Source organism: Novipirellula caenicola (assembly GCF_039545035.1).
Taxonomy (GTDB): Bacteria; Planctomycetota; Planctomycetia; order Pirellulales; family Pirellulaceae; genus Novipirellula; species Novipirellula caenicola.
Genome location: NZ_BAABRO010000002.1, coordinates 922,745 through 1,021,648, shown reverse-complemented (window position 1 = coordinate 1,021,648; position 98,904 = coordinate 922,745). Strand labels below are relative to the sequence as shown.

The following is a 98,904-nucleotide window of genomic DNA, read 5'->3' as shown; positions in this document are numbered from 1 at the left end:
CGGATCGGATCTGTGAGTCAGCGACCTCTCCGCAGAGCGACTGCGAAAAGGTCATCACAGCGAATCGACGTGAAAACCAGTCGAAACACCACAACGATCATATACTAGGGTCGGCCGCAGGATGCGGCCGGGGAGGGTGGTGAAACCATGCTGGAACCATCCATTTCTAACACAACGAGCCCCACCCAGAGCCGAGGTAGCGATACAAAATTCTGGCTCCCCTTTCCCCCAAAGACTGGCGAGCCCGAGCGAGTCAGTCTTTGGGGGAGAGGGGCTGGGGGTGAGGGGGGCTCACGAGCTCCGAATTTCGGTAATTGTCATCGCGATTCGGTCACGCACCGCCTTAGGATCTCGAAGTACTTCGTAACCCGGAAACCTTAAGACTTTGTACCCAAGTTGCATGAGATACTGATCTCTCGCTCGATCTGAAGCCAGACCAGCATCAGTAAAGTGATGCTCACCATCGACTTCCACGACCAACTTTAAAGCGATGCAGCAGAAATCTACGGTATACGGTTCAATCACAACTTCGCGGCGAAACTTTTCGCCACAGCAACGACGATTTCGAACCATCTGCCAAACATCACTCGCGAACTCATTTGCGGTTGAGCTTTGATCGCGTGCGAACTTGTGGCTTCAGCATTTCGGGTTCGCCTTCGTCGTTTTGCCACTGCTAATCCCCCTCACCCCCAGCCCCTCTCCCCCAATAAAGCCGACTAGAGTTACGCACTTTGTCGCATCGCTGCGTCCAGCGTCACATCGACTAAGTTGCTTTGGCAACCACGGCTTTATTGGGGGAGAGGGGAGCCAAGGACTTGTGCGGGCATCTCCCCAAAGGGGAGGTGAATTCGGACTTACCCTCCCTCCGGGAGGGTCGGCCGCAGGACGCGGCCGGGGAGGGTGGAGAAACCATGCTGGAAACATCCATTTCTAACACTGCAAGCCCCACCCAGAGCCGGCTGCCGCCGACTCTGACCTCCCCAAGGGGGAGGTGAATTCAGATTTGCCTTAGATCCAGCACTTGGCGTCTAAGAAAGCTCACTGGCCTTCGGTGGCCAGTTTGCGGAAGTAGGCTTCGATCGCTTCGCGATAATGCGTGGGCAAGTCGCGGCTGATTTGCTGTAACGCCTCGTTGCGCTCCGCTGGCGGCAGGTTCCCCCATCCGTCGCGGTCTTTGATCTTCTTTCGATCAACATCGCCGTTGCCGCTGGCGCCGCCCGCTTGGCTGTCGGCCATCGGGGCGCCCTGACCACCCTGGCCTCCCTGACCGCCACTGGATTGTTGTTGCTGTTGCTGCTGTTGTTGCTGCTCTTCGATCTTGTCGATCAGCTTTGTCAACTTGTCGATGATCTCTTGCTCTCGTTTCTCCACCTGTTCATCGCTGCGTCCTAGATCCAAACGGCGAGTGACATCGGTCATGATCCGCGAGATCTCGTCGAGCGAATCTTCCTTGAGCGGCTTGATGTCCGACACCATCATCGTCGCAGTTCGCGAGAAACGGATCGGACAATCTTCTTCGTTTTCAAGCAGGCGACGCAAATCAGCCAAGGCTTCCTTTTTCATCAGCAGCGCATGGTAGCAAGCACCACGATAGAACAGTACGGCAGCAGGATCGATCGATTCCGTCGGATCGACTTCGGCGATCACTGGCAACGCCTCGTCGTAAAGCCGATTGCGAACCAGCTCGCGTCCCAACCAAGTGCGGACACTCATCCGCATCGTTTTGGGTAACGATTCGATTTCGCCGTAGGTGGGAGTATTCGGATCGACGCTGGCGCTGGCTGCAGCAAGACTGCGCTGGGTCGAACTGACTAAGTTTTCCACGGTGGGTGCGAGACCACGGATCACCGCGACGAACGCGTCAAGCGAATCGGCATCATTCTTTTCGATCGCCGAAACAAACTCGTCCGACGCTTGATCCATCCGATCGGGAATGATTCCGAGTTCATCCAACGACGATCGCAGCATCTGCGACATCTCGTCAACATTGTAAGCTCGCCAACTTGCTTCGCGTTCCAACGCATCCGCCCCGATCACCATCGACGCGAAAATCGCCATCGAGCCCCAGACAAAAAATGCGATCAACCAGCGGGAAACCGCATGGTGGTTTGACTCGGACACTTCCACCGCCGAGCGTCCCTGGTGGGCAGACGCGGTTTGGTGAAGGGCTCTTTGAGAAGCGTTGGTGTAACCCACAGACAACCTCGCAGTTTTATTGATTGCGTTTGAGCACCAAGTCACGAGTGATTTGATACAACCGATTTTGACGTTCGGACAAGTCTTGAAGCAAGGGCAATGTCTCTTCTGCCGTTGATTCCTTTGATTCTAACAACCCGGCATAGCGGGATGTCGTTGTTTTGATCCGTGTTTCCATCGTACGGATCAATTTTAATTCGGCCAGTGCTTCGACGAGGGGTTGCTCTTGCTTTCCCCCCTGCTGAGGTTGGCCCTGTTGTTGCTGCTTCTTCTTTTCTAAATCCCGCTGCGCCTTTTGAGTGGCGGCAATCATCTCCTCAAGGGCCGCTAAGATATCTTGTTGAATCCCTTGAGTGACTGCATCTATCTTAGTCTCACCGAGCCGTTCAGCCACGTGAGTCGTGTCGAGACGAATTTGAGAAACCACTTCCGGAAACGCGACACTCGAACCTTCTTCACGTAGTAATAGCATCGCACGGTCCGCTTCGAGCGTAATTTTCTTCTCTTCATACGCCAAATCGCCCGCTTTTAGATCGGTTTGACGGTTGCGCTGGGATTTCGGCGTCGCAGCCAGTGCAATCGTGTCATCAAGCACCTTGGACTGCATCGCAGCCATCCGCCGCAACCGACTTTCCAGCTTTGCCAGCTCGCGTTGCATCTCTTCCTCGCGTAACTGACGCAAAATTCGCTCTAGCCGATCGATCGCTTCACGCAGGTTATCCTCCGCTTCCCGCTGCTTCTGCGTCGCGTCGGCTCGCTTGTTCTGCTCGAGTTCCTTCTCGGCCTCCTTCATCTTTTCGATCGCCTTTTGCAGTTGCTGCTCAGCTTGCTGCTGAGGACTCTGCGGCGACTGCGGTTGATCTTGCGACGAATCCGATGATTCGGGTGGCGATTCGCCACTGGGCGGAGACTGCGGTGACTCGCCACTGGGGTTGGATTCGGACGGTTTTGCATCCGAGGGCTTGGCATCCGAGGGTTTGGCATCGGACGGTTTTGCCGATTCCGATTCGCTCGGACTGTCCTGGGATGGATCACCGGATTCGCCCGGCTTTTGATCACTGGGCTTTTGATCGCTGGGGTCCATGCCGTCCCCTTTCTCGGACTTGGCGTCACCCGATTCTGGGTCTCCCGATTTCGGATCCTTTGCATCCTCGGATGATTCCGAATCCTCGTCAGGTTTGTCCGATTGGTCGTCCCCTTTTTCTTGCTTGTCGTCCGCGCCGTCGTCTTGTTTTTCCTCGTCCGATCCAGCTTCGGAATCGTCTTCGGACAGTTCGGCCTGCAGTGCTTCGCTGCGTTTGGTGATCGCTTCCTGCTCGGCTTGGATCTCATCCAAATCGGCGCCGTTTTCGTTTCGCGCACGGGTGCTACGCTCAGCCCGCTCGACGCGTTTCAAATCTTTGATCAGATTGGCGACCCGCTCCTTTTCATCACGGATACGCTTGGATCGATCCTCGCTCATCAGCAGCTGCAACAAACCTTGCAGCCCTTCGGCAGCCCCTTTTTGCTTGTCGACCGCTTCTTGGAATCGTTGGTTTTGCAGTGCTTCGGTGGCATCCCGCAATTGGCTGAGCACGAATTGGTCGCGTGATTGACGCGCCGCCCGCCGTAACAACGCCGCACGTTCCGGATTTTCAGCCGCTTCCATCTCGGCCAGCCGCAGCAGCAGTTCTTCCAAACGTTCATAACGCGAGGCCACGCCCGTTTGTCGCTCGGGAAGATTCGCTTCCTGAGCCTTGGCAAATGGGGGTGCCCCAAAGCCGCTAAGCAGAAACCCGAGCCCGAAAATGAAGACGAGGTTTTTCAGTACGTTGGGTTGAATCATGATTCGATCACTCAGATTAATCGTGTTGCGGCAATACCGTCAGCCAATTTTAGCGATGCGGTCGCCTCTTATTTGAACAGGTCCAACACACGTTTTTTCTGTTCTGCTTTGGTTTCGTCGAGCAGTTCGTTTTGGTCGTCGATCAACTCTCGCACCATGTCCAGGATTTCATTATAGCTTTCCAGATCAAGCATTTTTTCGAGCACTGCCGTCAATTGCAGCAAAACGTCCTCGGCGGTTTGCACCGCTTCTTTCGTTTTCGCGGACGCTTCCTCGGGGTTTTCGACACTTCGCTCGATCGCCTGGATCTGCTCTTTTAAACGCTGTAGCGGTCCAGAAACGATGCTTTTCAAGGGATCACGCACCCCGACACCAATGCGTTCGCGGCGATCTGCCGAATCGACACGGTTATTGATCATCTCTTGCAACAAATCGTCCAAAGAGGCCGCAATCCCGGTCAATTCTTCGGTCGTTTTACTGGTTTGCAGTCCAGTCTGCTGGACTCTCAACAGCCGAACTTGGGCTGTGCGGGTCGCATCCTCTTCTTCGCTCGGCTCATCCGTGGCGGAATCAAATCCTTTGCGGCGAAGCAAATCGAGGGTGTCCCGCAGATTCCGCGTCTCATCAATGGTTTGTTCCAACCGCGTCCGCAGCCCCAATTCACGACGCTCGAGCAATGCCAAGAGCTTCTCAGGCGTGACGATCTCGAGTCGATACAATTCACTTCGAGTGAGGTGCGATTGGCCGAGATCGTACGCGTCACGCGCTTCGGCTAACACATGGATCACCCCACCGGGAACCAATGCAGCCAGTCGCTGTTCGGCCACCAGATCACGCAGGTCGATCTCGGTATTGGCGTTTCCGTCGCGATCCCATTTCAGCGGCAAATCGACGCCGTTGGCATCGTCGGCGGCAGAATCAGATGGTGCTTTTTCTTGATTCGCCCCGTTTGCATCGGGGGTGCCCGCTTGCTCTTGGTCGTCGGACTGCGTGACCGACACGGTCAGCGATTCGATGCCATAGTCATCCTTTGCCACGACTTCCAATGGAATCTTGGCGATCGCGGTCACGGCGGTGCCGATGCCTTTGAGCCGCATTTGCACTTCGGGCGCTTCGTCGGTGACGACGCCAAAGAAGTAACGATAGGGCGATTGCGCCGAGATGCCTTGTTGATCGCGAGGAACAATCCGCACGGCGGTCGAGGCAGTAAAGTTATCGAGCACGATTTGTCCTTGGCGACGATCTTCGCTTGGGATCAACTCGACTCGCTCGAATTCGCCGGCATCGTTTCGGAGCACCACGTCGGTATCGCCAAGCGGAACGCTGCTGGTCGCCGTCAACACCACATCGCTGCCTTCACGCAATCGCAATCCAGCTTGGTAGTTTGTCTGCAAATCGAATTCCGAAGCGCCGTCGGGACGCAGGTATTCGGGATAACGCACCGACACATTCATCTTGGTAATCGCTGGCGGCGTGACGGCTTCGATACGAAAATCATCCAAGCGTGCGTCAAGCCCTCGCACACTGAGCGAGATGGAGTCGCTCAGTCCCTCAAGCGGAGGACCATCCAAAACAAAGGACTGGTAACCATCGACCACCCGTCCAATCCGGCGCATGTTGGATTGGCCGCGAGTTCCATCGTCGCTGCGATAATAGACCGTACAGACAACGGGAACTTCGGCGTCATCGGCTTTGGCGCGAATCCGCAGCGTCCCGCTGCTGCCGCGAGGCAACCGGATCACATGGTCCTCAAATTCGACAAGCTCCGGCGCCAACGCTTCTTCGTCCGTGGCGGTGATCACGGGCAACTCAACCCCGACCATCTCGAGTTTGGCTCGCCGCGGCCAAGGATCATTTGACAGCAGCGTTAAACGTCCGGCGGCGCGACCAAACGCAGCGGGACTGAAAATCAACAAGATCAACGACGCCAGCAACAGGGGGGCGACGATCATCGATTTTCGCACAATCGGTTGCCAGGAAAACACCCGCGACGTGTCAACGTTATCGACCGCCTGCGTTGCCTGGAGGTGGACTTGTTTCAATAGCTCTTCGGCGTGCGAATCGTATACACGGCCGGATTGGTTCAATTGAATGGTGGTCACCAAGCGGCCACCAAGATGCGGGTGTTGGCGTTCCAACAAAAGCGCCAAACTGTCGTCCGGCAGCGGTCGTCGCAACCGACCAATCAGCAACCGACCCACAATCAGCACCACGATGACGGCGACCACGATCAACAGGATCAATCGCGCCAGCGGCGGCATTTCGGTGCCGCCCATCAAAACCGGACCGTAGTCCAACGCCAATCCGATCCAAAACGCGGCCAACACCACGGAAACAATTGCCAACAGTGAATCGATAACGACATACCGACGAATTCGCTGGCGGAGCGAATCGATCAGCTGACGTAGTTTCGGATCGAGTGAAAGTTGTGTGCCCATCTAAGCCAATCGGTGCAAACGCCGGGTAACCCACTCCATCGTCAACATCGTCGCGATCAACCACATCAACACGATGTTGCGACGACGGTTAAAATCGATGTCCGGTGTCCCCGGCAGAACGGTGGTTTGAGGTTGCGGTTTTAAAAGCGAAGCGAGCGAACCGGCAAGCGATTGCAAGTCCGTTTGTTCGCCCATCGGTGAATAAGTGCCGCCTGTCATATCGGCAAGTTGCTTCAATTCATCATCGTTACGCCGAGGGCGTTCCAGTTCCACGGTCGGCAAGCGGACTTGCACGCTTTGACGCAGCACTTGTTCTTCGAGTGCATCGCCCAGCGTCAATCGCAATTCGTAGCTGCCGGCTTCACGCACGACGAAGCGTCCGCCGTAGGTTCCCGGTCGCGGTTCTCCCTTTAGCGGCAACAGCTTGATGTCGTCGATGCGACCGCTCGGAGCGAGCAATTTTGCATTGACCTCAGGAACACTCAGGGGTTCGAATTGGTCATCGGTCAAAATCGCACGAACCGTAATCGTCTCGCCCACCATCACTCGCGATGAATCGACCAGCAACACGCCGCGGGTGCTGTCACGCATCAATCGTCCCTCGCTGACCCAGCGGACCAGCTTGGTGTAGTAGCTGTCGAAATAGGCGTCACTTTCGCCGCGAAGTCGCCATATTTCACCGCTGCCTTGGAAATAAACCCGACCAGCGCCATAAAAGTGAGACGCTAAGTAAACCGGTTTGGTGCCGCCGATCTCGGTCGTCGGGTCCGAGAAATGTGCGTAGACCTTGGCACCGGGTTTTGCACTTTTGACACCCACGAAATCGTAGACGCCTCCGAATTGTTCCCACACGTCAAAGCTTTCGGCGGGATCTTCGGCGATCCACAAGAACTCGGCCCGCCGGGCTTCGGGGGTAAACTCCAACGGCCATGGATTGTCGCCACCTTGGCGACCGCCGCTCAGCAGTGCACCACGAGTCGAAAGATTGACGGGAAAGAACCCCGAAATCCGGCTGACTCGCGGATCGGTCCGCAAACGAGTCCACTGCGGATGGTAAACCGGTCCCGCAACAATGATCAAACCACCCGCTTGTTGGCTAATCCAACGGTCCATCAAATCGAGTGATTCGGCCGAGATCGCCGTCCAATCGGGATCGAACACCATGATGGTGTCGTATTGAAACAAGTCCTCGGGTCGCGAGGGAAACTCTTGCAACACCTGGTCCGCATCCTGGCTCATCCCAGGTCGGCCGGTTTGCAACCAAACATCAAGCTCGATCGATTTATCACGAAACAACAAGTTGCGAACAAAGCGATATTCCCGCGTGGGACCACCGGCAATCGCGAGCACTCGCAATTTTTTGGCGACCACTTCGTAGCGTGCGTCACGAACGTCGTCGCGTTTGTTTTGATCTTCTTTCGGAGCGACAACACGGACAGCTAAACGGCGACGACCGACCGATTCCGGTTCCATTTCAAAACGGATCGCCGACAACGTCCCATCGCTGGCCACTTTGATCTTTTTGCTGTCGATGACCTCGCCCAAATTCGCAGTCGGATCCGCTTCGTTGGTTCCGGCATCGTCATCATCAAGCTTGTCGAGCAATTGGACATCGACCTCGAGTTCCTGTGGGCCGCTCGCTTGCAACATTGCGGTAATGGCAAATTTGTCACCGGGATAAACGCGGCGGGGTGCATCGAGATCCACGACGCGAACGTTGGTCGGCGCACTGCTGCTGCCCAGCCCGATCGGAAATACCGCAACCTCGCTACGAGTGGCGGTGGCGATCGCAGCGGTCAAGCCGACGCCGCCGTTATTTTGGCCATCGGTCAAAACGACCACGCCGGCCAATGTCGACGGATCATGGTCGGCTAGAACACTGCGAAGTGCATCCCCGATCCGGCTTTGGGCTCCCGTGGCCGCAAGCTCTTTGGCCCAATCCGAAACGCGAAGCGGTTTCGTCGCCTCATCCACCGTGGGTTCATCATCCAAAACCGGTTCGATCGCGGTCGGCTCGACGCCCAAAATCTGCGAGAGACTTCGCTGGGTGTTGATCGCATACACGCTGCCCAGACTGGTGATACCTAGTGCAAACGATAACGCTGCGCCGCCCACACACCATCCAACCAGCTCGACACGGCCGGCTACGCCGAATAGCAGCGACAGCACCGACAACACGATCCCCAGCCCCACCAACAACGCTCCGGCGGTCGCCCATTTGGAAACCGGCGGCCGCGTCTGTGCTAACTCCGATTCACCAGGATTGGTCACCGCGGGCCCGCCGCGTGATTCCAACAACTTGGGGTCGCTGGTTTGGTCGAACGAATAAATGCTAACGCGATGTTCCGTTTCGAGTTTTTCGATCAGGTTCGATTCGCTCAGCAAACGGGCGGTCCGCTCTGCCCGGCTCTCGGTACTGGCCATCGAGCCGACAGGCAGCGACATACTTTGGCTCGTATCGACCAAAATGGTCACTTCGCTTGGCCGAGTCACCATGCGTTCGGTTCGTCGGTGCAAATCGAAGAAAAAGAAAATCAGTGCGGCGATGGTCACCAACCGCAATCCGATCAAGGTTCGCCGCGTGACCACCGACAACTCGGCCGTGTCACGCCGGTACAGACGGATGCAAACAAACAAAATCGCGACAATCGCGGCAACCAAAATTGCCCACGACCACCATCCTTCGAGTGTCGTCGCTCGCGCGAATTCGTAAACAATGTGCTGCGTATCGTGCTCGGCGGCGCCTGAGGTCGCTGCGGAAATCGCTTGGTTCACGCTCGTGTTTGTGGTTTCGTTCATCGAGCACCTCGCAGTGAAAAGGCTCCGAGATGACTCGCCGGCCGTTTGCCGCCACCGATCCCAGTGGACGATGTGTGGTAACTAGCCCAATAAGCCAACGCTTGTTCGGCTGCCAACAACAATCCCAACAAACCCAGTAGAAACAGGGTTAATTTCGAGCTTCCGGCCGTCTGGTTTTCCGCATTCCATGCTTCACTACTCAAAAATCGCACGTCCACTGGCAATAGGTTTTGTTGAATAACGGCAGCGTCGGCACGTTTCAGATTGCCTTCGCCGCTGCGGATCACCGACGCCACCGGAATGATGCTGCGACGTCCATCGGTTTGTGTAAACGCCCACTCCGAAATACCCGGCTGCAATAGATCGCTGACGTTCGATTCGCCCGCGATCACCATCTCCATCGGGTCCAACACCACTTGAGCAACCGTTTCAGCGGTGGCATCACTTTGGATGGGCTCGGCCACCATTTCGATAGGAACTCGCGGCGGTTGTTCAGTCGCCGGCAAGTACATCACCTGCGGCGCGTATTGATCCAACGCGATCGTTCGCTCGACTGGTTCGTCGATGAAGCGGCGAGTCGGCGGGGCCGCTCCGCTCCATAGATCCGCATTGGCTTGTAACAGAAAGACCACAAACGTGGGATCACCGGGCCAATTGGTCCATTGGCCATCAATCCCGCTGAGCACTGTGATCACTCGGCCACGTTCGACATCATGTTGGGTCACAAACGCATTGCCATCGCGACGTTTCAAGACCGTTTTCACACGAGGCCGGTTGGGATCATCGGTGGCCTCGAGCCCCGGGGTTTCAAGCGTCCAGGAACGTGACAAACCGATCAGTGACAGTGCGGCGTCGCCCGCCGTTTTCAGCGGAGCAAGCAACTCGGGCGAATCGCCGAATACCACATCTGCCGTCGTCCCTTCGTCCGATGGTGCCACCGGTTTGGTTTCCCCCAGCGGCATCGGCAACAATTGCCGACCGGCGGACAACAGGTTGCGATTGTATGCGTCACGCTGGATGTCGTCCCCAAGGAACCACATCACCCCGCCACCACGGCGGACGTAGCGGTCCAACGCGTCGGCGACATTTTCGTTGATTTCCGGGATATTGATCAGATAGACCGCTCGGTAGGCCGCAAACGTTTCCAACGTCGCCGATCGCAGAAACGCCGGCGGTTGGACATCAGGAATCGCACCGATGCGAACCTGGGATCCAGGATCCAACACCGATGCAACATGGTAGGCACCGCGAGCCTCGGGGTCGGCATCGATCACCAACACCTTTTCAGAATCCGAAAGCGGTAACGTGCAGGTCCGTTTGTTGTCGATCGCCAACGCGTCCTCGGGCAGCGACACTTCGATCGCATGAACTCCCTGCTCGGCAATAAAGACTTGAAACGCCACGGTCACTTCCTCGCCCGCCGGCAACGATTCAATCACCAACGCCGGAAGCGATTCGACGCGTCCGCTGGTCACCAAAGTCGGATCGGGCTGAGTGACTTCGTTGGGATAGTGATAAACCCGACTGTCCAGCGAAACGTTGTTGACGTCGCTTGGCCCGTTGTTACGAACCTTGGCGTTGATCACCACGGGGACTCCGGCGACCCAAACATCTTGAGCGGGCGAAACATCGACGACGGATAGATTGGCGGCATTGCCGACCGCACAATCGATCATCCGAATGGAAACGTCATCCCCGGAAATCCCCCGCATCGCCTCGGCCAACCGCTGGGGCGCCGCCCAATCACGATCACGAAAATCGCTGGCGATGTACAGCACCTTTCGGTCGGCGGGAGTCGATTGAATCAGCTCGGTCGCCAAATCCAACGCGGGTACCAAATCCGTCAACAGCGACGATGCGGATGTCGACATCACCCGGCTGATCAACCGCGAATCAGAGGTCACCGTTTGCGCAGACAAATCGGCTGCCGAGTCGCCCGATTCACTGCCCCCCCGCAGCGTCAACGCCGCGCGGCTTGATCGCATCACCGTCAATTGATGGTTGCCATCGTCGGTAGCCAATCGCCGCGTTAATTCCTGAAGTGCTTCCAGCGCTCTGGCGTAAGCGGTCGCCCCGCCGGACGCATCCCCCATCGAATAGCTGTCGTCCAAGATGACGACGTGGTGCGTGGTGGTTCCGCCCAACATGCCGAGCATTTGCCCGCCCCCGTTCCATCCGCACAGCATCGCGATCAATACGGCGGCCACAGCCAAACGCGACAACAACAGCAGCAGTTGTCGCAGTCGAATCCACTTTTTCTGCTTGCGGTAACTCGCGAGCAAAAAATCCATGGCAGCCCATTTTTGTCGTCGATGCCGAAGCATGTTGATCAAGTGGACCAACAGTGGCACCGCGACAAACAAAAAGCCAATCGTTAATGCGGGATAAAGAAACAAGGGAAATTCGACGTCAGAAGAGTGAAGGGTAAAAGTACAGGTTTCAGCAACAACATCTCGTTTTTGCTGGAGCAATCATTTTCGTAGAGTTTATCGTTTCAGTTTAGGTAGCGATTGCCGAGCGGCCAGGAATTTGGCCAGCACCGCATCGAGCGGTTCGCTGGTGCGGACCTGCAGGTAGTCGATCGATAAACGTCCACACGCTTTCTTGGTGCTTGACAAAAATTCGTCCAATGCGGCCAAGTAACCTTCACGCAGTGCACGTGGATTACAGTTCAAGAAGTCTTCACTTTCGAGGCCTTCAAACCGGGTGGCTCCATTGAATTCAAAGTCGATTTCATGGTCGTGCAGCACATGGAACATCGCCACATCATGCCCGCGTTGGCGAAGCAAACGCAAACCTTCCAGCAGCGAATCGACACCAAGCAGATCCGAGATAATCACCACCAAACCGCGACGCGGCAGCCCCTGAGAAATCTCTTTGGCCACCGCCACCAAATCGGTGCGGCCATCGGCGCCGACCGAATCGAGCGTCGCTAAAATCCGATTCAATTGCTGTTGGTTGCTCTTTGCCGGCACGGTCGCTCGCACTTTTGTATCGAACGTGACGAGCCCCGTAGCATCCTTTTGCCGCAGGGCAAGATACGCAAGCGAAGCGGCGATGGATGCCGAATAATCAAACTTATTCGATTCGCCATCACCGTACGCCATACTGGCCGAGCGATCGACAAGCAGGGTTAACCGAAGATTGGTTTCCTCTTCGTACTGTTTGATGTGCAACCGATCTTGACGCGCATACACTTTCCAATCGATGTGACGAATTTCGTCGCCTCGAGTGTATTGGCGGTGCTGCAGGAATTCGATCGATTGTCCAAAGTACGGACTCCGATGCATTCCCGATAAAAATCCTTCGACCACTCGGCGGGCCGTCAACTCGAGTCGACGAATCCGAGCGGTAACCTCAGGACGCAAATATTTTTTGGAATCGGGCATCGCGGGAAAGTTCGTCCTCGGTCGTTGGCGTCGCGGCAATAATGCGTTGGATCACGTCGTCGCTGGTCACTCCGTCGCTTTCGGCGGCAAAGTTGACCACCATGCGGTGACGGAGCACCGGTTTGGCCAAGTATTGGATGTCTTCGATCTGCACATGAAAACGGCCTTCCAAAAGCGCTCGTGCTTTGCCGCCGAGGATCAAGAACTGAACCGCCCGCGGACCAGCCCCCCAGCCAACCAATTCGTCGACAAAGTCGGGGACCCCTTCGCCACCCACCCGCGTTTGACGCACCAACGAGAGTGCATAGCGGACAACATGGTCGCTGACGGGAACCTGGCGAACCAATTCTTGCAGCCGGAGGATCTCTTCGGCTCCCAACACCGCTTCGACTTTTTCAGCCGCTTTGCCGGTCGTGCGACGCGCGACTTCGAATTCTTCGTCAAAACTCGGGTACTCTACAAAGACCTTGAACATAAATCGGTCTTGTTGGGCCTCGGGAAGCGGATACGTTCCCTCTTGTTCGATCGGGTTCTGCGTCGCCAAGACAAAAAACGGATCCGACAACATGTGCCGATTGCGGCCCACGGTGACTTGACGCTCCTGCATCGCTTCGAGCAGCGCGGCTTGCGTTTTGGGCGGCGTCCGGTTGATTTCGTCAGCGAGGACGACGTTGGCAAACAGCGGACCTTCCATAAAACGAAAATCACGTTTGCCGGACGAGCGGTCCTCTTCAATGATCTCGGTTCCCGTCACGTCGGCGGGCATCAAGTCGGGGGTGAATTGGATTCGGCTAAAGGACAAATCCAAGGATTGAGCCAGCGTGCTGATCATCAGCGTTTTGGCTAGCCCCGGGACCCCCTCGAGCATGCAGTGCCCTCGGCTAAACAGGCAGATCATGATTTCGTCGATGACCGTTTCCTGGCCGACGATGATTTTGCCCAATTGTTCAATGATTCGCTTGCGAGCTTCATGCAATCGTTTCGAGTCAGCTTCGCTGATCCCGTTCTGATTTGCCGCGGCGTCTGCGGACATGCAACATCCTTACTTCTGGAAGGGGTAGTCAATCATGGCGTACTTCTGGCGACGAGGGCCGTCCGCCTCAATTTATGTTAACAGAATACCAAGAATCTGATTGCCAAGCGCCCTGGGAATGACAAAAGGGCCGCGACAATTAGCCCTGAAGTTCTCTAAACTAGAAAAAAGGCGTTGGGAGTCGCACATTTCTCCTCTGCTAGACCGGCGGTCAGCCGAGTAAATTTCGACAAACCGAACGCACCGCCCATCCTTTGATGACGGCTGATCGTGTTAGCCGTTTTGGTGCTAGCCACGGTTTCGTTACCTTCCCCCCAGGGATAGCGTCCGATGGGCTAACCTAACCGCGATGGAGCCACACGTAACCAGTAGTCTCCCTTGATGGGGGGAAAGGTGTTATTAAGGATACAGGCACGCCGTTTGCCAAGTCGTTTGCAACGTTTGCTGGATAACGTTTGCTGGATTATGAACAGAGGGAGCGATCAGAATGCCGCGATTACTTGCCATCGGTGATATCCATGGTTGTTACAAAGCACTCGTTACACTTGAGACGTTTGTCGAAATCACACCTGACGACACCCTTGTCACTCTGGGGGACTACGTCGACCGCGGTCCCGATTCACGCCGCGTGCTGGATTGGTTGGTCAGCAAAGACAAAACCCACAAACTCAATCCATTGCGAGGCAACCACGATCTGATGATGGCGCAAGCGCGTCTGAAAAAAGACCACTTCCAACGTTGGTTAAATTTCGGCGGCTACGAGGCACTTTGCTCGTACACGATCGACAACAAAGTGAACGCCGACACGATGAATCTGGTGCCACGATCCCACTGGCATTTTATTAGCGATCGCGTGCTGCCTTACTATGAAACCGAGCAATACATCTTTGTGCACGCCAGCTATGACGCCGATGTGCCGATGAGCGCGGCGGACGATTACGTGCTGTATTGGGAAAAGTTTAGTTTCCACCCGCGGCACGTTTCGGGAAAAATCGTGGTCTGCGGTCATACCTCACAGAAATCGGGACTGCCCATTCGAACCGAAAATGCGATTTGCATCGATACTCGGGTGTACGACAACGGGTGGCTCAGCTGTCTGGACGTCGATTCGAAAATGCTGTGGCAAGCCAATCAAGCAGGCGAGACTCGCAAGTTTTATCTCGACGACGTTTGTTAAACGGTCCCAACGGTATTGCCGGTTGTGAGGATCCGTTTCTCGCCGAGTCCTCCGTTTCAATTTGGATCGTTTGCGAGCGACTGCAAACCGACCTACGTTTTTTTTGAACGCCAACGTCGGTGGTTGGCGAGCCTCAAGATTCGTAATGGTCCGTCCTCATGTCGACTCGCCCCCCTAAAACATTCTTTTTCGTCAGCCTTGTTGTTTTTTGCTTGGCAATGGCATCGGGATGCGACCAATTTGGTCCCAAGACGGACATGCGAGAATCGCTGGCGCAGACCAATCTTGAATGCCCGAAGTTGCTCGACGAGTACACGATGCTACAGAAAGTCGTGGTCGACCCGGCCGTCGACTCGGTGGACTTCTGGTACGTCGTCAGCCGTGACGGAGTGAACAAGTTTCGGCAGGTCAATCGTGAACGCATGCGAGAAGCGGGCATTGCGTTGGCCAAGAAAAACACATTCGCCAAAGAGGCGTCCGAAAACGGATGGACGGTGCGACATATCTACGAAGACGCGTTCCAAACGCCGCTGTTCGCCTTTACCGTCAATAACGACACACTCGAAAACCGAGTGCCGACCGGACAACAGCGAACCAATCCGTTCATGGCAACGCCGGTTTCCAACTCTGGCAACTGAGATTACGAACTGTTCTCAGTCAAACCGACTCGGCACCCTAGGACTCCTCGGCCCCCCGCTGCGATGTCAACTGCCCGCTCACTTGGCAAAGCACTTTAAACAGCGAATCGGGCTGGATCGGTTTGGATACGTAATCGTCCATCCCGGCATCGAGACAGCGTTGGCGGTCTCCTTTCATCGCATTGGCGGTCATCGCCACGATCGGGATATGACCGCCGCTGGCTCGCTCTTTTTGCCGAATCCACTCAGTCGCTTCGATGCCATCCATCTCGGGCATTTGAACATCCATTAGGATCACGTCGAACGAGCCGTTTTCCCACGCTTGGATCGCCTTCTTGCCATCCTCGGCAATGACGACTTTGTGCCCATTTCGCTTCAAAAGTCCCGTCGCGACTCGCTGATTGACCAAGCCATCCTCGGCAAGCAAGATGTTCAGCCGCATGGCATCCCGGTCTGCATCCTGAGTCTCGGGTGTGTCGCTATCCTGATCTTCGGATTGGCTTGGCTCTTGAACCACGCTGAGCATCGTGTTGAGCAATTCCGACTGCACCACCGGTTTGGTCATGTAACGGACGATCCCCAACTCTTGACATTTTTTGGCGTCGCCGCTCTGCGCAGCTGACGAGAGCATGATGATTCTTGTGCCTCTCAAACGCTCGTCCGCTTGCACCTGTTCAGCAAAACCGAAGCCATCCATTTCGGGCATCATGTAGTCAAGCAACACAAGATCAAATGGGTGCTCGGACGACGCCGCTTGTTCCAATTCCTTCAACCCCTGCGTCGCCGCTTCGGTCGAAACCGTTTCCATGTTCCAACTTTTAAGCACTTCCTCGAAAATTCGCCGGTTGGTGCGATTGTCATCGACGATCAGGACGTGCATCGGATGCGTCGCCAATTCCTGCATCCGATGTTGTTTTTCCAAATCATCTTGGACTGTCAATTCAAGGGTGAAATGGAATGTGGTCCCTTTGTCGATTTCACTTTCCACCCAAATTTCGCCGTTCATCATCGCGACGAGTTGCGAGGAAATGGTCAACCCCAGACCAGTGCCACCAAATTCGCGAGTGGTTGACGCATCGGCTTGCCCAAACGCCTCAAAAATCTTTTCCTGCTTCTCGGCGGGAATGCCAACGCCGGTGTCGATCACGCGGAAATGCAATCGAATCTTGTTTTCGCAGCGTGATTGGCAAGTGACATCGATCACCACTTCGCCTTGCTGAGTGAACTTGATGGCATTGCCAGCCAGATTGACAAGGATTTGCCGAATCCGCCCGGGATCACCGAGGAACGTGTCGGGCAGATCGGGGGCGATCCGGCAAGCCATCTCCAAGTTCTTCTCCGCAGCCCGTATCGACAACGCTTGGCCTGTTTTTTCGATACAGTCTCGCAGACTGAATCCGATCTCTTCGAGCTCCAAGCGTCCTGCTTCGATCTTCGAAAAGTCAAGAATATCGTTCAACAGCCGCAGCAGCGAATCGGCAGACTGCTGCATCATATTCAAATAATCACGCTGCTCGGCACTCAATTGCGAGGTCGCCAACAATTCCCCCATCCCGATGATGCCGTTCATTGGCGTGCGTATTTCATGACTCATGTTCGCCAGAAACGTACTTTTGGCCTTGTTCGCATCACGTGCCGCGTCGCGTGCAAGCGTCAACTCGTGATGCGTTTGCTGCAGCTCGCTGCCCATTCGATTGAAATTCCGAGCCAATTCGGTCACTTCATCGTTGCCTCGGGTTGCCACGGTCGTATCCAATTCCCCACGCCCGATCGACACCGTTGCATCGGTGAGTTGGTCGAGACGTTTGGACAACGACAACGCAGTCGCGCCGCCAATCAAAAGCGTTGCCAATGTGGCCAATGACGACAACCAGATAATTCGATTTCGCAAACGATTCACCGGAGCAAAGACGACGGATTCACGGCGTTCGTCCATCGTGATCCACCCCAGGCCTTTGAAGTCACCGTAACCTCGCGAAAGTGCGAATGCCGACAGGTACTTTTCACCGGTCTCTTCATCACGGCGATAATACACATCGTTGGCATGATCGGCGTCGAGCTGAACGTCTTTGAAGTATATCGAACCGTCCGACAACGGCTTCGTGTCGTCGTTGCTGGCGCGAATCACCCGCCCCTCGGCGGTAAACAAGACCAACCGTTCGTCGTCTCGGTAACGGCCCACCCGAGTATCGATCACGCTGAACACCTCTTGAATGTTCATCACGGCCTTCAATACCCCAAGCGGTTTTCCGCTCTCGTCATCCACACGCAAACAGATGTCGACCGAGTAAACACCGGCACTGTCATCGAGCATCACGTCGCCGATGTAGACTTCGTTTTGATAGGCATATTTCCACCATGCCTCGTCATCCTGACGGTAATCCGAGGTTCGACTGGTTTGAGCCGCGTTGACGCCAAAGCGGTTGGTAAAGAACACTTCACCAAAAATGGTGTAGCCGCTGCCTTCGTTGAGCTTATTGAGCCGTTGACGAAGATCGCGTGAGAGCGGGTTCCGCAGAAGCGATCTCATGAATTTGGTTGCTTCATCCGCAGGGGTGTCTCGCCAACTCTGGTCTCGCTCTTCGATCGTCGCTGCGGGATCCTCTAGTGCTTCGATCGCTTGATTCGACGCGACCAAGACTTGCTGCGCTAGATCGCTTCGCGAATACGCTTTCCAATCGGCCGTGCGGGCCTGAACGATCCGATCAATTTCGTCCATCACCGCGGTGGCACGGGTCATCGAGGTCGCTTCGATCGCGTGCCGCAAACTGCGTTCGCTGACCTGCGTCGCATACATGCCAACGAACCAAATCAGCAATGCAGGCAGGAGCGTTGCCAGCAGCAACTTATGAACGATTCGCATGTGAATCACTCCTGCAACAAGGAAACAGAACGTCTCGCCACGCCCCTCTTCGCTAGAGAGGGTGGTTGCTATTGTAGCGAATCCAAACCGGCCAAGGCGCATTACGGTCCCATTAAGCAGCCACAAAGTCTTCTTCGGTGGCCATCGCGATCGTTTTTACCCCGAATCCCTACGCGACTGCCGCCCACGACGGAACTGGCCAGCGGGCATGCGGCGAATCGGAAAACCGGATGCCATCGCGAAAGGCGGATTCTCTGATATGCTACGCAAAACATTGCGTCCCGTTTTCCGCTGCCCCCTTTCCTCCTTCAGACCATCGCACCACCGCATGAACAATTCCAACGCTGATTTCCACAAACACATTGACGAATTGTTCGATCACATGATCAACGAACTCGACTATCAGACCGACGAACCGCTGGAGTGGGTATTTGGGATTGAATCATCCGATATCGCGCTACTGGAAAAAGTCGGTCAGCGTGCTCCGGATTCCTACCAGTGGGATGTTCAAGAAGAAGTCGAACATGTCGACGAAGAGGGCAATACCCGGATGGCGGGCCCGATGTTGGCGCTGCGAAGATGTGAAGCGTTGACGGCCGAGCAAGTCAAAGCGTGCGTGGACGAAATTGATGCGTTGGCAAAAGAATTCGGTTTGGAACTCGGCGACGTCACCTCGTACGATCCAATCGACGAAGATGATTTTTTCGATTGGATGTCACTTGATGAAGCTCACTGGCGATTGCGGCATTATACCAGCTCGGGACTGGAAATCGACGGCGATCTCCCCTGGCTGTTCTTGCTTTTCGCGTCTTCGCTGGAAGAGTTAAACGCGTTGACGGTCGCGTTGGACACGCAATCGATCGGCACCATTGAAAGCTACGATGAGCCGGACGAGGAAGGTCAATTTGCGTTGTGTTTGTTCATCGAGGGCAAGAATAACGAAGCGGAGCTGACCGAGATGTATGATCGTATCAACGCAATCGCCGAAGTGAATCACGCCCAAATTGCCGGCATCCAATTTCTCGACCAAGAAGATTTTAATGACGTCTTCGGCGACGACGAGGATGACGAAGAGGCGTAAGCTAGCCCCAAAGTGGCTCTCAACCAACAAAAAGGCGACCGTGTTTCAGCGAAGAACACGCCCGCCTTGTCGATTAAAAAAATCCTTGCCAACCGCAGCGGAGCCGCCTCTAAACTTCGCTCAGCTCGGGAATTTTGAAGCCCGGGTTGCTCGGGTTCTTCAACAACCGATTGGCCTCGGTGGCATAGTCGCCGGTGTGCGTTTCCGTCTTGGGATCAAACGTCAACATAGGACCAACACGGTACTTCGCGTCTTTCTCCGACACGCCGACTCCATCGGCCATGATCGAGTGCAATTTGTTGAAGTGCAGCGTCGCATCCTGGTTGTCACCAAATTGGCCTGCGCTGGCGCTAAACGGCACCTCGTGACCTAGCCGGTACGAATTGTTCATCAGGTGGCCCAGCACGCATCCATAATGAGCGTCCAGCACATTGCCGTTGGCCATGCTTGGATCGTTTGCTCGCACCGCAGCGATGAAGGAATTCCAATTGCCGCCGGGTGTCACTTTGCCTTTGGAAAGTTTCAAGCCTTCGGGTTTTGCGGCCCCAGGACGCAAGATCTGATAGTGACTCTCTCCTGTGATCACGCTGCCGTCTTCGAGATAGTACTCGTTATAGACCTGGCGTTTGTAGTCTTTGTAATTCACGTTGCGAACGTTAAAGAACACCATTTGACCGTTGGGATATTCCGCCATCGAGAACATCGTGTTAGGCGTCTCCCCTTGGTCGTCCCACTGAAACCGTCCGCCAATCGCCATCGCGCGAACCGGATGCGTTTGATCGTCATCGATCGCCCAACGAGCCACATCCAATTGATGAGTCCCTTGGTTGTTCAAATCGCCGTTGCCGGTTTCCCAGAACCAGTGCCAGTTATAGGGGTGATAGTTGGCGTGATATTGGTCGATCACGGCAGGCCCCTTCCAAAGATCCCAGTTCAAATTCGACGGCGGAGTGCCGGGGGATTTGGATCCAATTCCACCTCGAGGCTTGCAGCAGTAACCATAGGCAATCTTCAATCGCGGAAGCTCTCCTGATTTGAGTGCTTCGTGCAGCCCCGCCACCCCCGCATCGCTGCGGCGCTGCGTTCCGTGCTGAATTACAACGCCATATTTCTTCTGAGCTTCGACCGCCACGCGGCCTTCGGCGACATCATGGCTCATTGGCTTTTCGACGTAGACGTGTTTACCTGCTTGAGCCGCACGAATTGTGATCAGCGAGTGCCAATGGTTGGGGGTGGCAACCGAGATCGCGTCGAGCGACTTGTCGTCAAGTGCGTCGCGAAAATCGGCCACTCCCTTGGTCGTAAACTTGCCGTCGGCCTTTTTCTCGATCGAGCCCAATCGCTTCTGTAGCACGTTCTCTGCAGGATCGATGGCATACGCAATCTCGACGTTGTCCGCTTTCATCCATCCGTCGATATGGCTTTGACCACGACCGTTCAGCCCCGCGACCGCGATTCGCACACGGTCGTTAGCGCCTTTAATACCCGCTGTGGCTTTGGTTCCCATGATGATCAACGATCCGCCAATTGCGGAGGTTGTGGACAAGAATTCGCGGCGTGTCGGCTTTAATGGGGGCTTACGGTTCATCAAACCATCCTTCAATCAAGTGGTGGGATCGGGGGGTGAGAATGAACAGTATAGACTTATCCAGCGCCCATGTGGGAAATGACCGCTTTCACGTACTGAGGAACCCGATTGAGATTGAGCAACAATTCATTGCACGCACCTCACTTCACGCACACCATAAGCATCCCCCTCGCGGCAGAGGGGACTGCGGAATCCCGCCAATTCGCGAGTCTTAACAAAGAATGTGTACCCCACAACCGCTTGCCTCGGTTGGTGCAAATGAATGCAGCGTATTTGCTCGCGAAGCAAAAAATTTCTGCGGTTGACCGCAACGGAAATCCGATCCCACAAGGGTGACAACCTTCTGAGGGGCGAAACATAGCTTACTGGAACGGAAGCAATGTTCGCTAAAGCGTAGCGGCTTGTCATCATCGAGTTATTCGCATCGGTTTGCATAGGGGCAATTTATGCATACGGCAGTGAGGACGCTGGTCCTGTTAGGGCTCAGCATAGGCATCGGGACACAGGCACAGGCACAGACTTCGGCGTCGATCGACTTTTGCGTGAACGTCCAAAATGCGCTCGCCATCTTGGCACCCAACGGTCCCATCAGCCTGAATCATGATGGGACGGCGGGGATCAAGTCGTTTGCGCCGCAAACCTTTTCTGCCGTTTGCAATGATGGCGACGGTGCCACCGTCACCTTTGCCACGATCACCGGATTCGTACACGACACGCTGCCGCTGATTGCACGCGATGTGAAGCTTGATCTCGCGATTGCATCCTCTGACACCGAAGCAGGATGGGCTGTCGACGTGGTCTCGGACCAATCCGATATCACAAACCTTGTTCCTGACTTGAGTTCGCAAGTGCAAGCGAGTTCGTCGGGACCAGGAAACGTCGAGTTACAGTTGACCGTGTCGATGGACAGCGGTTCGGTCGCCACGCTGGTGCCCGGAACCTACTGCACGACCGTTTACGCCACAATCACCGCAAACTAATCACTTCGTTTGCAGACGATTGCCGCGATTCGCATCTCAACCTCACTATCAAGCTGTCGAAACCAATGACGTGCGTATCATGAACATCGCACCATCGATTGCGTTCATCACACTGGTCGCAGCCATCGCGACTAGCGGATGCCAGACAAAGCAAACGCGAAACGAGATCCAACTGCACAGCCAATCCGTGCTTGCCGATCCGTTTTTCAACTTGCCTGCGACAGCCCTGCGCAAACCGAACACGGTGGCCTATCATGCGAAGCAACGCGAGTCGTTGATCGAGTCGACACCCGTCGGATATGCGTTGCCGGAAAATAAATCGCGTATCACGTCGCTGGGGCCAACGATCTCAAAAGGAAATCGTGCTGCGTCCACTCACCAGAGTGCTGGGCATGTGACCGCATCTGATGACACCTCAAAAGAACCGCAGGTGGTCATGGCAAGCTATGGAGATATGGCGGACGAAGTGTACGAGCCTCAGCCGATCGACGGCAATCACCAATCGCCTCTGCTGAGTCAACCGACGCCACTGTTAAACGATGCCTTTGTCGAAACCGATGTTCGCCAAGCGATTCAATCGCTGGCCGAGCAGGCGGGAATGTCGGTGATCATTGACGATCAAGTACGAGGATCGGTAACCGCGGTGATCGAAGACGAGGATTTTGAACGCGCCCTACGCAAGATCCTGCTGCCGCTGGGATACCGATGGCGTCAAGACGGCGACGAGTACTATGTCGGCCTTCCCGAACCTGGGTCGGCATTGTTTCCATTTTTGGCAGAAAGATACATCTACGAAGCTCGGCATCGCACACCCGAATCATTGAAATCACAACTTCCCGAACGACACTTACAATTTGTTCGTGTGATGGGACAGGGAGGAAAGCTAGCGATCGAAGCGCCTCCGATCACCGCACACCAGATCCTGCGTGAGCTGGAAGAGACCGACAAAGTCGTGCCTCAAGTCATCTTGGAAGCATTGGTTTGCGTTTACAGTCCCGAGACGAATTACCGTTTCGGGTTCGACGTCCATCAGGGGATGAAGCTTGACGGTATCAATGCAGGTTCGTTCACGCTCGATGGACTTGGGGTGGCGGGCCAGTACGGACCGGCGGGATTTAATTCTCAATTAAACGACTTTCGTTTCACGAGCGCGCTGCTTCGTGCTCTCGAACAAAAAGGTCATGTCAAAATCCGTGCCGCACCTCGGGTCACGACCGAAGACGGTAAGAAGGCCGAAATTCATATCGGCCGCGAAAGTTTTTTCAGTGTCCAGCCGAGTGGCAACGGAGTCTTTTATCGACAAGACATCCAAAAAGTGGATTCGGGCATCATGCTGGAGTTGACCCCAGAGATTCGCGCTCCGCATGTCACCATCCACATCGACCGCGCCGAGGTCAGCGAGGACATTCGCAGCGACGAAACCCAAGCGAACGCCTACGACCAATTCCCCGTGATCAATCGCCGCCGTGTCTCGACATCCGTCCACGTGATGGATGGACAAACGATTGTGATCGGAGGCTTGACTCAGCGTCAAAAGGTCGACCAAGTCAACAAGTTGCCATTCTTGGGCGACGTCCCCTACATGGGACGGCTATTCCAACGTATCGAACGGCGCGAACAGGAAGCCGAAGTGGCCATCTTTATTTCACCACGAATCGTTTATCAGGATGAACCCTATGGGGATGAAACGCTTTGTCCGACGAATTTTGATCCTAATGCTATTCGCTATGGTGACGACAGCGGCCAATGGTGAGTCGCCGTCGCAGCGGATTGCCAGGATCAACGCCGAGGCGCGGTTTCGCCCGACGTTCCGAATTGATCCGCTCGCTTTCCAGTGCCAAGCGATACCAGGACAAACCGTTCGCTTTAAATTCGAGCTTCACGGGGGCGAAACGCCGATCGACTTTTCGGTTCAACCGGTCTCGTTGGTGCAGCATCGTGATGGCAAAGTCACCGCCGCCGAAGACCTGCAAGACACCGACTCGGTACGTCTGTTGACGTCCACCGAACTGCGACTACACCAGGGCGAGGTCCAAGAGATCGAAGGAACCTGGACGCTACCACGGGACAGCGGTCAATTTGTCAGCGTCGGGCTGTTGGTGACCGATCGCAGCGAAGAACCGCTTTCCCAAAAAACGACCTCGCGACAACTCGGCGTGCGATTCGTCACGCGTTATCTATTGCGTCTGGAGGCCGACATTCGCCGCGCCAATGCAGGCCAAGGCGAAATTCGTCTGACCACCGGTGGGCTGGTCGATCGCGATGGTTTTGCTCACGTCAATGCGTTGCTGTGGAATCCGCACGACGCGGGGCGACGGCTTCACGCGAACGCTCGCCTGCTCGATTCGTCCAACAACGTCGTCATCAACGACGTGCCGCTCGGATTGGAGTCGCGACTGCATCAGCCCGTACCGAAACGATTTGAACTCACCGTGTTGCCTCGCAGCGAGGTAACTTTGGCGGCAGCGCTGCCCGAACCGGTGTTCCCCGGCGATTATCAACTACAAATCGATGTCTCGGACGACCGTGGCGATGTTACTCAGCAAGTGTTTCCTGTTCACGTTGGCCGATACGACTTTCAAGCCCAACGCAGCGTGGTAGGACGCGTGTTGAAGTCGATCCAGGTTCACACATCGGCCATCGAATTGTCGACGCTTCGCGGTGGAAATCGGCTGGTACCGCTATCGCTGAAAAACCAGGGGGACAAACCAGTGTCGATTCGGCTGGTCACGCAAGATCGTGATGGTGACGAGGTCTCCTGGCTGCGGGTGCGGCCCGATCGAGTTCAATTGGCTCCCCGCACGCAGCGCAAAGTGATGGTCACCATGAACGGACACGCCGGTGACAAACTGGACAAGTATGCCGAGCTGATTCTATACGCCGAATCAGAAGCCGCGGCAAACCCAGCCGCCCTGAAAGTTCCCGTGGCGATGTTAAATGACGATCGTTCGCACGATCCGAGTGTCGCGATCGGGAAGATCCAAGTCAGCGAGCACGATCCGCGAATCGTGATACTGCCAATCACCAATCATGGCACGCGTCATCTAACCCCGCATCTGATCGTGACGCTCACTCGCGGCAACGAGGCACCGTTGATTTGCGAGGCTGGCTATCACGCGTGGTTGCTGCCGAAGGAGTCACGTGAGTTGCGTTTCCAACTGCCCGAATCCACCTCAGGCATTTTTAAAGCGTCGATCCACGCTGCCCTAGATCGATCAGCCGATCCGATCCTGAGCGAACAAACGATCGTGCTGCCATAGCCAGCCGATTTCTCGATCCCCATCTTCATCCCCTCTGTGATCGCGTTGGACGTTAGCGAATCAAGAGAAGGACAGAAGGACGCAGAAGGTGCCAGCTACCTTTCCAGCTGCACCTTCCCAATTCCCTAGACGGGTGGCTGCCATCGTGTCGATTCGCTTGCAGTCACCACTGCTGGGGTGTAGCCTTGAAAGGACTCCCGCCTCTCGATCGGTCCAGCCTCTGCTGACGAGTCCCCTTTCTTCGCGCCCCACCCTATGAAAAATTTCATCGCGTTTGCCCTTCTGCTGTGCTCCGCTGCGGCAGTGTTTGGTTCGGTGTCCGTGTCCGCCGAAGACGTCCGCCATCAGCCGCTCAAGGATCTGAATGGCTACTTCCCCTTCGATCCACCGGCATCGCTCGAGCAGTGGGAGACACGCAAACAATACGTACGGCGGCAAATTCTCGTGGCGACCGGGCTCTGGCCGATGCCGACCAAGACACCTCTCAATCCAGTCGTTCACGGCAAGATCCAGCGTGATGGGTACACAGTCGAGAAGGTCTATTTCGAGAGCGCCCCTGGTTTCTTTGTAACAGGTAATCTGTACCGTCCGACCAACATCGAGGGCAAGGTGCCAGGAGTCATGCTGGCGCATGGCCACCACAAGGATGCGCGTTTGGACATGACGCCCGAAAACAGGTTACGCAGTCTAATCGCCGATGGTGCCGAGCGGTTTGAGCGGGCCGGACGCAGCACCTACCAATCGCAATGTCGCCAATTGGCCCTGATGGGATGCGTGGTTTGGCAGTGGGACATGCTCGGCGATTCCGATTCGATTCAGCTCTCGCGTGAGCTTGTCCACGGTTTTGCGAAACAGCGTCCGGAGATGAACAAGACAAAACACTGGGGCCTGTTCAGCCCGCAAGCCGAGGCTCATTGCCAGAACGTGATGGGGCTGCAAACACTGAACGCCGTACGTGGACTCGACTTTCTGCTCAGTTTGCCCGAGGTCGATCCGCAGCGTGTCGCCGTTACCGGTGCGAGCGGCGGCGGTACACAGACGATGATTTTGGCGGCGATCGATGACCGCATCAAACTGTCATTTCCGGTCGTCATGGTCAGCACTGCGATGCAGGGGGGCTGCACGTGCGAAAACGCAAGTCTGTTGCGTGTGAATACCGGCAATATCGAATTTGCCGCCTTGGCAGCGCCTCGGCCGCAAGGCATGAACACTGCGGACGACTGGACCAAGGAATTGGCCACCAAGGGATTTCCCGAGTTACAACAGCTCTACGCGGCGTACGGCAAGCAGGGCGACGTCTTTTTGAAACGGGGCGAACACTTCCCGCACAATTACAACGCGGTCACTCGCTCGGCCTTCTACACCTTCCTGAATAAACATTTCAAACTTGGTTTTCAAGCTCCGGTGATCGAGCACGATTTCGACCCGCTGCCGCCCGTGCAGCTCACCGTCTGGAACGACCAGCATCCCGCCCCCAAGGCCGCTGATCCCGATTTCGAACGCAACTTGCTGGCGTGGTTCACCGAGGACGCCGAGCAGCAACTCAGTGCCGCCGCTTCGACACCGGAAGGCTTGAAAACCGTTATCCTTCCGGCCGCGGAAGTGATCATCGGTCGCACCTACGCCAACGCAGGCGACGTGCAGTGGGCACCACAACACGAGCAGGATCGCGGCGACTACGTGCAACACACCGGCACGCTACTGAACCAGACACACGGCGAAGAAGTGAACGTCGTCTGGCTATGCCCGAAACACCCCAGTGGCCGCGTTGTGATCTGGATCGATGATTCCGGCAAGTCCGCCGTTTACAGTGACGACGGCAGCGTGAACCCCGCCGTGCGAAAACTGGTTCAAGCGGGCACAACCGTGGTGGGCGCTGATCTGTTCCTGCAAAATGGTGAAGCGGTAAAGCAGACTCGCGTCGTTGGAAATCCCCGCGAATTCGCCGGTTACACCTTCGGCTACAATCACGCGTTGTTTGCCCAACGCACCCACGATGTCTTGAGCCTCGTCCGTTTTCTTCGTCACGCGAACTCCGGCCCCTGTCCGAATCGAGATCTAAAGACCGTTGCGATTGCCGGGTGGCGCGACAGCGGTCCCATCGCTGCGGTGGCGGGCGGGATTGCCGGAGATGCCGTCGACCGCATCGCGATCGATACACAAGGGTTTCGTTTTGGCCAAGTCTTGGATTATCGCGACCCGATGTTCTTGCCGGGTGGAGCAAAGTATCTCGATCTACCCGGTCTGATCGCACTGCACGCTCCACGCCCGCTGTGGCTCGCTGGCGAAGGCTCACAGCCTGAGTTGATCAGCACAGCGTATCACGCGGCCTCTGAGACCAATGCCCTGGTGACTTTCACCGGCGAGGCAGCACAACAGCAAGCCGCGGCAAGCGAGTGGCTGCTAAAGTAAGGATCGTCCGATACAATAGTCGCTGATCGCTCCGCGGTCAGCACGATGAATCGCGGGAGACGTCGACTGTAATGCAGAGGTCGTTTCGGTCATCCCGCAAAACGAAAGTCGTTGACGGCTTGTTAATTTAGTGAAGTTTCCTGCGGCAAAGGGCGTATGATGGACTTCCTAGTCCGTCAATGGTGTATTCGACGGACTAGGAAGTCCATCGTACGACTAGATCAACAAGCCGTTGACGATTTCTGTTACAACTAAATGCGTCACCATGCATGCGACTTGCTCTGGCGATCCTAAACATGGATCGCCTGACGCATTCCCACCCACAATCCCCCCCCTTCCGAGAGAAACAACGATGAGAAAACTTTTTGCAGCTGCGATGATGATCGCGTTTTTGACACCCTGCGGTTTGACGGCGTCGGCGGCGGACGTCGAGGATGGATTTACCTCGCTGTTTAACGGCAACGACTTGGCCGGCTGGGTCAAACGTGGCGGCTCCGCGGAATACGAAGTCGAAGATGGCACGATCGTTGGGAAATGCATCCCGAATACCCCTGGCAATACTTTCTTGTGTTCGGAAAAGGAATTTGGCAACTTCATTCTGAAGCTGCAGTACAAATTCATCGAATCGGGGAACTCCGGCGTCCAGTTCCGCTCCGCCGCCCGTCAGCAAGGCGACGGCGAGCGAGTGTACGGTTATCAGTACGAAATCCGTCCCGGCGGCGACGCGACCGGCCGCATCTATGACGAAGGACGTCGCGGCCACAAGTTTGGCATCATTTGGCTCGATGCCCACACCCCGCAGGATCGACTTGATGCAGCCCGAGCAAGCTGCAAAGAAGGTGAGTGGAACGAGCTAGAAATTCAGTGCGTCGGACCGTCCATCAAGACTTGGCTGAACGGCAATTTGGTTGTCGATATGTTCGACAGCTTCACGATGAAGGGCTTTATCGGACTGCAGATCCACTCTGGAAAATCGGGCTCCGTCGCTTGGAAGAACATTCGCGTCAAGGATCTTGGCGAGAGCAAGTGGGAGTCATTCTTTGTCAAGGACGACGACGGCAACTACAAACTTGCCGATGCCAAGTTCGTTCTGCCCGAAGAATGGTCGTTCACCGACGAGGGCGTTCTGCACGGCGTCCACTCCAAGAGCCAAGGCAAGGACGGGTTAGTGATTTCGAACAAGAACTACGACGACTTCATCGCTCGCGTCACCTATCGGATGCACGGTGGCAACAGCGCGTTGTATTTCCGCGCCGAGGAAACCAGCGCCCCCTGGGTGCTACGCGGATTCCAAAACGAAATCGCCAACAATGGCAAGGACTCGGCGCTTTGGCACACCGCCGGCATTGTCGATGGCAAAAAGATCCCCGGCCGCGGCTGGGTCGTTACCAACGACGAACTCGTCGAAAAGGTCCGCAACAAGGACGACCAGTGGAACACGACCTGTACCGCCGCGTATGGCGACCGACTGGTCCAAACGCTCAACGGATTCTGCACGTCGGATATCATCGACGAAGCGAGTGAGAAGACCGGCAAGCTGGGTCTGCAAATGCACGGGGGCACCGACTGCGAAATGTTCTTCAAAGATTTCGAAGTCATGCCCATCACCGACGACATGAAGAAGCTGATCGAGCGAAAGTGAGTCGCTGTAGCCACGAGCTGCGGCAACTTGTCAGTTTTTTTGCGATGCCGAACAAGTCGATCCTAGTTGGAATGCACCCATGAGCCGAAGTCGATTGATTGCCACGACGATAATCCTGTTGTTGACGGCAGTGGCACAAGGTGCGGAATCCACTTGGAAGGCGGGTGCGGCAAAGGTCGCGATCACGCCGGAGGAACCGATGTGGATGGCCGGTTATGCCTCGCGCACTCAACCGGCCGACGGCAAGCTGACCGAGCTATGGGCGAAAGCACTCGTGATGGAGGACCATGCCGGAATTCGAGGCGTGGTGCTAACGCTGGATCTCGTCGGTATCGATCGAACACTATCGCGGACCATCTGTGACGCGTTGAAAGAGCATTACGGCTTGCAACGCGAGCAGATTGTGATTTGCACATCGCACACCCACAGTGGTCCCGTTGTCGGGCAAAATCTTGCGCCGCTGCACTACCTGTTGTTCACGGAATCCCAGCAACAAGCCGTCGATCGTTGGGGCGCAACGTTTCGGCAGCAGGTCGTTGCCGTGGTGGGCGATGCGATCGGCAAACTTGCACCGAGTCATTTGACGTGGGGCAGCGGCACGGCAACGTTTGCGGTCAACCGCCGCGAAAACCCGTCGGCGACAGTTCCCCAATTGCGAAGCGAAGGCAAACTGCGAGGTCCCAGCGACCACGACGTTCCCGTGCTCGCCGTTCACGACGCTGACGAAAACCTGACCGCCGTCCTGTTCGGATACGCATGCCACGCAACGACCCTGAGCGGCTATCAATGGTCGGGTGACTATCCTGGATACGCTCAAATTGAACTGGAGAACAAACATCCCGGCTGCGTCGCACTTTTCTTTGCGGGTTGCGGCGCAGACCAAAATCCACTGCCGCGGCGGACCGTAACGTTGGCACAGCATTACGGCCAGCGATTAGCAACCGCCGTGGATTCAGTCTTGATGACATCGCGAATGCACCCCGTCGAGGGACCATTGCAGACGAAGTACGCAGAGATCGATCTGGCGTTGGATACGCTGCCAACGCGAGTGGAAATCGAGTTGAATTCAAAGTCCGACAATCGCTACGAGGTAGCGCGGGCACAAATGCTACTCGAGCAAATCGATAGCGGTGTCCCGCTCAGTCCAACGTATCCGTATCCCGTCAGTGCTTGGTCGATTGGCGATGATCTTCAATTCGTCACCCTCGGCGGTGAAGTGGTGGTCGATTATGCCATTCGGCTTAAAAGCGAGTTGGCTGGAACTCGAACATGGGTGGCCGGTTACGCCAACGACGTGATGGCATACATTCCATCACGACGAGTCCTTGCCGAAGGCGGCTACGAAGGAGGCGGATCGATGGTGTACTACGGGTTGCCCACCGTGTGGTCGCCAGAAATCGAAACCGACATCATCAATGAAGTCCATCGACTGATCGAAGCCGACGAGGAATCGGCCACCAATCAAGGTCCGATCAACGCATCGGCGACTCCCGATCGTCGCTGATCGCTCCGCGATCATTGCGTTGGATCGGCCGAGTGATCCACGCCCCTGTTTTCCGTTTGGTCCTACACGAATCACACGATGCAAAAACGACAAATGCTTCAAACGCTCGTTGCCGTCCTGCTGGTGGCCATGCTTTCGTTTGTGTCGGGCAAAACGTCCGAGGCTGCGCCGCCGAATGTTTTGTTGATCGTTTCGGACGATCAGCGACCTGACACGATCGCGGCACTTGGCAACGATGTGATTCAGACACCGAATTTGGATGCGTTGGTTCGACGCGGCAGCGTGTTCACTCGGGCGATTTGTGCGAACCCGATCTGTACTCCCAGCCGAGGTGAAATTCTAAGCGGATGCTGTGGATTCCGCACCGGCGTTTTGGATTTTGGCAGCAAACCACCGGCGGGCTTTGTTTCCTTCGCCGAAACGATGCAGCGTGGCGGCTATGAAACATCGTACGTTGGCAAGTGGCACAACAAGGGCAGACCGAGCGACTATGGCTACCTGAACACGGCCGGACTCTTCGGCAGCGGCGGCGGAAAATGGATGAAGCCGAATCAAGTCGATGCTCACGGAACTCCTGTCACGGGCTACACCGGCTGGATCTTTCAATCGAGCGATGGCAGAGAAAAGTATCCGGAACTCGGCGTCGGTTTGACGGGCGACATCAGCGAGAAGTTTGCCGACGCGACCATCAAACTGATCGCGCAACCGCACGGCAAGCCATTTTTCATGCACGTGAACTTCACCGCGCCGCATGATCCGCTGTTGATGCCGCCGGGTTTCGAAGATGCCTACGATCCCGCGACGATGCCACTGCCCAAAAACTTTCGAGCGGCCCATCCCTTCGATCACGGCAACCAAAACTCTCGCGACGAATCGCTGCTGCCGTTGCCTCGGACCGCGAAAGATGTCCGCGAGGACTTGGCCGTTTACTACGCCGTGATTTCGCATCTCGATCAACAAGTCGGCCGAATATTGAAAGCACTTGATGACAGCGGCCAGCGAGACAACACCATTGTGATCTTCACGAGTGATCACGGATTGGCGATGGGCAGCCACGGATTGCGTGGCAAGCAGAACATGTACGAGCACACCATGAACGTGCCGCTGCTGATCAGCGTTCCTGGTGTTCCCAAGAACCAACGCTTTGATGCCCAGATGGTCTTGCGTGATCTGTATCCCACGGTCTGCGACTTGGTGGGAATCCCGGTCCCGAACGTCCCCGACGTTGATGGAACACTTAAACCGATTGACGGCCGTAGCGTGGTGCCGATTCTGCGTGGCGAGCAGGAGCATGTTCACGAGTACGTCTTCGGCTACTTCCGCAATTTCCAACGCATGATTCGTGGTGAACGTTGGAAATTGATTCACTATCCGCAGATCGACAAGTGGCAACTGTTCGATTTGCATAACGATCCCGATGAACGGAACGATCTCGCAGAAGCCCCGCAGCACAACCAGACCAAGATGCAACTGCAAGCAAGATTGCGCCAGTGGCAGACCGAGGTCGGTGATCCGGTGGTCGTTGATCACTCGGAACGCAACTGACGCAACGGAACGGTTGAAGCGTTTCGACCTGTTCGGCGATTGACCCAAGTCACGCACGACATCGGCTACGAGTCATCGCGCCACGTAATTTTCCGACTTTCCTTAGCGGCAATCGCCCTTCTTTTCGTTGCAGAAAGCGGACGGTGGCATCCGATAACCAGTTAGACAGGAATCACTTATCAGTGACTCCAGTGCAGCGGGTGGGCTTTTATCTGGCGGAGGACGAAGTCGATCGAGGGTGACGAATGCGAATGACTGGCAAGCTAGTGACGTGGAAGGATGATCGAGGTTTTGGCTTCATTGTGCCTGAGAACGGCGGAGACGATTTGTTCGTGCACATCAAGTCGTTCGCCAATCGGTCTCGCCGGCCAGCCGAACTGGATGTCGTTACTTTCGAGCAATCGGTTGGCCCGGATGGTCGTGGGCAAGCTATCAAAGTGGTGTTCGAAGGAGAACCGCTTGTTGAGCCTGCGTTCATTCCGATTCGGATTGTCATCGCGATTTCGTTTCTGTTTAGCTTGGCAGCATTAACAACAACTGGCAAATTGCCTTTCTCCATATTAGGTTTGTACGCGACGATGAGCATCATCGCGTTCATCGCCTATTGGCTGGACAAAGTCGCAGCGATCAACCATCGCCGACGTACGCCAGAAAACACGCTGCTGTCTCTCGGAATCATTGGCGGTTGGCCTGGAGCGCTCATCGCTCAGCAGATGTTTCGGCACAAGACCATCAAGCCGTCATTTCAAGTGGCATTTTTGCTTTCCGTGTTTGTTAATTGCGGCGTGCTTGTCTTTCTAGCGTCTCCATCACTGCGAGCGTTCCTTCGTTCGCTGGCGTAGCGAGAGTTTTCGTGAGGCTTTCGCCCTAGGCTACCTGCTGTCGCTACTCGTTTGCAGCGGAGACTGCTGATTTTGTAGCAAGCGAGCAAGTAGCGAGCGAATAGGCCGGAGGCCGAAACATGACCTGCCGTTGGCGTGAGCCAACTGCTTAGGGGCGAACTGTCGCCGTAAGGCCGGAGGCCGACACACTGACGGCAGAGTGTGTCGCCCGCTGGGCTATGTTTTCCTAACTCCGCTAGCCGGTGGCTCACGCCACCGGCTGAGAGCGTGTCGGCCTCCGCCTGTCATCAATACCACTAAATCAGCAGTCAGCTTCGTCGGTGGAGAGGTGACAGCAGAATCGCGTGGAAGAAGAACTGCCCCCCAATATCCGACGTCAATGCCAAAGTTTCAGCGACTCAACGCACACCCCGCTGGACCGGACCGCACCGGAGACGCTTAATAAAAAAAGGGCAGCTAAACCGATTTGCAATCGATTAAAACTCGAAGCGCACCTTGCCATCGATCAGTTTCAACTTCGCGTCGAACGACTTTCCAGCCTTCGATTTAAATCCTTTCAACACTGCCGTCTCGCCGCTGCGAAGCAACTTCCGGGCATTGCTCACCGAGATCTTCTTACCGGAAATCGTTTTCCAAATGGTCAACCCGCACCCCTCACGCCATCGGCTACACGCATACGATTTCGTCTGTTCCACCACGGGACTGCCGCACAACGGACAAACTCCAATCTCAGTCGCAGCGGAGTTCGTCTCCTTTTTTGCCTTGCTTTGCTTCTTTCCACTCGACTTGGTTGCAGGCGACTTGGTTGCAGTCGGCTTCTTTGCTCCACCTTTGCGTTTGCTTCGTTTACGGCCTGTCGCAGTTCCCCCACCATCTTGTTCGCTACCCTGGGGAACGGGGATTTCAATTAACTTTCCTGATTCCGACATGGCCAACAGGAAAGGGTGGCCGTCATGAAGCGTCAACGGTTCGTTCGTCACTCGCAACTGCAATAGTTCGCGAATCTGATCCATCGACAGATCGGCGTCACGGTAGGAAGGCTGCAATACAAATTTGCAGCCCTTCCGCCACCCCGAACATCCAAACGCCCGTTTCCCCGCAATGACGTTTTCACCACAGCGTGGACAGGGGCCGTAGATTTGTTGATCCACGCTCACCGCGGCACTACTTTGAATGATGGCTCGCGTGTAATCCGCAATCTCGTGCATGAAAACATCGGGTGACAACTGGCCCGCCTCGATCTTTTTCAGCTTCGCTTCCCACTCGCCTGTCAGTTCGGGCGACGTCAAGTTGCGGTCCCTAACGATCGCGACGAGATAGCGTCCCAGGTCAGTGGCCAAGACATTCTTTTTATCACGGATGATGTATTTTCGGTTTAACAGCGTTTCGATCGTTGCCGCACGGGTTGCCGGCGTCCCCAGTCCCTTCTCTTTTAACGCCTCTTTCAGCTCTGCTTCATCGACAAGCTTTCCCGCCGTGTCCATCGCACCGAGCAAGGTATTCTCGGTGAAATGCTTCGGTGGCGACGTCTGGCCTGATTTGATGAACGGTTCGTGCTTCCCAGATTCTCCATTTTTGAAATCAGGTAACGACTGCTGCTCATCATTTGCTTCACCGCTTTTTGCTTTTCGCGGATACAGCTTCGTCCATCCTGGGGCGACGACTCGCACGCCGCGAGCGCGGAAAGCGACTTCACCCGCGGTTGCATCGACCGTCGTAATCTTTTTTTCACACGGCGGATAGAATGCAGCGATAAACCGAACGACGATCGCATCGTAGATCTGTTGCTCTCGCCCTCGCAGCACTCCTGCGGACGCGCCGGTGGGGATGATCGCATGGTGATCGGTCACCTTTGCGTCGTTGATGATACGACTTGTGAACGGCAAAGCGGTTAAGTTGAGTTGGTCGATTGCGTTCGCCTTGATTGAACGCAGTTGTCGCATGACACCAGGGATATCCTTTCGCATGTCTTTGCTCAAATACGCCGAGTCGGTTCGCGGGTACGTGATCAATTTCGATTCATAAAGTGACTGGGCCGTAGTCAAGGTTTCCGCGGCTGAGATACCGAAACGACGGTTCATGTCCCGCTGTAATTCCGTCAAATCGTAGAGCTGTGGTGGCTGTGACTTCTCGGCACGGCTTTGAATCTTTCGAATCGTCAGGACGTGTTTGCTGGCTATCTTCAATACGCTTTGTGCATTCTCTTGCTTGTCGAACCGCTTACCGGTATATCGAAACTGGACGTCACGATATCGGGTCATCAGTTCCCAAAACGGCTCGGATTGAAACGTTCGGATTTCATCATCACGGCGAGTGATCATCGCGAGCACCGGGGTTTGCACGCGGCCGAGACTCCACAGCAGTCCCGAAGCACCACGGTCGGACGTCGATCGATAACGCACCGTGTAGTTGCGAGTCGCATTGATTCCCACGACCCAATCCGCTTGACTTCGGCACTTGGCCGCGGCGTAAAGATTGTCGTAGTCCGACAGGGGACGGATCGTACGAAATGCGGCGCCGATGGCCGTCGGAGTAAGTGAACTGAGCCACAACCGCTGAGCGGGCTTATTCGTACACCCCGTAAGCGACTGGATGTAGCGAAAGATCAGTTCGCCTTCACGCCCGGCATCCGTCGCACAGATCAACGAGGTGGCCTCGCGAAACAACCGTTTGATCACTGCGAACTGTTTTTTCGCCCCGTCATCACCTCGCAGTCGCAACTGAAATTCTTTGGGAACAAACGGCAACGATTCGAGCGTCCAGCGTTTCAGCGCAGGGTCATAGTCACCCGGTTCCTTCAGCTCGACTAAGTGACCAAAGGCCCAGGTCACCTGATAGCCGCCGCCTTCGAAGAACCCGTCACGACGAGCCGTAGCGCCGAGGAACGACGCCAAATCGCGAGCCACCGAAGGCTTTTCGGCAAGGACTACCTTCATCAAAATACCTTCGCATCAGGCCCATGATCTCACCGAGTCGAAGAAGAGCCGGTTGCCGACCGGCCCTTCCCTATGTCAGACCGACTAACTCAATCATCCACCGCTCGCGTTTCATTTGCAACTAGCGGCAGCGGACATTCGATGCCCTCGGCCGGCGGGAACCAGCCCTATTTGGCGGTTGACGTCCTTGGTTGGCCAAAGACGATACACGACTCATCAACGAATTCGGAGAGTCCAGCTGCAGTGAGGAATGCGTTCGCATCATTCAGCGAGACAGCGTGAAGGTCTGGACTATCCCAAAAACCAAACGATAGATAGAACCAAGCTTGCTGTTCGTTTAGGTCGAAGGACAGGTTTGCTTTAATCTTTGATTCGCCCCTAAACGAAACGTTTCCGAATGGAACGAATCCGATTGGCGGTGGAACATCTGCACCGCTGAAGAAATCAATCACTTCGCTTCGCAGTTTTCCATCGAACCGATACCTGTAATAGCCGTCCGGATGTACGAACAACTTCCTCCAACTGTCATGTCTGTTCATTTCGTGGATGGACTCGACACGGACCATGGCGGAGATTGCCGTTTGCTCGATCAAACTGCAGACGCCAGTAACGATCAACGGCAGTTCTTCCGCTGAGAAATCCACGTATAAACTTTTGGTTTCATGCGGGTTCTTGGAAAAGCCCAATCCGCCATCGCATTTAAGACGCTGGCCATCGACCTCTTCAAACAGCATGTTGTTCCCATCAGCAACGAATCGATTCGATGTGTCGCCAAATGGAGCACCCATTGCATTTGCAATGATGTTTGCAATACGCAATCGCTCTGTTAGATCCGGCGAATCCTCACTGAGACGGTTGTAGAGATGCCACTTCCATCGCCATTGGTCCGGAGCCTTATGGTTCGTTATGAACAGATTTAAAGCCCAAACAGACATTTCCACGAAAGACATCTTGCACACCATATCAGGCAACTCTTTATTCCAAGTGATGATGTCTTTGAGTGATTCGACATATTCTTTCGCCAACGCCTCCGAGGACAGCGGCGAGGAAATTCTGGTGATACTTAAAACTTCCTCATCAAAATCGGGGTCAAAGTTATTAAGAGAGACGGGACGGGGAACCGCACCTGTAACCGTTACATTGCCCTCAAGCGAACCCTCTCCGTTCAGATGACACGACCACAAACTTAAGGCTGAATTATTCCTAACGGATGCCATTACCTTCTCGACGATTCGAGGTAATGCATCGAGCGAAAACGGCTTACTCTGAAATAGAAGATTAGGCATAAAACACAATTGATTTTGCAAAAGGCCGGAAAGAAAAACGGGGGAGGAACGGTATTCGTTGACTGGGCATCAAACAAATTTTCCTGAAGCTGTCGCCTGAGGCTACACGCCGTCGCCACGACTGTGTCTAGTTTGCCGAGGAAACAAAAAAAGTAGGGCCAGCTCCTAATCTTAATCATACTCTTTATCTTAATCCTGTCCGCGCACGCCCCGCTGTCACGCGTTGCCGCGGGCGGCTGATCCAGCAAACGATCGGCCGGTCAGCCGGTGTGGTCGACAATCGCATGTTGGTTCGTCGATGGTTGGCGAATCGCTCACAGCCATTTCAGTGCACACGGTCCCCCCAAAGGTCCGCCGCGTTTTCAAGGTGGGGCGTCTCGCGTTAGACTAGCCCGCTTTGGCAAAGTGCAGTGCCCGGTTGCACTGGCCCACTATCCGTTCACGAACTCAGGGGATGTGATCAGCTGCTTGCTATCACCTGCGATTTTATTTTGCAAACAACGAAGAGCCGTCCAAGGAAGACAAATGACAGAACCAAGCAAGTTGCCCATCGCCGTTATCGGTGCAGGCCCGATCGGACTTGCTGCTGCAGCGAATTTGGTCGAACGAGGATTAACTCCTATTATTTTGGAGGCGGGTTCCCGAATCGCCGCCAACATCTGGCAATGGCGGCATGTCCGATTGTTTACACCATGGTCGATGTTGCTCGACCCGGCCGGCAAGCGGCTACTTGAGGCCAACGTAGCCTGGACCGAACCTTGCGGAGACGCGGTTCCCTATGCAAAAGAACTCGTTGAAAAATTTCTCGATCCGTTGGCGGCTCACCCTGCGATCGCGAGCCAAATCAAACTTCATCACAAAGTGGTTTCCGTTTCGCGTGACGGCCATGATCGCATGAAAGACGGCAACCGCAACGACGCGCCGTTTCTGATTGTCACCGAGACAGCCGATGGTCCACGACGTTTCAAAGCTCGCGCGGTCATCGATGCTTCGGGAACCTGGACAAACCCCAATCCGCTTGGTGCTGGAGGTGTCATGGCAGATGGAGAACAACAACTCCGTTCGCACATTCGTTACGGCATTCCCGATATTTTGGGACAACAGCGGCAGCAGTACAGCGGAAAACGAGTCCTCGTAGTTGGCTCGGGGCATTCTGCATTCGGAAGTGTAATGAGTTTGGCGGAGCTCAGGAACGAGGACCAAACGACCGCCGTCACGTGGGGCATCCGGCGAACAGACACCTCAACACTATGGGGAAAAGGTTGTGCGGACGAAATCGCGGAACGTGGTGCACTGGGAACCCGTGTCCAATCCGCGGTAACATCGGGTGCCGTGACGCTGATGCCGGGGTTGTCGATCAGTGCACTGAAGCCGCACTGCGACGGTGGGATCGAGGTCATCGACGTCGAGGGTGCATCACGCGTGGTGGTCGACGAAATCATCGTTTCCGCCGGGTCACGTCCCAATTTAGAAATGCTGCGAGAGCTGCGACTTGAATTTGATCTTGCGACCGAAGCGGCAAAACGGCTGGGGAACTTGATCAACCCAAACCACCATAGTTGCGGGTCGGTGCCGCCACACGGAGCGGAGGAATTGAAACACCCCGAACCTAATTTCTATGTTGTCGGAATGAAAAGCTACGGTCGTGCCCCCACCTTCCTACTGCGAACCGGTTTCGAGCAGGTTCGTTCGGTGGTCGCCGAGCTGGCAGGCGACCATTGCTCCGCACGGCGAGTCGAATTGGTGCTGCCTCAGACCGATGCCTGCTCAACCGCATCCGCTTGTGACGCGGAAGAAACTCCCTGTGAATCAGCGTGCCGCGAACGCTAGCTCGCTTGGGAAACGCTGGCTGAAAAGAATTTCATTGGCAACGTCGGCTGATGTTTGCCAACCAGTTCGGTGTTCCAGTTTAATCGCGGATCCAACCAGTGGTTTCCTGTTCGTGGACGACGATCGCGTTGCGATTGAGTTTTGACCACGCAAACAGCGGGACCACCTCGTCGGCACTCCGCGGAGTCGCCGTATCGGTTAAGCCGGCGGTAAATGCGGCCCAGCCGACGATGGTTTCCGGGGCGACGCCTTGTTCACGATACAAACTCAGCCGCGTATCACCGTGGCGTTTGGCCAAGCGGCGACCGTCGGGGCCTTTGATCAAGGGAACGTGGGCGTAGTGTGACCGAGGAAGTTCGAGTGCGTCAGCAAGTTCAATGTGCCGGAATGCACTGGGCAGCAAGTCGTCGCCGCGCACCACTTCGCTCACTCCCATCGCAGCGTCGTCGACGACACAGGCCAAATGATAGGAGTAGCTGCCATTTTTTTGCGTGATCGGGAACGCACCGAGATGTGCCGCAGGATTGCAGTTCTGGTTTCCGAGTACCAGATCGTCGATTTCAATTGGATGATCTTTGACGCGGAATCGCCAGGAAAACGTGCCCGCCTCGGGCAGCGGGTCACCGTTCTGCCAACTCGCACAGGTGCCAGGATAAATGTTTCCTTCGTGCTCGAAATGAGGTGCCGAGCCTGCATCGGCAATGTCTTGCCGCGAACAATTGCATGGAAAGACGCGATTCGCGGCGATCAGTCGCTCGAGTGCCTCGGCGTACAGCGATTGCCGCTCGGTTTGGATGTACGGCGAATGTGGACCGCCGACATCGGGCCCTTCGTCCCAATCGATCCCAAGCCACCGCAGGTCGTCGATCGCTTGCTGAATCGCCCAAGACTTAACACGCGGTGAATCGATGTCCTCGATTCGCAAGATTAACTTTTTGCCGGTGCTGCGAGCGGACCAGTAGGCGAGCAAATAGGTACGAGCATTTCCTAAGTGCTGAGCTCCGGTCGGGGACGGTGCCAATCGGCCGGTGCTCATTAAAAGTCGGCGTTGCCGGGGGTGCGGGGGAACGGAATCACGTCACGAATATTGGACATCCCGGTGACGTACTGGACCGCTCGTTCAAGCCCCAATCCAAAGCCCGCGTGCGGCACGGTGCCAAAGCGGCGCAAATCGATGTACCACCAGTAATCTTCTTCGTTCAGCCCCGCTTCGGTCATTCGCGACGTCAGCACGTCGAGCCGTTCTTCGCGTTGGCTGCCGCCGATGATTTCGCCCACGCCCGGAACAAGCACATCCATCGCGGCGACCGTTTTTCCATCATCACTGACCCGCATGTAAAACGGTTTGATGGATGATGGGTAATCGGTCAGGATGACGGGACCTTTGACATGCACTTCGGTCAGATAGCGTTCGTGCTCGGCTTGCAGATCAGTGCCCCACGAAATCGGATAATCGAACTTTGCGTCACACGTTTCGAGGATCTTGATCGCTTCGGTATAGGTCATATGGGCAAACGGCCGTTCGACGACCGAACGAATTTGGTCGATCACGCCTGGCTGAATTCGCTGGTCGAAGAACTGCATGTCTTCGTCGCAATGATTCAAGCAGTCGGCAAAGATTCGCTTCAAGAAATCTTCGGCCAACCGCATGTCGTCGGCCAAGTCAAAAAAGGCCGCTTCGGGTTCAACCATCCAAAACTCGGCAAGATGCCGGCTGGTGTTACTATTTTCGGCGCGGAACGTCGGCCCGAACGTGTAGATCCGTCCGAGAGCGGTGGCGTAGGTTTCGCCATTGAGTTGCCCGCTAACCGTCAAATAGGCTGGTTTTTCAAAAAAGTCGTACTCAAATTTCACCGGACCGCCCGATTTAGCGAGCATGTCCAAATCGAGTGTTGTGACACGAAACATCTCGCCGGCGCCTTCGCAATCACTCGCCGTGATGATCGGCGTGTGAGTATAGAAGAATCCGTTTTCGTGAAAGAAGTTATGAATCGATTGGCTGATCTGATCTCGCGTTCGCATCACCGCGCTGAGCGTGTTGGTGCGAGTTCGCAAGTGCGCCCACTCACGCAGCTTCTCGAACGAATGCCGCTTCTTTTGCAGCGGGTAGGTCTCGGGGTCGGCCCAGCCCAGCACACGTACCGAAGTCGCCTGCAGCTCGGTCGCTTGCCCCTTGGCTGGCGATTCGACCAATTTCCCGGCGACCACGACGCTGCAGCCGGCTGTCAATTTTTGAACTTCGTCGGCGTAGTTATCCAGTTCTCCGGGTGCCACGACTTGGATATTGCCAAGGCAGCTGCCGTCGTTGACTTCGATAAAACTGAATCCCCCTTTGCTGTCGCGACGCGTGCGAACCCAGCCGCGAACTTCGCAGTCACGGCCCGCCGACTCGGCTTTGCGAGCCTCAGCGACACGAATCCAATTGTCTGGCATCGTCAATCCTTTTGATTTGAAGCGTATACAAAGGGGGAGCGATAAGCGGCGTCCGATTCAAGCATTTCAGGTAGTGGACGAGGCAACGAGTCCCCGTTTTTTTCCATGGACTCGTTACCTCGTCCACGCCCCCGACCCTCATTGTTAGCTGTAACGCCACGTTCGCAAGTTACTTTATTGTTCCGCGGCGGTTTTCGACGGTTTTCGGAAGGCAAATCCGATCACCACCGCTGCCGAGTAGACGATCAGGATCCCAATCACGACATAGAACGAGATCGGATTCTGTTTATCCATCGCCTTGTCGTACATCGCCGTCCCAGCGGCGGCCACGGCACCGGCGACCGCCAAAATCATCATCACGTTCCAGGCCACCATCCGGCCACCGGTCGGTTTGTCATCACCCAGGATTCGCCGGCTGTTCATCATCAAAAAGAACGTGATGTAGGCGATCGGCAACAACATCACCGCAAACGTGCTAGCGAAAATCGCGAGCCAAAATCGTGTCTGATCGTCGGTCCACAACCACACCCAACTGGCGCCCGAGATCCCGGCAACCAACACCCCCGTGACGAACACGCCGCTGCTGCCGGGACGACCGCACAACTCTTGGAACGCATAACCATTGATCAACATCAAAATGATGATCGTCGAGAATCCCATTCCAAACACGCCGAGTCCGAAAACAAGCTTTGCCTTGCCATCGCCCAATAGTGGCGCCAAAGTTCGGGACAACTGGAACGCGTCTCGTTTGATCAACGCGGATGCGATTCGTTTTTCTTCTTCAGGCAGCTTCGCCACCATTTCCAACTTGGTTGCCTCGTCGGTTGTCGCTGCGGCGTCACCAAGTTCCGCATCGACGCGAGCAAGCAAGCTCGACTTGACCGCGTCAAAGGTGGGTGATTGCTCCATTTCGGCAAGGTTGCTCGATGCCAACTGCGGATCAATTTTGTTATGGAAGGATGCCGCTGCGGCGATCACGACACAGCTGGTCACCAGCACAAAGGGGATCGCCATGCCGGTCGACAAGTCAAAGCGTGCGAGTCCGCGAAAGGGTTTGTCCCAACCGCGAGCCAACATCGAATAGGGCAACAGGAACGTCATGTTGATGCCCACCGCGGTGGCAATCGCCGAGATCATCACGCTCCGCTGCGTGCCCATCAATTTATGAGTCCAAAACGCTTCACCCTCAGGCGACAATCCTTCGACCAGCCCTTGCAGGTCACCCGCCGGGTGCATGAATTGGCCAAGATCAGGAATAAAACCGGCCAAAATCGTGCCGAAATCGAGTTCGCCGCTACCGAACAGCAACACGGCAACGCCGACAAAGCAGATCACGACCATGCCGATCAACGCTTTGAGGAACAAATCAAACACCTTCGCCGCCTTGCCTCGCCGTGTGTTCAACAAGACAACAAATCCGGCTGCCAAGAACAATGCGAGCGTGACTCCCCATTTGGTCACCGAACCGCTGCCCAATCCATCGCCACCGCCCAACGTCGCTAGGTTCTTGTCCAGCGCGTCGTAACAAAGACTGAACTGAGGCATACAAAAAATCATGTTGGCCATGATCGTTGCCACGATCCATCCCCAGCCAAGTGCCGGATTGATTTCGCTGTTGATCGCTTCAAAGGGACGACGACCGGTGCTTAGGGTGACGTAGCTGATCGCCGACAACATCACGACACCCAAGACAATCGCGACCAATTGCAACCACAACATGCTGTAGCCGCCCAACACACCGAGAAACAGCGATCCAGCCAACGAACCGCCGCCCAACGTGATCGCGCTTTGCAACCAACCGGGACCCGACAAGCGAATGTAGGCCCCCAAGACCTTGCCGTCGGCTTGTGCCTGCCGAAGCAACTCGCGGTCGGCCTGAACTTTTTCGTTCCCAAGCGTTGTTTGATCGGTTTCGGCTGCTGACATGGCAAGACTTTCTAGGGGAGAGGTGGGTGTGGGGATGAAAGAGAAGATTAGGTCGGTAGGGGACGCGGACGTCCGGCAAACGGAGATATCGAAGTAGCTACGCTCGCCAGAGCGCGGAGTGTTTCGACGTATTTCCGTCGAAACCCATTTCTACCGCCTGGCGACGGTAGCCACAGTTATTCACGCCGCGGCAGCACCCGAAGATCCTGCCAGTCGCGGCGATGTGATGTTCGCTTACGCATCAAGTTCCGCGAGGTAGCGTTCGGCATCCAACGCGGCCATACAGCCGGTTCCTGCCGACGTGATCGCTTGTCGATAATAATCGTCCGCGACGTCGCCTGCAGCAAAAACTCCCTTCACGGTGGTGTTCGTGCGGAAAGATTTTGTCCAACGAATATAACCGCTGCTGTTGGTCTCGACCGCACCACCGAGAAACTTGGTGTTCGGCGTGTGTCCGATCGCGACGAACATACCGCCGACCGGCAAATCGCTAATCGAGCCATCGATGGTGCTTTTCAGCTTGATTCCGGTGACGATTTTCTCGTCGCCGTAAACTTCATCGACCACACTATTCCACTTCATTTCGATCTTCGGATGGTTCAGCGCGCGGTTCTGCATCACTTTCGATGCTCGCATCTCGTCACGACGAACGATCATGTAGATCGTCGCAGCGTCCTTCAGATTCGCAAGATAAGTCGCTTCTTCGACCGCCGAGTCACCTCCGCCGACGACCGCCAGCGGTTTGGAGCGATAGATCGGCAACGCACCGTCACAGACCGCACATGCGCTGACCCCTTTGTTCTTGTACGCTTCTTCGGTATCCAAGCCGAGATAATTGGCTCGAGCGCCGGTGGCGATGATCACCGTTTTTGTCTTGACCGGTTCACCACTGGCTGGTTTCAGCACGTGAACGTCGCCGGAAAAGTCAACGCTTTCGATGTCGTCGCTGACCACGCGGGTGCCGAAGTTGAGGGCTTGCTGCTTCATCAGCTCCATCAATTCGACGCCTTGGACGGCGTAATGCGGCTGGCCATCTTTTTCGTGCCCGGCGGGCGGCATGGGCAAATTCCAGTGACGGTCCTTGTCGACCGCGGATTCGACGAACGCGCGGATGTTTCCGGCGGGGAAACCAGCGTAATTTTCGACTTCGGTGGTAAACGCCAACTGCCCCAACGGAATCATTTCCGGACGCACGGTGCCTTCATAGACGACCGGATTCAAGTTCGCGCGAGCTGCATAAATTGCTGCGGACCATCCCGCAGGCCCACTTCCAATGATGATTGTCTTCTCTATTTTGTCGCTCACGCTTGTGCGGCTCCCGGATTTGGTTGCATTAAAGGAAAGATTTTGAGAGTTGACCACGGTATTATAGGGTGAAAATCGTCCTATACTACGGGCGGTATACACGAATGATGGTGAACACGAAACACCGTCATTCGTGCGATTGTGTTTTACAGATCCCACCGAGCGTCGTCAGTCCCCTCGCTTGCAAACCATGCCATCGACGACGCTTCATTTTCAAGCGTTTTCGCTCCCCCCAACCTTTGTTTTGATCGTTATTTTCCATGAGCACTTTGATTGTGGCCTTGGCGTCGATGATCGGTTTCGTCGTCGCTTACAACACCTACGGCCGCTGGTTAGCGCGGCGTTTGTTTCAATTAAGCCCCGAAGCGGTCGTACCGAGTCACGAGCTTCGCGACGATGTCGACTTTGTCCCGACGCGTCGTTCGGTGATTTTCGGACACCATTTCACCAGTATTGCCGGCACCGGCCCAATCGTCGGCCCGGCCTTGGCCGTGTTTTGGGGATGGTTGCCGGCGTTGTTGTGGGTCGTGTTAGGATCGATCTTGATCGGTGGCGTTCACGACATGGCAGCGCTCGTGATTTCGCTTCGCAACAAAGGTCAAACCATCGGTGAAGTCGCAGGTCGATTGATCACACCGCGAGCGAAGGTGCTGTTTTTGGCCGTGTTGGCACTCGCATTGTCGGTCGTCTTGGCGGTCTTTGGCTTGGTGATCGCCATTATCTTTGCGATCTATCCCGAATCGGTTTTGAGCGTTTGGATCGCGATGCCGGTCGCTGTCGGAATCGGAATTTGGGTTTACAAAAAAGGAGGCGGGCTGCTTGGCCCCAGCGTGTTTGGATTGGTGGTCTTGTACGGTGCCGTTTACTTCGGTGCGTACTACATGCCGATATCGCTGCCCGAGAACAGCACCGGATTCTTTACTCCTGTGGTCGTTTGGACCTTGATTTTGCTGGTCTACGCGTTTGCCGCGTCAGTGTTGCCGGTTTGGTTGCTGCTGCAACCTCGCGATTACATCAATAGCCACCAACTGTATGTGGCATTGGCACTTTTGGTCATCGGATTAGGAGTCGCCTCGGTATCGGGCAGCGCCGACCTGATGGCGTCGGCCCCGGCGATTGCCAAGGCCGAGAATGTTCCCGCCGACGCGCCGCCGATCCTTCCCTTCTTGTTCATCACGATCGCGTGTGGTGCATGCAGCGGGTTTCATTGCTTGGTCAGCAGCGGAACGACCAGCAAACAAATCAATTGCGAAACCGATGCGCAGGCGGTCGGTTATGGCGCGATGTTGCTCGAAGGAGCCTTGGCGGTGCTGGTGATTTTGGCGTGTTGTGCCGGAGTCGGGATGGGACGTGTTGAACGAACCGAGGTCAACGGAATCGGCGAATACGCCAACGTGTTGGCTGCCGACGGCACCGTCGTGACCGGCAACGCGGCTTGGAAAATGTATTACCGAGCGACCAAAGCCGATGGCACCCCGGGCGGTTGGGCTGACCATAAGCTGCCTCAGAAATTGGCAGCGTTTATCGATGGCGGCGCGAATTTTTTGGCGACGATCGGACTGCCATTGAAAATGGCCGTTGCGATCATGGCAGTGCTGGTGGCCAGCTTTGCGGCGACCACGCTCGATACCGCGACCCGATTGCAGCGTTATGTCTTACAAGAACTTGGTGAAAGCGTGCATGTCAAACCGATGACCAACAAATTCATCGCGACAGGAATCGCGGTTGCGGTCGCCGCCGTCATCGCGCTCGGGGTGGGCGACAAACCAGGAACCGGCGGGATGGTGCTGTGGCCGCTGTTCGGAGCGACCAATCAACTGTTGGCCGGATTGGCGCTGATGGTCGCCGTTTTCTACCTTGCGCGACGCTCCAAGCCGTTTGCGTTTGTTGCGATTCCGATGGTCATTATGTTGGTCATGCCTGCATGGGGAATGACGTATGACCTGGTCTACAACTGGATCCCGCAGGAAAAATGGACGCTCACGCTGTTTGGATTTGGGATTCTCGGGCTGCAAGCCTGGATGGTATTAGAGGGCGTGTTGATGTGGCAACGCTGTCGCGGCGTCCTCGAAGCTCCGATTGCCGGCCCTGCGTCGTCGACATCCGAATCGGCTGCGGCAAGCTGACGCACTTCAAACGGCTCATTTTTTTGCAATCTTGGATCACCTCGCGACGGATCATCGCGTCCGTCGTATAAAGACGGCCCACTGAGCTTGCATCCAGTGGGTCGCTTCGTCTCTCGTTTCGTTTTCTTGAAGGTTTTTTGCATGCGTGTTCTCTCTGGTATCCAACCCACCGGACGACCTCACTGGGGCAACTTTTTTGGTGCGATTCGTCAATACATCGACCTGCAAGACGACAACGACGGCTTCTATTTCATCGCCGACATGCACGCCTTGACGACCGTCCGTGACGCGGCAGCGCTGAAACAATACACGCTCGATGCGGCACTGGATCTGATGGCGCTTGGCTTGGACCCGAAAAAGGCAACGCTGTTCGTGCAGTCGCAGGTGCCTGAGGTCAGCGAGTTGACTTGGCTATTGATGACCGGCACGCCGATGGGACTGCTCGAGCGGTGCCATGCCTACAAAGACAAAAAAGAAAAGGGGCTCAATGCCGACGCAGGGCTGTTCACGTACCCCGTGTTGATGGCGGCGGATATTTTGATCTACGACTCCGAAGTGGTGCCGGTGGGTCAGGACCAAATCCAACACATCGAAGTCGCCCGCGATTTGGCGGGCAGTTTCAATCACACCTTCGGTGAAACGTTCAAGTTGCCCAAGGCGAAAACGCTTGACCATAGCGCCAAGGTTCCCGGAACCGATGGCGAAAAAATGAGTAAGAGCTACAACAACACGCTGCCGCTGTTTGGTAACGTCAAACAAATTCGCAAACAGATCATGCGAATCACCACCGACAGCCGAGCGATGGAAGACCCGAAAGAGCCCGAGGGAGACCATCTGTTCCAGCTGTATCGTCTGTTCGCGTCGCCCGAGGATGTCGAAACCATGGCGGCGATGTATCGCCGAGGCGGGTTCGGTTACGGTGACGTCAAAAAGGCGGTTGCCGAAGCAAGCGAAACCTATTTCGCCGAAGCGCGGGCGCGTCGCGAAGAGCTCGAAGCGAATCTGGATTACGTCCACGAAACGCTTCGCGACGGTGCCGCACGAGCGCGTGAAGTCGCGGCCGACGTCCTGCTGCGTGCTCAAAAAGCTTGCGGATTGCGTTGATTTTGATATTTGCCGCTTGCGTGACATGCGGCAGTCATCGTTATCCAATTTCACCGCGGTCGCCCGTCGTGGCGGCCGCGATGTCTGCGGAATAACATTCGATCAGCGTGCTTTGATTTGCACTGCGATCGACTTCACGCAGCGCACGGATCGAACGGTCGAGCCGGTTGAGTGAATGCAGCGTCGCCAACCGATTATCAAACGCTTGTCGAAGTTGTTGCCGATAGTGCTGGACCGCGAACGAAAACACGTCCCGCATCGCCGCCCGTCGTTTCGATGCCTCTTTGCCGGATTGCTCGACGTGGGCATTGATGATCCGGCACAGTGCGACCGGATCGGGGGTCTTCGAACCAAATTGAGATCGCAGCGCATCACGTAGTTTGTCGGCTTCACCACTTAACAAACGCACCGCGACGTGCATGTCACCGCCGGCGATTTCGACCGCGTCGGCAATCTGTTCATCGGACGCTTCAATGGCGTGAACGTCACGCATCAATCGCGCGGCGTTTTCACCGCTGGGGGATTGAAATCGGATCACGCGGCAGCGTGACCGAATGGTCGGCAGTTGCCGTTGTTCGCTGGTTCCAATCAACAAAATAATCGCGTTGGACGAAGGCTCCTCGAGCGTCTTCAGCAAACAATTCGCTCCCTCTTCGTTCAAAAAGTCGGCGTCTTCGATGATCGCCACCCGCCGGCGGCCTCGCATCGGACGCAGTCGCACATCACGACAAAACCCTTCTTGCATTCGCGCATCAGGCGGACCGATCAGCAATTCCAGCGGGATGAACGACTTGTCACTCGGTTTGCCAACACGGGTGACATCGGGATGCGTTTTGGCGGCGACTTGCACACAGCCTTCGCAAACCCCGCACGGGTTCATCGCCTCGGGATCGTTCCGTTCACACAGCAACGTTTGCGCTAGCAGATTGGCGGTCGTTCGTTTACCGACGCCCGGTTGCCCGACAAACAGGAAACTGCCCGTCAATCGGCCTTTGCGGATCGCGTTGGCAAACCAAGCTTCGATTTGGTTGTGACCAATCAGGTTGGACCAATTCATCAACGCTGAGGCCCTTTGGGACCGGAAGCGGATTCGGTCGATTCCGCCGCAGCCGAATCGCAGCGAAGATTGGCTTTTTCGATCGTGGCAATCTTCTGGACCCGTTTGTTGTGACGGCCACCGTCAAATTCGGTTTTCAGCCACAGCAGCACCAAGTCATCGATCGGACGTTCGCCAATCAAATCACCTGGCAAACACAGCACGTTGACATCGTTGTGCCGTCGGCTCATTTCGATCAGCACTTCGTCGTAACACGAAGCGGCACGAACGCCGAGGAATTTGTTTGCCGTGATCGCCATTCCGATCCCGGTACCACAGATCAAAATTCCACGATCCGCTTCCCCGTTGCTGACTTTTTGGGCCACCAAGCTGGCAAGGTCCGGGTAATCACAGGCAGTATCGCTATTGGTCCCTTCATCGCTGACCGAGAATCCGGCCGCGGCAAGGGATTGCATCAACTTTGCTTTGATATGAACGCCACGGTGATCGCTTGCTAAGCAAATCTTCAGCATTTTGTCACCTATTTATTCTTGGCTTGTGATTTCGGTAGGGAAAAAATCCTCGCCCAGCGAATCGAGCCATTTTCCTAATTCTTCGTTTATTTGGTCGGCACAGGCCTCGTAGACCTCAACCGCCATGCCCACGGGGTCGCTAATATCGCCCCCGTCTCGTCGCAATGTAAAGACACGTTCGTGCATGTCGGGCCACGCCGCCAAAATCGCTGCACGATGGCCGCGGGTCATGGTCAGGATCAAATCGGCAACGTTGACCACCGATTCATCGAGCGGACGACTGCTGTGGCCGGTCAAATCCAACCCCCGCGATCCCATCACCGCGACGGCTTGTGGACTCGCCCCGGCTCCGCTGGATGCCGCCACGCCCGCCGAGATGACCCGCACGGCATCATCACATCCGGTTCGCTTGTTCAATTGTTCACGTAACAAGGTCTCTGCCATCGGACTACGACAAGTATTTCCGGTGCAGACCACCGCGATCACAGGTTTCACAAATTGGTTCATAGCAGCACGTTCAATCACGCCTTCGCGAAGCAACTCCCAGCGGTTGCCACTGACTCGGACAACCGTCGTGACACCACCATAGCGTGTCGGGCCATCGTCGAGCAGCAGTGGCAATTCGTCGCCATATTTATCCACCATTCTAGCGGCAATCGTGGCGATCTCGGTCCCCTCGTCTGGCTCAAAACTGGCCAACACCAATGGACCCGACAAATAACGGTGAATTTGATCCAAGACCGAGTGGTCGACCACCCGAAAATTGACAAAACCATCCTCTTCGACGACTTGATCGTGAACCCCCACGGGCAATTGAGATAAAGCCGAAAAAGGTTCAGGACATTGCACCGCGGCTGTCAACGGCCCCGGCCAACAGCGGCGAGTCAGCCGCCGCAGCGTGCTCGACGCCGTGCCCACGAAATCACATGCCGCGTCGCGGCTGCGAACCGACAATTCGATCCAATGCGACTTCCGCTCTGCGGAACCATTGGCCCCAGCAGCCTCGTGTTCGCGGTTTGCAAGCATTCTAAGCTGCTCGACCCCCTTCGAGCTCAGCGCCATCGCGGCGAGCGTGTAGGTCGTTTCGGTCGGCACCCCCACCACTTGCCCCTCGACCAACGCTTGGACAGTTCGATGCACGATATCTCGCGAATCTTCTGCGGTTTGAAGGTCCAGGATTTTTGGCATGGATCAGAGATCAAAGAGAATGCGGGCTGTTTTTCGACGTGGATGACGTTCACAATTGTACGGGCTATGAAAACGTCTTCACAAGTCCGCCAGCGTCCCCGAAGTTGCCTCCGTCGTGGCCTTTGTTGATACACTAGCAACATTGACACAAAACAAAATCATAAAGCTGAAAACCGCCTTGTCTGTTGCAAACTCGCCCCCTGCAAACTTGTTCGCTGCAAAACAATCTCGTCGCACGATGTTATGCGCTTCGCTGGCGATCGGTTCGAGCCTGATTTCGGGATGCGTTTCGGGTGCGTCCGGTTCGAGCACCCAAATCGTGTGGGGGCGACGGGGGTTCAGCGAGGGGCGGTTTCTAAAACCTCGAGCGATCGCGATCTCGCCTGCCGATGAATTGTTCATTGTCGATACGACCGGCCGGATTCAAGTTTTTGACGTCGACGGGAATTTTCAGCGAGGTTGGAAAACCCCGGATACCGAAAACGGACGCCCCACCGGTTTGGCTGTAGAAACGCCACCAGGCGACCATCCCGTTCCGCACTTGCTTGTCGCGGACACGCATTATTACCGCACCCTAACCTATACACTTGACGGTCAACTGTGCAGCGACAAGCAAATTGGGGGTGTCGCGGGCCATTCGCCGGGCGAATTTGCCTTTGTTACCGACGCGGTTTGCGACAAGAAAGGTTGTTTCTATATCGGCGAGTACGGCGATTCGGACCGAATTCAAAAATTTGATCCCCAAGGAAACTTTTTGACTCAGTGGGGTGGCACCGGAAACGCGCCGGGCCAATTCGTTCGTCCGCAAAGTCTGGTCGTGCGAGATCATGTGTTATGGGTCGCCGATGCCTGTAACCATCGCATCCAATGTTTTGATATCCGCGAAGAAACGCCAAAACTGATCAACGTTTTCGGTCACGAAGGCAATGCTGCGGGCGAATTCTATTATCCCTACGATTTGGCCTTCGCCAGTGATGGCACGCTGATCGTTTGCGAGTACGGCAACCAGCGATTGCAGCGGTTCACGCCGGAGGGCAAATGGATCGCCACCTGGGGAGCTCCGGGGTTCCAGCCCGGCCAACTGTATCAGCCTTGGGGCGTGGTGGTCGATTCGCAAGACCGAGTGCACATCTTGGACAGCAACAATCACCGCGTCCAGCGTCTCGCCCTGTTCAGCTAAATGTGGAATTGGCTTCCAGCCTGTCGTTGCATCTATAGGCGTCCCGTAGCGAAACTCGCCAAGAGTTTCGGATGCACTGAGATGGACGAAACTCTCCGCGAGTTTCGCTACCTGATCTCTTTCAGGTCGGCGCGGCTCTCCTCATAAGTGGTGTCAAACGCGAGCGCCGCGGGGTCGGGAGCGACGCCCCAATTGCCGCACGCGGTTTGATAGACCTCGGGCCACCAATTTCGATGCTCCGTCAAACCTTGCTCTTTGTACGCTCGCCAATGGCTGAGCACTTTGGACCAACAACGATCCCCGTAATCGAGAGCTTCGTTGAGCGAAGCGAACTTTGGCACGTACCAACGACGACCGATCTGTGCATGCAAGACCTCGTCAGCCCAATCAAAATCTTGAAACAGTCCCGACAACGGATCGCCGCTTTCCATTGCGACTTCCCATTCATATCGCTTTCCCGTTTTGGGCATCAACCCTTGCTCGATAAAAAACAACACGCCATGACGCTCGCGTGCGTTTAGCTGCGTATTCAAGTTGCGTGACCAAGTGAAATTGATCGGGATTTTTGTCCAGTCGATTCCTTGGGCGACAAATCCGACTTCGCCCATCATCGCGTGCCGTGCTTCGTCCCACAGTTGCCGCGACATCTCGGCGTGAAAATCCCACGGTTCCTCGTCCCCGATCTCCACCAAGATGCTCGCCATCATCTCGGGAACATCCAATTCTCGGATTCGCTTGTAGTACATCATCAACGTCTTGTCGCGAGCGGAAAAACGCGAGTCGTACAAGAACGCTTCGGGATTGACGCCGGCATTAAATGAATCCTGGAACCGCTCATCACGCCGAGGTTCCGCTTGATAAACGAACGGCGTCCGGCTGTGCATCGGATCGGGGACCGATGTGTCGCTTGTCGCGGTACCATCCAATTCACCGGCCGCGCGAAGACATTGTTGCAAACAATCGATCCAGGTTTGCATTGCCGTGCGTTGGACACGGTCAACCAAACATGCAATCGATTGTTCGCCCAGTCGATGGACTTCATCGATTTCAAATTCGATCAGCTTTGCGATGCGGATCGAGGGAGCGTCGGCAAGCGGATGCGCGTCGGTTTTGAATTGTTGGCACGCCACGAGAATTGCCGGAAACACCACCTCGTAGATCCCGACCAGAAACTCGTTCGTCGTCGGCGCCGCGGCGATTTCGTCCATCAATCGCTCGAGTCCAGGATGAGGAACCTTGTCTAGGCCCAGCGGAGGTTCACGCATCTCGCCGACACGGCGGCGAATCGAGCTGACTTGTTCGCTGCACAGGTAAGCGTGATGGCTAAACAGTGTTTTGAGTTCATAAATCGGTTCGGCGGTGATCTTTGCCGTCAGCGTTTCATACAGCCGCTTGAAGACAAAGTGCAGTCGTTTCCAGCGTTTGGCACTCTCCTGGACACTCCAGTCGCACTGGATGGCCCGCTCGAGCGAACCGAGTCCCGCCAACGAAGGAAGACCGCGGTAGGATTGATAGTCTTGCATATTCATTTTTTCTCGCGGGGCGTCGGTCGACGCATCGTCTTGCGGAATAATGGCAATTGGGAACAGCATGCCAAGCGGTGAAACCGACTGAAATTATGAGCGATGGCGACTTTGACCGCAATCTTTTGCCTCGCAGCCGACGGCAGCCGAGAAATATTGATTTTATTTCTTGTCCGGCGTCAGATCAGAGCCACGCAAAGGGTCATACTGTTAGTCGCTGCGTGCTCTCTATTCCTTTCTTGTCGCGAATCTGTTTCAGCATGACGCCTTGGCCGACCCCCAATCCGCTACTGATTTCGGAGATCGGCGATCTCGCCAACCACGCTGCGTGGCAGCGGTTTGATGCGTTGTATCGCCCGGTGATCTATCGATTTGCGCGGCGACGTGGACTCGACCATCATGCCGCCGACGAAGTGGTCGCCGATGTGATTCGGCGAGTCGCGCGAGCGGCCAGCCGATGGCATCGACCGGGCGACCAGGAATGCGAACAGAAACCGCCAGACCGTTTTGCGGCGTGGCTAAACCGCGTCTCACGAAACTCGCTCGTCAATGTTGTTTGTCGCGATTTGAATCATCGAGGCATCGGCGGGACGACGCATCAGATCACGCTCGAGTCGCGACCAGCGGCGACCGAGGATTCTCGCCACGATTGGGAGAACGATCGCCAGCGGGTCCTGATTCGCTTGGCTGCCGACGCAATACGCGATGATTATGACCACGCCAGCTGGGATGCATTCTGGTCCACGCATGTCGAAGGCGAGTCGATCGACAGTGTTACAAAGCGATTGGGCAAATCACGCGGCGCGATCTATGCCATCCGCAGCCGAATCGTGCGGCGATTACGCGAACAAGTCCAGCAAATCGAGGCCGAGGAGGATCGATCATGAATCCTGATGCCGAAATTTGTTTAGCCGAAGTTGACTTTCAGGCAATTTTGTCGGGCACGCAAGATCGGCGGATGGAACAACATCTGGACCATTGCCAACAATGTGCATCACGGCTCGAACAACTGGCCGCAAACGAAACGTTTTGGCAAGCCTCGTCCCATAGTTTGAGCGAGGATTTTCTGGACGCGCCCACCGGTGATGAAACCGATGTATCGGTACAGCTATCGCCGGTCCTGCGTGCGATTTTGTCGCCCAGCGATGATCCTCATTCACTAGGACGGATCGGACGATTCGAGATCTGCGGGATTGTCGGCAGCGGCGGTATGGGCACCGTGCTGAAGGCTCGCGATGTGGATATCGATCGTATCGTCGCGTTGAAACTGCCTGCCGCTCATCTGTTGGAACTCCCCTCCGCACTGGAGCGGATCGAACGCGAAGCCCGCTCGGCCGCCACGATTCGCCATCCCAACATCATCGAAATTTATCAGGTCGATCGCTGGCAAGGGATCCCGTACTTGGTGATGCCTTATTTGCCTGGGCCATCGCTGATGTCGCGTTTAGAGAAGCATGGCAAGCTGGATGTTTTGGATGCGATCCGGATTGCCCGGCAAACCGCCTCGGCACTTGCGGCCGCTCATCAACACGGCGTCGTCCATCGCGATGTAAAACCCGGCAACATTTTATTGGGCAAGGGAACCGAGCAAGCGGTGTTGACTGATTTCGGAATCGCCAAAATCCAAGACGATGTTTCAATGACCAACACAGGGGTGATTGTCGGAACGCCCGGTTTCTTGTCGCCAGAACAAGCACGCGGGAACGAGGCCGGCCCACAGAGCGATTTGTATTCGCTCGGCACGGTGCTGTGGTCGATGTTGACGGGCGAGCCGCCGATGCAGGGATTGCCGACGCATACGATTGTTGCCGCGATCGCGAGTGGCGAGATGCCAAAATTAGCCCAAGCCGATTGCGATCTTCCCACGTGGGTCTATCGGTTGGTGGATTGGTTTCACGCATTTGATCCTGACGATCGGCCGGAAACCGCGGCCGAATGTGAAACGATCCTGCGAGCGTGTGAGCAACATTTACTCGATCCCGTGAGGTGTAAATTGCCATCTCGTTTACAACATCGCCGCCGACTGCTGCCCGCACTCCTCGGCGTGCTATCGCTGCTAATCGTGATCACGATCAGTCTTACGGGATTGCCCGAATGGCCATCCGCTGAGGGCTTGTCGCCGCAACCGATCGCTTCGCAACGAGCAAACCGAAACTCACGCGTCGACGCTTCGGGTTCGACGCGCCAAGCCGTCACTGCTGCCATTCCGCAAAATTCGATGTCGACGCGATCACCGCAGCCGAACATGGACGACCCGTCGTTCGCCCCTGCCCACACATCCGTCGCTGGCACTGGTTTTTCAACCGTTGCGATAACGTCGTTACGTGGCAATGAGGATTCGGAAATCGATCAGCTGGAATCCACCCTGCAAGAACTTGATCTGGAAATGACCGCTCTGACCGAAGAACTCGATCGTTTACGCGATAACAAAACACTCACTCCAACGGATGAGAACAACGATGGAAACTAAGCTCTCGAAGACAAGCGGCATCTTGACATTTCTGGCGGTGATCTCGCTTTGGGGGTCGCCTCTGTATTCGCAAGAACCGAATTCGCAAGCACCGACAAACCGGATTCATGTTGTCGCTCCCGATGGCAAATACGCTGCCGACACAATTGTTCATCGATTTGAACGTGGCCAGATTGTATTCATGCCCGATGGCAAGGTCGTCGCGTTGAACAACGACGAAAGAAGCTCCAGCGGAACGATCGGGCACATTCGCCTGATCGATGAAGGGGAAGGCATCCAGGTCGAATACACGCAAGGGATGGCGGATATGGCTATGGATATGGATATGGATATGGGAATGATGATGGGGATGGGTTCCGACATGGGAATGGGAATGGGAATGGGAATGGGAGTGGGAGTGGGAACGGAGGAAATGGGAGCCGAAGAATCGCACAAAACCCCGTCAAACGTTCTGTATTCGCTGCCTGGAGAGCAGGATATCTTCTTCGCGACCAACCCGAAGAACGAGTTTGCCTTTGTTCCCCCCAGCACCCACCTCGTCAAGAAGATCCAGTTACGTGAATCAGCGAGGCTGACGTTTTCAGTGCCGCGCCACTATCCAGCCGACCGCTACATGGTGTTGGCGTATTGGACCAACGGATTTGTCGTTCCGCAATTTCCGTTTGAAAATCCGCAGCTTGGTGGTGTGAAGCCGGTCATGTCGAGCGGTGGGGGAGGTGGTTTTTCGAGTGGCGGTCCAGTCGCGGGCGAAACCGGCCCCGGCACTTCCGATTGGCGGTTCCATTCGTACGTCGCTTATTGGCAAGTCGCTCCGCTGACGCAGCCAGAAGCGAAGGACGCCGATGGCTTTCACACGGCATCGGTGACGATGCCGCCTGGCGAAGTTCGCGTGACACTGGTTCCCAAAGATCGCTTTGAGGAAGTGCAGCACAATCCACACCTACTGGAACAGTTGTCGCTAACCGGCGGCCCAAGCCGCATTGTAGTAGCGAGGACGCGTAAGACGGCCAGCACCGAAAACACTCCTATCCCACTGGTGGACGATGGAGCGGTGGATCTAGCGATTTACGGGGGGCTGACCGAAGCGGCGATGCCCGATTGGTCAAGTGACGAACAATTGATTGTGTTGACGCGGATCAGTGATACTACCCAAAAAACAAAACTGACGCACTCCGATGACTACATTCGTTTGGCCGACTCGACACGCGAGGAGCGGTCTAAATATCGGCCGTTGGGAATCGTCGCTCATCCGACAGCGGGCGAAACGTATCTGGCGGTCGGTCTATTACCCGGTGAATATCAGGCGTGGAAAGTGCCAAAGTCGAAATTGGAGCAAGGAACTGATTTTCGCCGAGCCCTACCGATTGAACGCACTCAAATTGGGATCATCAGGTCGAAAACGACTGGAATCTTGATGCGAAAAGCATCGGCAAAGATTGGTTCGAGTTCATCATCGAATTCCTTTGTTTTGTCGGTCCCGGTACCGGGAAGTGCTCGACAATCGGCTGGTGACGATCCGTTTGCAGCACCCGTTGAAAAGCCCAGCGAGAGTGACGTCGCCAAAGAACGAAAACGTCGCATTCAGATGCTCGCCAAACAGATCCTGGAAATGGATCGACGGGTCCAAGTGGCCAAACACATGCTGACCGAACTGATGCGAGAAGAGAATATGATCCCGGCTCGTGACCCTTTTGATGACCCGTTCGGCGGCAACGCGGACCCTGTAGATCCCTTTGGTACGGATCCGTTCAGCGCCAAGCCGATGAAGGATCCCTTCGCAGCCCCGCGGTCGCCGCAATCCCCTGCGGATGATCCCTTTGCTCCGTAACTCGTAGCGAAAGTTGCGAAGACTTTCGGCAGGAATCGCTACGCGAAACGGTGGGCGGCTTGTTCATTTAGGGCGAATAGGGGCGTTATGCAAAGAGAATGCCTTGCACCTGATGACAGGCTGGAAGCCTGTCCCACATTGGGCCTTGCACCTGATGACAGGCTGGCAGCCTGTCCTACTTTAGGCGATGATGGCGTGTTGGACGTTGCCGTGGACGTCGGTTAGACGGAAATCACGGCCGGCGTAACGGTACGTCAATCGCGTGTGATCAAAGCCGAGTAAATGCAAGATCGTGGCGTGCAAATCATGCACGTGGACGCGATTTTCAACCGCCTTCAATCCGACTTCGTCGGTCGTTCCGTACGTCATGCCACCTTTGACACCGCCGCCTGCCATCCAAACCGTGAACCCATCGTCGTGATGGTCGCGACCCGGGTTCGCCGTCACTGGCATCTGCACCGTCGGCGTGCGTCCCATTTCACCGCCCCAAATCACCAACGTCTCATCGAGTAGTCCCTGCTGCTCTAAATCCGCCAACAATGCCGCGATCGGTTGATCACACTCGCGAGCCAACCGCGGATGATTCTTTTCGATCGCCGCGTGCGAATCCCAAGGCTGCCCCGCACCATGATACACCTGGACATACCGCACTCCACGCTGGCTCAACCGACGTGCGATCAACATTTGCCGACCTTGCAGCGAATCGCCATACATTTTTTGAATGTGCTCGGGTTCGTCTGAAATATCAAACGCCTCGCGTGCTTCGCCTTGCATACGAAACGCCAACTCGAGCGACTCGATGCGACCGGTCAACTGTTGATCATCTTCTCTTTGACTTAAATGCAATCGATTCAAATCTTGAATCAAATCAAATTGGCGACGCTGTTGATCATGCACCAAGAATTTGTTCTCGATATTGGCCACCAACTCTTCAGGATCGGTGAACTGAGTGTCCACGTGCGTGCCCTGATAGATTCCCGGCAAAAATGCGTTACGCCAGTTTGCCGTCGCGGCAGTCGGCAACCCGCGAGGACACATCACCACGTATCCAGGCAAACTTTGATTCTCGGTCCCCAATCCGTACAGTGCCCACGAACCGACACTCGGCCGTGGACGCACGATGTCGCCACAGTTCATCATCATCAATCCCGGTTCATGGTTCGGGACGTCGGTGACCATGGACCGAATCACGCACATCTTGTCGACGTGCTTGGCAATGTTCGGAAACAGCTCACTCACCTCGGTTCCAGATTCACCATGCTTGCTGAACTTGAACGACGACGGATGGCCGACGCCACCGAGTCGGCGGTCACGTCCGAGTTTATCGCTCAGCGTTTTGCCGGCGAATTTAGCCAAGTCCGGCTTCGGATCGAACGTATCGATCTGGCTCGGGCCTCCGTTGGCAAACAAGTGAATCACGCGTTTGGCACGCGCCGGAAAATGAGGCGGACGCGGGCTCAGCGAATTACCGGCGATCGGTTCGCTGGCCGACACGAGCGCACTTTGCGATTCGTCGTTCAGAATTCCGGCCAGGGCAAGCATGCCTAGCCCCATGCCGCTACGCGACAGCATCCGTCGGCGATCAATGGATTGGAAAGTCATGGCGTTATCAATCGATATAAAGAAATTCGTTGGTCAGCATTAACGCTTGCGCCAATTGCGCGAGCGGTGTTAGCGGAGGTGGAGGGGGTGCTTGGAAATCGGCACTCGAATTCCATGTCACATCTGAAATCGTCCCTTCGATCCCCTCGATCTCGATCGTCCAAATGTGAGCATCGGCCGTGGTCGTGGATCGCGGCGAGACGACAAAATCAATGACTTGGCCCTTGACCACCGCTAAACGATCCACGGTGGTTTTGGTTTCGCTGTTGGCGACGGTAAAGGATTCAGCGAATGATTTTGAGCGAATCGTGGCGGTCACTCCGTCGCCATTGTCGCGGGCGTGTTTCAGTTTGCCACTGATTTTGACGACTCCGTCATCCGGCGCAGTCCAGCGGCGGATCACACAGAAATCCTGGTTCTTGCCCGGATGAGCCCCGTTGGCAGTGATACGCAAATGCTTCATCACAGGGTCTGGGAATTCGCTGCTGACTTGGTAGGAAGATCCCGTCCAAAATTCCAGCGGCGTGAACTCAGGCAGCGAATCATCCGCGTTTTCAGCAGCGACAAGCGGTCCGTACCCGTACTGCCAAACCTGATTCAATGGCACCGCCGTCTCGGACGACGAACGCAAAAACGCTGTCGCCATCGATTGTTCCTGTGCCGATGGATCGCGGCTATAGACTTGGCGGTAAACCGTTTTGACTTGCGTCTCGATCGCCGCATCACCCGTCGCGATTCCCGCCACTTCCCGCGCCAATTCGGCGACGAACGGGTGGTTCATATTAAACAAGGCTTGTTGCGGAATCGTCGTTTCAGCACGCGAAGCAGCCGAAGCGGTCGGCGAGGCAAAATCGAACGTCCGCAGCATCGGATCCAATTCAATGCGGTCGATGTAGGCATAGATCGAGCGGCGATGAGTGTAAGGAATCTCGCTCAGTTTGACCGAACGGCCGCCGATGGTTCGGTCCAGCGAATTGGCGACCGTCAACATCGAATCTCGCATCGCTTCGAAATCAAGACGGCGACGATTCTGACGCCAAACCAATCGGTTTTCAGGATCCAGCTGCAAACCACGATCGTTCGCGTCGCTCGATTGAGCATACGCGTTGCTTGATGTGATCGTGCGGTGCAGCCATTTCATTGACCATCCGTTACGCATGAATTCGCTTGCCAACCAATCCAACAGTTCAGGATGGCTCGGCGGCGACGTCCGCAAACCAAAGTCGTCGAGCGATTCCACTAATCCGCTACCGAAGTAGCGTGCCCAGACTCGATTGACGTACACGCGAGCGGTCAGCGGATTGTTTTCATCTGCGATCGCTTCGGCCAATTCTTGCCGTCCGCTGCCGTTGCGAAACGGCTTGGGTTTTCCGTCGGACAACACGCTCAAGAATTGACGTGGGACTCGATCACCTCGTCGGTTTGGTTCACCTCGCAGCATCACAAATGGCGTGATCGGCTTTTCTAGATCCACGACCGTCATCGCTCGCGGGGGTGCCGCCGGATGACTCGCTTCGACCTCGGTGATCGCCTTCTCGAGATCTCCTAATTTCTTGCGGCCTTTGCCCGACAATCGTGATGCCAACGCCACTTTTTCGACGTCAAGGTCAAACCATCCTCCGGGGCCGAGCAGACGGACTCGGACTGCTTCACTCGATTCGTCGTCAAAACCTTCCGCATCAGGATGCGACTTTTTGAAAGCGTTCCATTGCTTCAGAGTTTCGTCGAAAACATCGGCATAGGCCAGCGCCAAATCGGAACGCGACTTAGGCGGCGAGGATGTCAATTTCTGTTTGATCCGCGGATTGAGCGATTCGTCGCCCGACCATTTTTTTAGCAGCGTCGGCTGCTGTTTCTTGAATTCAGCCTCGCTGATCGACAATCCGTCGTGCCATGGGCCCAACACAGGATCATCCTGCCAACGATTGCTCTTCAGTTCATTTGTCAGTGAATCATTCAGCGGTGTCATCGCGATGTCGACAACTTTCAATTTGCTGATCGCGCCGCGGATATCGAGTTTGCGTTCGAGCCCCATCATCGTGAAGCCTTTGATGTACAAAGGCAGCTTGCTGCGAAGCTCTCGGACGGCGTCCGTGCGAAGCTGCTTCTTGTATTGCAAAAGTTCGCGATGTTTCGCGGCAAGCTTCTTCTCGAAATCTGCCTGCAGCGGCCCGGGTGGCTGATCGGTGGGAATCACGGGAAAATCGTCTGCCGTTTTGGAACTCGCAAACACACCGTACAGCGAATAAAAATCTTCGGTGGGGACCGGATCATACTTGTGATCGTGACATCGGGCACAGGCGACGGTGATCCCCATTAGTCCTCGACACACAACGTCGATCTTGTCAGCCGCTTGCTCGACACGGTTGTTGCGGAATTGAGGCCCCACCGTCAACAATCCCATCGCTGCCAACTCAGGTGCCGCTGGATCGTCGGTGTAAAAGTCCGCGGCGATCTGTTCACGCAAAAATTGATCATAGGGTTTGTCGTCATTCAAACTGTCGATCACATAATCGCGATAGGTATAGGCGTAGGGATATCGAAGCTCGGCTTGGGCCTGCCAATCCCGCGTGTCGGCATAGCGGGCCAAGTCCAACCAATACCGTGCCCAACGTTCACCATGGTGATCGCTGTCTAAGAGTTGCTCGATTGTATCGGCCACCACTTCACTGGTCGGTCTAGGATCGTCGACAAATGCATCGACTTGGTCCGCCGTCGGTGGCAGCCCGATCAAATCGAAATAGAGTCGCCGAATCAAAACGCTTCGCTCAGCGGCAGGCGACGGGTGCAAATCGTTGTCAATCAGTTCACGGGCGATAAAGGCATCGATCGGATTAGCGACCCACGTTTTCCATTTGCCTTCGATGTTTGGCACCGCTGGATTGGCAATCGGCTGAAATGCCCAATGAGTCTCGGCCGTCTTGTTGATCGCCACCTGATCGCCAAGCGAAGGCGTCACCGGTTCGTCGCTAGCGGGCCATGGCAATCCCATACGAACCCACTTTTGCAGCACTGCGATCTCGGCGCGGCTGAGCGGGTCATCCGGCGGCATGCGTTCAAAGCCATCCTGGCCCAGCACCGCTTTGATGATAAAACTCTCTTCGACGTTTCGAGCGACCGCCGCAGGACCACTGATTCCGCCTTGCAAAACAAACGCCAAATTATCAAGCCGTAAATCCGATTCCTGCAGTTCCGCTCCATGACATTCTTGACACTTTTCGATCAAGAGCGGCCGAACCTGGTTCTCGAAAAACTCTTCACGTGGCGTCAGCCCATCCCCGTGTAAAACGGACGTGGTCAACAACAAGCACAACAATCCAGAGAAAATACGTTTCATTTGAAAATGACGGCTCAATGATTCAGCGGAATCGGTGGGGAATGATCAAACGAAATTCGGAGATCCGAGTTCGCAAGCGGAGGGGGGCGATCGGGCGGGGCCTCACCATAGTGTAAGTATAAAATCCCCCGGCGTCCTCAGCAAAGCGAATTGCCAGGGCGAAAATTTTGCCAACCGTTTGCTGCTAAAATGTGAATCGCCCTCACCCTGATCGATAGAAAACCAATGCATCGCTATTTTCCTGCAGTTTTTGGCCGCACCTTTTTTACTGCAATCTATGTAGTATGCATTTCGCTCGAAGCAATCCCCGAGGAACCCGCGTCCGCTGAGCGACTCGGCCAACGCGTGCGAAAGCTCGCCCAAACCTATATCCAATCGCAGCGGATGGTGGGTCTATCGATTGCCGTGATCGATGGGGACGAATCCGCGACGATTCATCTTGGACGCACCAGCGAAATTGGGCCGCCACCGAATGACCAGACGCTGTACGAGATCGGTTCGATTTCAAAAGTGTTTACCGGCATCCTGTTGGCCGACGCTGTCAATCGAGGTGAAATCCGCTTGGATCAAGATGCCAGCGAACTGTTGCCCGCTGGCGTCACGATGCCGCGTTGGCAAGATCGTCCGATTACCGTACTGGAGATTGCCACGCATCGATCAGGGCTGCCGCGATTAGCCGACAACATGCCCAGTCTTCACACCGCAAACCCGTACAGCGATTACACGTCAGCGTTGGCCCACGAATTTCTTAGCTCGCATTCGCTTCGACGGGCCCCCGGCGACAAATACGAATACTCGAATCTCGCTTTTGGGTTGCTCGGACACTGGATCGGACGCAAAGCCGGAAAAGATTACGACGAATTATTGCAGCAGCGTCTGACCAATCCGTTGGGGATGCCCGACACCCGCGTCGTGTTGAATCCAGCTCAAACCGCGAAATTGGCCACGCCCTACGACGCCCAGAAACAGCCGACATCGAACTGGGACTTCGCCGACATGCCAGGTGCCGGAGGCATTCGCAGCTCGATTGTGGACATGTTGCAGTTCGCACAAGTGCATCTGCAGACGCCACAAAACAAGATCGGAGCAGCGATCGAACTCGCGTGGCAGAAACATCACGTCGGAAAAAACGGCGAGTCCTCGATGGGACTCGGTTGGCACGTGATAGGTGACGGCACGACACGCGTTCACAGCGGCCAAACGGGGGGCTATCACAGCATCATCCTGATCAATCGCGAAACGCAATCGGCGGTGGTCGTTCTGACCAATACCGCGACCGACGCGGTCGATGCGTTGGCGGTCGAATTGCACGAACGGTTCTCGCAAAACTAGCTTGCCGTTTGCGAGACCGATTGCGAGGCACCGGATCAGCCCTTATCACTTTGCATTCCTGATGCAAATCGTTTGAGAGTGTCCGGCAATAAATAGACGACTTCGAAGCACGAGTGATTGATGGGAATCTTGATTCCGCTGGTTCTGATTTTCTTTACCTGCCTGCTGATTTGGCGGGCATGTGACAGTTTTGAAATTGCGTCCGAATACATCGGCCGCAATCTTTCCGAAGGGGTTCGTGGTGGCACCATCAATGCAATCTCGAGCAGCGTTCCAGAGTTGTTCACCACGCTGATCGCATTGTTCGTGCTGTCGGATCGAGACGGATTCTCGGTCGGCATCGGCACCACCGCCGGAAGTGCGTTGTTTAACGGAATGATCATCCCCGCATCTTGCATCTTGACTGTGGTCGGAGCGGTCGTGCTAGGAGTTCGCGTCACCTCGGTGAACGTTTCCACCAAAGTATTGCTGCGAGATGGATTGTCGCTAATCGCATGCGAAATCATCCTGATTCTGTTGATCAACGGGGCTCGCTTGCACTGGTGGCAAGGGCTGATCTTGATGACGCTGTATGCAACCTATTTGGCGTTCATGCTACTGTCGATGAAGCGCACCGCAGGTCTCGATGCCGAAGGGATGGACGAACAAGAGCAAGAGCTCGAAGACGAAGCGGCGGTCGAGCGAAGCGTTTTAGGACACACGTTTTATTGGTTATCGCTCGGCCCACTGATGGACATGGAACGTGTTTTTGTGCGAGAGAAACATCGTCAACAAATTGACGAAGAGACGTGGAACGGTTGGCCGCTATTGTTGGCATCGACCGCCGTCATCGGTGCAGCGTGTTGGTTGTTGGTCAAAGCGTGCGAGTGGTTAGGGACCGGAAGCGTCGAGCATCCTAGTTACACGTTGTGGGGCTACGAATTCCAAGGAATTGGCATGCCTGCGATGTTTGTCGCGGTGATCTTTGCATCGATGGCGACGAGCGTGCCTGATTTGGTGATGTCGATTCGTGACGCCCGCGACGGCGACTATGACGACGCGGTCGCCAACGCACTGGGCAGCAATGTGTTTGACATCTGTTTTGCTCTAGGCTTTCCCTTGTTCCTGTTCACGTTGTTAAATGGGCCGATTGAGATGTCACCGGACATTGTGGCCCAAAGTGGTGAACTGCGATTGCTGCTGTTGGTGCTGACAATCGTCGGCTTCTTTGTCTATTACGTCGGCACGCGAGGCGTCACCGAGGCGGGAATCGAGTACGTCGAAATGCGACGTGGCAAGGCCTTCATTCTGCTCGGAATCTACGCCTTGTTTGTCGGCTACATCGTTGCTCGCAGCCAAGAAATGACACTGGCGATCGAATTGTCGACGTGGCTGCAATCACTGCTGCATTGGTTGCCAACAATCGGTTAACGGCTTGTTGATTTGGTCAGCCGCGACGCGTCAGCGGCCGCTTCCCACGCACGATCCGGTGTGCCTCAAGGCCGATGTCATCCGCTTTGGGTAGCGCTCGCGGCTTATTGGTTCTGAAGTTGCGCTATTGTCGTTTCTCCCGGCAAATCACAACCCGACGCGCAACTTCAAAACTTTTGGGACCCTTTTCGGCGAACGCATTGAAAAAACGCTCGCTCCCGGGCTCCAGCCTAACGCCGTGAACGATTTTGAGGCTGGAAAATCCTGCATCTGCGTTTCGTAGCTACGCTCGCCAGAGCGTGGATGGTTGCCGTGCGAATGCGAATCACCACCTTCTGGCGAAGGTCGCTACCCAGAAACGGACGAAGCTAGCTACCCTGCAAATCGTTCACGGCGTTGGCCTGTAGCGTTGGAAATTCACTGTTTTTGACGCTGCCGCCTCGTCTTTTCTCTATTCGAAAAAATTTTTTTTCGGCTGTGACCTGACGTGTCACAGGCATCACGAATATTGGAAGTAGTCAAGTAAACGACTTTTCTTTCCTGTTGATTCGAGGTAACGATGAACACGATTTTACGCCGCGCCATGCACGACAGTGACAACTACGTCATCGAGATGGACTATGTCGATGCCGAGGGCAATCAAACCCACCGCATCGTCAGCCCGATTCGGTTTATGGGCAGCTATCGCTTCTTGGGCTTGTGCCTTTGCCGCGAAGCGCCTCGGCAATTCCAACTCTCACGCTGCAAGAACGTGCGTTTGACTCCCGCCGCAGATGTTTTGATGCCGGTGGCAATGTGATTTTGTCGACGGGTCTGAAGCCCCCGACGAACGTCACTGCCATTGAATATGTTGTTGGAGTGATCCGCATCGCGGAATCGCCAACCACCTGTTTTTCATCTCTGCCGTACTGTTTGCATGACGAGGATCGTCATGCAAATTGTGCGGCAGAGAATTTGCCGCGGGAAAACGTTGGCCGCCAGCTTGCGATTTATTCTTCGATCGTCAATGCCTCGGTCACCCACTCATGCACGGTCGCAATCTGATCCTCTTCAGTGCCATACAGCAACCGCATCCCATCCGCACCACCGATGATATGGAACGCTTTTTCGACATCCTCATCGCTGATCAATTGCTGAGATTGATACAGCCGAATTTCGGCCAGCGCTTTCAAACGATCCGCTTTTGACCCCGAAAAAAGCGAAGCGATCCGTCGTTTGGCAATCTCGGGCGACAACTTTGGCATCGCGGACAAGACCATTTGTCGATCGATGATCGCAAACAGATTGGCGACCTGTTCATTGACGTAATCGCGTGCCACCGTTCCGGGACGCTGGACTTCGAAACTGTCCGACGGCTTGGAAAGCCCGATCGTTTTGCCATCGGCGACGCGAATCATGCGGCAGCGAGATATGTTTTGGATCGCCCCTTCGCGGCCCTCTTTTAGAATCACATCGAAATGCAAGATAAAGTCGATGTCGCGTGCCTTCCCCTTCGTGGTCGCTTCGGCCGAACTGACCGATCCGAGATACACAATTCCAGGCTTCCACATTGGAAATGGTTCGAGCCCGGGATCGATCGTCGGAGTCTCGTCGAGTGGCGGGACGACGTCCATTTCAGCCGCTCGAGGGCCACCGAATTCGGAGCCGGATGCCATCGATCGCTCCATCTCCATCTCCATCCGCTCCTGTTCCATCCGCTCACGCTCCATCCGCTCCTGCTCCATCGAATCATCCATTTCCTGCTCCATTGCGTCGCTGGAATCGTCGCGAGGCGGATCGATGACCGCCGCAGGTGGTGCGATGGACGAGAGTGCCAGCCCAAAATCACCTCGAGAAAATCGCAGTGAAAACTGCTCCGCAATCACTTCGGCAACCAACCCCAACGCGTCTTCGAGTTCCGCTTCGGCGGTTTGGTCCAAATTGGCAGCAGCGGTGTTCCCGCCGCCCATTGGTCCTCCCTCATTCATGCCGAATTCGCCTGTGTCGAATTCGTCGCCCCGAAATCCCGAGTTTCGTGAATTGCCCCCCGATCCTTCGGTGATCGTGCCTCGGTCGCCAGTGTCGTCGCCGCGAACGGCCAACGAGACGCCCCAGCGGACCTGCCAGACGGGGCGTTTCAACATCGCACTGTATTTGACGCTGTTAAGCTGCTCGCTGGCCTTTTCCGGTTCGATCACCAAATTGCCGAAGAACAATTCCAGCGCGGTCGCCATCCGTCCGTCCAGAAACGCTTCGTCCGACTGCTTTCTCAAAGGTGGACGTTTGTCCTCCATCGCCGGGATCGAAGCGGCCATGAGCGGTGCAAGGTTCATCGACGAAAAAATCGATGTCGACGCAGATTGGCGTGATTCTCCGCTGTACCCCATCTCCATTTCTTCCTGCATCGAATCGTACGACCCGTCAATTTGCCCATACAGCGGTGAATTCAGGACGACAGCGAGCAACGCCGACGCGACAAAAACGCTTACTTGGCGACAAAAATGGCAGTGAATCAACATATACGCCTCCCACGCGTTTCGCGGGGCTGGGGAAAATGGATAAGTTCAGGAAAAAGACAATCGGAATTTACGATTTGCCGGGCTCAATAATCGCAGTTTACGCGTTCTATTCATGCCAGCGAGCGCATTTCGGTCTGTTTTTGCAGCTAATTCTTTGCACAAAACCGCCGCACCCTGCTTATGATAAACCGTCATCACGGGCGTGTGGTGGGGCTCGACGTCGTCGATTTGACTCCATCGTACTCCGTTGTGTTTGGGATCTCCCCCAAGAAGGCGGCTTCGAAGGGAACTTTTCTCTATTTGGCTGCTTCCAACCACGTGCGCCTGCCTGTCAAATGCCCTGTCCAACGCGCTGCCTGACAAATGCTTTTGGAAAAGCGTCGCGAGGCCAACCGAAGGTCGTGACAAGTCCTACCGAGAAATAATCAAGATGACCAAACGTCGATCATCCAATTTGCAACCTCCAAAACGCGGACGGATTCGCATTCGGCGACGGCCGCTCGTTGAACAACTTGGTGACCGCCGCGTGCTCGCCGCGATCACGGGGGTGGTTTTTGATGATTTCGATCACTCCTTTCGCCAAGAAGCGGGCGAACAAGCCCTGCCGAAGCGTCTGGTCTACCTCGACACCAACGACAACGGGGTGCTCGAAAAAGGTGAAAAAATCGCGGTTGCCGATGCCGCGGGTGCGTTTCGTTTTGATGATCTGAGCGACGGAGATTACAAGGTCCGTTTGTTTAACGGCACCAGTGTCCAGGACCAACTGTTTCCATTTAAGGCCACGATCGAGACCGCCGCGAACGAAATTGACAATGCGGTGGGGCTGCTGGCGGCGGCAGATCGCAGCGCTTTTGTCTTGACCGAAACCGGGGTCGAAGTCGCCAATTTGGCGACCGCTGAAAGTCAATCGATTTCGGTGGGCACAGATCTGACGAAATTGCAAACCTTGCCCGACGGAAACCTGTTGGTGATCGGTGGCGAAGCGGGTGGCGATTCCGCGTGGATCGTCGATCCTGATTCCGGCATCGTCAGCGCAATCGATTTGTCCGGCAGCGAGTCATCGAATTTGTGGTCCGATGTTGCCATCGATGGCGAGGGACGCGGAGTGGCGTTGGCCGACAGCTCGGACTCGGTCGCGGTCCAGTCGCTCGATGCTTCCGATGCCGATCTTGGGTTGGTAGTATCCACGACCACTACCATCGTGCCCGCCGATGCAACGGTCATCACCTCGGACACCGGACCACGCAGCGTCTTTGCCTGGGCAGGCGAAGATGGTTTGCAATTGTCACTGTGGAGCAATGAAACCGCTTCGATGATCAGCACCGATCCGATCGAAGTGGCGGGCGTCAGCAGCCTGCTCGATTTTGACGACGCGTCGGGATTGTTGGTACTCAGACAGACCGATGGCGGAGTCAGCGTGGTGGACGCGAACGCCGATTTTGCTTCGCTTCATTCGTTCCCTGACATGACGGGCCCGATCTCGCTTGACGGGGCGCGTGATCTGTTGATGACCGTCTCGCCGCTGGATCCTGTGCTGCGGGTTGTCGACTTAAGAGACGGGTCGGTGATCGCCGACCAAGCGATCGATTTATCGACCATTGGTGACATCGCGGCGATCGACCACAAGGGGAAACCCGACGCGATCACCGTTCTCGGTTCCGCCGGTGTGATCGAAGTTTCGCTGCGACGCGACAATTCTCATCATGTCAAGATTGTCGATGATCAAGACGCCGATCCGATTCGGTTCGCATTGTTCGTCGACGGCGACAATACGGCGCCGAGCTACGAAAACCTGCCTTCGCTGACAACCAACGAAGACCAAACGCTGCAACTTGCTGCTCCCGGGGCCCGCATCGGAGCGCAGGACATCGAGAACGATCATTTCGTAATCGTCCAACACGGCACCGCGTCACATGGCACGGTGGAAATCGCAGTGGACGGATCGGTCTTGTATACCCCGAATCCTGACTTCTTCGGTACCGATTCCGTCTCGGTGACGATTCATGATGGCGTCACTGAATCGGAACCGATCGATCTGTTGATCACCGTCGCACCGGTGGCCGACCCTCCGGTCGATGTCATTTTCCATTTTGACCCGATCCCCGAAGCCCTGGCGATTGGCGCCCCTATTGGGTTAATCGAGGTGATTGATGTCGATGGCATCAAAAATCACGTCATTCAAATCGACGACCACCGTTTTCAAATCGATGACCATGGCATGCTGATTTTTATCGGCGGGGTGAATGGTGAAGGCTTGAATTTTGAGGTCGAGCCTTGGATTCCGTTGACCGTGTCGGTCACCGACCCCGAATTCGATATCGAATTGGTCAGCTATCCCGCGGTCATCGTCACCGATTCCAACGATCCCATCACCGGCATCTCGCCCAGCGAAGCAACTGTGTTTGAGAACGCGGTGGGCGACACGGTCGCCGAATTGCGTGTCAATGACGAAGACACCGAGCAATTCCATATTTTGACGGTGGATGACGAGCGCTTTGTGATCGACGGATCCGATTTGCGACTCGCCGACGGTGTTTCGCTGAACTTCGAAGAAACCCAAGAGATCGTGGTTAACGTCACCGCAAAAGAGTTTGGTGTGAACGGCGCCCCGTTTACTCAGCCAATTACGATTCACGTCAAAGACCTGCCCGAGCAGCCAGTGGTTCTGGACTTGGTCGGGGGATCGTTGGTCGAATTCGAAGCCGGCGCCGTCGCGGGCACGCTGACGCTCGACGGTCAATCCGTCAATAGTCGCTATGTCATGACCGTCGATGACACGCGATTCGAAGTGACCGATGGTCTGTTGAAACTGATCGACGATCAATTCGTCAAGCAGTCGACGCAAAGCGAGATTCAATTGACGGTCACTGCGACCGACTCGAACAACGAGTTCCAATCGCTGTCGTCGACCTTTGTCATTGACGTTCTCGAAAACGAGACTCCGTTTCACAACGATGCCAATCCCTACGATGTTGATAACGGAGGCTCGGTGACCGCCGCCGATGCCTTGGCAATCATCAACTTCTTGAACGTTTATGGACCTGGCCCTGTCGGTGCAGGTGACCCGGCGTTTGGCTACGACGTGAACGCCGACGGATCGGTGACCGCGCTGGATGCACTGCTGATTCTCAACGAGATCAATCGCAGCGGAACCGGAGGCGGCACCGTGGGCGGAGGCGAGCAGGACGACACCTCGGCCGATGGCGAACAGACGGTTCCACCACTGCAGATTCCTCGAATCGCCGAAGGGTCGCAGGACGAATCATCCAATCCGCGTGACCCTCGCACCACCGACCGTGCGATTGCCGATTCGTTCCGCCAGACTCACAAAACAGGCCCTGCCGCATTCGCGCCGGCTTCTGATCAACTGGCTCGCCAGATCGCGTCGGTGCAAACCGGTTCGGTCCTGCCAAGCGATTTTTCGGACCAAGTTGACGAAACGATTCGCCTGTTGTCGGACACCTAAAAAGGGTGCGGACCACCTGTTGGCAAACTGGGTAGTTTTCGGCTTTAAATCTCAGTCGATTGTAAAATTCACGTCAAAGCAATCGCTTTCCTAATAAATCGGACTCCGATTCGTTTAACTTCGATAGTGCAAGCTCCCTTCGCGTGGCAGCCAACTGCGTTCACGCGAATTCTTTTCTTGTTGCTTCGGAGAGAACGTGATGTCCCTTTCTTCCTTCACGCCGCGTTGGTCTTGTCGCGGCCTTTTGTGCAGCGTCGTTGCCACCGCATTGACCTTGAATCTTGTGGCCGACGAACCGGCAACGCTTCCCGCCGAATTGTCTCGCCCGGCTGCGCAGACGACTACGATCGATCCGGCGGCTGACCGTGCGAATACAGAGCAGGCGAATACAGAGCAGGCGAATACAGAGCAGGCGGATACAGAGCGGGCGGATACAGCGAAAACGACCAAGGATGCAAAAGCCAAAAAGAAAAACAACAAGACGCAGAAGAAAGCGACCACCAAGATGGTCAATCAGGGGCTCAGTTGGCTGGTCGCAGCTCAACATTCCGATGGTGGCTGGGGCGGCGGCAGCCATGCTCAGCAGCAGATCCTTGATCCGGCGAAATTTCCATCGGATCCTGCCACGACCGCGTTTGCCGCATCGGCATTGATGCGTGCCGGGCACACGCCCACCGAAGGCAAGTATCGCGATAGCGTGGTCAAAGCGATGCGTTATCTGGTCAAAGCGGTCGAGAACGCGGATCCCGACGCTGACCGGATCACATCGATCCAAGGCACTCAGCCGCAAACCAAATTGGGTCAGATGATTGATACGGCGATGACGGCCCAATTTTTGACACGTGTGTCCGAAGTGCTGCCCAAAAACGATCGCTGGCACAAGCGAGTTGAATCAGCATTGGCCGCCTGCCTCGAGCGAATCCAACGCACTCAATCCAAAGACGGCAGCTGGAGTACCGGTGGCGGATGGGCTCCGGTGCTACAATCCGCTCTCAGCTGTAATTCGCTTGAATTCGCCAGGGCACTTGGCAAGGACGTTGACGTCAAGAAACTAGAAAAGGCTCAGCAATATCAAAAACGCAATGTGAACGCCGAAACAGGAGCAGCGTCCTCGGGTGCAGCGGCTGGCGTTGAACTGTACGCGTTCTCGGGTGGTTTGCGTGGCAATGCGGCAGATGCGGCCCAAGCCGAGCAGACGATCGACGAAGCCAAAAAGCAAGGCAAGCTGGCCGCTGATGCGGACGTCACCGAAGAAAACTTGCGAATCGCCGGCAAAGACGCTCAGAAAGCCAAATTACTGGGCGATGCCGTGGTGCAAAACCAAGCTCAATTGAGTCGGCTCGATGACGAACGCTTGTTGTCAGGGTTCGGTAACAATGGCGGCGAAGAATTTTTGAGCTACCTGATGACTAGCGAATCGTTGGTGATCGCCGGAGGTGATGCTTGGGAAAAATGGAACGCCAAGATGATCGACCGACTAGCCATGGTGCAAAACCCCGACGGCAGCTGGAACGGACACCACTGCATTACCAGTCCCGTGTTCTGCACCGCGGCGGCATTGCAAGTGATCACCACTCAAAACGACATCAAGCTTCTGAAGCGGATCGCGTCTGCGAAGTAATGCAGATGCGTTTAGGCACGTCGATTGTGCCACCAAGATTCGTGGATCTTGCTAAAAGATTCTTGGATCAACAAATGTATTGGATCTTGCGAAAGATCCAGCGTGCAGGACGTGTAGCCACGTCCACTACGGATAAGCGGCTCACTCGGCCGGTTCGGCTTGAACAGCAAAAACTCCGCCCCCATTTTTGGTCATTGCGTGATGAACCCCTCAATATCTCGTCGTGTTTTTTTAGTCAGCGGAATCGCGGCATCGATTCTCGGATCACGTGTTCGGACACTGAATGCGACGGAGCAGGACGAGGTGCGATCGCCGTCTCAGACGCTGATCAAGTCACTGCGTGATTATCTGCTTGCTCAGCAGTCGCCCGATGGAGCATGGAGAAGTCAGACGTATGCGTTGCTGAAAAGCGGACAGGCGTTAACCCCGTTTGTCTTGTCGATCTTGCAAGATTGCGATTCCAAGTTTGTCGAATCGGTTACCGCAGCGCAAGCCCACTCGTGGATGATCAACCACATGCGAAACGGTGTGCTTGGTGTGGCCGACCCGGATGTCTTGGAGTATCCGGTGTTTGCAAGTGCGTTTGCACTGCGTTGTTTTAACGCGATGTCTGACCATGGCGCCGTGGTTGATTCACTACGTCGCTTTTTGATCGGTGAGCAGTTCACCGAGTCACGCGGCTTCCCCAAGACACATCTCGCCTATGGTGGATGGGGATTTGGGGGGCCGCAACCCGCTGGGCAAACCGGGCACATGGATTTGGCTCACACCCGCTGGGTCTTGGCGGCCCTCCGCGACAGCGGTCATCGCCGTGCGGTGGCGGACGCCGACTCGGCTAAAGAACAATCCCAATTAAATCGAACCTTCGCAAATGCTCAACATTTTCTGCGATTGCTGCAAAAACACCCGAGTGAACGTCGTCCTCAGCCCGCGTTCGAACACACAACGAGCCAAGACAAAACGCAGCGGACCGCCGTTTATGATGGCGGGTTCTACTTTTCGCCGATCGTTTTGGCTGCGAACAAGGGACGGATCGGGCAGACTCAGGCCCAGACGTTTTTCCGCAGCTATGCCACTGCGACGTGTGATGGCGTGATCGCATTGTTGGCTTCAGGCGTGGATATGAACGACGAGCGAGTTGTCGCGGCGAAGAAATGGCTTCAGCAGCACGACGACTGGGAATACCCCGACGGTATTCCTCGAGATTACCCGGAACCTTGGGGCGAAGCAGTCTATTTCTACCACCAAGCGGTCCGGGCGGAAGCATATTGGCGACTAGGGATCAGCGGTGATTGGGCTGATCAGTTAGTGGATCGATTGCGTCGTCATCAGAGTCCCGACGGCAGCATCGTCAACCGACGCAGCGGGTTGATGAAAGAGAATGATCCGCTGATGTGTTCCGCATTGGCCTTGATTGCCGCCCACTTTGCCGATCGGCAACTCAGTGGTATTCCCGCGTCATCCACCGCGACACGCTAACGGCTTGGAAAGCCGAGCGACAATCTTAGTTTGGAATCCAGCGGTTGATGACGTCCGAGCTTGGCCAAAAGTCTTGGCGACTTTCGCTGCGGGAACCCAGCTGCCGGATCGGACGAATTGGATCACTCGCCTTCGATGTACTTCAGCTGAATGTCAGTCTTAGGCAATTTCTGTTTCAGCTTATCGACTCCTTCTTGAGTCACGGCGGTGCGAGTCACTTTCAGATCTTTCAGTGCCGTCAGTCCTTCGAGGTGAACCAGTCCCGCGTCACTAATTTGCGTCGACCCCAAATGCAAGAAGGTCAATTTCGTCAGGTCACTCAGGTACGGCATACCTGCGTCGGTGAGCCGCGTGTTATCCAGGTTCAACGACTCGAGCGACGTCAGCCCCTTGAGCGGTTCGACTCCCGCATCCGAAATATTGACTCGCCACACGTTCAACTTCTTTAGATTGGCAAGCTCACTGAGCGGCTGCATTGCATCATCAAACAGCTGAGCACACTCGCTGATGTCAAGCTCTTCGAGCTTTTTGATTTTTGGCAGCTCGGCCATTCCCATCGCATCGATTTGGTTTTTCGCCAATCGAAGTTTTTTCAAGTTCGGAAAATTGGCGAGGATCGTGATCGCGTCGTTACCGATTGTGGTTTCGGCCATGTACAACTCTTGCAAGTTCTTTAGGCCGGTTATTTCCTCGAGCCCCACTTCGCTGATCCACAAAAAGTCGATCGCCAACACCTTTAGGTTGCTAAGTTTGGCGACATGCTTCATCCCGTCGTCGTCGACCGAGCAGTCGCCACTTTTTCCGGACAATCGCAGTGCTTTCAATTTGGAAAGCGGTGTCAGATTGGCCAGTCCCGCGTTGCCGATTTTACAATCTCGCAGATCAACATTTTCCAGCGTTGTGACTTCGGCGAGCGTTTTCAGTCCCTCGTCGCTGATCGCCGTCGCACCCAGCAAGACCGAACGGACCCGTTTTAGTGGTTTCAGCAATTCGAGTTGCGAGTCATCGATCGAGGTGCCACGAAAATCGACTTCCACAATCGCGCCGTCGGCATCCTTTTTCACTTTGGCTGAGGTGGCTTCAATCGCCGCCACCGCCTCGGGATCGTCTGTGGCAGCCGGTTGGACTTTTGCCGCTGCAGCCGAAGGAGCGGGGTCGGCCGGTTCCTGCTTCGAATCGCAGCCCGTGCTAAGGACAAGGCAGTTGCCAAGAACTAGAAATGCAAACGTGAGAGATGTAATTCGCATGAATCAAACTAGGTGGGTTAAAGTGGAGTCGTTACGCTTGTTTAACAGCATAAATGTCTAACAGCATAAACCGATGGATGGACCGAGCGTAGCAGAGCGATCAAAAATTGCAGGGCGTCATGCAGGGGGTAGGACGTTGCCAAGGCATCAAGGGGGCATGAACTCGCGTAATCATAGCAGACGCACGGATGAACGTTTAGAATAAAGCTCTGGCGTGGTTTCTCTATCTTTGACAAAGGCATTTTTATGCGTTCTCGCTCTTGCACCGCGATCGTTTTGCTGGCAGCTCTACTGGCCCATGAAACGACAACCCCTTTGAGCGTCTCGGCCGAATCGCCGACCACCTCGACAATCGTCTCTACTTCGGCGGTGAAGTGGTTCGAGCAAAACCAAGATGACTTCCTCGATCTGTATCGTTGGCTACACCAACATCCCGAGCTTTCGTTTGAGGAAGAGAAGACGGCGGCGAAGTTGGCCGAAATTTGGCAGGAACTCGGTTTCGAAATGACCACCGGCGTCGGTGGCCACGGAATTGTGGGAGTCATGCGTAATGGCAACGGGCCGGTGGTGATGATTCGCACCGATTTGGATGCGCTGCCGGTGACCGAACAAACGCCGCTTCCATTTGCCTCGACCGTGCAATCAACTCGCGAAGACGGCAGCAGCACGGGCGTGATGCATGCTTGTGGTCATGACATCCACATGACCAACTTGACGACCGTCGGCCGTTACATGAGCGAACATCGAGACCAATGGTCGGGAACGCTGATGATGATCGGCCAACCCGCCGAAGAGCTTGGCGAGGGCGCCAAGGCAATGTTAGAAGACGGTTTGTTCACGCGATTCCCGAAGCCTGATTATGCTTTGGCCATTCACGTCAGCGCCGACAAGCCCACCGGCGCAATCAGCTTGATGCCCGGCTATTCGCTCGCCAACGTCGACAGCGTCGACATCACCGTGAAGGGGCGTGGCGGTCATGGCTCGGCTCCGCATTCAACGATCGACCCCATCGTCCAAGCCGCGGATTTGGTGTTGTCGCTACAGATGATCGTCAGCCGTGAAGTGAAACCGATCGAGCCAGCGGTGGTGACCGTGGGTTCGATTCACGGCGGCACAAAACACAATGTGATTGGCAACGATTGCAAGCTGCAATTGACAGTACGAAGTTACAGCGAGGAAGTGCGACAACAAGTGCTCGCCGCGATTCGCCGACGTGCCTTGGCAGTTGCGATGGCACACAATGCCGAAGAACCGGACGTCCTGATCAGCCAAGGCACCCCGTCGCTGAGAAACGATGACGAATTGACAGCAAGAATGACGAAGCTGTTTTCCGATGTGCTTGGGGTAGAAAACATGATCCCAGGTGAACAATCGATGGGAGGCGAGGACTTTAGCCGTTACGGGATCGCCGGAGTGCCGATCTTGATGTACTCCGTCGGCTCGGTCGATCAATCGCGACTCGATCGTTTCGAGCAGCTTGGCATCCCCGCACCATCACTGCATTCGGGAATCTATTACCCGGATGCTCCGGAAACGCTAAAGACCGCCTTTACCACGATGACCGCATCGTTATTGGACCTGTTGCAGCCGTCGCCTTGACCCGCAGGCCGGAACAACTTGCCCCGTAGGCCGGAGCAAGGACGAAAACGAATGCGTTTTTACATTCCAGCCACTGCGGCTGCCGCAGTGATACATTCCGTAGCGGAACTCGCGCGTCCGTTTTGGCGGGCATAAGTCAAGCCAACGAAAGTTCGGACGGGCTGTTGATTTAGTGAAGTTTCCTGCGGCAGGGGTGTATGACGGACTTCCTCGTCCGTCAATGGTGTATTCGACGGACTAGGAAGTCCATTGTACGCCTAAATCAACAGCCCGCCCGCGACTTCCGCTACAAAGCTCAATCCGTCGCAACGCCGTGCTTAATCTTCGGGACGTTCGCCAGCGGGGGCCATCTTGACCAACTTGGGATCAAACCGAGCCACGGTGTCTACCAAATCGCGTTGCGACGCCATGACTTCATCAATGTCCTTGTACGCCATCGGAACTTCGTCCAACCCGGCCGACATCAACGTTACGCCTCGCTTGGCCAAAAACGGCTTCACGTCTGTCCAATTGAATTGACGCTTTGCTGCGGTTCGGCTCATCTTGCGGCCTGCACCATGTGCCGCACTTTGCAGCGACGACTCGACACCGTTGCCGCGAACCACGTACCCCGGTGCCCCCATCGAACCGGGGATGATCCCCAATACTCCGGCCCCCGCAGGCGTGGCTCCTTTTCGATGGACAATTAACTCTTCACCCGCATGGGTTTCTTTCCAAGCGAAATTGTGGTGATTCTCGATATCCAGGATCACATCGACACCAAGGTGTTTGGCGATTGCTTTGTGAATGCAGGCATGATTCGCCGCAGCATATTCTCCCATCAAATTCATCGCCGCCCAGTACTCGCCGCCCGCTTGAGAATCGAGATCCAACCAAGCAAGGTTGACGAGTTCACGCGGCAGCTCGGGATGCAATTGCTTGGCCACACGGCTGTAGTAATCACACACCGCCGCTCCGGTACCTCGCGACCCGCTGTGGCTGAGCAGTGCCAAATATTGCCCCGGTTCCAGGCCAAGATCCGGACGCGGAAGCGTCAAAATCCCGAACTCAACAAAGTGATTTCCACTTCCGCTGGTTCCCAATTGTTTCCACGCCTTGTCACGGTTCATTTTGGTGATGTGGGATACGTTCCAATCGGCATCCATCACATCATGTTGACGAGGCTTGCGAAACCGAGCTCCGATTCCGAACTGCGTCTCTCGTTCGATCGCCCCCCGCAACCGGTCCTGCTGTTTCTCCAATGCGGTAGTGGGTAAATCCAAGACCGTCATTTTCATACGGCAAGCGATATCGACACCCACGGCGTAGGGAATCACGCAATCTTTGGTCGCCAACACTCCGCCGATCGGTAGCCCGTACCCTTGGTGCGCATCCGGCATCAACGCTCCGCTGTGCGAGATTGGCAATTCGCAGGCATGAGCCATCTGCTGGACGGCGGTCGGATCGAGATCGCGGCCCCATTGTCGCCAAGGCGCAGCTTGCTCGCGACCGACGTAACGCGACTGGGCAGCGAACACCCCCGCCAACTCGGCCGCCAATTTCCCCCACAATTCATGGTCAAGGTACGATGTTGGCGAGCCGACGACGCTGGCGATCGTGTCACGAAGCACAGTGCGTTGCAGACCCGATTCTGCTGCCAATCGGATCGTTTCTTTGGCGATCTGCATCGCCGATCCTTTGGGAACGCCAAGATTGCTGAGTTCACGTGTTTTCATCATAAGTCGCGATTTCTTTCGGTCGCTATGCGAACGCGGGACAGCGTCCCATGCCACTGTCTAAATCCACAGTCCCCAATGCATCAAGACAACGATGGAGCCAATAGGCTCGCCATTTTCAACGAAAACTTTTCTATACTTCTCGCTTTTCGCACATCGAAGGATGCTTGTTGTTCAATCCCAATGCCACAAAATGATGAATTCAGATTAACATGTTTCGGCACACCATGACGATTTCTAAACGCGATCGATTTCCCGGGCGAACCACAGTGAACTCAGCCATGCTTCAGCTCCCAACCCCATCCGCACAACGATGCTTGCGTTTTGCTTTTTTTGTCTTGCTTTTCGTCACATGCGAGGTTGCCGCTAGCCGCTCGACTCTGTTTGCGGCGTCTAACGACCGCCCCAACTTGTTGATCGTATTGGCCGATGACATGGGCTATGGCGACCTTGGCTACACCGGCAGCCAGCAACTGCAGACGCCGCACCTTGATTCGCTCGCGAAATCGGGCGTCTTCTGTAGCGAGGCGTATGTTACCAGTTCCGTTTGTTCTCCATCGCGAGCGGGGCTTCTGACCGGACGTGATCCCCGCCGCTTTGGCTACGAATCGAATTTGAATCAATCCGCTGCCGCGTATGGCACGCGTCCCGAGTTGCTCGGATTGTCACCGAGCGAGCACACATTGGGTGATCAACTTCGCTCTGCCGGTTACGCCACCGCGCTCGTTGGCAAGTGGCATTTGGGTAGCCACGAAGCCCATCATCCTAACGCTCGCGGCTTTGACCATTTTTGTGGCATGTTGGTCGGCAGCCACAATTACTTTCCCACCCCCGACAAACATCAATTGGAGCGAAACGGAGAACCGCTGCGTGAGTTTTCGAGTCCTTACCTGACGGACTTTTTCACCGACGAAGCCCTTCGCTGGATCCAAGGCCAAGACGAAGCGGCATCGCAGCCTTGGATGGTGATGCTTTCCTACAACGCCCCTCATACGCCGATGCAGGCAACGGATCAAGATCTTGCAAAGTTCGCTCATATCAGCGATCCCAAACGTCGCACTTACGCCGCGATGATGTACGCCCTGGATCGTGGGGTCGGACGCGTCCGTGCCTATTTGGACGAAACCGACCAGCTCGAAGAAACCTTGATCGTTTTCTTTTCGGACAACGGTGGCGCCACCAATAATGGCAGCTGGAATGGGCCGCTTTCAGGCGTCAAAGGCTCTCTGCGTGAAGGCGGCGTTCGCGTGCCGATGATTTGGTCATGGCCTGGGCAGTTACCTGCCGGCAAACGAACCGACGCGGTGGTTTCAAGCTTGGATGTGTTGCCCACGTTTATGGCGGCGGCTGGGGCGGAGCTGTTACCACTGAAGCCGTCTCCTTCGCACGAGGACAAACGCAATCGCCGACGCGCCGAAGCAAAATACGGAGCCTACGATGGCATCAATTTGTTGCCACAGCTTCGCGGAGAATCGGCCCCGGCTACTCGCACGCTGTTTTGGCGACTGCAAGGTCAAACAGCGGTTCGCGATGGCGAGGACAAACTGATCACGCTGTCGCATCGTCCCGCTCAATTATTTCAAGTGACCAGCGATCTTGCGGAAGCTGACGACCGTTTTGATGCCGACCGCTCACGTGCCGAACAGCTCTACAAGATGCTGGGAGAATGGGAAGCATCGCTGGCCACGGTGCCACTATGGGGCTCCTCTCCGATGTGGGACGCCGAAAGTGCAAAACACTACGATGATTGGGGCGTGAAGTCAGAGCCTCGCTGATTTCGCAATCCATGACTGCCATTGCGAATGGCAGTCGCCAGAGGACGAAGTAACACGCGAAGAAGTCGCTCAGGCAAGTAACACGGCGTTATCGTGTCGCCATTTCGCGGCCCTGCACCCAGCCTCGCATCTGAAAGCCCGCGGTTCGCCAGCGACGAAAACACCATCGCGAAACCAGATAGACCGCAGCGACGCTGACCCCATGGCGAACGAAGATGGAAAACCATCCAATTTGGACGAAGGGTTGTCCTGCGTTGACGATCGACATGTAGGCATATTCGGCTAACGTCGATAGCGAGATCGAAAACAGCAACAACACCACGGCGACACGGTGCCGTCGCAAATAGCTTAGCGAGGCCGCCCACAACACGATTAAATCGGCAATGATATCGGCGGCGTGGTAAAGCATCATGACTAAATCATTCGGTGGATAGCTCACCACGACCGAGCTGCTGAGTTCGGGTTCAAACAGCCGCCGCATCCCCTGATACACCGCCATCAAAACGGCAATCAAAAGCGTCATCAGGAAAATCCCCGCAATGCTCCAGCGCTGCGGCGATGGCGACGACAGCGGGGCCGAGACCTTGTCATCCCGGGTATCCATCAAGCGGAATTGCCAAAGCCGTCCTGGGACACTCATCCCTAACAGATACAGCGGAACGACGATCAGGTGGAAAACGAGCATCAAGCCAAGCATCCCATACCATCGCTCTCCAAACATCTGCCACATCTGAAAGTCCAAGTAGGGATACAGATTCAGCGCACTGTAGCTGGCAATCAGCAAACCGAGGATCTTCCAAGACGGTCGCCGCGGCGCCGGCCATTGCCACCACACCGCGATTTGCAGCGCAGCAGCGACCAGGATCCCCTGAGTAATCCCCATCAATCCTGACGAAATCACTGACACAATCGTCGTTTCACCCAAGGGGCCGCCATAAACGAATTGGGAATTGAGCAGCGATGCCGCAATGTTCGTCACGAACCAAACCGCGATCAGAATGGCCGCAGTGGCGAGGAAAATGCGGCGACGACTTGATGCGGGATCACGAAGGCTGGTGGCAGGCCGCTGGCTTACAGCCTCCTGCATTTCATGCCCGTGGGGTACAGGACTAAATGGATCTTGATCAAAACTATTCATTCGTTTCCAGCCTTACCGCAATCCGGGCGTCATCAGGGGTTACATCGGGCGATCCGTAGGCCCGGATGACTAGGCACCGATTCACAGTCGACGAGGCGCACTTTCACCGGTACGTAAGTTGCACTTGTGCTTGGATTTGGTTTATTGATTTGTATCGCAGCGTAAAACGCACATTTTTTGCTGACCTGCGATGGCTGTGGCGACGCGTGCGTCACTTTTTTAGGGAGATCCACTGCTTTGACTGCCCCTCATGCTGATCAAACGATGCGTGCCGTGGTCTACGACGACTATGGCGATGCCGACGTCTTGCACGTAACAAGTCTTCCCGTCCCACGGCGATTGCCGGGTCAAGTGTTGATTGAGGTCTTGGCGTCGAGCGTCAACCCGATCGACTATAGGCTTCGCAGCGGAGAAATGAAAGGGTTGCTGCCGGGCGGATTTCCTCGTGTGCCCGGCTACGATGTCGCCGGAGTGATTGCTGATTGTGCCGACGACGCCCCCTTTTCGCCTGGCGATCGGGTGATCGCATTTCTTGATCACGCTCGTGGCGGCGCGCTCGCCGATTTCGCAGTCTGTGCAGTCGACGTGACCGCAAAAATCCCCGATTCGATGACGATCGAAGAAGCCGCCGCGATCCCGTTGGCGGGCACCACCGCACTGCAATCGTTGCGAGACCATGGCAATATGGAAGCCGGTGACCACGTGCTGATCAACGGAGCAAGCGGAGGCGTCGGAATGTTTGCAGTTCAGATCGCCAAGGCCTTCGGTTGTCACGTCGATGCGGTCGCCAGCGGTGACAACGAAACATTTTGTTTATCGCTCGGAGCCGACCATTTCTACAACTACGAGAAAGTCGACTTTACCGAATCAAGTGAGCGTTGGGATTTGATCTTCGATGCCGCAGGCAAATCAGGCTATTTCGAATCACGTGACGTGCTGAACCCCGATGGCCGATACGTATCGACCGAACCGGACGTCAAGGGCATGTTGATGACGCTTGTCACGTGGCCGCTGTCAAAGTCGGGGACGGTGATGTTAGCGAAACCGTCCGCTGATGATCTTCGTGAACTGATCCGTTTGTACGAACAAGGCAAATTGTCGATCACGATCGACAGTTGCTACGATTTCGCCAACGCCGCAGCCGCACATCGACGCGTTGAAGACGGAGTCGATCAAGGCAAAGTCGTACTGCTAAACAAGCCCAACGCCGTTTAGAGTCACGCCGCTGAAACACTCTTGAGCCGAGTGCCGTAAGGCACCGGGTTACGAATAAACGCTTGAGCCGTGGGCCGTAAGGCATCGGGTAATGCGTGGGACCCGGCCGCTTACGCGTCGCGGCTCACTGTTTAAACGCTGGCGAGCCGCCCGGTTGCGGCGTTTGGACCAACCGGTTGCGCCCGAGCGGTTTGTCCCCAACACAATCGGCTGCGACCTTTTCGCAACCGATCGATGGATTCGCCGCGTCTGCGTTGACTTCGAAAGTCGACGCGGCACTAGTCGTCGCGACGAACGAATTTGCAGAATCGACTGAGCTCGTTCTCGGATGTCTTATCTTCGTACAGAAAGGCAAGTTTTTCGGAGTCAAATTTTTCGAAGAACATTTCCCACGAAATGGTCGAAAGCCGATCGTTTCGCGAGCCATACGGAAAATCGATTCTCAACAGCCCCGCCGAATCGCTGTCGTCCGCGGTCGATTCCACCGTGGCTGGAACACCGCCGCGTTCTTCCACCCATTGGCGAATCGTTTCGTGGTCAGTGGTGGTCGATGCCATTTTGCTTCTCCTGTGTGTAATTCCGAATACCGATGATTCTGTGATTAACCACGCAAATCGCTTGCCAAAGGCACATCGGTTGCACCATTAAGTTCCGCTTGCGGGCGGCAACCCAATGCGGTCATCGCATACTCAGGTTGCAAGGGTTCGTTTTTCCGGAACGTCACGCCAATGACGCCGACACACTCCGCCCCAGTCACGCGGGAAAACCGCCTTCTTGTTTACGTTGTCCGGGGGGACCATTATGAAAGTTATCGTCTTTCTTCAGCGAATCATCACGCATGTTTTTCGGGGGCGATATGGTGCCTCCGACGTCTATACCAACGTCCCAATTGAACAAGACGAAATCGAGTTCATCGGCGGGCCTTATGACGGACTGCTGCAACCTTGTTCGCAAGTCGATCGCGTTCCCAGGTCGGTGTGGCTAGCCGTCAGCGTAGCCGCGTTGCGATTCCTGGGGGGCGAGCCCCGATCAGAGCCGTCCGAAGTGCGAAGCGCCGCACTGTATCGGCTGGAACGCCGTGGTGGTAAACCACGCTATCTGTTCGTTGAACAACAAATCCTCGACGGTGGTAGCCTTGCTCGATAAGCCTCTCGGCATCTGTCTCGACACAGCGTGTCCCGTGCACTGTATCCTGTGCGATGAGTCCGGTGTAATCAGTCTTGCCTAGTCGGCCGAAGCATGTCACGGATAGATCGATACACCAGCTGTCGAAGTGGTTGTCATCCGGTCACGTGGATGCCATCGCGCAGACCCCGCCGACCTTTCCCGCAATCAAGGCGACCGACTGCGACAATTACGATACGAAAAAAACGCATAGCGAAGATCGCTATGCGTTTTCGTTTCTGGCAAACGAGCAAATCGTTTACGGTTGTGGCGATGGTGATCGCTTATTCGATTTCTTCTACCGCGTCATCGTCATCAAGCTCTTCGAGTTGATCCGCTTTCTCTTCGCCTTGCGACTCGATGCGATCGGCCTTGTTTTCGCCACGCTCTTCGATGGCATCGGCTTTCGCTTCACCGCGGTCTTCGATAGCGTCAGCACGCTCCTCGGCATTGTCTTCTACCGCTGGCTTAGCCGACTCGTAGCGGTCGCGAATGTTTTCGGCGGTTTGCTGGCTTTCTTCGCGGATCGCCTCAGCGGTCGATTGCGATTCATCGCGAACATCCGACGCATACTCTTGCGTGTTGTCGCGAACGGCGTCAGCCTGCTCGTCGTACACGCTGTCGTTGCATCCGGCGGCGGCCAAACAAACCGAAAGTGCCAATGTGGAGATTGCAAGTTTCATCGTTTTTGTTCCTAAACTTATCGAGGGTGGGAGGTTTTGCTCTGAACATCAAAAATGGCTAGCCGTCAGGTCGCTGGCACCCATTGCAACCACACGCCGTTGACTGGCCATGGATAGGGCATAGACGCAAGCGGTGTGCCACATCCAAAAATTTCAGTAGCGATGCCAATTTGCTTCATTCGCCGCACGCTTCCGGCCAAAATTGGTCGCTCAGCGTTAGCGGTGGCCGCAAACCAGCCAGCCGCCTAAGGATTGGCCCCCTTCAAATACGCCTCGCGGTATCCCGAAGCCGCCATCGGGGCGGCGGCCTCGAAGCCACCATCGACGCTCCAGCGTGCTCCGGTCACAAACCCACTCTTCTCGCTTGCCAGGAACTCGATCACCGCCCCCACTTCATCCGGATAGCCTGGCCGACGAACCGGAATGGCCGGGCGAACCGAATTCTCGATATCTTCGGGCCCCATATCATTCATCGGCGTGGCAATCTCGCCGGGCGCCACCGAGTTGACCGTGACGTTCAGCGGCGACAGATCCAGTGCCAAACACTTGACCAAGCCTCCTAACGCATGTTTGCTCATCGTGTAAAGCGTATCGCTGGGATTTGCCATCACCTCATGCACGCTAGTCACCACGATGATCCGTCCAGGGGTTGGCCGTGGTGGCCCGTCGAGCCCCTTTGGCAACAGATGCTTGATGCTGCGTTGGATCGCGATCATCGCACCGAAGGTGTTGACGTTAAAAATCTTATACGCGGTGTCCAAATCCACGTCCGGCATCTTTTTGCGAACCATCATTCCTGCGTTACTGATCATCACATCCAAACCGCCCAATTGATCCACCATCGCGTCAACGCAGGGATTGGCGGATTCAGGATCTGAAAGGTCAAGTTGCTTGACGACACAGCGACGTCCGAGCGACTCCACTTCGGCAGCCGTATTCTGGGCCTCCTTGTCGTCGGTCACATAGGTGATGGCGACATCATATCCTGAGCGAGCCAAACAGAGCGCAGCGGATCGTCCAATGCCAGTGCTGCCACCAGTGATGATTGCTTTTCGTGAATTCATTGTATTCGTTTCAGAGTTAGAGATCGGTCGCAACCATCATCGACGCGTAGGTACGATCGGGACGGGGCGACTGAGACAGGACGGTTAAGACAGTGCAATGGAAATACGGGCATCGGAGCGACAGATCGATGGCGAGCCCGGGCGGTCAGACAAATGATCTGCGTTTGCGGCTGCCAATATTGAAAGAATCGTCGAGGCAAAATACATACCATCCCGTCCCCGCAAATTGGCTCAAAACGAAGCCCCGCGTCGAACTTTTTAAGTTGCGTTTATATCACAACCCGAGAAGCGTCAACGAGGGAATCTCGGTCATGACACGGTCCCTCGCTGACGCGTCGGGTTGTGATTTGCCGAGAAAAACGACGATAGCGCAACGTCAAACCGAGGGACGCGGGAAATCCGAAAATCAGGCGTGATCGCCGTCGCGCCGTTCCTCATCCCGTGGGCCGCGATTAGATTTCTTCGTCAACAAAGATGATATGGCGAAAATAATGTTGCGACTCGAAACTGGCACCCAACGCCCCGATCAGCAAACTCAGTGAAGCGGCAAACACCGCCATGTGAGGCCGATCTATCGAGTTCAGTTGACGTTCAGTATGAATCGTCGACGATGCCCATGTAACAATTAGCTCGTTGGGGAACAAAAAATGGGCCAAGATCGCGCCTACAACGAACAATGCCAACCAAGTCGTCGCCATGCCCACAAAGACAATGCCAAACGCTGCGGCGGAAGTGACCACCGATTGTTCGCTTCGCCGCGTCCCACGACGTACCAACAATTGTTGCCGGAGCACCACGTAGAATGTGGTGGACAACATGGTGATCACAAACAACACGAACACATTCCCAGCCCCTTGAGCCAGAGCCAAGTCCCATGCTTCTGCAGTCATCAACAGCACCGCCAGCGTCGAAAACGCGGCGATCGTCAACCGGCTCAACCGCTGAGGAAACTGCCATGGACGTGCGGCCCAAATCGCTTGGTAGATCTCTTTGCGATTGATCCACGCAGCACGGAATGCAAATGTCGGATAGGCCAACCGTCGTCCGGCACCTTCCTCGAGTCGTTGATCGGCGATCTCGGCGAGCGCTGCCCGCTGACGTGCCAAACTCTCACTATCGATCCCGGCCATCAAGTCGAGCGCTTGCGCATTGGGGGGATGATACAGCAAGTCATTGGGATGATCACTTTTTGCCAACCCAGTCAAGTGCCCAATGCTATGCAACATCAACCGGCTCAACCGACGAGCGATTCGCTCGATCCGTTCTTCGGGATTCGCTTCGACCCCTAATGCCTGAGGGTCAATCAACGACATCGAGATGATCGCGGTATCCAACGGCCGGCTGAGGGCTGCAAAACAGTAGGGCGAATAGTTGCCCACCAGTTCAGCGGCCGTCAAGACAAACGCAAAGTCCCAGTGCCGCGAATCTCGTTCTTCGACCGCCTGTTGCAGCAGCAAACTCGGCTCGACTCGACCGCTGACACTCATGCTGGTCCCCGCCAGCTCGGGGCGTTTGATCTCAAAAAAATGAAACCGAAACGAGGGAAACAACTCGGACAGACGAGCATCGGTTTGTTCGACAGCTAATTTCGCGGCCTGCGAATCCACTGCATCCAGTGGCCCCGCGACAATCACTCCGATTTCAATCAGGCTGCCATTGCCGTTCCCGTTTCCCGCTGCGTTGGGATGACCGCCCGCGATTGGACTAACCGCGTTTGCACGGTCCGCCGCAATTGGATCGGCAGCGTGTGATAGAGGGGCATCGGGAAGATCAGTCATGACAACGCTGTTCTACTGTATTGTTCGCGATCCGCGTTTATTGCTTACTGGAAACCACTTTGATGCCCATAGCGAATCCCCCCGTCGGCAAATCCCGCGACTGGGGCGGCTCAGTATCACCGCTGTGAAATCTGCAGTGTTCGGAAAACCAACAGGGATCAAACACAAAAACTAAAATGGACCGAGAAGCCGTCTGGCTTCAAAGGCTTTTGGCTCTATTGGGTTTGACACTATAACACGCTCGTCTAGTCATCACGCCGCGGGGTTACTGCAATGACGTGCAGGGAAACTGCAATCGATTGCAGACGAATCGTCATTTCCGTGGCCGAGCGACGGAGTTTCCGCGGGCTCATTGCGGAATTCCCACTATTTTGAAAGACTTCGCCCTTAGCCGATCACGGTTGCGACCACGCCGATCGCGGCGATGATCCCTCGATGTATTACCAATAGATTAAATCGCAGCAGCATGCCTCAAAATCAAATGAATCCGACGATGTTTGACGTGCCCGATGGCCGCGGGGTTAGGCGTTTTGCTGCAAGTTTGGCCATTTTCAGTCTGATCGCACTGACAGTCACCACTTGGATTCTGTTTGATGTCGCGAGAGAACAAGAGATCGTTGCACGGATCATCCAACATTTGCCCGAGAGCGACATGGCAGTAGCCCAAGAGCTTTCGGGAGACCTGCGATTGCGAAGCAAGCTATCGTTCCTGTTGGTACTGAATATCATTGGCACGGCAATTGCCTTTGCCTTCGTCATTCGCGGCTATTTGTCCAGTGAACGGTCCTTGCGAGATGCGCAAGTGTTGGCCACCGATATCCGTGCCAGCATGGATGGAGGCATCATTACGACGGATCGAAACGGAACGATGACAAGTTTGAACCCACGCGGTCGCGAACTGCTAGGCCTTGGCGAAAACGAAGGCGTGGGGATGACGCCGTCTCAGGCGGGCCCCGAGCATGCGTTGCTCGAATCGATTTGCAACGAAGTCAATTTGCGTCAAACCGCGATCCGGGATCGCGATTACACGATCAATCGAAATGGCCATGAACAAACCCTGCGTGCCGGTTGCACCCGACTTAAAAACCAGCGAGATGAAACCATCGGTACGGTCATTCATATTCGCGACGTCACCGAGCGTGTGTTAATGGAGCAACGGTTGCGACGGATGGAACGTTACATGGGGCTAGGTTCGTTAGCCGCGGGGCTGCAGCATGAAATCAAGAACCCGCTTAGCGCCCTTTCACTGCATATCCAATTGTTGTGCGAACGGCTTGCCGGCGACACGCATGACAACGAAACCCAAGAACTGCTGAACGTGCTTCACACCGAAGTTGCTCGCATCGCCAATGTGCTGGACAGCTTTCGCAACTACGCGTCGGTCAACGAGCTGGGCCGTTCGTGGGTTGACGTTGCCACGTTGATCGAAAAGCTTGTCCGATTTCTGCATCCCCAAACCAAAAAGCAAAACATCTCGGTCAAAGTCGATTTGCCCCCGGAATCACTCGGTGCGATCGAAGCCGATTCGGTGCGACTTGAACAAGTGCTCTTAAACCTTGCACTGAACGCACTCGCAGCGATGCCTCAGGGAGGAACCTTGCGATTTCGCTTGAGCAAGAAGGAAGATTTTCTAAGGATCGATGTGGCGGACACCGGGAATGGAATCCCGCCGGATATTCAATCACAAATCTTTGACCCCTATTTCACCACCCGCAACGAAGGTACCGGGATGGGGTTGGCGTTGTGTGACAAGATTATTCGCCAGCATGCCGGTAGTATCGACTTTAGCACAGGCCCGAGCGGGACCGAGTTTTCGGTGCTGTTGCCAATGGAAGAAACCCCATGAGCTCAGATGCATTCACATTGCTGATCGTCGACGATGAACCCAACATTCGCTCGGGACTAGCGCGTGGTTTGGCTGCGGAAGCCGACGTGGTCGAGACGGCTGAAAACGCCGACGATGCTTTGGCGAAATTCGCACAGACGAATTATCAATTGGTGATCGCCGATGTGCGGCTCAACAGCGGCATGACCGGTATCGAGTTGCTGAAAAAAATACGCTTCTCACGGCCACAGACTGCGGTGATCATGATCACCGCACACGGCACCGTCGAAATGGCGGTCGAAGCCATGCATGCGGGGGCCTTTGACTTCATTTTGAAACCGCTCGATTTAAACTTGATCCGCCAACAAGTCCGCAAGGCCCGCGAGTATCACCAACTTCGGGTTGAAAACCAACGGCTGCGATCTCAACTCGCCAGCGCCGGCGAAATCTCGAACATCATCGGTGGTTGCGCGGCAATGCAGGGCGTATTTCAGCATATTCGCCAAGTGGCCGCGACCGAAGCGACCGTGATGATCCGCGGTGAAAGCGGTACCGGTAAAGAACTCGTTGCCCACGCACTGCATGACCTTAGCGATCGCAGCGACGGGCCGTTCGTTGCGGTCAACCTCGGAGCGATGCCTGAAACGCTGTTGGAAAGCGAGCTGTTTGGTCATGAAAAGGGAGCCTTCAGTGGTGCCGCGAGGCAGAAGCCAGGCTGCTTTGAACAGGCTGCCGGTGGCACCTTGTTTCTGGACGAAGTCACGGAGATGTCCGCCAAAAGCCAAGTCGACCTGCTGCGAGTGCTCGAATCGAAACAATTCACTCGCGTCGGCGGCGAACAGGTCTTGCAAACGGACGCACGCGTTGTCTCTGCGACCAATCGTTCTGTCCAAGACATGATTGCCGATGGCACGTTTCGCGAGGACTTGTTCTACCGCTTGAACGTGATCCCGATCGAAGTCCCTCCGCTGCGTGAACGCCGCGAGGACATTCCGCTGTTGGTCGAACACTTCTTGGAACATTTTTGCAAGCGTCACGGCCGACCATCGAAACGACTTGCCCCCGAAGCGATGCAAACACTGGTTGCCGCGCACTGGCCAGGCAACGTTCGCCAGCTTCGAAACGTGATGGAACGGATCGTGGTAACACATACCGGAAATGTGATTCACAGCGGAGAACTGCCCGCCGAACTGTCACGAAAAGAAGGAGCCCATCGAGCACTGCCTCGTTCATTGGCCGAGGCGGTCGAGGTTTGCGAGCGAGAGACGATCCATTTGGCACTGGAGGCTTGTGAGTCGCACCGCGAAAAAACGGCCAAGGCACTCGGGGTCAGCGTCCGCACACTGCACTACAAGATGGGCCGCTATGGTCTGCACTGACCCTTTGCGAAAGTTTTAACGTTGCGAGTTTTTCACAACCCGACGCGTCAACGAGGGAATCTTCATCTTGACTCGGTCCCTCGCTGACGCGTCGCGTTGTCATTTGCCGGGTGAAACGGCAATAACCCAGCCTCAAGATGCGATCACGGGCTGCGCGTCTTTCTGAGTCGAAATCGATTCTGCACTCCCGATTCCGTAGGTGTCGATTCGCCGCAGCCGAATTCCGGTCCAAAATCATGCATTTCCGCTGACGCAAATGCGACTCCTGATCATGACGTCGCCACAGGGGGGGCAAAGTCTGGAGCGATCACAAACGGCAAGACTCGGCGAACGGGACACTCGGTCGTATCGATGATCTGTTCGGCGTTGGCTGCCAACTGCAACGCGGCTTGCGACAACTGTCCGGTCGTGATTCCGAATTCATCCCGGCTGCAAAACGTGGCATCCCGGTCACATTCCGCAAATAACGCGGCAGCACGTTCGGAGTGACGACGCACACCGGTTGAACTTCCCTGGCGTGCTTTGACACCCGCAGCGGCGAGCTTGATTAGTCCTTTCACGAACGCGGCTCGCATCGTCGTCGGTTCCGCTGCCTTCCAGATCGTCTCCCACGCTTCGTGTGATTCCCAATAATAGCCATGGTTCAGTAGATCGATTGCCAAATAGTGCAGGTGAGGAAACGACGACGGATTTTGCATCCCCGCATCCTCATCGCATTGATAGCGGTGACCGCCTACTCCGGAAACAGGATGCGGATGCATTCCCGGGACAAACGCATAGGGCGGAAATGGACGCGAACTCAATCGCGGTGGCAGTGGAGGAATCACCAGCCGAATCATAGGATAAAAGCGATACGTTGCAAGTTTTTGTCTGGTCAACCGAGTTCAGCGTGTCGGTGGAAATGACCTCCATCACCACAATCCGCTGTACGCAAGAAAGTGTACGCAAGATAGTAACGTGCACTGAACCGAGGGAGCCCCCACGGCCTCGGGCTTGCGATCGATCGCTTTGCCACCAGCGGTTTACAACGATTGTTGACGACCACTCAGTACGCAGGCGGGTCGCTGGCGGGAAACGATTCTGCACTGGCTTCGTCAATCGAATCCACGACTCCGTGTTCAGGATCGAATTTCATTTGCTTGCTAGCAGTAGACGATCCTTTTGATTCGGACGATGCATCGGGCTCAGCGTCGCTCCAGCCAATCGCCAACGTCGCCGCTTCACGCACCCGATCGAGCAACTCGGGGTAGCTGTCTGGCTCGGGCTGTTGACTGAATTCTTTCGCTTGCTGCTGACACGATGCCGATCCTTGCGTTTCCGCACGTCGCAGCAATCGTTGACAAAGTTCGTCCCACTCACGTGGTATCCACTCGTTTTTCATCGTTATCTCCCAATCGTTGCAAACCGCTCTCGAAAAACATCGCATCGCTTCCCGAATCAACGCCACCTCGCTTCGTGACCGGGGTATTCGTGATCGGGGTAGCTGATCCTGTGTGCATGCGAAGTGCCATCAAACCGCTTTGCAATCGGATTTCATGATTTTCTTCTGTCGGAACGGCTCAAATCGTTAACGGATCTGCGGCGGTTCAACACGGGCGAAAGTGGTGGCCAAGCGATCAGCTCGACCTCCGAAACAACGCTGCAAGAATAGATTGGTTCACCTCCTTCGGCAAAAGCCAGCACCGCTGGATCACTGCACCTTTTTGGCACAGCAGATGCATTCGCCTTTACGAAGTCTTGTCGTGAGTTTTGCGAACTCATGCAGTGACGAGAACTTCCATCATGTTGAATCAACACTCCCCATGGTTTTAAAGGAAAAATCAATGATTCGTACGCTTATGTTGTCGGCCGCGGTTGTTGTCAGCTCGGTTGTGATGTCAGGACAAGCCAGCGCGTTTGGACATCGTCATCATCGTGGTAGTTGCGCAAGCCAACCGGTCTATCAGACTCCGGTTCGATCCTACTACGGCACCTCGGCCTATACCAATTACCGATCGCCACGTGTGAGTGTCGGCTATGGAGGGTATGGTGGATACCGTGATTTTGGCGGATATCGAAATTACAGTGGCTATCGGGGCTACGGTGGGTACGGCAACTTTGGCCGCTCGTATTATGGAAATCCCGGATACCGATCCGGCGGCATTTCGATCGGAATTGGTCGTGGTGTCGGCATCGGTGGATTGGGGTACCGCGGCTATGGCCTAGGTTGGTAGCCAAGCGGCTTCGATTTGCATCCGCGCGACCGATCGGCGTGCTGCTGATTCAGTCACCAGGAAATCAGTAGCAGTGAGCCCAGTGCCGTAATGCACCGAGTAAAATGTGGGCCCCGGCCGGTCACGCGTTTTGAAGTTGCTGTTTTTGTGCCGGAGGCACTTTATGGGATAGCCTTGGACTTTTTAGTCCAAGGTTTCGGTTCTGAAATTGGGACCCAGTCGCGGAGCGACATTCTGTAGCGAACGATCAAGTCACAAAACGTCCCGCTGGGACTCGATTGATATTGGCGAAAATCACTCGGACTAAAGTCCGAGGCTATCGAAATTTGTCGCTCCGCGACAGCAAATAGCGCAACTTCAAAACTCACGCGTCGCGGCTCACTAAATCAACACAGCCGGACGGCTGCCGCAGACCATCCCATTTCTCAAGCGAGCCGGAAGCGACCGTCGCCATACAAAATGTAGTTGGCCCAGTCGTTTTGCTTTGCAACGGCAAGCTGTTTTCGTGCTTGCGTGACCGAATCACGCAGCGTCAAACCTGCGGTTAACCCCGTGTAGACCTCACCGGCAAAGGCGGCCGCCGCATCGTCCCCGACCTCCCAGAACGTACCGATAAACGCTTCGACACCACTACGCAACACCATCTCGGCGAGCGAATAACTTTCGTATTGCGGCGGTTTGGCGCGGCCGCGAACACGGCCCGCCTCACATGCATTGAAGATCACCACACGAGGAATCGGGGCAACGGCACTCAAATCTTGCGACGTCAGTCGCTGGTTCCCTGCCAGCAACAGACCGGATTGAGTCCGATCGTCTTCATCAAAGTAGGCGTGCCCACAATAATGCAGCACGTCGACTTGTTGCAGCATGTCAATAACATCGTCTCGCGTGACCGCTTGGTCGTCGTCTCCCAAACAGATCCACTGCACGTCGTTGCCCATCGCAACAAGCGTTCGCTTGATGGCAAGTCCTTCGCGGCGAGCTCCGTCGAGATCGTTCGTCGGATCGATGACCAACCCCACACTCAATTTCCTTGCCAAACGCGGACGACCGAACGAGGTCGACATGCGGCTTCCGCTGACCGCCAACCAACGGTGAATTCCACCCCGAATCGCGGGAACATCGTCGGCAAGATCTCCATCGGCGAATCGCATCAATTCGAAAGGAATTTTCGACGCGGTCACGTCATGAGTGATGGCGATCGGACAATTTTTACAGCGGTTCCAAAAATCATCCGCATTGTCACCAAACAACAACTTCACCAGTGCGATCCCGCGTTCCCGCAAGTCATCTTCGTGTGGCGTCAACTTGTTTCTGCTGCCACGACCTGTGGATAATTGGTCGATCGTTTGCGGATCCACTGGCACAGCGTGAGTCCATGCGACTCCGGTTCCATGTTGCGGTAACGCGGTCACATCGAGCACGTTGTCCTTGTATTTAACCAGCAAACTGAACCATGGGTACGACGTGGGTGGCTCGGCTTGAGTCGGTTTTAGAACCGTGGTCACATCGGTGTCATTACGCGGCCGCAACGTTTCCAACAACTGCCGGAACCGACCATCATCTGCTTCGACCCATTTGATCAACAAACCATCAGGACGCCTTCGAAAGCCTTCCAACATCGCTTTGACCGCATCTTCGTAGTGATGCAGCGTTGAACCGCCAAACGTGACAACAGCAAGTGAATCAAATCCTTCGGCACGGCATGTCAACATGATATGTTCGGCCGCTTCACGGATCGCCTTTTGCACGTTTGCCATCGTTTCATTATTCTCGGACACTTTGCCGAGCGACACGGCGCAAAGGTAGTCGACGTCAAGTTGGTCGCTGCGAACTCCAATCAAACGGCCGAGTTGCGATTGAGCCTGACGCACCATCCCCCCGGTGATCCGATCAATCGCGGCTCCGGCACCTTGTGGATCAACGTCCTCAAACACAGGTAACGCCAACACATCCGCGTGGGTTACCGAAGTGACGTTGCCGTGGATCGCTTCGATCCGAAGCTTGCCATCGCGAACCGTACGTAGCGTTCGCCAACGCATCAACCCTTCGGAAACCAGCGAGCTCAATAAGATGGGATCGGTTGCATTGAACAGCACTTCGTTTTGTTGGCGATCGAGTCCATTGAATTCTCGCCACTTCGCATCATCGTCACCCAACGCCTGAGCAAACTTGGCGATGAATTTCGCCAGTGCCAACAAATTTGTGGGCAGTTTTAACCGACCCCGTTTGGGATGATGATCAAAATCCCAGACCAGTCCAGTGAATCGGCGATTGCCGCCATAGCTTCGCTCGTCCCAAAAAGAATCGTCTTCATCGGGCCGCTGCATCAAGCGAGTCAATCGCCGCGTCAGCCCACCGAAGCCACCACACAAATAGACGGGTTGTTTCGCATCAAGGGCCCGGTACACCTCTTCGGCAACACCTGAAAATCGACCGCCATACCCGGCTTTCCCCTCGACTTCCCTCGGAAACAGTTGGCCTCCGATTGCGACGCGAGCGTCGGTTTCTGCCGTCATCACCGCTCTCATTTCCGATAGCAACATCCCAAACGGCAGATGTTCATATTCGTCCGAGGAAAAGATCCGGGCTCCTGCGAGATCTTTCGATTTACCCATGTGACGAAGTTGGCAGCGAACCGTCTCTGGGACGTCGTCCAGTTTTGAAGTGGCGGACTGAAATACCCGCAATCGCTGTGCGGGATTGATTGCCGTTTCGTTGTACGCATCGATCAACTCGCCAAGCAGCGGCGTCATCGAAGTGGCTCGGCCGATTTTAAAACCACCTCCGTAGCTGATCGAAGCCCCGCCTCCGATCAGACTTCGCGTCATTTGAACCACGGCATCCTGCAAATGCAGTTGCGTCTGCCCCAGTTCGAACTCTTCCTCACGAATGTACGACACCGATAAACCGACGCGAATGCCATCCAAGGGTGTTATCAATCGTCCCGCAGCGTCATTGCTGATCCCACGCCCGATCAACGACGATGGCGTGATTGGATGCAGCAAAGGGGCCGCTGCACGCAGCACTTCGCGGCCCTCGGGCGTCAACGCAGGATCAGGATACAAAACCGTACGTGTCGCCGCATCACGGAGCGGACCGCTTGTCAGATCGAGCAACTCGGGTGCACGGCCGATGACAGCGGTGTTCAGCGGCAACTGAGCTGTTGCGATAATACGATCGGCAATCAAATGAAAATGCACATGCCGCAAGTATTCAACCGCTGCCATCCGCAGCAAGGTTTCCCAGCGTACAACACGCTGCTGGGGATTCGTCGATTGCGTGTTAAACAACCACTGCGGAAACGCCGTCGGCGGAACCACATTCGCCGCTGGGGACGAAGCTTCGCGAGGTACCCACACGATGGGCCACCCCTGTTTCTTTGCCACAATGATTTCGCGATTCTGCAGTCGCGTCTCACCCGCCGACGATCCTTGCAACGCCACTAGCACCCCGGCCAATTGCCCCTGTGATTGAACGACGCGATCCACCACAGCGTCCTCCATCATCCCAATCGATGAAAAACATTGCCAAAGCGGCGAACGCTTTGCTCCGCTCGATTGCAACGACACGCTCCCCAGCACTGGATCAGGCACCGCAGTCGTTTTGGAAAGAAACAGATGAGGCCGAATCAGCTGAAAACGCTTCGCGGTATCCGATTGGTCGTGAATGCGAAAAAAACACTCTCCCATCGTTTTCAGTACGCAATCCACAACCGTGCTGATATCCTCTTTGCCCAGCACCGCATCGGCAACCTCGACCTTGCTCATCCGTTTTGCTTCACCCGACCAGCGAGCATCGGTCGGTACGAGCAGCTTGGTGAGTCGAACTTGCTCGCCACCGTAACGGTTCATCCGCTGGACAGTCTCGTCGGGCTCGAGCAGCAACGTGTTGGTTCCTGCCACCATCACGACCAAGACATGTTCGGCCAACGCGGTCAAGTGCGACCGAGTGTCGACCGCGTCTCGCTCGCAGTCACCGCCAATTGCGGCGTCGTTCAAATCAACATCAATCGCGACCGGAATCCCTGGCCCGAACGACAGCGGATCGTCGGGGTCGCGAGTCAGGACTTGGTAGAGTTCATGCCCCAATCGCTGCGCCCACTGACGATCCTCGTCCGACACCCGCGCGACAGCAATGGAAAACAGCGGCCGAGTGACCGCCGCAGAATCAGTGGATCGAGTCTCGCGGGCCACTGGCTTATACCTGGTCAATCGAATGAGCAAACACGTCTCGGTTCACGCGGCTATTGCCCGATTTGAAGTAGGACGAGTGCGCACAAGCCGGAGAGACAAACCCAAACGTCGAGGAACATCCAAATGGATCGAGTCTCAAGAACTCGCGATCGACTTGCATCCCCGTTGCGATCAAGCTGCCGCCGACACCGTCACCTCGCGCATTCAGGTTGATCCAATGGTCGACCATCTGCGGTTTCCTGCCATCGTCGGGACGCAAACGTTTCGCCACAAACTTAATCGCCAACGCCGCTCCCACGGTAAACCAATTGTGGACACGGCCAGGCAACCCTTCGCGTTCGAGCGACCGCAGTGCCTCATACGCGACCACCGTCCCCCAGCTATGGCTGATCAGTTCGATCGATTTGCCTTGCTGCAGCAGCGGACGAACGACAGCGGTGCATTCGTCGATCACCAGACGGCGAATCCGATCGCTGGACAGGTATTTGACAAAATCATCAACGCAATCGAGTCCCGGAATCCCAAACGCCGCTCGAGGTACCGCCCCTTCGATTTCGCGATCGATCCCGCGATCACCACTTCGTTCGGCGCGTTCGGCAATCTGCTCGGCCGCTTCGCGTGCCATTCGCTCTTCTAAGATTGCTTCTAGCATCAGCTCCATCTCTTGCTGTTGCACCGGATCAACTTCGCGACTGAGTTCACGGTTCATTTTGGAGACATGCTTGCTCCATAGCACCTCTTTCCGATTGGCGTCCAGCGTATTGCGGGTTTGCGATGACAGATAAGGTGCCATCGCATTCCACCATCCATCGGAATAATGAGCGGCATGTTCACAGATCCCATGAACGTAAACCAAGGCTTGTCCGCTCGCTCGCTCGCCGACCAGCAGCCCCTCGCGACCGCTTCCCGGCTGAGTCGACGCCAAGTGGTCGGCAATTTGCTGTAATGTGGCCAACAATTGCTTCCAGTCCGCTGCGGAAATGTTCGGCAACAATGGCGATCCGGTCTCCGTCCCAGCGTCGCCGATGCCGGCATCGTCACCACCACTGGCCTTCTTGCCACCAAACACCACGCTGGATGTACTACTTGGCTCGAGCTGGGGAACTTGATCGAAACGCTCTTCACGCAAACGACTGCGTAGCGAACGGATCACTGACGATGCCGTGCGATCCTCTCCGGCCTTGCGAATCGCGTCGCAGAAGTAATAGGTAAAGGCGCCGTGAAAGTCGTTACCAATGAACGCATCGGCACT

The 98,904-nt window shown here is 55.5% G+C and carries 64 protein-coding genes and 1 pseudogene (1 of these 65 running past the window's edge); 31 read left to right on the top strand and 34 right to left on the bottom strand.

Annotated features, from left to right (window positions below; all coding sequences use genetic code 11):
* Positions 1-291 precede the first annotated feature (291 nt).
* The 8 genes and pseudogenes from ABEA92_RS31360 to ABEA92_RS07500 all read right to left on the bottom strand — a co-directional run.
* Positions 292-612, bottom strand: a pseudogene (locus tag ABEA92_RS31360) (endonuclease domain-containing protein); the annotation flags it as partial.
* Positions 613-1,038: 426 nt separating this feature from the next.
* The gene (locus ABEA92_RS07530; RefSeq protein WP_345683190.1) at positions 1,039-2,121 is read right to left on the bottom strand and encodes a hypothetical protein; all 1,083 of its coding nucleotides are present in this window, start codon (positions 2,119-2,121) and stop codon (positions 1,039-1,041) included.
* A gap of 91 nt (positions 2,122-2,212) precedes the next feature.
* Positions 2,213-4,021 (bottom strand): hypothetical protein, encoded by a 1,809-nt coding sequence (locus ABEA92_RS07525; protein ID WP_345683189.1) that lies wholly within the window; start codon positions 4,019-4,021, stop codon positions 2,213-2,215.
* Between the two features lie 68 nt (positions 4,022-4,089).
* Positions 4,090-6,459, bottom strand: coding sequence for a polyketide synthase (locus ABEA92_RS07520; protein WP_345683188.1), 2,370 nt, complete (start codon positions 6,457-6,459; stop codon positions 4,090-4,092).
* Complete coding sequence (locus tag ABEA92_RS07515) at positions 6,460-9,258, bottom strand: VWA domain-containing protein (RefSeq protein ID WP_345683187.1); 2,799 nt, start codon at positions 9,256-9,258, stop codon at positions 6,460-6,462.
* Entirely contained in the window at positions 9,255-11,654 is a 2,400-nt protein-coding gene (locus ABEA92_RS07510) for a BatA domain-containing protein (RefSeq protein WP_345683186.1), read from the bottom strand. The genes ABEA92_RS07515 and ABEA92_RS07510 overlap by 4 nt, the downstream gene beginning before the upstream one ends.
* Positions 11,655-11,744: 90 nt before the next feature.
* On the bottom strand, positions 11,745-12,626 hold the full coding sequence (locus tag ABEA92_RS07505) for a DUF58 domain-containing protein (protein WP_345683208.1): 882 nt from the start codon (positions 12,624-12,626) through the stop codon (positions 11,745-11,747).
* The gene (locus tag ABEA92_RS07500; RefSeq protein ID WP_345683185.1) at positions 12,616-13,680 is read right to left on the bottom strand and encodes an AAA family ATPase; all 1,065 of its coding nucleotides are present in this window, start codon (positions 13,678-13,680) and stop codon (positions 12,616-12,618) included. The genes ABEA92_RS07505 and ABEA92_RS07500 overlap by 11 nt, the downstream gene beginning before the upstream one ends.
* A gap of 487 nt (positions 13,681-14,167) precedes the next feature.
* Here ABEA92_RS07500 and ABEA92_RS07495 point away from each other — a divergent pair, with 487 nt between their 5' ends.
* Positions 14,168-14,857 (top strand): metallophosphoesterase family protein, encoded by a 690-nt coding sequence (locus ABEA92_RS07495; RefSeq protein WP_345683184.1) that lies wholly within the window; start codon positions 14,168-14,170, stop codon positions 14,855-14,857.
* Between the two features lie 158 nt (positions 14,858-15,015).
* Positions 15,016-15,495, top strand: coding sequence for a hypothetical protein (locus tag ABEA92_RS07490; RefSeq protein WP_345683183.1), 480 nt, complete (start codon positions 15,016-15,018; stop codon positions 15,493-15,495).
* 37 nt (positions 15,496-15,532) lie between these two features.
* Here the strand turns inward: ABEA92_RS07490 and ABEA92_RS07485 are convergent, their stop codons facing one another.
* On the bottom strand, positions 15,533-18,358 hold the full coding sequence (locus tag ABEA92_RS07485; RefSeq protein WP_345683182.1) for a response regulator: 2,826 nt from the start codon (positions 18,356-18,358) through the stop codon (positions 15,533-15,535).
* 328 nt (positions 18,359-18,686) lie between these two features.
* On the opposite strand from ABEA92_RS07485, the gene ABEA92_RS07480 reads away from it, so the two are divergent.
* The gene (locus tag ABEA92_RS07480; RefSeq protein WP_345683181.1) at positions 18,687-19,439 is read left to right on the top strand and encodes a hypothetical protein; all 753 of its coding nucleotides are present in this window, start codon (positions 18,687-18,689) and stop codon (positions 19,437-19,439) included.
* A gap of 109 nt (positions 19,440-19,548) precedes the next feature.
* Here the strand turns inward: ABEA92_RS07480 and ABEA92_RS07475 are convergent, their stop codons facing one another.
* The gene (locus ABEA92_RS07475; RefSeq protein ID WP_345683180.1) at positions 19,549-21,027 is read right to left on the bottom strand and encodes a Gfo/Idh/MocA family protein; all 1,479 of its coding nucleotides are present in this window, start codon (positions 21,025-21,027) and stop codon (positions 19,549-19,551) included.
* 542 nt (positions 21,028-21,569) lie between these two features.
* Between ABEA92_RS07475 and ABEA92_RS07470 the strand changes: the two genes are divergently transcribed.
* From ABEA92_RS07470 to ABEA92_RS07435, 8 genes are all read left to right on the top strand, one after another.
* The gene (locus ABEA92_RS07470; RefSeq protein WP_345683179.1) at positions 21,570-22,007 is read left to right on the top strand and encodes a hypothetical protein; all 438 of its coding nucleotides are present in this window, start codon (positions 21,570-21,572) and stop codon (positions 22,005-22,007) included.
* A 79-nt stretch (positions 22,008-22,086) separates the two neighbouring features.
* On the top strand, positions 22,087-23,760 hold the full coding sequence (locus tag ABEA92_RS07465; RefSeq protein WP_345683178.1) for a type II secretion system protein GspD: 1,674 nt from the start codon (positions 22,087-22,089) through the stop codon (positions 23,758-23,760).
* Positions 23,723-25,267 carry a hypothetical protein gene (locus tag ABEA92_RS07460; RefSeq protein WP_345683177.1) on the top strand — a complete coding sequence of 515 codons (1,545 nt, stop codon included), beginning with the start codon at positions 23,723-23,725 and terminating at the stop codon, positions 25,265-25,267. The genes ABEA92_RS07465 and ABEA92_RS07460 overlap by 38 nt, the downstream gene beginning before the upstream one ends.
* A 255-nt stretch (positions 25,268-25,522) precedes the next feature.
* On the top strand, positions 25,523-27,679 hold the full coding sequence (locus tag ABEA92_RS07455; RefSeq protein WP_345683176.1) for an acetylxylan esterase: 2,157 nt from the start codon (positions 25,523-25,525) through the stop codon (positions 27,677-27,679).
* A gap of 352 nt (positions 27,680-28,031) precedes the next feature.
* Positions 28,032-29,321, top strand: coding sequence for a 3-keto-disaccharide hydrolase (locus ABEA92_RS07450; protein ID WP_345683175.1), 1,290 nt, complete (start codon positions 28,032-28,034; stop codon positions 29,319-29,321).
* Positions 29,322-29,400: 79 nt separating this feature from the next.
* Positions 29,401-30,825 carry a neutral/alkaline non-lysosomal ceramidase N-terminal domain-containing protein gene (locus ABEA92_RS07445; protein ID WP_345683174.1) on the top strand — a complete coding sequence of 475 codons (1,425 nt, stop codon included), beginning with the start codon at positions 29,401-29,403 and terminating at the stop codon, positions 30,823-30,825.
* A 78-nt stretch (positions 30,826-30,903) separates the two neighbouring features.
* A complete protein-coding gene (locus tag ABEA92_RS07440) occupies positions 30,904-32,370 on the top strand; it encodes a sulfatase family protein (RefSeq protein WP_345683173.1) in 1,467 nt (488 codons plus the stop codon).
* Between the two features lie 251 nt (positions 32,371-32,621).
* The gene (locus ABEA92_RS07435; protein WP_345683172.1) at positions 32,622-33,212 is read left to right on the top strand and encodes a DUF1294 domain-containing protein; all 591 of its coding nucleotides are present in this window, start codon (positions 32,622-32,624) and stop codon (positions 33,210-33,212) included.
* Positions 33,213-33,688: 476 nt separating this feature from the next.
* Here the strand turns inward: ABEA92_RS07435 and ABEA92_RS07430 are convergent, their stop codons facing one another.
* Together ABEA92_RS07430 and ABEA92_RS07425 are read right to left on the bottom strand one after the other, a co-directional pair.
* Positions 33,689-36,148 (bottom strand): type IA DNA topoisomerase, encoded by a 2,460-nt coding sequence (locus tag ABEA92_RS07430; protein ID WP_345683171.1) that lies wholly within the window; start codon positions 36,146-36,148, stop codon positions 33,689-33,691.
* A 167-nt stretch (positions 36,149-36,315) separates the two neighbouring features.
* Positions 36,316-37,434, bottom strand: coding sequence for a hypothetical protein (locus ABEA92_RS07425; protein ID WP_345683170.1), 1,119 nt, complete (start codon positions 37,432-37,434; stop codon positions 36,316-36,318).
* Positions 37,435-37,959: 525 nt separating this feature from the next.
* On the opposite strand from ABEA92_RS07425, the gene ABEA92_RS07420 reads away from it, so the two are divergent.
* The gene (locus tag ABEA92_RS07420) at positions 37,960-39,264 is read left to right on the top strand and encodes an NAD(P)-binding domain-containing protein (RefSeq protein ID WP_345683169.1); all 1,305 of its coding nucleotides are present in this window, start codon (positions 37,960-37,962) and stop codon (positions 39,262-39,264) included.
* 79 nt (positions 39,265-39,343) lie between these two features.
* Here ABEA92_RS07420 and gluQRS read toward each other — a convergent pair whose 3' ends face one another.
* The 4 genes from gluQRS to ABEA92_RS07400 form a co-directional block, all read right to left on the bottom strand.
* On the bottom strand, positions 39,344-40,300 hold the full coding sequence (gluQRS, locus tag ABEA92_RS07415) for a tRNA glutamyl-Q(34) synthetase GluQRS (protein ID WP_345683168.1): 957 nt from the start codon (positions 40,298-40,300) through the stop codon (positions 39,344-39,346).
* Entirely contained in the window at positions 40,300-41,697 is a 1,398-nt protein-coding gene (gene asnS, locus ABEA92_RS07410) for an asparagine--tRNA ligase (protein WP_345683167.1), read from the bottom strand. The genes gluQRS and asnS overlap by 1 nt, the downstream gene beginning before the upstream one ends.
* Positions 41,698-41,871: 174 nt before the next feature.
* On the bottom strand, positions 41,872-43,623 hold the full coding sequence (locus ABEA92_RS07405; protein ID WP_345683166.1) for a divalent metal cation transporter: 1,752 nt from the start codon (positions 43,621-43,623) through the stop codon (positions 41,872-41,874).
* A 234-nt stretch (positions 43,624-43,857) separates the two neighbouring features.
* Positions 43,858-44,928, bottom strand: a complete 1,071-nt coding sequence (locus ABEA92_RS07400) for an NAD(P)/FAD-dependent oxidoreductase (protein WP_345683165.1) — start codon at positions 44,926-44,928, stop codon at positions 43,858-43,860.
* Between the two features lie 260 nt (positions 44,929-45,188).
* On the opposite strand from ABEA92_RS07400, the gene ABEA92_RS07395 reads away from it, so the two are divergent.
* Entirely contained in the window at positions 45,189-47,054 is a 1,866-nt protein-coding gene (locus ABEA92_RS07395) for a carbon starvation CstA family protein (RefSeq protein WP_345683164.1), read from the top strand.
* Positions 47,055-47,195: 141 nt separating this feature from the next.
* Positions 47,196-48,158, top strand: a complete 963-nt coding sequence (trpS, locus tag ABEA92_RS07390) for a tryptophan--tRNA ligase (protein ID WP_345683163.1) — start codon at positions 47,196-47,198, stop codon at positions 48,156-48,158.
* Positions 48,159-48,198: 40 nt separating this feature from the next.
* Here trpS and ABEA92_RS07385 read toward each other — a convergent pair whose 3' ends face one another.
* From ABEA92_RS07385 to ABEA92_RS07375, 3 genes are read right to left on the bottom strand one after another with little or no spacing between them, the layout of a single operon-like run.
* A complete protein-coding gene (locus ABEA92_RS07385; RefSeq protein WP_345683162.1) occupies positions 48,199-49,215 on the bottom strand; it encodes a DNA polymerase III subunit in 1,017 nt (338 codons plus the stop codon).
* A complete protein-coding gene (gene rpiB, locus ABEA92_RS07380) occupies positions 49,215-49,727 on the bottom strand; it encodes a ribose 5-phosphate isomerase B (protein ID WP_345683161.1) in 513 nt (170 codons plus the stop codon). The genes ABEA92_RS07385 and rpiB overlap by 1 nt, the downstream gene beginning before the upstream one ends.
* Positions 49,728-49,739: 12 nt before the next feature.
* The gene (locus ABEA92_RS07375) at positions 49,740-50,915 is read right to left on the bottom strand and encodes an arsenate reductase/protein-tyrosine-phosphatase family protein (protein ID WP_345683160.1); all 1,176 of its coding nucleotides are present in this window, start codon (positions 50,913-50,915) and stop codon (positions 49,740-49,742) included.
* A 178-nt stretch (positions 50,916-51,093) separates the two neighbouring features.
* On the opposite strand from ABEA92_RS07375, the gene ABEA92_RS07370 reads away from it, so the two are divergent.
* Positions 51,094-52,095 carry an NHL repeat-containing protein gene (locus ABEA92_RS07370; protein ID WP_425572401.1) on the top strand — a complete coding sequence of 334 codons (1,002 nt, stop codon included), beginning with the start codon at positions 51,094-51,096 and terminating at the stop codon, positions 52,093-52,095.
* A gap of 107 nt (positions 52,096-52,202) precedes the next feature.
* On the opposite strand, the gene ABEA92_RS07365 is transcribed toward ABEA92_RS07370, so the two are convergent.
* On the bottom strand, positions 52,203-53,687 hold the full coding sequence (locus ABEA92_RS07365; RefSeq protein WP_345683159.1) for a hypothetical protein: 1,485 nt from the start codon (positions 53,685-53,687) through the stop codon (positions 52,203-52,205).
* 152 nt (positions 53,688-53,839) lie between these two features.
* Between ABEA92_RS07365 and ABEA92_RS07360 the strand changes: the two genes are divergently transcribed.
* From ABEA92_RS07360 to ABEA92_RS07350, 3 genes are read left to right on the top strand one after another with little or no spacing between them, the layout of a single operon-like run.
* A complete protein-coding gene (locus ABEA92_RS07360; RefSeq protein WP_345683158.1) occupies positions 53,840-54,505 on the top strand; it encodes a sigma-70 family RNA polymerase sigma factor in 666 nt (221 codons plus the stop codon).
* The gene (locus ABEA92_RS07355; RefSeq protein ID WP_345683157.1) at positions 54,502-56,088 is read left to right on the top strand and encodes a serine/threonine-protein kinase; all 1,587 of its coding nucleotides are present in this window, start codon (positions 54,502-54,504) and stop codon (positions 56,086-56,088) included. Before ABEA92_RS07360 ends, ABEA92_RS07355 begins: the two co-directional genes overlap by 4 nt.
* Positions 56,078-57,916: a hypothetical protein gene (locus ABEA92_RS07350; RefSeq protein ID WP_345683156.1), complete on the top strand. Its 1,839-nt coding sequence runs from the start codon at positions 56,078-56,080 to the stop codon at positions 57,914-57,916. Before ABEA92_RS07355 ends, ABEA92_RS07350 begins: the two co-directional genes overlap by 11 nt.
* A 180-nt stretch (positions 57,917-58,096) precedes the next feature.
* On the opposite strand, the gene ABEA92_RS07345 is transcribed toward ABEA92_RS07350, so the two are convergent.
* A complete protein-coding gene (locus ABEA92_RS07345) occupies positions 58,097-59,518 on the bottom strand; it encodes a DUF1501 domain-containing protein (protein ID WP_345683155.1) in 1,422 nt (473 codons plus the stop codon).
* Positions 59,519-59,525: 7 nt separating this feature from the next.
* Positions 59,526-62,855, bottom strand: coding sequence for a PSD1 and planctomycete cytochrome C domain-containing protein (locus ABEA92_RS07340; protein ID WP_345683154.1), 3,330 nt, complete (start codon positions 62,853-62,855; stop codon positions 59,526-59,528).
* Positions 62,856-63,080: 225 nt separating this feature from the next.
* Between ABEA92_RS07340 and ABEA92_RS07335 the strand changes: the two genes are divergently transcribed.
* From ABEA92_RS07335 to ABEA92_RS07325, 3 genes are all read left to right on the top strand, one after another.
* Complete coding sequence (locus ABEA92_RS07335) at positions 63,081-64,187, top strand: serine hydrolase domain-containing protein (RefSeq protein WP_345683153.1); 1,107 nt, start codon at positions 63,081-63,083, stop codon at positions 64,185-64,187.
* A 120-nt stretch (positions 64,188-64,307) separates the two neighbouring features.
* Complete coding sequence (locus ABEA92_RS07330; protein WP_345683152.1) at positions 64,308-65,597, top strand: sodium:calcium antiporter; 1,290 nt, start codon at positions 64,308-64,310, stop codon at positions 65,595-65,597.
* 559 nt (positions 65,598-66,156) lie between these two features.
* Complete coding sequence (locus ABEA92_RS07325; protein ID WP_345683151.1) at positions 66,157-66,396, top strand: WYL domain-containing protein; 240 nt, start codon at positions 66,157-66,159, stop codon at positions 66,394-66,396.
* 190 nt (positions 66,397-66,586) lie between these two features.
* Here the strand turns inward: ABEA92_RS07325 and ABEA92_RS07320 are convergent, their stop codons facing one another.
* The gene (locus ABEA92_RS07320) at positions 66,587-68,095 is read right to left on the bottom strand and encodes a hypothetical protein (protein WP_345683150.1); all 1,509 of its coding nucleotides are present in this window, start codon (positions 68,093-68,095) and stop codon (positions 66,587-66,589) included.
* Between the two features lie 430 nt (positions 68,096-68,525).
* On the opposite strand from ABEA92_RS07320, the gene ABEA92_RS07315 reads away from it, so the two are divergent.
* The 3 genes from ABEA92_RS07315 (at position 68,526) to ABEA92_RS07305 (ending at position 74,661) form a co-directional block, all read left to right on the top strand.
* Positions 68,526-71,561, top strand: a complete 3,036-nt coding sequence (locus tag ABEA92_RS07315) for an Ig-like domain-containing protein (protein WP_345683149.1) — start codon at positions 68,526-68,528, stop codon at positions 71,559-71,561.
* Positions 71,562-71,760: 199 nt separating this feature from the next.
* A complete protein-coding gene (locus tag ABEA92_RS07310) occupies positions 71,761-73,182 on the top strand; it encodes a prenyltransferase/squalene oxidase repeat-containing protein (RefSeq protein ID WP_345683148.1) in 1,422 nt (473 codons plus the stop codon).
* Positions 73,183-73,383: 201 nt separating this feature from the next.
* Complete coding sequence (locus ABEA92_RS07305) at positions 73,384-74,661, top strand: hypothetical protein (protein WP_345683147.1); 1,278 nt, start codon at positions 73,384-73,386, stop codon at positions 74,659-74,661.
* A 122-nt stretch (positions 74,662-74,783) separates the two neighbouring features.
* Here ABEA92_RS07305 and ABEA92_RS07300 read toward each other — a convergent pair whose 3' ends face one another.
* A complete protein-coding gene (locus ABEA92_RS07300; protein WP_345683146.1) occupies positions 74,784-75,908 on the bottom strand; it encodes a leucine-rich repeat domain-containing protein in 1,125 nt (374 codons plus the stop codon).
* Between the two features lie 246 nt (positions 75,909-76,154).
* On the opposite strand from ABEA92_RS07300, the gene ABEA92_RS07295 reads away from it, so the two are divergent.
* A complete protein-coding gene (locus ABEA92_RS07295; protein WP_345683145.1) occupies positions 76,155-77,507 on the top strand; it encodes a M20 metallopeptidase family protein in 1,353 nt (450 codons plus the stop codon).
* A 317-nt stretch (positions 77,508-77,824) separates the two neighbouring features.
* Here ABEA92_RS07295 and ABEA92_RS07290 read toward each other — a convergent pair whose 3' ends face one another.
* Positions 77,825-79,225: an RtcB family protein gene (locus tag ABEA92_RS07290; RefSeq protein WP_345683144.1), complete on the bottom strand. Its 1,401-nt coding sequence runs from the start codon at positions 79,223-79,225 to the stop codon at positions 77,825-77,827.
* Between the two features lie 335 nt (positions 79,226-79,560).
* Between ABEA92_RS07290 and ABEA92_RS07285 the strand changes: the two genes are divergently transcribed.
* The gene (locus ABEA92_RS07285) at positions 79,561-80,997 is read left to right on the top strand and encodes a sulfatase-like hydrolase/transferase (protein ID WP_345683143.1); all 1,437 of its coding nucleotides are present in this window, start codon (positions 79,561-79,563) and stop codon (positions 80,995-80,997) included.
* Between the two features lie 88 nt (positions 80,998-81,085).
* Here ABEA92_RS07285 and ABEA92_RS07280 read toward each other — a convergent pair whose 3' ends face one another.
* A complete protein-coding gene (locus ABEA92_RS07280) occupies positions 81,086-82,135 on the bottom strand; it encodes a hypothetical protein (RefSeq protein ID WP_345683142.1) in 1,050 nt (349 codons plus the stop codon).
* Between the two features lie 264 nt (positions 82,136-82,399).
* Between ABEA92_RS07280 and ABEA92_RS07275 the strand changes: the two genes are divergently transcribed.
* Positions 82,400-83,350: an NAD(P)-dependent alcohol dehydrogenase gene (locus ABEA92_RS07275; protein WP_345683206.1), complete on the top strand. Its 951-nt coding sequence runs from the start codon at positions 82,400-82,402 to the stop codon at positions 83,348-83,350.
* 278 nt (positions 83,351-83,628) lie between these two features.
* Here ABEA92_RS07275 and ABEA92_RS07270 read toward each other — a convergent pair whose 3' ends face one another.
* A complete protein-coding gene (locus ABEA92_RS07270; protein ID WP_345683141.1) occupies positions 83,629-83,907 on the bottom strand; it encodes a hypothetical protein in 279 nt (92 codons plus the stop codon).
* A gap of 244 nt (positions 83,908-84,151) precedes the next feature.
* On the opposite strand from ABEA92_RS07270, the gene ABEA92_RS07265 reads away from it, so the two are divergent.
* Entirely contained in the window at positions 84,152-84,496 is a 345-nt protein-coding gene (locus tag ABEA92_RS07265) for a hypothetical protein (RefSeq protein WP_345683140.1), read from the top strand.
* A gap of 302 nt (positions 84,497-84,798) precedes the next feature.
* On the opposite strand, the gene ABEA92_RS07260 is transcribed toward ABEA92_RS07265, so the two are convergent.
* The 3 genes from ABEA92_RS07260 to ABEA92_RS07250 form a co-directional block, all read right to left on the bottom strand.
* A complete protein-coding gene (locus ABEA92_RS07260) occupies positions 84,799-85,197 on the bottom strand; it encodes a hypothetical protein (protein WP_345683139.1) in 399 nt (132 codons plus the stop codon).
* Positions 85,198-85,442: 245 nt separating this feature from the next.
* The gene (locus tag ABEA92_RS07255; RefSeq protein ID WP_345683138.1) at positions 85,443-86,261 is read right to left on the bottom strand and encodes an SDR family oxidoreductase; all 819 of its coding nucleotides are present in this window, start codon (positions 86,259-86,261) and stop codon (positions 85,443-85,445) included.
* Positions 86,262-86,713: 452 nt separating this feature from the next.
* On the bottom strand, positions 86,714-88,039 hold the full coding sequence (locus ABEA92_RS07250) for a hypothetical protein (protein ID WP_345683137.1): 1,326 nt from the start codon (positions 88,037-88,039) through the stop codon (positions 86,714-86,716).
* A 466-nt stretch (positions 88,040-88,505) separates the two neighbouring features.
* Here ABEA92_RS07250 and ABEA92_RS07245 point away from each other — a divergent pair, with 466 nt between their 5' ends.
* On the top strand, positions 88,506-89,885 hold the full coding sequence (locus tag ABEA92_RS07245; protein ID WP_345683136.1) for a two-component system sensor histidine kinase NtrB: 1,380 nt from the start codon (positions 88,506-88,508) through the stop codon (positions 89,883-89,885).
* Positions 89,882-91,243, top strand: a complete 1,362-nt coding sequence (locus tag ABEA92_RS07240; protein WP_345683135.1) for a sigma-54-dependent transcriptional regulator — start codon at positions 89,882-89,884, stop codon at positions 91,241-91,243. The genes ABEA92_RS07245 and ABEA92_RS07240 overlap by 4 nt, the downstream gene beginning before the upstream one ends.
* A gap of 269 nt (positions 91,244-91,512) precedes the next feature.
* Here the strand turns inward: ABEA92_RS07240 and ABEA92_RS07235 are convergent, their stop codons facing one another.
* Both ABEA92_RS07235 and ABEA92_RS07230 read right to left on the bottom strand, forming a co-directional pair.
* The gene (locus ABEA92_RS07235) at positions 91,513-92,070 is read right to left on the bottom strand and encodes a DUF309 domain-containing protein (protein ID WP_345683134.1); all 558 of its coding nucleotides are present in this window, start codon (positions 92,068-92,070) and stop codon (positions 91,513-91,515) included.
* 218 nt (positions 92,071-92,288) lie between these two features.
* Positions 92,289-92,624, bottom strand: coding sequence for a hypothetical protein (locus ABEA92_RS07230; protein ID WP_345683133.1), 336 nt, complete (start codon positions 92,622-92,624; stop codon positions 92,289-92,291).
* Positions 92,625-93,066: 442 nt separating this feature from the next.
* Here ABEA92_RS07230 and ABEA92_RS07225 point away from each other — a divergent pair, with 442 nt between their 5' ends.
* Positions 93,067-93,456 carry a hypothetical protein gene (locus ABEA92_RS07225; RefSeq protein WP_345683132.1) on the top strand — a complete coding sequence of 130 codons (390 nt, stop codon included), beginning with the start codon at positions 93,067-93,069 and terminating at the stop codon, positions 93,454-93,456.
* A gap of 425 nt (positions 93,457-93,881) precedes the next feature.
* On the opposite strand, the gene ABEA92_RS07220 is transcribed toward ABEA92_RS07225, so the two are convergent.
* Together ABEA92_RS07220 and ABEA92_RS07215 are read right to left on the bottom strand one after the other, a co-directional pair.
* Positions 93,882-97,652: a CHAT domain-containing protein gene (locus ABEA92_RS07220; RefSeq protein WP_345683131.1), complete on the bottom strand. Its 3,771-nt coding sequence runs from the start codon at positions 97,650-97,652 to the stop codon at positions 93,882-93,884.
* A gap of 4 nt (positions 97,653-97,656) precedes the next feature.
* Positions 97,657-98,904, bottom strand: the 3' portion of a protein-coding gene (locus tag ABEA92_RS07215) for a caspase family protein (RefSeq protein WP_345683130.1). The gene runs 786 nt beyond the window's last position; only the last 1,248 of its 2,034 coding nucleotides appear in the window; its start codon lies off the right edge, out of view — the gene reads right to left on this strand; the stop codon is at positions 97,657-97,659.

Excerpts from the sequence above, each read along its gene's own strand:
- ABEA92_RS07375 (WP_345683160.1), bottom strand. The coding sequence starts at position 50,915 with ATGCCAAAAATCCTGGACCTTCAAACCGCAGAAGATTCGCGAGATATC.
- ABEA92_RS07485 (WP_345683182.1), bottom strand. The coding sequence starts at position 18,358 with ATGCGAATCGTTCATAAGTTGCTGCTGGCAACGCTCCTGCCTGCATTG.
- ABEA92_RS07365 (WP_345683159.1), bottom strand. The coding sequence starts at position 53,687 with ATGCTGTTCCCAATTGCCATTATTCCGCAAGACGATGCGTCGACCGAC.
- ABEA92_RS07290 (WP_345683144.1), bottom strand. The coding sequence starts at position 79,225 with ATGATGAAAACACGTGAACTCAGCAATCTTGGCGTTCCCAAAGGATCG.
- ABEA92_RS07270 (WP_345683141.1), bottom strand. The coding sequence starts at position 83,907 with ATGGCATCGACCACCACTGACCACGAAACGATTCGCCAATGGGTGGAA.
- ABEA92_RS07310 (WP_345683148.1), top strand. The coding sequence starts at position 71,761 with ATGTCCCTTTCTTCCTTCACGCCGCGTTGGTCTTGTCGCGGCCTTTTG.
- ABEA92_RS07490 (WP_345683183.1), top strand. The coding sequence starts at position 15,016 with ATGTCGACTCGCCCCCCTAAAACATTCTTTTTCGTCAGCCTTGTTGTT.
- ABEA92_RS07260 (WP_345683139.1), bottom strand. The coding sequence starts at position 85,197 with ATGAAACTTGCAATCTCCACATTGGCACTTTCGGTTTGTTTGGCCGCC.
- ABEA92_RS07420 (WP_345683169.1), top strand. The coding sequence starts at position 37,960 with ATGACAGAACCAAGCAAGTTGCCCATCGCCGTTATCGGTGCAGGCCCG.
- ABEA92_RS07295 (WP_345683145.1), top strand. The coding sequence starts at position 76,155 with ATGCGTTCTCGCTCTTGCACCGCGATCGTTTTGCTGGCAGCTCTACTG.
- ABEA92_RS07460 (WP_345683177.1), top strand. The coding sequence starts at position 23,723 with ATGCTATTCGCTATGGTGACGACAGCGGCCAATGGTGAGTCGCCGTCG.
- ABEA92_RS07230 (WP_345683133.1), bottom strand. The coding sequence starts at position 92,624 with ATGAAAAACGAGTGGATACCACGTGAGTGGGACGAACTTTGTCAACGA.
- ABEA92_RS07385 (WP_345683162.1), bottom strand. The coding sequence starts at position 49,215 with ATGAATTGGTCCAACCTGATTGGTCACAACCAAATCGAAGCTTGGTTT.
- ABEA92_RS07455 (WP_345683176.1), top strand. The coding sequence starts at position 25,523 with ATGAAAAATTTCATCGCGTTTGCCCTTCTGCTGTGCTCCGCTGCGGCA.
- ABEA92_RS07320 (WP_345683150.1), bottom strand. The coding sequence starts at position 68,095 with ATGTTGATTCACTGCCATTTTTGTCGCCAAGTAAGCGTTTTTGTCGCG.
- ABEA92_RS07515 (WP_345683187.1), bottom strand. The coding sequence starts at position 9,258 with ATGAACGAAACCACAAACACGAGCGTGAACCAAGCGATTTCCGCAGCG.
- ABEA92_RS07255 (WP_345683138.1), bottom strand. The coding sequence starts at position 86,261 with ATGAATTCACGAAAAGCAATCATCACTGGTGGCAGCACTGGCATTGGA.
- ABEA92_RS07275 (WP_345683206.1), top strand. The coding sequence starts at position 82,400 with ATGCGTGCCGTGGTCTACGACGACTATGGCGATGCCGACGTCTTGCAC.
- ABEA92_RS07440 (WP_345683173.1), top strand. The coding sequence starts at position 30,904 with ATGCAAAAACGACAAATGCTTCAAACGCTCGTTGCCGTCCTGCTGGTG.
- ABEA92_RS07435 (WP_345683172.1), top strand. The coding sequence starts at position 32,622 with ATGACTGGCAAGCTAGTGACGTGGAAGGATGATCGAGGTTTTGGCTTC.
- ABEA92_RS07465 (WP_345683178.1), top strand. The coding sequence starts at position 22,087 with ATGAACATCGCACCATCGATTGCGTTCATCACACTGGTCGCAGCCATC.
- ABEA92_RS07300 (WP_345683146.1), bottom strand. The coding sequence starts at position 75,908 with ATGCGAATTACATCTCTCACGTTTGCATTTCTAGTTCTTGGCAACTGC.
- ABEA92_RS07240 (WP_345683135.1), top strand. The coding sequence starts at position 89,882 with ATGAGCTCAGATGCATTCACATTGCTGATCGTCGACGATGAACCCAAC.
- trpS (WP_345683163.1), top strand. The coding sequence starts at position 47,196 with ATGCGTGTTCTCTCTGGTATCCAACCCACCGGACGACCTCACTGGGGC.
- ABEA92_RS07315 (WP_345683149.1), top strand. The coding sequence starts at position 68,526 with ATGACCAAACGTCGATCATCCAATTTGCAACCTCCAAAACGCGGACGG.
- ABEA92_RS07425 (WP_345683170.1), bottom strand. The coding sequence starts at position 37,434 with ATGCCTAATCTTCTATTTCAGAGTAAGCCGTTTTCGCTCGATGCATTA.
- ABEA92_RS07520 (WP_345683188.1), bottom strand. The coding sequence starts at position 6,459 with ATGGGCACACAACTTTCACTCGATCCGAAACTACGTCAGCTGATCGAT.
- ABEA92_RS07265 (WP_345683140.1), top strand. The coding sequence starts at position 84,152 with ATGAAAGTTATCGTCTTTCTTCAGCGAATCATCACGCATGTTTTTCGG.
- ABEA92_RS07345 (WP_345683155.1), bottom strand. The coding sequence starts at position 59,518 with ATGACTTTCCAATCCATTGATCGCCGACGGATGCTGTCGCGTAGCGGC.
- ABEA92_RS07430 (WP_345683171.1), bottom strand. The coding sequence starts at position 36,148 with ATGAAGGTAGTCCTTGCCGAAAAGCCTTCGGTGGCTCGCGATTTGGCG.
- ABEA92_RS07280 (WP_345683142.1), bottom strand. The coding sequence starts at position 82,135 with ATGAATAGTTTTGATCAAGATCCATTTAGTCCTGTACCCCACGGGCAT.
- ABEA92_RS07450 (WP_345683175.1), top strand. The coding sequence starts at position 28,032 with ATGAGAAAACTTTTTGCAGCTGCGATGATGATCGCGTTTTTGACACCC.
- ABEA92_RS07480 (WP_345683181.1), top strand. The coding sequence starts at position 18,687 with ATGAACAATTCCAACGCTGATTTCCACAAACACATTGACGAATTGTTC.
- ABEA92_RS07330 (WP_345683152.1), top strand. The coding sequence starts at position 64,308 with ATGGGAATCTTGATTCCGCTGGTTCTGATTTTCTTTACCTGCCTGCTG.
- ABEA92_RS07305 (WP_345683147.1), top strand. The coding sequence starts at position 73,384 with ATGAACCCCTCAATATCTCGTCGTGTTTTTTTAGTCAGCGGAATCGCG.
- ABEA92_RS07250 (WP_345683137.1), bottom strand. The coding sequence starts at position 88,039 with ATGACTGATCTTCCCGATGCCCCTCTATCACACGCTGCCGATCCAATT.
- ABEA92_RS07325 (WP_345683151.1), top strand. The coding sequence starts at position 66,157 with ATGAACACGATTTTACGCCGCGCCATGCACGACAGTGACAACTACGTC.
- ABEA92_RS07405 (WP_345683166.1), bottom strand. The coding sequence starts at position 43,623 with ATGTCAGCAGCCGAAACCGATCAAACAACGCTTGGGAACGAAAAAGTT.
- rpiB (WP_345683161.1), bottom strand. The coding sequence starts at position 49,727 with ATGCTGAAGATTTGCTTAGCAAGCGATCACCGTGGCGTTCATATCAAA.
- ABEA92_RS07225 (WP_345683132.1), top strand. The coding sequence starts at position 93,067 with ATGATTCGTACGCTTATGTTGTCGGCCGCGGTTGTTGTCAGCTCGGTT.
- ABEA92_RS07245 (WP_345683136.1), top strand. The coding sequence starts at position 88,506 with ATGCCTCAAAATCAAATGAATCCGACGATGTTTGACGTGCCCGATGGC.
- ABEA92_RS07445 (WP_345683174.1), top strand. The coding sequence starts at position 29,401 with ATGAGCCGAAGTCGATTGATTGCCACGACGATAATCCTGTTGTTGACG.
- ABEA92_RS07495 (WP_345683184.1), top strand. The coding sequence starts at position 14,168 with ATGCCGCGATTACTTGCCATCGGTGATATCCATGGTTGTTACAAAGCA.
- ABEA92_RS07475 (WP_345683180.1), bottom strand. The coding sequence starts at position 21,027 with ATGAACCGTAAGCCCCCATTAAAGCCGACACGCCGCGAATTCTTGTCC.
- ABEA92_RS07355 (WP_345683157.1), top strand. The coding sequence starts at position 54,502 with ATGAATCCTGATGCCGAAATTTGTTTAGCCGAAGTTGACTTTCAGGCA.
- ABEA92_RS07525 (WP_345683189.1), bottom strand. The coding sequence starts at position 4,021 with ATGATTCAACCCAACGTACTGAAAAACCTCGTCTTCATTTTCGGGCTC.
- ABEA92_RS07500 (WP_345683185.1), bottom strand. The coding sequence starts at position 13,680 with ATGTCCGCAGACGCCGCGGCAAATCAGAACGGGATCAGCGAAGCTGAC.
- ABEA92_RS07350 (WP_345683156.1), top strand. The coding sequence starts at position 56,078 with ATGGAAACTAAGCTCTCGAAGACAAGCGGCATCTTGACATTTCTGGCG.
- ABEA92_RS07340 (WP_345683154.1), bottom strand. The coding sequence starts at position 62,855 with ATGAAACGTATTTTCTCTGGATTGTTGTGCTTGTTGTTGACCACGTCC.
- ABEA92_RS07395 (WP_345683164.1), top strand. The coding sequence starts at position 45,189 with ATGAGCACTTTGATTGTGGCCTTGGCGTCGATGATCGGTTTCGTCGTC.
- ABEA92_RS07335 (WP_345683153.1), top strand. The coding sequence starts at position 63,081 with ATGCATCGCTATTTTCCTGCAGTTTTTGGCCGCACCTTTTTTACTGCA.
- asnS (WP_345683167.1), bottom strand. The coding sequence starts at position 41,697 with ATGCCAGACAATTGGATTCGTGTCGCTGAGGCTCGCAAAGCCGAGTCG.
- gluQRS (WP_345683168.1), bottom strand. The coding sequence starts at position 40,300 with ATGAGCACCGGCCGATTGGCACCGTCCCCGACCGGAGCTCAGCACTTA.